This is a genomic window from Puia sp., assembly GCF_036500295.1.
Classification (GTDB): Bacteria; Bacteroidota; Bacteroidia; order Chitinophagales; family Chitinophagaceae; genus Puia.
In genome coordinates, this window is the sequence record NZ_DASYCH010000092.1 from 57,228 (window position 1) to 172,570 (window position 115,343).

General features: G+C 56.1%; 82 protein-coding genes and 1 pseudogene (2 of these 83 cut by a window edge). 41 read left to right on the plus strand and 42 right to left on the minus strand.

The genetic code is table 11. The features are described 5' to 3' along the window. Nucleotides 1–221, plus strand: partial view of a glycoside hydrolase family 97 protein gene (locus VGM48_RS17500; protein ID WP_331581482.1) — the end only. Its footprint begins 1,963 nt before the window's first position; the window shows 221 of its 2,184 coding nt (coding positions 1,964–2,184); the start codon falls outside the window, past its left edge; its stop codon occupies nucleotides 219–221. Nucleotides 222–255: 34 nt separating this feature from the next. Here the strand turns inward: VGM48_RS17500 and VGM48_RS17505 are convergent, their stop codons facing one another. The 3 genes from VGM48_RS17505 to VGM48_RS17515 all read right to left on the minus strand — a co-directional run bounded on the left by VGM48_RS17505 (nucleotide 256) and on the right by VGM48_RS17515 (nucleotide 2,656). Further along, nucleotides 256–1,092: a class I SAM-dependent methyltransferase gene (locus VGM48_RS17505; RefSeq protein WP_331581484.1), complete on the minus strand. Its 837-nt coding sequence runs from the start codon at nucleotides 1,090–1,092 to the stop codon at nucleotides 256–258. Between the two features lie 65 nt (nucleotides 1,093–1,157). Next, nucleotides 1,158–1,700 carry a Crp/Fnr family transcriptional regulator gene (locus VGM48_RS17510; protein ID WP_331581486.1) on the minus strand — a complete coding sequence of 181 codons (543 nt, stop codon included), beginning with the start codon at nucleotides 1,698–1,700 and terminating at the stop codon, nucleotides 1,158–1,160. Then, nucleotides 1,700–2,656, minus strand: a complete 957-nt coding sequence (locus VGM48_RS17515) for a sugar phosphate isomerase/epimerase (protein WP_331581488.1) — start codon at nucleotides 2,654–2,656, stop codon at nucleotides 1,700–1,702. Before VGM48_RS17515 ends, VGM48_RS17510 begins: the two co-directional genes overlap by 1 nt. 80 nt (nucleotides 2,657–2,736) lie before the next feature. On the opposite strand from VGM48_RS17515, the gene VGM48_RS17520 reads away from it, so the two are divergent. Genes VGM48_RS17520 through VGM48_RS17535 form a run of 4 tightly spaced genes read left to right on the plus strand, consistent with a single transcriptional unit; the run spans nucleotide 2,737 to nucleotide 4,517 of the window. Continuing rightward, the gene (locus VGM48_RS17520) at nucleotides 2,737–3,057 is read left to right on the plus strand and encodes a metalloregulator ArsR/SmtB family transcription factor (protein ID WP_331581490.1); all 321 of its coding nucleotides are present in this window, start codon (nucleotides 2,737–2,739) and stop codon (nucleotides 3,055–3,057) included. A gap of 1 nt (nucleotide 3,058) precedes the next feature. Beyond that, nucleotides 3,059–3,526 carry an SRPBCC family protein gene (locus VGM48_RS17525; protein WP_331581492.1) on the plus strand — a complete coding sequence of 156 codons (468 nt, stop codon included), beginning with the start codon at nucleotides 3,059–3,061 and terminating at the stop codon, nucleotides 3,524–3,526. A gap of 6 nt (nucleotides 3,527–3,532) precedes the next feature. Then, nucleotides 3,533–3,925, plus strand: coding sequence for a DoxX family protein (locus VGM48_RS17530; protein ID WP_331581494.1), 393 nt, complete (start codon nucleotides 3,533–3,535; stop codon nucleotides 3,923–3,925). 10 nt (nucleotides 3,926–3,935) lie between these two features. Then, nucleotides 3,936–4,517: a YdeI/OmpD-associated family protein gene (locus VGM48_RS17535; RefSeq protein WP_331581496.1), complete on the plus strand. Its 582-nt coding sequence runs from the start codon at nucleotides 3,936–3,938 to the stop codon at nucleotides 4,515–4,517. On the opposite strand, the gene VGM48_RS17540 is transcribed toward VGM48_RS17535, so the two are convergent. Continuing rightward, nucleotides 4,514–5,392 carry an AraC family transcriptional regulator gene (locus VGM48_RS17540; protein ID WP_331581498.1) on the minus strand — a complete coding sequence of 293 codons (879 nt, stop codon included), beginning with the start codon at nucleotides 5,390–5,392 and terminating at the stop codon, nucleotides 4,514–4,516. The genes VGM48_RS17535 and VGM48_RS17540 overlap by 4 nt on opposite strands. A gap of 99 nt (nucleotides 5,393–5,491) precedes the next feature. On the opposite strand from VGM48_RS17540, the gene VGM48_RS17545 reads away from it, so the two are divergent. Continuing rightward, nucleotides 5,492–6,661: an MFS transporter gene (locus VGM48_RS17545; protein WP_331581500.1), complete on the plus strand. Its 1,170-nt coding sequence runs from the start codon at nucleotides 5,492–5,494 to the stop codon at nucleotides 6,659–6,661. 19 nt (nucleotides 6,662–6,680) lie between these two features. Here the strand turns inward: VGM48_RS17545 and VGM48_RS17550 are convergent, their stop codons facing one another. From VGM48_RS17550 to VGM48_RS17585, 8 genes and pseudogenes are all read right to left on the minus strand, one after another. Continuing rightward, entirely contained in the window at nucleotides 6,681–10,403 is a 3,723-nt protein-coding gene (locus tag VGM48_RS17550; protein ID WP_331581502.1) for a M43 family zinc metalloprotease, read from the minus strand. Nucleotides 10,404–10,477: 74 nt separating this feature from the next. Next, a complete protein-coding gene (locus VGM48_RS17555) occupies nucleotides 10,478–13,720 on the minus strand; it encodes a VCBS repeat-containing protein (protein ID WP_331581504.1) in 3,243 nt (1,080 codons plus the stop codon). Next, nucleotides 13,686–14,189, minus strand: coding sequence for a peroxiredoxin family protein (locus VGM48_RS17560; protein ID WP_331581505.1), 504 nt, complete (start codon nucleotides 14,187–14,189; stop codon nucleotides 13,686–13,688). The genes VGM48_RS17555 and VGM48_RS17560 overlap by 35 nt, the downstream gene beginning before the upstream one ends. Continuing rightward, the gene (locus VGM48_RS17565) at nucleotides 14,168–15,664 is read right to left on the minus strand and encodes a glycoside hydrolase family 32 protein (protein ID WP_331581506.1); all 1,497 of its coding nucleotides are present in this window, start codon (nucleotides 15,662–15,664) and stop codon (nucleotides 14,168–14,170) included. The genes VGM48_RS17560 and VGM48_RS17565 overlap by 22 nt, the downstream gene beginning before the upstream one ends. Nucleotide 15,665: 1 nt before the next feature. Then, the gene (locus VGM48_RS17570) at nucleotides 15,666–17,408 is read right to left on the minus strand and encodes a RagB/SusD family nutrient uptake outer membrane protein (RefSeq protein ID WP_331581508.1); all 1,743 of its coding nucleotides are present in this window, start codon (nucleotides 17,406–17,408) and stop codon (nucleotides 15,666–15,668) included. A 31-nt stretch (nucleotides 17,409–17,439) separates the two neighbouring features. Further along, nucleotides 17,440–20,574, minus strand: a complete 3,135-nt coding sequence (locus VGM48_RS17575) for a TonB-dependent receptor (protein WP_331581510.1) — start codon at nucleotides 20,572–20,574, stop codon at nucleotides 17,440–17,442. Nucleotides 20,575–20,587: 13 nt separating this feature from the next. Further along, entirely contained in the window at nucleotides 20,588–21,469 is an 882-nt protein-coding gene (locus VGM48_RS17580; protein ID WP_331581512.1) for a carbohydrate kinase, read from the minus strand. 19 nt (nucleotides 21,470–21,488) lie between these two features. Continuing rightward, nucleotides 21,489–22,835, minus strand: a pseudogene (locus VGM48_RS17585) (sugar porter family MFS transporter); the annotation flags it as partial. 292 nt (nucleotides 22,836–23,127) lie between these two features. Here VGM48_RS17585 and VGM48_RS17590 point away from each other — a divergent pair. Beyond that, nucleotides 23,128–25,896, plus strand: coding sequence for a hybrid sensor histidine kinase/response regulator transcription factor (locus VGM48_RS17590; RefSeq protein ID WP_331581514.1), 2,769 nt, complete (start codon nucleotides 23,128–23,130; stop codon nucleotides 25,894–25,896). Nucleotides 25,897–25,904: 8 nt separating this feature from the next. Here the strand turns inward: VGM48_RS17590 and VGM48_RS17595 are convergent, their stop codons facing one another. Beyond that, a complete protein-coding gene (locus VGM48_RS17595) occupies nucleotides 25,905–26,597 on the minus strand; it encodes a DUF2461 domain-containing protein (protein WP_331581516.1) in 693 nt (230 codons plus the stop codon). A gap of 84 nt (nucleotides 26,598–26,681) precedes the next feature. On the opposite strand from VGM48_RS17595, the gene VGM48_RS17600 reads away from it, so the two are divergent. Continuing rightward, the gene (locus VGM48_RS17600; RefSeq protein WP_331581518.1) at nucleotides 26,682–27,422 is read left to right on the plus strand and encodes a sulfite exporter TauE/SafE family protein; all 741 of its coding nucleotides are present in this window, start codon (nucleotides 26,682–26,684) and stop codon (nucleotides 27,420–27,422) included. A gap of 1 nt (nucleotide 27,423) precedes the next feature. Here the strand turns inward: VGM48_RS17600 and VGM48_RS17605 are convergent, their stop codons facing one another. Then, entirely contained in the window at nucleotides 27,424–27,831 is a 408-nt protein-coding gene (locus VGM48_RS17605; RefSeq protein ID WP_331581520.1) for a putative quinol monooxygenase, read from the minus strand. 109 nt (nucleotides 27,832–27,940) lie between these two features. Here VGM48_RS17605 and VGM48_RS17610 point away from each other — a divergent pair, with 109 nt between their 5' ends. Further along, the gene (locus VGM48_RS17610; protein ID WP_331581522.1) at nucleotides 27,941–28,207 is read left to right on the plus strand and encodes a hypothetical protein; all 267 of its coding nucleotides are present in this window, start codon (nucleotides 27,941–27,943) and stop codon (nucleotides 28,205–28,207) included. Here VGM48_RS17610 and VGM48_RS17615 read toward each other — a convergent pair whose 3' ends face one another. Together VGM48_RS17615 and VGM48_RS17620 are read right to left on the minus strand one after the other, a co-directional pair. Next, nucleotides 28,208–29,797 (minus strand): DUF5597 domain-containing protein, encoded by a 1,590-nt coding sequence (locus VGM48_RS17615; protein ID WP_331581524.1) that lies wholly within the window; start codon nucleotides 29,795–29,797, stop codon nucleotides 28,208–28,210. Nucleotides 29,798–29,811: 14 nt separating this feature from the next. Continuing rightward, entirely contained in the window at nucleotides 29,812–30,468 is a 657-nt protein-coding gene (locus VGM48_RS17620) for a metal-dependent transcriptional regulator (protein ID WP_331581526.1), read from the minus strand. A gap of 69 nt (nucleotides 30,469–30,537) precedes the next feature. Between VGM48_RS17620 and VGM48_RS17625 the strand changes: the two genes are divergently transcribed. The 4 genes from VGM48_RS17625 (at nucleotide 30,538) to VGM48_RS17640 (ending at nucleotide 37,579) form a co-directional block, all read left to right on the plus strand. Continuing rightward, a complete protein-coding gene (locus VGM48_RS17625; RefSeq protein WP_331581528.1) occupies nucleotides 30,538–33,069 on the plus strand; it encodes a TonB-dependent receptor in 2,532 nt (843 codons plus the stop codon). Between the two features lie 92 nt (nucleotides 33,070–33,161). Then, entirely contained in the window at nucleotides 33,162–33,530 is a 369-nt protein-coding gene (locus VGM48_RS17630) for a hypothetical protein (protein ID WP_331581530.1), read from the plus strand. Between the two features lie 44 nt (nucleotides 33,531–33,574). Beyond that, nucleotides 33,575–36,337 (plus strand): LytTR family transcriptional regulator DNA-binding domain-containing protein, encoded by a 2,763-nt coding sequence (locus tag VGM48_RS17635; protein WP_331581533.1) that lies wholly within the window; start codon nucleotides 33,575–33,577, stop codon nucleotides 36,335–36,337. 195 nt (nucleotides 36,338–36,532) lie between these two features. Next, nucleotides 36,533–37,579: a DUF4412 domain-containing protein gene (locus VGM48_RS17640; RefSeq protein WP_331581535.1), complete on the plus strand. Its 1,047-nt coding sequence runs from the start codon at nucleotides 36,533–36,535 to the stop codon at nucleotides 37,577–37,579. 29 nt (nucleotides 37,580–37,608) lie between these two features. Here the strand turns inward: VGM48_RS17640 and VGM48_RS17645 are convergent, their stop codons facing one another. Both VGM48_RS17645 and VGM48_RS17650 read right to left on the minus strand, forming a co-directional pair. Continuing rightward, nucleotides 37,609–39,456 carry an alpha-L-fucosidase gene (locus tag VGM48_RS17645; RefSeq protein ID WP_331581537.1) on the minus strand — a complete coding sequence of 616 codons (1,848 nt, stop codon included), beginning with the start codon at nucleotides 39,454–39,456 and terminating at the stop codon, nucleotides 37,609–37,611. A gap of 3 nt (nucleotides 39,457–39,459) precedes the next feature. After that, the gene (locus VGM48_RS17650; protein WP_331581539.1) at nucleotides 39,460–41,736 is read right to left on the minus strand and encodes a family 20 glycosylhydrolase; all 2,277 of its coding nucleotides are present in this window, start codon (nucleotides 41,734–41,736) and stop codon (nucleotides 39,460–39,462) included. A gap of 90 nt (nucleotides 41,737–41,826) precedes the next feature. On the opposite strand from VGM48_RS17650, the gene VGM48_RS17655 reads away from it, so the two are divergent. The 4 genes from VGM48_RS17655 (at nucleotide 41,827) to VGM48_RS17670 (ending at nucleotide 48,904) form a co-directional block, all read left to right on the plus strand. Further along, nucleotides 41,827–42,438 (plus strand): RNA polymerase sigma-70 factor, encoded by a 612-nt coding sequence (locus VGM48_RS17655; RefSeq protein ID WP_331581541.1) that lies wholly within the window; start codon nucleotides 41,827–41,829, stop codon nucleotides 42,436–42,438. Continuing rightward, complete coding sequence (locus tag VGM48_RS17660) at nucleotides 42,435–43,523, plus strand: FecR domain-containing protein (protein WP_331581543.1); 1,089 nt, start codon at nucleotides 42,435–42,437, stop codon at nucleotides 43,521–43,523. The genes VGM48_RS17655 and VGM48_RS17660 overlap by 4 nt, the downstream gene beginning before the upstream one ends. 206 nt (nucleotides 43,524–43,729) lie before the next feature. Further along, nucleotides 43,730–47,146, plus strand: a complete 3,417-nt coding sequence (locus VGM48_RS17665) for a TonB-dependent receptor (RefSeq protein WP_331581545.1) — start codon at nucleotides 43,730–43,732, stop codon at nucleotides 47,144–47,146. A gap of 27 nt (nucleotides 47,147–47,173) precedes the next feature. Beyond that, entirely contained in the window at nucleotides 47,174–48,904 is a 1,731-nt protein-coding gene (locus tag VGM48_RS17670) for a RagB/SusD family nutrient uptake outer membrane protein (protein WP_331581547.1), read from the plus strand. On the opposite strand, the gene ygiD is transcribed toward VGM48_RS17670, so the two are convergent. The 3 genes from ygiD to VGM48_RS17685 are packed head-to-tail and all read right to left on the minus strand — an operon-like array spanning nucleotide 48,864 to nucleotide 52,598. Next, on the minus strand, nucleotides 48,864–49,694 hold the full coding sequence (gene ygiD / locus VGM48_RS17675; RefSeq protein ID WP_331581549.1) for a 4,5-DOPA dioxygenase extradiol: 831 nt from the start codon (nucleotides 49,692–49,694) through the stop codon (nucleotides 48,864–48,866). The genes VGM48_RS17670 and ygiD overlap by 41 nt on opposite strands. Before the next feature lie 2 nt (nucleotides 49,695–49,696). Beyond that, nucleotides 49,697–50,413: a hypothetical protein gene (locus VGM48_RS17680; protein ID WP_331581550.1), complete on the minus strand. Its 717-nt coding sequence runs from the start codon at nucleotides 50,411–50,413 to the stop codon at nucleotides 49,697–49,699. A 28-nt stretch (nucleotides 50,414–50,441) separates the two neighbouring features. Then, the gene (locus VGM48_RS17685; RefSeq protein WP_331581552.1) at nucleotides 50,442–52,598 is read right to left on the minus strand and encodes a hypothetical protein; all 2,157 of its coding nucleotides are present in this window, start codon (nucleotides 52,596–52,598) and stop codon (nucleotides 50,442–50,444) included. Between the two features lie 237 nt (nucleotides 52,599–52,835). Here VGM48_RS17685 and VGM48_RS17690 point away from each other — a divergent pair, with 237 nt between their 5' ends. After that, nucleotides 52,836–53,264, plus strand: coding sequence for a response regulator (locus VGM48_RS17690; protein WP_331581554.1), 429 nt, complete (start codon nucleotides 52,836–52,838; stop codon nucleotides 53,262–53,264). 190 nt (nucleotides 53,265–53,454) lie between these two features. Next, the gene (locus VGM48_RS17695; RefSeq protein WP_331581556.1) at nucleotides 53,455–54,726 is read left to right on the plus strand and encodes a sensor histidine kinase; all 1,272 of its coding nucleotides are present in this window, start codon (nucleotides 53,455–53,457) and stop codon (nucleotides 54,724–54,726) included. Here the strand turns inward: VGM48_RS17695 and solA are convergent. Further along, nucleotides 54,698–55,801, minus strand: a complete 1,104-nt coding sequence (gene solA / locus VGM48_RS17700; protein ID WP_331581558.1) for an N-methyl-L-tryptophan oxidase — start codon at nucleotides 55,799–55,801, stop codon at nucleotides 54,698–54,700. The two genes, VGM48_RS17695 and solA, sit on opposite strands and share 29 nt — an antisense overlap. Nucleotides 55,802–55,863: 62 nt before the next feature. Here solA and VGM48_RS17705 point away from each other — a divergent pair, with 62 nt between their 5' ends. Next, on the plus strand, nucleotides 55,864–58,530 hold the full coding sequence (locus tag VGM48_RS17705; protein ID WP_331581560.1) for a glycoside hydrolase family 3 C-terminal domain-containing protein: 2,667 nt from the start codon (nucleotides 55,864–55,866) through the stop codon (nucleotides 58,528–58,530). On the opposite strand, the gene VGM48_RS17710 is transcribed toward VGM48_RS17705, so the two are convergent. Both VGM48_RS17710 and VGM48_RS17715 read right to left on the minus strand, forming a co-directional pair. Further along, on the minus strand, nucleotides 58,527–59,912 hold the full coding sequence (locus VGM48_RS17710; protein WP_331581562.1) for an aminotransferase class V-fold PLP-dependent enzyme: 1,386 nt from the start codon (nucleotides 59,910–59,912) through the stop codon (nucleotides 58,527–58,529). The genes VGM48_RS17705 and VGM48_RS17710 overlap by 4 nt on opposite strands. A 2-nt stretch (nucleotides 59,913–59,914) precedes the next feature. After that, nucleotides 59,915–60,577, minus strand: coding sequence for a DUF4395 domain-containing protein (locus VGM48_RS17715; protein WP_331581564.1), 663 nt, complete (start codon nucleotides 60,575–60,577; stop codon nucleotides 59,915–59,917). Between the two features lie 65 nt (nucleotides 60,578–60,642). Here VGM48_RS17715 and VGM48_RS17720 point away from each other — a divergent pair, with 65 nt between their 5' ends. From VGM48_RS17720 to VGM48_RS17730, 3 genes are all read left to right on the plus strand, one after another. Further along, the gene (locus VGM48_RS17720; RefSeq protein WP_331581566.1) at nucleotides 60,643–61,755 is read left to right on the plus strand and encodes a sensor histidine kinase; all 1,113 of its coding nucleotides are present in this window, start codon (nucleotides 60,643–60,645) and stop codon (nucleotides 61,753–61,755) included. Then, entirely contained in the window at nucleotides 61,748–62,443 is a 696-nt protein-coding gene (locus VGM48_RS17725) for a LytTR family DNA-binding domain-containing protein (RefSeq protein ID WP_331581568.1), read from the plus strand. Before VGM48_RS17720 ends, VGM48_RS17725 begins: the two co-directional genes overlap by 8 nt. Nucleotides 62,444–62,540: 97 nt before the next feature. Continuing rightward, on the plus strand, nucleotides 62,541–62,888 hold the full coding sequence (locus tag VGM48_RS17730; RefSeq protein WP_331581571.1) for a hypothetical protein: 348 nt from the start codon (nucleotides 62,541–62,543) through the stop codon (nucleotides 62,886–62,888). On the opposite strand, the gene VGM48_RS17735 is transcribed toward VGM48_RS17730, so the two are convergent. Beyond that, nucleotides 62,866–65,289 carry an ABC transporter permease gene (locus tag VGM48_RS17735; protein WP_331581573.1) on the minus strand — a complete coding sequence of 808 codons (2,424 nt, stop codon included), beginning with the start codon at nucleotides 65,287–65,289 and terminating at the stop codon, nucleotides 62,866–62,868. The genes VGM48_RS17730 and VGM48_RS17735 overlap by 23 nt on opposite strands. Nucleotides 65,290–65,461: 172 nt before the next feature. On the opposite strand from VGM48_RS17735, the gene VGM48_RS17740 reads away from it, so the two are divergent. After that, a complete protein-coding gene (locus tag VGM48_RS17740; protein ID WP_331581575.1) occupies nucleotides 65,462–68,839 on the plus strand; it encodes a TonB-dependent receptor in 3,378 nt (1,125 codons plus the stop codon). Between the two features lie 11 nt (nucleotides 68,840–68,850). Further along, nucleotides 68,851–70,407 (plus strand): RagB/SusD family nutrient uptake outer membrane protein, encoded by a 1,557-nt coding sequence (locus VGM48_RS17745; RefSeq protein ID WP_331581577.1) that lies wholly within the window; start codon nucleotides 68,851–68,853, stop codon nucleotides 70,405–70,407. Here VGM48_RS17745 and VGM48_RS17750 read toward each other — a convergent pair. Then, the gene (locus tag VGM48_RS17750) at nucleotides 70,358–70,957 is read right to left on the minus strand and encodes a hypothetical protein (protein ID WP_331581579.1); all 600 of its coding nucleotides are present in this window, start codon (nucleotides 70,955–70,957) and stop codon (nucleotides 70,358–70,360) included. The two genes, VGM48_RS17745 and VGM48_RS17750, sit on opposite strands and share 50 nt — an antisense overlap. Nucleotides 70,958–71,036: 79 nt before the next feature. Further along, complete coding sequence (locus tag VGM48_RS17755) at nucleotides 71,037–72,305, minus strand: DNA recombination protein RmuC (RefSeq protein ID WP_331581581.1); 1,269 nt, start codon at nucleotides 72,303–72,305, stop codon at nucleotides 71,037–71,039. Nucleotides 72,306–72,352: 47 nt separating this feature from the next. On the opposite strand from VGM48_RS17755, the gene VGM48_RS17760 reads away from it, so the two are divergent. From VGM48_RS17760 to VGM48_RS17770, 3 genes are all read left to right on the plus strand, one after another. After that, nucleotides 72,353–72,772 (plus strand): hypothetical protein, encoded by a 420-nt coding sequence (locus tag VGM48_RS17760; protein ID WP_331581583.1) that lies wholly within the window; start codon nucleotides 72,353–72,355, stop codon nucleotides 72,770–72,772. 163 nt (nucleotides 72,773–72,935) lie between these two features. Further along, the gene (locus VGM48_RS17765; RefSeq protein WP_331581586.1) at nucleotides 72,936–73,715 is read left to right on the plus strand and encodes an MBL fold metallo-hydrolase; all 780 of its coding nucleotides are present in this window, start codon (nucleotides 72,936–72,938) and stop codon (nucleotides 73,713–73,715) included. 88 nt (nucleotides 73,716–73,803) lie between these two features. Beyond that, complete coding sequence (locus VGM48_RS17770; protein WP_331581588.1) at nucleotides 73,804–75,369, plus strand: glycosyltransferase family 39 protein; 1,566 nt, start codon at nucleotides 73,804–73,806, stop codon at nucleotides 75,367–75,369. Here the strand turns inward: VGM48_RS17770 and VGM48_RS17775 are convergent. Further along, nucleotides 75,278–76,798 carry a glycoside hydrolase family 140 protein gene (locus VGM48_RS17775; RefSeq protein WP_331581590.1) on the minus strand — a complete coding sequence of 507 codons (1,521 nt, stop codon included), beginning with the start codon at nucleotides 76,796–76,798 and terminating at the stop codon, nucleotides 75,278–75,280. The genes VGM48_RS17770 and VGM48_RS17775 overlap by 92 nt on opposite strands. A gap of 1 nt (nucleotide 76,799) precedes the next feature. Between VGM48_RS17775 and VGM48_RS17780 the strand changes: the two genes are divergently transcribed. Next, nucleotides 76,800–79,526 carry a family 78 glycoside hydrolase catalytic domain gene (locus tag VGM48_RS17780; RefSeq protein ID WP_331581592.1) on the plus strand — a complete coding sequence of 909 codons (2,727 nt, stop codon included), beginning with the start codon at nucleotides 76,800–76,802 and terminating at the stop codon, nucleotides 79,524–79,526. Between the two features lie 4 nt (nucleotides 79,527–79,530). Here VGM48_RS17780 and VGM48_RS17785 read toward each other — a convergent pair whose 3' ends face one another. Together VGM48_RS17785 and VGM48_RS17790 are read right to left on the minus strand one after the other, a co-directional pair. Beyond that, nucleotides 79,531–79,728 carry a hypothetical protein gene (locus VGM48_RS17785; RefSeq protein ID WP_331581594.1) on the minus strand — a complete coding sequence of 66 codons (198 nt, stop codon included), beginning with the start codon at nucleotides 79,726–79,728 and terminating at the stop codon, nucleotides 79,531–79,533. A gap of 767 nt (nucleotides 79,729–80,495) precedes the next feature. Continuing rightward, nucleotides 80,496–81,089 (minus strand): hypothetical protein, encoded by a 594-nt coding sequence (locus VGM48_RS17790; protein WP_331581596.1) that lies wholly within the window; start codon nucleotides 81,087–81,089, stop codon nucleotides 80,496–80,498. A 35-nt stretch (nucleotides 81,090–81,124) separates the two neighbouring features. Here VGM48_RS17790 and VGM48_RS17795 point away from each other — a divergent pair, with 35 nt between their 5' ends. Next, a complete protein-coding gene (locus tag VGM48_RS17795) occupies nucleotides 81,125–81,694 on the plus strand; it encodes a pentapeptide repeat-containing protein (protein WP_331581599.1) in 570 nt (189 codons plus the stop codon). Between the two features lie 5 nt (nucleotides 81,695–81,699). Here the strand turns inward: VGM48_RS17795 and VGM48_RS17800 are convergent, their stop codons facing one another. The 6 genes from VGM48_RS17800 to VGM48_RS17825 are packed head-to-tail and all read right to left on the minus strand — an operon-like array spanning nucleotide 81,700 to nucleotide 95,022. Then, entirely contained in the window at nucleotides 81,700–83,391 is a 1,692-nt protein-coding gene (locus VGM48_RS17800) for an alpha-L-arabinofuranosidase (protein ID WP_331581601.1), read from the minus strand. Next, nucleotides 83,388–86,783, minus strand: coding sequence for a VCBS repeat-containing protein (locus tag VGM48_RS17805; protein WP_331581604.1), 3,396 nt, complete (start codon nucleotides 86,781–86,783; stop codon nucleotides 83,388–83,390). The genes VGM48_RS17800 and VGM48_RS17805 overlap by 4 nt, the downstream gene beginning before the upstream one ends. After that, nucleotides 86,784–88,535 (minus strand): alpha-L-arabinofuranosidase, encoded by a 1,752-nt coding sequence (locus VGM48_RS17810; RefSeq protein WP_331581606.1) that lies wholly within the window; start codon nucleotides 88,533–88,535, stop codon nucleotides 86,784–86,786. An 8-nt stretch (nucleotides 88,536–88,543) separates the two neighbouring features. Next, nucleotides 88,544–90,094, minus strand: a complete 1,551-nt coding sequence (locus VGM48_RS17815) for a glycan-binding surface protein (protein ID WP_331581608.1) — start codon at nucleotides 90,092–90,094, stop codon at nucleotides 88,544–88,546. Nucleotides 90,095–90,114: 20 nt separating this feature from the next. After that, entirely contained in the window at nucleotides 90,115–91,815 is a 1,701-nt protein-coding gene (locus VGM48_RS17820; RefSeq protein ID WP_331581610.1) for a RagB/SusD family nutrient uptake outer membrane protein, read from the minus strand. 24 nt (nucleotides 91,816–91,839) lie between these two features. Then, nucleotides 91,840–95,022, minus strand: coding sequence for a TonB-dependent receptor (locus tag VGM48_RS17825; protein WP_331581612.1), 3,183 nt, complete (start codon nucleotides 95,020–95,022; stop codon nucleotides 91,840–91,842). A gap of 118 nt (nucleotides 95,023–95,140) precedes the next feature. Between VGM48_RS17825 and VGM48_RS17830 the strand changes: the two genes are divergently transcribed. Continuing rightward, complete coding sequence (locus VGM48_RS17830) at nucleotides 95,141–99,373, plus strand: hybrid sensor histidine kinase/response regulator transcription factor (protein ID WP_331581614.1); 4,233 nt, start codon at nucleotides 95,141–95,143, stop codon at nucleotides 99,371–99,373. 412 nt (nucleotides 99,374–99,785) lie between these two features. Here the strand turns inward: VGM48_RS17830 and VGM48_RS17835 are convergent, their stop codons facing one another. Both VGM48_RS17835 and VGM48_RS17840 read right to left on the minus strand, forming a co-directional pair. Further along, the gene (locus VGM48_RS17835; RefSeq protein ID WP_331581616.1) at nucleotides 99,786–100,352 is read right to left on the minus strand and encodes an HdeD family acid-resistance protein; all 567 of its coding nucleotides are present in this window, start codon (nucleotides 100,350–100,352) and stop codon (nucleotides 99,786–99,788) included. 40 nt (nucleotides 100,353–100,392) lie between these two features. Then, nucleotides 100,393–101,364 carry an NAD(P)H-quinone oxidoreductase gene (locus tag VGM48_RS17840; RefSeq protein WP_331581618.1) on the minus strand — a complete coding sequence of 324 codons (972 nt, stop codon included), beginning with the start codon at nucleotides 101,362–101,364 and terminating at the stop codon, nucleotides 100,393–100,395. A gap of 57 nt (nucleotides 101,365–101,421) precedes the next feature. Between VGM48_RS17840 and VGM48_RS17845 the strand changes: the two genes are divergently transcribed. From VGM48_RS17845 to VGM48_RS17880, 8 genes are all read left to right on the plus strand, one after another. Further along, nucleotides 101,422–102,378, plus strand: coding sequence for a sugar phosphate isomerase/epimerase (locus VGM48_RS17845; protein WP_331581620.1), 957 nt, complete (start codon nucleotides 101,422–101,424; stop codon nucleotides 102,376–102,378). Between the two features lie 387 nt (nucleotides 102,379–102,765). Next, the gene (locus VGM48_RS17850) at nucleotides 102,766–103,110 is read left to right on the plus strand and encodes a metalloregulator ArsR/SmtB family transcription factor (RefSeq protein WP_331581622.1); all 345 of its coding nucleotides are present in this window, start codon (nucleotides 102,766–102,768) and stop codon (nucleotides 103,108–103,110) included. Beyond that, complete coding sequence (locus tag VGM48_RS17855; RefSeq protein ID WP_331581624.1) at nucleotides 103,091–104,320, plus strand: alpha/beta fold hydrolase; 1,230 nt, start codon at nucleotides 103,091–103,093, stop codon at nucleotides 104,318–104,320. Before VGM48_RS17850 ends, VGM48_RS17855 begins: the two co-directional genes overlap by 20 nt. Nucleotides 104,321–104,441: 121 nt before the next feature. Then, nucleotides 104,442–105,614, plus strand: coding sequence for an FAD-dependent monooxygenase (locus tag VGM48_RS17860; protein WP_331581626.1), 1,173 nt, complete (start codon nucleotides 104,442–104,444; stop codon nucleotides 105,612–105,614). A 479-nt stretch (nucleotides 105,615–106,093) separates the two neighbouring features. Beyond that, entirely contained in the window at nucleotides 106,094–108,205 is a 2,112-nt protein-coding gene (locus tag VGM48_RS17865) for a TonB-dependent receptor plug domain-containing protein (RefSeq protein ID WP_331581628.1), read from the plus strand. 10 nt (nucleotides 108,206–108,215) lie between these two features. Further along, a complete protein-coding gene (locus VGM48_RS17870) occupies nucleotides 108,216–108,746 on the plus strand; it encodes a YfiR family protein (protein WP_331581630.1) in 531 nt (176 codons plus the stop codon). Between the two features lie 7 nt (nucleotides 108,747–108,753). Next, a complete protein-coding gene (locus tag VGM48_RS17875; RefSeq protein WP_331581632.1) occupies nucleotides 108,754–110,133 on the plus strand; it encodes an ATP-binding protein in 1,380 nt (459 codons plus the stop codon). After that, on the plus strand, nucleotides 110,130–110,489 hold the full coding sequence (locus VGM48_RS17880) for a response regulator (protein ID WP_331581634.1): 360 nt from the start codon (nucleotides 110,130–110,132) through the stop codon (nucleotides 110,487–110,489). The genes VGM48_RS17875 and VGM48_RS17880 overlap by 4 nt, the downstream gene beginning before the upstream one ends. A 4-nt stretch (nucleotides 110,490–110,493) precedes the next feature. On the opposite strand, the gene VGM48_RS17885 is transcribed toward VGM48_RS17880, so the two are convergent. The 3 genes from VGM48_RS17885 to VGM48_RS17895 form a co-directional block, all read right to left on the minus strand. Next, entirely contained in the window at nucleotides 110,494–111,516 is a 1,023-nt protein-coding gene (locus VGM48_RS17885) for a YncE family protein (protein WP_331581636.1), read from the minus strand. Nucleotides 111,517–111,536: 20 nt separating this feature from the next. Further along, nucleotides 111,537–112,859 carry a paraquat-inducible protein A gene (locus tag VGM48_RS17890; protein ID WP_331581638.1) on the minus strand — a complete coding sequence of 441 codons (1,323 nt, stop codon included), beginning with the start codon at nucleotides 112,857–112,859 and terminating at the stop codon, nucleotides 111,537–111,539. A 74-nt stretch (nucleotides 112,860–112,933) separates the two neighbouring features. After that, complete coding sequence (locus VGM48_RS17895; protein WP_331581640.1) at nucleotides 112,934–114,376, minus strand: PAS domain-containing sensor histidine kinase; 1,443 nt, start codon at nucleotides 114,374–114,376, stop codon at nucleotides 112,934–112,936. Between the two features lie 70 nt (nucleotides 114,377–114,446). On the opposite strand from VGM48_RS17895, the gene VGM48_RS17900 reads away from it, so the two are divergent. Next, entirely contained in the window at nucleotides 114,447–114,686 is a 240-nt protein-coding gene (locus tag VGM48_RS17900; RefSeq protein ID WP_331581642.1) for a hypothetical protein, read from the plus strand. 230 nt (nucleotides 114,687–114,916) lie between these two features. Continuing rightward, nucleotides 114,917–115,042 carry a hypothetical protein gene (locus VGM48_RS25615; RefSeq protein ID WP_414711255.1) on the plus strand — a complete coding sequence of 42 codons (126 nt, stop codon included), beginning with the start codon at nucleotides 114,917–114,919 and terminating at the stop codon, nucleotides 115,040–115,042. A 19-nt stretch (nucleotides 115,043–115,061) separates the two neighbouring features. Here VGM48_RS25615 and VGM48_RS17905 read toward each other — a convergent pair whose 3' ends face one another. Then, nucleotides 115,062–115,343, minus strand: partial view of a universal stress protein gene (locus VGM48_RS17905; protein WP_331581644.1) — the 3' end only. Its footprint extends 438 nt past the window's final position; the window shows 282 of its 720 coding nt (coding positions 439–720); its start codon lies off the right edge, out of view — the gene reads right to left on this strand; it ends in the stop codon at nucleotides 115,062–115,064.

Here is a 115,343-nt window from a genome sequence, read left to right on the forward strand (position 1 = left end):
GGTTTGGATTTCTTGCGCCGGGGAAGAAATACCTGGCCACGGTATATGCGGATGCGCCGGATGCCCATTACAAGACGAATCCACAGGCTTATGTGATCCGCCGGTATATCGTGACGAGGGAGTCCAGGCTGCGGCAACTGTGCGCGCCGGGCGGCGGGTATGCGATCAGTCTGTTCGAGGCGAAACCAGAAGATCTTAAAGAGGTGAAACCGTTGAAATAGCGAGAATTTATTGGGCGGTGGATGATGGCGTTGCTCAGACGACTGCTCGTACGAGGCTGCAGTTTTGTGGGGGTGGCAGCGTGGTCGTGCTGTTGCGCCAATAGCGTTGGGTGGCTTCTTCGGGTGTCAGCCAGTCGATGCGGGAGAAGCCGCAGGTTTTGAGTTGGGCATCGAGCTCACCGGGTTTGAAGTAGGTGAGCCAGGGCTCGCCGGAGCGGGCAACTTTTGCCGCGGCGAAGATAAAAAACGGGTTCCAGCGTTTTGCCGAGGCGGTGAAAACGAACTCGCTCCCTTTTGGCAGGCTGCCGAGGAAGTGGAAGATGCGGTTTACCGTTTCCCGCCGGAGGTAGATGAGCACGCCGAGGCAGGAGACGAACACCGGTTGGGTGAGATCGAGGGGGCTGTTGGCAAAGGCTGTTGCGAGATCATCCGTTTCCAGATCGAGCCCTACAAAGGACAGGTTTTCGGGACAAGGGAGCCCGGCCCGTTGAACGAGGCGCAGCTTGCCCGCCTGGCTGGCGGGCTGGTCGGCTTCGATAATGTGAAGGTCTTTCGCCCATTCCGGCTGGCGCCAGGCAAAGGTGTCGACGCCGGCGCCGAGCAGGAGGTATTGCCGGACGCCGCGCCAGGTCGCTTCATACAGACAATCTTCCGCATAGCGGTTGCGGAGGACCATATGCGTTCGCAAGGCGACGCTGCCCGCCAGGAAATAATCATCTTGCCGTTGATAGATATGCTCGATGGGCTCCTTGCCCAGCAATTGGAGGATGATCTCGTCCCTTAATAATTTTTCACCCTCATCCAGCAGTTGATGCGCAGCACGGAAGATGGCAGCCCCGAAGGCGGTGGAGCTTCCTGTTTGTTTATCCATTCTTTCTCTGTTTTGATTTACTCCTCAAATCTCGCGGACGCCGGGCAGATTGCGATTTACAATTGTTAAGAAATGCCGCGGTTGCGGATCCGGCTGAGGGAGACGGGGGTAATGCCTAGATAGGAGGCGATGTACTGGAGGGGGACGCGCAGGATGATCTGGGGTTGATCGCGGAGCAGGTTCTCATAGCGCTGTTGTGGGGTATCCCGGAGATAGGAAAAGAAATGTCGCATAAAAGCTGCTTGTTTATCCGCGGCATTATCCAGGATATAGGGATAGAGATCCGGGTCCTGCCGGACGATATCCATGTCCTGCTGGTTGAGCCAGCGCAGCCTGACCGGTTCAATGGTCTCGATGCTGAAGGGGCTTGGCGTGTTTTTCCGAAAGCTCTCCGAGGAGTAGACGACATCGCCTTCGAAGAAGAACTGGAAGCTGATCTCCTTACCGTCGTGGTTGAACCAGCTGCGGGCGCAGCCTTCATCGATGACATAGAGCTTGCGGGAGAGGTCGCCTTCTTTCAGCAGCAGGTGACGGGGGCCGGCTTCCTCCTGTTTCCAGAGGGAGCTGTATTTTTTCCAGGCGGCGCGGCGATCATCGGGAAGAGACATCAGTCGATGGCGAATTTGTTCTTCAACAGGTAGTCCCGGCTGTCCTTTATTGCCTGATAGACGTCCGTGGCGACGACATCCATTTCTATTACCATCCATTCTATATTGGGTTTGGCGGCCCTGGCGATGGCAGGGACGTTTTGGGCGCCTTGACCCAGCGGCAACATGGGATAGGGCTTATCCTTTATCAGGGCGTCGTTGTATTGGGCGGGTCCGTCTTTCATGTGGAGGTATTTGGCCCTGTGACCGAATTTCGAAATGATGGTTGCGGGATCGTGTCCGGCGACCTTTATCCAGTAGGTATCGAGTTGGAAGAAAACGTCCGCGCTTACGCCTTCGAGCAGCCATTCGTATACGAAACGGCCGCCGACCTTGTTGCGGTATTCCCACCAGTGGTTGTGCAGGCCGAATTGCAGGCCATGCGATTTGGCAAAGGCAGCCGCTTCGTTGTAGATGCCGATAAGTTGTTTTGTGCCTTCCAGGCTGCTGTAGCGTTTATCCTCCGGCCAGCCATGCCAGATCATCCGCCGGCAGTCGAAGGCCTCGGCGGTTTCGAGCATGGCTGCTTTTTTGTCACCGATGGGAATTTCGATATGACTGGAGCAGACTTTCAGGCCGGCGGCCCTCACGGCGCGGGCGGCCTGTTTAACCGTGATGTCCTTTGGCCAGAAGGCGGTTTCGACGGTATGCACGCCGAGGGATGCGAGGCGGTGGAGGGAACCCGGCATGTCTTTGGCGATCTGGTCGCGGATGGTGTAGAGTTGGACGGCGATCTTTGGAGTTCCGGCGGTGGCGGCGGTTCCGGTGGCGGCGGCAGTTCCGGTGGCGGCGGCAGTTCCGGTGGCGGCGGCAGTTCCGGTGGCGGCGGCGGCGAAGACGGCCGAGGGTAAAGCAGCTGCGAGGGTGGCAGAGCCGCTCATCAACAGGAAATCCCGGCGGGAGAATCGTTTTTGCATACAGGAAGTTAATAAAAAAACCCGGAAAAATTTGCGTAGTTAAATAGCTACGCTTATATTTGTAGTGAAATAGCTACATAATGAATCTAAGAAGAGACGTATTCCAGGCCATCGCAGACCCCACGAGAAGGGCGATCCTTCTGCTGGTGGCATCACAATCCTTGACGGCGGGTGCGATAGCCGCGAATTTCGACACGGCGAGACCGACCGTTTCCAAACATCTGCAAATTCTCACCGAGTGCGAACTGCTAAAACAGGAGCAAACCGGCAGGGAGATCTATTATCACCTCAATGCAAAAAAAATGAAAGACGTAGCCGACTTCATCGAGCCGTTCCGCAAAATGTGGGACGACCGCTTCAACAAGTTAGAAACCATTATGAAAAAATATAAAAACAAATAACATGGAACGTAAGACAAAGATCACTGCCGAAGACGGCAAGCAGGAGATCGTGATCACCCGGGAGTTCGATCTGCCGCTGGAATTACTCTTCAAAGCGTATTCAGACGCGGAGATCGTCGGGCAATGGATGGGGACGAAAGTGGTTAAAATGGAGAACAAAAAACACGGCGGCTACCAATTCGAGACAACCGATGACAAGGGGAATGTGGTATTCCGGGCCAATGGGACCATCCATGCATTCATTCCGAACCAGAAGATCACCCGGACATTTGAAATGGAGAACGTGCCGTTTGGCGTACAGCTCGAGGTATGCGAATTTGAACGACTGACAGACGACACCAGCAGGCTCCATATTCATTCCATCTACGAATCGGTTGCGCAACGGGACCAGGTGCTGAAGCTACCCTTTGCCCAGGGCATCGACATGGCACACAACCGGCTGCAGGACATCGTCAATAAACTTAAATAATTTGTTATGACAAAGAGAGATCGGATCATCTATTGGATCGCCACCATCTGGCTTGCGACCGGGATGCTGTCAACCGGAGCCGTACAGTTATTCAAAGCAAAAGAGGGGCCTGGAGGTGTTGACAGTCTCACCCATCTGGGCTATCCCGGATATTTTCTGACGATATTGGGCGTGTGGAAAATTTTGGGGGTCATAGCGGTCCTTATCCCTAAATTTGGGATACTGAAGGAATGGGCTTATGCCGGCTTTTTCTTTATCATGTCGGGAGCTGTATTCTCGCATCTCGCCTGGGGCGACCCGGTGAAGGAGATCTTCCCCTCGGTGTTGTTACTGGTCCTGACCGTCCTATCCTGGTATTTCAGGCCTGTTGACAGGAAGATAGTTTTTGTTAATCAATAAAATGAATAGCATGAACCCCAAGGTTGACAATTATGTGAGCAACGCCAGGGACTGGCAGAAAGCAGTGGAGAAGCTGAGAAAGATCGTTCTCGACTGTGGGCTTACCGAAGAGTTGAAGTGGGGCAACCCTTGCTACACCTATCAGAGCGGTAACATCGTTTTGATCCATACGTTCAAGGAATACTGTGCGCTGTTGTTCTTCAAAGGCGCTTTGTTAAACGATCCCGAGGGTATTCTGATCCAACAAACGAAGAATGTCCAGGCGGCGCGCCAGATCCGGTTTAGCAATGTCCAGGAAATAAGTAAGCTGGCGGCCGGTTTGAAGGCTTATATCTATGAAGCGATAGAGGTCGAAAAAGCCGGGTTGAAAGTAAAGCTCAAAAAGACCAGGGAATTCAGCATGCCGGAGGAGTTTCAAAAAAAACTGGACAAGCGGGCCACCCTGAAAACCGCCTTTGAAGCGTTGACACCGGGGCGGCAAAGGGGTTATCTGCTTTATTTCTCGGCGCCCAAACAAGCCAAGACCCGGGAGTCAAGGATCGAAAGATCGATCCCGCAAATTCTCAAGGGAAAGGGATTGACCGATGATTAATTTACCACAAGATTGACCTGCATCGAACGCCGGTATTGCTGGGGCGTGCTCTTCGTAAGGGTTTTGAAAGCCCGATTAAAGAGGGAGATATTATTGAACCCGGCATGCGAGGCAACAGAAGCTATGGATAGATCGGAGCCTGTCAGTAACAGACAGGCTTTTTGTATGCGCACCTCCATCAGGGCCTGCTTTAGCGTTTTGCCGGTGGCTTGTTTGAAGAAGCGGCAAAACGAGCTTTCCGTCATCGCGAGATCTCCGGCAATCTGCCGGGTGGAGACCTCATCCTGGTAACGAGTTTGAATGATCTGGTAGACCTGCTGGATGCGGCTGCTGTGGATGGTGGAGAGCGGCAGGGATTCCCGGGCTTTGAGGTCCTGTGCATCGGCGGTAACCGACATCTCCCGAAGCACCGAAAACAGTTGCATCAGCCGCGGGAAGGGCGGCAGCTTGTTCATTTTCTTTATCAGGCTTCCGATGCGGTGTTTTGCTTTTCCGCCGATTGCGATGCCTGTTTCCGCCCTGTCGAGCAGCTTTGCGATACCGGTGAATTCGGGAAACTGTTTCGTCATCGTTTCCAGCTGATCACGTTTGAACTGGATGACATACTCTTCATAGCTGGAGGCGGGTGATTCGAATCCGAAGTTGAAGGTATTGTGGAGGATATTGGGGCCGAGCAGGACGAGATCGCCGCCGGTGTAGCGGCTGACCTTGTAGCCGATGAACCGCTTCCCTTTACCATGCGGGACGTATACGATCTCGAATTCGGGATGAAAATGCCAATAGTCCTCGTGGCAAAGGACCGGGGCCTTGAAATGCGTCATGTGAAAAGACGCTCCTTCGATGGGCGAGATGATCTCGCGGCTTGCTTTCCTCATCTACTCGTTTGTCTGTTATTCACAATTTATGACAATTTAGTGGAAATTCCTGAAAAACGGCTGGCAGCGTTGTTTGCGCGGGATCGCGAAATTTGTCACATGAAGATGAATAAGAAGATGGCCTACCGGACTGCCGTGATCACCTATTTCTTTGTCAACGGTTTTTTGTATTCCAACCTGACTTCGAGGTTGCCCGAGCTCAAGGAGCATTTCGCGGTATCCAACAGCGTTTTGGGAACGCTTCTTTTTACGACGGCGATCGGCGCACTCGTTGCCATGCCGCTGACGGGATGGCTTTCCGTCCGTTATGGCAGCGCCAGGATAGTGATCTTTATGGGATTCCTGTTTTGTTGCAGTGTCCCCTGCATCGCTTATTCACCCGATCTCTGGCTGGGGAGGGTCGGCTTTTTTATGACCGGCTTTTTCTCGGGCGCCATGGACATCACGATGAATGCACAGGCAGTGCTCGTGGAAAGGATCTATAAGAGAACCATCATGTCTTCTTTTCATGCGGCGTTCAGTATCGGCATGGCGCTTGGAGCGGGCGCGGGTGCGTTGTTCGCGGATTTTCATTTTCCGTTGCAAGGTAATCTGGTGATAGCCGCCGGCTGTTGTGTGGTATTGCTGGCGCTGATGCTCCCGATCCTGTTGGAACACCGGCAGGAAGGCGGGCCTAACCCGGTGGCCAAAGCCGGGTCGAGACGCATTCCGACTGCGATCTGGCTGATCGCCATCATCGGTTTTTGCAGTATGACGGGAGAGGGCTCGATGGTCGACTGGTCGGCTATCTATACCAATACGGTGGTGGGCATGACAAAGGCCTTCAGCGCGCTGGCCATCGGGGCGTTTGCAACGGCGATGACTATCGGCCGGCTTTTTGGCGATCGGCTGATCGACCGGCTGGGTAAATATCCCATCCTGATCGGCAGTTGTTGTTTCAGCATTGCCGGGCTTACGCTTGCGTTAAGCTGGGTCTCGGCCCCTACGGCGCTGCTGGGATTCTTTTTGGCCGGCGCGGGCCTTTCGAATGTCGTTCCCCTTATCTATTCCCTCGCCGGAAATATTCCGGGTATCGATCCGACGGCCGGGATCGCTGTCGCCAGCACCATCGGCTATAGTGGGTTTTTTGTGGGGCCGCCGGTGATCGGATACCTGGGAGATGCGTTCGGGTTGAGGATCGGGTTGTGTTTTTCGCTGCTGCTTTTCTTTATCATGCTGGCGGTGTCCGGTACTGTGTTCGCCGCGAAGAGAAGGGTCCAATCCACATGAGATACATCGACGCAGCCCGCTATCGCACCAACACCAATACACCTTTTTCCACTTTCACCGGTTCACCGGGAAGCCGGTAACGGCATTGCCAGACGAAGGAGTTTGTCACCGATGGAATTCCCCGGACGCGGCCATCCCAGCCTGCCGTGGCGTCGAGGGATTCGAAAACGATCTGACCTTCGCGATTGAAGATCTCCAGGTAGTAGCCGATGGGCATGGGTCCGCGGATGATGGGCCGGAAGAGGTCATTAGCGCCGTCTTTGTTCGGGCTGAAGGCGCCGGGGAAGAAGAGCCCGTCGCGGCAAACGCTTACCTGCACGCGGATGGTATCGACGACGGTACAACCCGCTCCCGCCGTGGCGGTGCAGGTATAGACGGTATCGGTCTCCGGCGACACGAACGGACTTGCGGCCGTTTGATCGCTGATGCGGTAGCCGGGCGCCCAGTTATAGGCGCTGAACCCTGTGGGCGCCGGGAGTTGTACGCTGTCACCCTGGCAAAGCGTTATGCCGGGTCCGAGGTCGAAGGGCGGCGATGCGATGGTGGAGAGGATGAGCGAGTCGGTATGGTTGACATTGCAGTAATCCGTGGCGGTGACCCAGTAGGTGCCCGGCAGATAGGCGGTAAACGTCGAATCCACTGATCCGTTTTGCCAAAGGTAGCTCCGAAATCCGGCGCCCGCATTCAACTTCACGGTACTCTGGTTACACAGTGCGAGATCTGGCCCCAGGTCGACCGTATCGTTTGCCTCCGGCACTTCGAGCCAGACGCTATCGGTCAGGATGCGGCAGCCGGCGGCCATCCGGGCATGAAGCAGCATCCGGCCCGGTTTATTGAAATGAAGGGAAACGGTGGAGTCTGTCGGTTGATCGATCGTGCCGCCTTCGCCGTCGAGGGCCCAGATCACTTTCCCGCTGCAATCGCGGTTGCGTGTTGCGGTGAGCAGCAGGCTGTCGCGGGAATTGCAAGCGGTATCCTTTCCCGTGATCGCCAGCAGTGAGCAGGCCATCGGGTCTTCGCAATAATCGACTATCGGTGGGACAAAGGAGATCACCTGGGGTTGATAGTCGATGGCGGTGATGCCGGCATCCGACGAAGGGCTGGTGAACGGGGTCGTTACGAGCGGAGCAGGGGTGATCGCCGGGGTGAAGTCGACGACGGGGCAACTTGCGCCGCCTGTTGCGCCGGGGAATAGCCGCAGGGCGCTGTCGGTTTTTAGGAAATAAAGCCCGTTGTCGCCAATGATCCCTGAGTGACCGCCCGCGGCGAGGTAACCTTTATCCCGGGTGGCTTGCAGGCTATAGAGGTTTTGGACACCCGGCAGGAGATATTTTTTGGCAGCGATGAGCTTACCGTCCACCGTGATATTCACCAATGCGGCGTCCTGCGGCGATAGCCCGGTACTCCCGGAAAAGGTGAGGACAAGAGACTTGTCGTTCGCGATGGCAATGTCCGACTCGAGGGAGGTCACGTTTGTCGAGGGATCCTGCACAGCAAAGGCCGACGACAGGTTGCCCTGTTTGTCGACCAGCAGCGCACCGAACTGATCGGACTTGTACTGGCTGCTCAGCAGGTAGTTGCCCTGATAGGCGTAGACCTTTCCGGTAGAGACCGGCAGCCCCGGCCAATCGTAATATTTTCCCCAGATAAAATTACCCGATATCTCATCCATAGCAAACAGCAACCCCCTTGAAGAAATCGTGGCAAAGCTAAAATTCGACACGGCAAATATCAGTTGTCCATTGTCTTCCAACATCCAGACATCATAGATCTGCATGGCGTCGAGCAGGGTTTTTGACCAGAGCACGTTACCATCGGCATCGGTGCGAACCACCCGCAGCGGCCGGGTGCTCCCGGATATAGCAGCACAAAGAATGTAGCCGCCGGAAGAGAGCGGAAATGCGCGGGTAGTTGTCGAAAGGGAAAAGAGCGGATCGGAATATTTCTTTGCCCATTGCAGCCGGCCTTGTCCATCCAGTCGGATCAGGTTGGCGGAGCTTTTACCGCTCGCTTCCGTAACGACGCCCGCGTGGATAGAACCGCCGTCAGCCACGACTTTTCCACTGTAAATACGGCTGACGCGTAAATCGCCGATGACTTCCGCCCACAAAGGAACGCCCGCGGGGCTCAGCTTCATCACTAATCCATTCGTCTGTGCCGGTCCATAGTTGGAGGTGAGCCCCGAAACCAGGTAATTATCCTGGCCGTCGATTGCTGCCGCCCAGAGAACCTGACCCCGTGTCCCGGCCATCGTTTTCTGAAAGGTGTGGATCGAACAACTATCGGCCGGATCGATCACCTGAAGACGGCCGGTTGTTTCGGAGCTGCAATGCCCGTCCGTCGCCACCAGGCGGATCGCGTGACTACCCGCCGCAGGGAAGGTTGCGTCATAGTTGGCTCCTGTACCCACCATCGTCCCGTCGAGCCACCACTGCCAGGAGGCGGCGTTGGCGCCGGTGTAGGTGAAATGAGCCATCCCATTTATAAGTATGGATGTATCGGCGGGTGCAAAGGCTGCCACGGCGGGACAGAGGATATCCAGCGCGAGGTCTTTTTCCCCGTCTACACACGTCGTATTGCCGGAGGCGGCAACGAGACGGATCAAATAGTGGCCCGCCGTGGGAAATGTGAAGTTGAGATCCGAACCCGTCGCCTGTTGAACTCCATTGACGGTCCAGGTGTACGAGGACCCATTTACGGAGGTGTTAGTAAAGACGATCGGGACGCCGGGAGTGATGGTGCCGGGTGGAATGCTGAAATTCGCGGCTACCGGTGAGGGACAGGGCGGCATACAGGATTTGCAGGCCAGCAGGCTCATGCGAACGTTCTGGATCGACCAGTTCATGCGATCGGCCTGGTCCGGGGTGAAGAGGGTCATGCAGCTGATATTGCCGTAGTCCATGTAATCGCGGGTGAGGTCGTCCTGGTCCGATGAAAAGCCCGACAGCATATCGGTGGAGCAGCTGTTCATGGCCTGGCCGCAGTTGACATAGGCCGTACTTTGATCGGGCGGGGTGTCGCAAATGCGGTCGCCGTCGACGCTGCAATCGTTGTTTGTGCAGCCGCCTTCGAATGTGTGATAGAGCCCAAGATAATGGCCCATTTCGTGGATGAGTACGACGTCATTGGCATAGGAAGTTCCAAAGAGGTCTGCTTCGACCACGATCCCGTCTTCGTCGCTGCCATGCGCCGGAGGCAGGTAGGCATAGCCGGCCACGTTGCCGGGGATGCTCCGCACGACCCAGATATTGATATAACAAAGCGGGTTCCAGCGGTTGGTATTTTTTACGTTGAGATCGTCGATGGTCATGTCGCCCATATTCGTATAGGGAGAGACGTCATGCGTGATGCCGTTAGTCGGCTGGTTGGAAGGATCGTGGCCGGCGAGGCAGAACTGGATATGGGGATCGGCGCCATCGGCCGGATCATAGTAGCCGCTCCTGGAATAAGCCTCGTTGAGGTGTTGGATGGCGGTGAGCACCTGGACGTCGGAGATGTTCTCGGGGCCGTTGTCGTGGATGACGTGTACCACGACAGGAAGAGTGGTGATAACGGTTCCGAGGGGAATTGGAGTGGCGGGAGTCCTTTTTTTAAGATGCGCGCGCCATTGGGACTCTATCCGGGCGCTTTTTGCAAGGATGTCAGGGTTTCTGCTTATCAGGGCGTCTGTGGCCTGCTTTTGACCACAGGTCAAGGGTTGAGCGATCGCCCGGGAGGACAGGACGATGGCCAGGAGGATCATAGAAAGGTTTAAAAAGGGGCGAAGATTCATTGAGGACATTAGGTACCTCAAAACGAGTTGGGATAGGTTTTATTTTAATGGGCGACAAGAATGCTATCGTTGTTTCTCGCGAGCAGGAGGATGTGGCGTCCGAGGCTGCGAAGGACTTTAGCGTCGCGCCATTCGCCGGGTTGTTGGGTGAGGGAGCCGAGGCAATGGAATTCGCGGTCGTAGGTGAAGATGGTGGGGTTGAGGGCGTCGTAGCGGCCTTCATAGGGTTGTACGCCGTAGAAGTTGCCGACGGCGAGCCATCGGCGCCGGCCGTCGGGGCCGGTGATTTCCGTGAAGCTGAAGAGCGGAGACAGCTGCAGTTCGGGGGGGAGGGCTTTGGGGGCGAAGCCGCTATGGCCTTCGTTGAAGAGACAGAGCGAGGCGAGTGTATCTACGTGGAGCGTTTGTGCGTCGTCCAGCTGGTGGCCGAACAGGTAGCGGAGATTCCTGCCCGCCACTTCGTCGTAGCGGAGGTGGCTTCGTTTCAGGCCGGGCAGTGCTAGTTCCAGCTGATCTTTGCCCAGGAAGGGATATTCTTCGCCGCCGATGAAATAGGTCATCAACTGTTCGAGCGTACCATTCCCATCGATATCTTTTATATACAGGTTCAACGGGCCGTCCCTGCCGGCGGCCAGTTTGGTGTTGAGTCCCCAGTTGCCTGCGAGGATATCCGGGTGGCCGTCGCCATTGATATCGGTGACGGCGAGGGATTGCCACAGTCCTTTGGGGCCGGCCCGTTTTGTTTCGTGCAGCGAGCCGTTTTTGTTGATGAATACGCGGACCGGCATCCATTCCCCTGCCACGACAAGGTCTTTCACGCCGTCGCTATCGAGATCGGCAAATACGGCGGCGGTGGGCATGCCGGAATCCGAGAAAAGCACGGTGCTTTTGAACCGGCCGTGACCATCGTTTAGCAGGAGATACGATGGGGTTTCCTTCGCCCCGAATCGGCGGGCGACCGCGCCTCCACCGACGAAGAGATCGACGGCGCCGTCGCCGTTGACGTCCGCGGCCGTTACGCAGGATTTGTTGACGCGCAGGTTGGGCAAGGTTTCCGTTGTTTCGTGAAAATGGCCTTGACCGTCGTTTATATAGAGGTGATCGAGAAGGGCTGTGTCGCCATCGGGGCGTTCGCTGCCGCCGCTAACGACGTACAAATCCGGTTTTCCATCGCCGTTAGCGTCAAAGAATACCGCGTCGACGCCCTCGCTATCCCGATTAGCTGCGAAGGCAGTGGTGTCGGCCGGGGAGAAACCGCCGGAGCGATTTTGGAGGAACAGCGCGCCGGATTGACCTTGTGCGCCGCAGACGAAGAAATCATCGAGACCGTCGCCGTTGACGTCGGCGATTGCCATTTTTGGTCCGCGAGTGGATTCCATATGGGGGATGAGGTATTGCTGTTTGAAATCGCTGTAGTTATTCTCGCGATGGCGCCAGGGGATGCTTTCGGGACGCGATTGCGGCGACCTGGCGGCGGAGGGCGGGGCGCCCGAGGTCCGGTCGGGAGGAAGTATCGTCGTTGCTTCGGTTTGGTGGAGCAACAGCAAGGTGTCGGTCGGGACGTGCCGTAAAAGCTGCGAGTGCCGGTCGGGCCAGACGACGAGCACGCTGTCGACGACGGTGGTGTCGCCCAGACCGAAGTGCAGAACGGGTTCACCAGAGGATTCGAATCCCCGGGTGAGCATCAGCTGCTGGTATTGTCTTTTTCCGCCGGCGTAGACATAGGCTTTTGCACCGATGCCAAAGCGGTTGAGATCGGAACCGGAAAAGGCCAGTGAAAGCCAGTGGAGACGCGGCGCGTTGTTTTTCAGGATCACTGCGGGGCCGTTGATGCAGTTGATGACGAGGTCGAGGCGGCCGTCCCTGTCGAGATCGGCATAGGCGGCCCCATTGAAATATCCGGTAAGTCCGGCCGTACCCCAGGCTTCGCTCTCGTCGCTAAAGCGCCCGCCATCCTCGTTTTGGAATACGAAGGGGTGTGAGGCCCCGTCGGGCATCTTGTCCAGCATTGCTTTTTGGAGGGCGGCTTCATCCCCATACTGTGCCGGGTTGCGCAGGTTTGCAAAGAAATTGATGAAGTCGAGGTCCAGCGGACGGTGGACGATGCCGCTCGAAATAAAGAGATCTTTGTTGCCGTCGTTGTCCAAATCGGCAAAGAGGGGGCTCCAGCTCCAGTCCGTCGCCGAGATGCCTGCGATCAATCCCACGTCGCTGAAGCTCTGCCCATCGCCGTTGTTTCGCTGCAGGCAGTTGCGGGAGTACTGATCCTGGTAGCCGTTGGCGACGATCTTTTGCTGATAGATGTCGAGGTGTTCGCCGTTGCCATAGGTTTTCAACGTTTTTTCATCGCCTGGCAGCATATCCGCCGTAACGATGTCCAGCTGGCCGTCGTTGTTGAAATCGGCGATATCATTACCCATGCTGTAGCGGCTGTAATGCCGGAAATGGGCGGCGCCGCTTTCGGTAAAGGTGCCGTTGCCGTTGTTAAGATAGTAAAAATCGTTCTCGTGGAAATCGTTGCCCACATAGATATCTTCCCAGCCGTCGTTGTTCAGGTCGGCGACCGCCACTCCCAGCCCGTAACAGAGACTGCTCTGATAGAGTCCGGCCGCGGCGCTTACATCGGTGAAATGCGGCTGACCGCCGGCGGGGTCATTGCGGTAGAGGCGTTCGCCCGCGTTGGGGTCGAAGCCGCGGCGTTTGCCGGTGTCCGTGATATTCTGGTTGGGATGCAGGGATTGGTTGAGGATGAAGCAGTCGAGGTCGCCGTCGTGGTCGTAGTCGAAGAACACGGCCTGGGTCGAGAAGCCGGAGAAATCCAGGCCGTACGCTTTGGCACTTTCGGTGAAGCTACCGTCGCCATTGTTAACGAACAATAGATTGTGTCCCTGGAAGCCCTGCATGTTGGCTACGGCGCAGACATAGATGTCCAACCGGCCGTCGCCATTGACGTCGGCCATCGTTACGCCGGTGCACCAGTCGGAGGTGCCGGCTACGCCGGCGCGGGCGGTGACGTCTTCGAATATAAAGTTGCCTTTGTTGAGATAGAGGCGGTTGCGGCCTTTCCCGTTGGCGGCGAAGTAGAGATCGGGAAGACCATCCCCGTTGACATCGCCGGCGGCAACACCCGCGCCATTGTAGTAATAGATATAGCTGAGAATGCCCAGCCCCGGCTTGTCGGGGAGCTGGTTGACGAAATCGACCTGTGTTTTTGCGGCCGGCAGCGATTCCAGCATTCCGGCTGCGGGCTGGTCACAGGCGGCGAAAAGCCCTAATACTCCGCTCAATCCGGAAAATAGTCTCCACATTGTCTTCATAATCGAGCAATCGTTTGTCCGGTGAATATAGGAACATCGCCGGATATCGAACCGGGTTGAACCGTACCATATTTCGCGCATCAGGGTCGGACAGCCATTCGGCTTTTAGCCGCGGGCCATATTTCCCGGCAAAGGCTTTTAGCTGCGGCGCGGCGGCAAGCGATGCGATGTAAAGGTGTACCCGGGAGAGTAGCACGGCCGAATCATTCATCTCCTGCACGGCCTGCCGGCAGTGATCGCAATCGACGTCGACAAAGACGATCAGGGCGGGCTTGTCCCGCGGGATATCGGCGGGGGTGAGCGTTTTGCCCGGCGCGGTGCGGAAGGTGAAGTCAGGCATGATGGCTGCAGGCGGCGGTGTACCCTGGGCAAAGGTTTCCGCCGCAAGGGCCATAAATGCGATTAGCGGGGTGTAGATCAGATGTGTGACATATCCCATATAGTAAGGTTCTTGATCGTTGTACTGCCGCCCCGCGAGAACACCGAACACCCGGTGGCGCCCTTGTCGGGATAGACATAGGTCGTCAGCACTTTCTCGCCGCCGTCGATAAAGACTTCCAGGGAGGACTTATCGAACAGGAGTTCGAGCCGGACCTTTCCGCTTACGCCGGGCAGGGCGATGGTCTGGCGGACGCGGTCGGGTGCGGGGCCTGAACCCATCTTCGATCGGTCGACAAACAACTCATGGCGTGCAGCGTCATAGCCGATGACCGTTTCATGCGAGCCATCGGCGTTCCGGCCGATGCTGAATCCTGCCGTCGCGCCGGCGCTTACATCCAGTTCCGCATCGATCCAGTAGGCATTGTTGTTACGTGAGGCGGCAAGCTCGGTGTTGGCGTCCACGTGCAGGCTGGGGGTCATATGCGGCGCCGGCAAGGCCTTTTTCACTACGGCTGCGGGCTCCTGGATGAGCCGCAATCCTTCGGCCGTCTTCCGCAACCGCATATCCCGGGAGATGGACATCTGCCCGGTCCATGGGAAGGTCTTTTGATTGCCGGGGACCATCCAGCCGATGAGCACCTTTCCGTTGTCGGGCAGGTTATTCCAGGGAATGGCGGCATAAAAGCAGTCGCCTTCGTCCACCGGCAGGATCAGCGATTCCGGGTTATCGTTGGTAAAGGTCTTGCCGTCGAAGTTCCCGATATAATATTGCATAAAGACCCCACGAGCCTTGCCTGCCGCCGAGTTCATCAGCACCCATTTCGTTCCGCCGCTTTCCACCGGCAATTCGATCAGCGAGGGACATTCCCAATGCGACTCGGTAAATCCCTGCGGACCGAACTCGCTGAGGAGGGTCCATTCTTTGAGGTTGGGCGAGCCGTAGAACCGGATCTTATGCTCTGCCGGCAGGACCACCGTCATCACCCATTTCCGGGAGGTTTTGTGCCAGAATACGTTCGGATCGCGGAAGTCCCGCTTGTTCAGATCGATGACCGGATTCTTTGCATAGTTGGTATAGGTGTGCCCGCCATCGTTGCTGTAGGCAATCCATTGCGACTCTTTTTTGAGATTGGGCTGATGCCCGGTGTAGATGGCGACCAGACAGCCGCCGTTCTTCCCAAACCCGCTGGTGTTGTGTTCGTCCCAGACGGCCGAGCCGCTGAAGATCCAGACCGTGTCGCCCTTTGCCTTGTCGATCATTTCCGGGATCGCAACGGGAAGGTGGGTCCAGTGCAGGAGGTCTTTCGAGGTCGCATGGCCCCAGCTCATATGTCCCCATTTATTCTCGAAGGGGTTTTGCTGGTTGTACAGCAGGTACTCACCGTTGAGCCAGATCGGCCCGTTGGGGTCGTTTGTCCAGTTTTTCGCCGGGGTGAAATGGTACATTGGCCGCCATTGGGGCGTGGGGACATCGTCCTGGGCGTGGGCTGCGAGCGAACCTAACAGGCAGGCGCCGATAAAAAGTTTTTTCATACTAGTAGCCTTTATTCTGTGTATATAATCCGTTTGTAAACACGATTTGCTCCTGCGGGATGGGGAAGTATTCATGCTTTCCCTTTGTGAACTGTGCGTTGACGAGGAAGGGATGCCTTACTTTCTCGACCGCAAAATAATTGTTCATCGTCACATCCGCAATGCCCCAGCGAACCAGGTCGAAGAACCGGTAGCCTTCCATCGCGAATTCCAGACGCCGTTCCCATTGCAGGGCTTTGAAGGCGGTGGCCTTGTCCCAGACGGGGACGTTCACGCCTGGCTTGTAGACGTCGATGCGGTAGTTGCTGGGATTGGAGCCGTCCAGGCGTTTTACCAGCGGACTGATGGCGGCCGCTCTCGTCCTGATCTCGTTGATCAACGGCAGCGCCGCGTTGGGATTATCCAGTTGGATATAGGCCTCGGCCTGCATCAGGAGTACGTCGTCATAACGGATGACGTCCATGTTGACGGAAGTTCCGTAGAAAGGTCCGAGTTTCTTGAAACAGGCGCAGGAAGCGAGCTGGAGCTCTTTCATCGTTCCGAACCCGCCATACACGCCTGAAAGGCGTTCCCAGCTATGGTCATAGGGAATGGCTGCGTCGTATTTATAGGGATGTCCGGCGATGCCGATGGTATGATCGATGCGCGGGTCGACGCCGTTTTTCCAGAAATCGATGCTGTCCTTCATCTCGGTTCCCGGGTCGTTGAAATGGTCGAATTCAGGCAGGCCGTTGGCATCGGTCTTGAAGGCGTTGACCATATTTTGGGAAGGGACGTGGAAGGCGCAACAACCGTATTGTGGGGCGCCGGCAAAATAGTTGAGGCTGGTGGACATGCTCAGGCGGCCGCCGATGGCCGTTCCGTCGTTGATGGAGTATTGGATGGCGAAGACGGATTCCGGTCCGTTATCATGACCATCGAGGAAATTGTAGGCGAAATCGGTGTTGAGCTTGTAGTTTGTCGAGTTGATGACATCGTTTAGCAGGGTGACTACCTGTTGCATCTTTGCCTGGTCGATCCCCGTGACATTGTAGTTGGCGTCCTGGGTATAGGCATGGTACAGCAGTGCTTTGGCCAGATAGGCTTTTGCCGATAGTTGGTTGGCCCGGCCGGGTTCCCCGGGTTGCTTCTCCGGCAGGTTGGAGATAGCGGCCTGGAAATCCCCTTCTATCTTCAGCCAAAGCGAGTCGTTTGACAACGTATTATCGATCTTCAGGATATCGTCGTTGGTGGCGGTCTCGTCGACCCAGGGAACGCTGCGGAAAAGCATCTTCAGCAGGAAATACATATGACCCCGCAGAAAGTGCATCTCTGCGATGCGGGTGGTTCTTTTCGGAAATTGCGCGTCGGTGAGCTTATCGAGGGCCCTCAGTGCTTCATTACAGCGCGAGACGGCGGCATAGGCCCTGATCCAGGCGCCGGGGAACCCGAAATCGCCAAAGCCATTGTTGTCGGGAGAGACGAGATAGAACTGCTCATAGCGGTCGAGCTGGCCCTGGTCGCCGATATCTCCCCCACCCTTAAAGGCATCGTCGCTGCGGATGCTGCCCCATTCCCAGTTGCTGGTGATTGGCGCATCCCACCAGTCGTTGGCGATGCCTGCATAGGCGGCGGTGGCCAGACCGTCGACGGCTTCCGGCGTTGCCAGGTCGCTTTGGGAAGACAGGGCGCCCTGCGGTTTGTAATCGAGATATTTCTTGCAGCCAAGGGAAGATAGCGCTGCCAGAATCAGAAGGCCGTACATCCATTTATTTTTCATATTGCATTTTTAATGGTTAGAAATTTGCATTGATGCCGACGGTAACCGAGGTCGGCACGGGCCAGGAGCCAAAGCCGGTGCGTTCGGGGTCTTTGCTGGTCAGCTGGCCCGACTTGATCGCAAACAGATTCTGACCTGATACATAGAGCCGGAGGCTTTGCAGGTAGCCTTTTGCGGCGATGGTCTTTGGCAGGGTGTAGCCGATCATTGCATTCCGGAGCTTGAAGAAACTTCCGTTGACAAAATAATAGTTGGAGGTTCGGCCTTCGTTGTTGAGGTTGAGTACCGTCAATGATGGGATGGAGGATTTTGTGTTCTGCGGCGTCCAGGCGCTGAAGACCCCCGGTCCGGCATTGGTATTCGGTGCGATCGTAGTATTAAATTGCTTGGCGGGATCGTAGTTCGTTACCGACGCTACGCCGCTGCCGAAGAGCGAGGCATCGAAATTCTTGTAATCCACCGCCAGGCGAAGCCCGAAGATGATCTTTGGAAGTGTGGTACCCAGGAAGTCCTGGTCGAGTACATCCACTTTTCCATCCCCGTTGAGATCATCATAGCGGATGCGGCCGGGTGCTGCGCCGGGCTGGATGGCGTGTGCCGAGACCTCCTGGGCGTTCTGGAAGATGCCGCTCGCCTTATAGCCGAACACCGAGAATTGTGAATGGCCGATGATGCTATGATTCGGGTCGCCGGGATAGGCGGACCGGACGTCTTCGGGCAGGGCGGTGATCTTATTGGCGAAATGGCTCACATTGCCGGTGATCGTATAATGCAGCTTGCCGGTGGTGGTATTCTGATAGCTTAGCACGAATTCCCAGCCTTTGTTTTTGATGCTGGCGCCGTTGAGCCATTGCTGCTGGCCTTCGCCCACTGCCCCGGCGATAGGCGGTTGGATCAGGATATTGCTGGTGTTGCGGTTGAACCAGTCGAAGCTGCCGGTGAGTGCTTCGTTGATAAAGCCGAAGTCGAGGCCAAGATTTGTCTCCTTGGTTTGTTCCCATTTGAGATTGGGGTTACCGAGCTGTACCTGTACGAAGCCCGAGGGCAGGGTGCCCGTGTTGATCCCGCCCAGATCGTAGGCTGTACCGGTGTTGAGCCATTGCGCATAGGCGGGGTTGCTCGTACCGTAGTTGGCCTGGAACAGCGTATAGGCGGACAGGTTACCAATCGCCTGGTTGCCCACGACGCCATAGCCCCCTCTCAGCTTCAGGTTGGAAACGACGTGAATGTTGCGGAAGAACTCTTCGTTGTTGATGCGCCAGCCGGCAGTAAAGGCGGGGAAGACACCATAGGGGTTGTTGGTGCCGAATCGCGAGGAGCCATCGCGCCGGATGGTGAAAGAAGCCAGGTAGCGGTCGCCATAGCCATAGAACAGCTTTCCAAACTGTGACAGGAGGCGATAGCCCGTCGCGCTGCCGGTGGTGGTCTGGGTGCCCGAGCCGGCTCCCAGCACGAAGTAGCTGAGATCCTGCACGGCGAAGTTGGTGACGCTTCCGTTGAAGACCTGGTAGTCGTCGCGGACCGACTCGATGCCGCCGAGGATATTCAGCCGGTGCTGACCGATCTCCAGGTTATAGTTGGCGGTGTTTGTCCAGGTGAAGGTAAATTCCTTGGCCTGTGTGTTGGTGAGGCTGTTGAAGGAGTTGACCGGGCCTTCGTCGCCGATGAGGGTGATCTTGCGGCTGGGTTCGTCGTCGTAGTCGAAGCCGAAGCTTGTACGCAGGACCAGCTTTTTGATCACCTCGAGTTCCGCGTAGATATTACCGTATACCTGTAGCCGGGCGTTTGTATTCCAGCGATTGAGATACTGGATATCGACGGGGTTGTTGCGGTCGGTGTAGCCGGAGCCGATGGGGCCGCCGAAGGTGCCGTCGGTCTTCCGCAGGGGAATGGTCGGCGCGAGGATCAGCGCCAGGGTGGGCGTGGGTGCGCCGCCGGGGTCAAAGCCGGAAGCTACCTGAGAGGTTCGGGAGATCTGAAGGTTTTCACCGACTTTCAGCCGGTTGTTGAACCCGCTGACATGCGAATTCACGCGGGCGTTGTAGCGACGATAGCCGGTGTATTGCAGGAGTCCGTTGTTGTTCAGGTAGCCGAAATCCATCGAGATGGCGTTGCGGGCATTTCCTGCTGCGATGCCGACGTTATTGGTGGTGATCAGCGCGGTTTTATACAATTCGTCCTGCCAGTTGGTATTGCCCACTGGTTCGAGGGGGCTGCCGCCGACGAAGGGTGCGACGTTTACTTTGTTGAGGACGGGATTGGTGTAGTCGTTGTTCCAGTCGTAGGTGTAGATCTGGCTGACGAGGTTGTTGGGATCGGTGCCGTCGTTGACGGCGGCGCGCCAGAGGGCCCTACCCCGATCTTCGGTGTTGAGGACGTTTTCCTGCCAGGGGCGTTCGGTCTGCCAGGTGAGGCTTGAGTTCAGCGTCACGCGTAGTTTGTCGCCGGCCGTGCTGCCGTCCTTTGTCGTGACGATGATGACGCCGTTGGAAGCCCGTGATCCATAGATCGAGGAAGCCGAAGCATCTTTTAGTACCTGGATGGAGGCGATGGACGAGGAGTTGAGATTGGCGAAATCCTCATAGCGGGTGGTGGGAACTCCGTCGATGATGTACAGGGGGTTGGTGTTCCCCAGAGTATTCACGCCCCGCACGAGGATGGTCGGCGGGTTGCCGTTGGCTCCGGTTGGGGAGCCGTCGGCGGCGATATACAACCCCGGCACTTGCCCCTGTAAAGCCAGCATGGGACTCGTGGTCGGTACGTCCTTTATCGCGGCCAGGTTGACCACGGAGACCGCGCCTGTCAGGTCGACTTTTTTCTCCGTCTTATAACCCGTGACCACCACCTGGTTAAGGTCGTTGATCCCCTCGATCATGGCGAGGCTGAGTTCGGCCGTCGAGGACCCAATCCTTACCTGCAGGCTGTTCATCCCCACAAAGCTCAGGGTCAGGGTTTCGCCGGGAGAGGCCGCGATGGAAAACCGGCCGGCCGAATCGGTGACTACCGATCGCTTGCCGGCAAGGACGGTGACACCCTGGAGGGGTTCTTTTGTCGAATTCCGGATCACCGTTCCGGTAATCACCTTTTGCTGTGCAAAGCCAAGAAGACTCAGCAGCAACAGCAATGGCAAAACAATCTGTACTTTTCTCATAATAGTTGAGTATTTAATGCGCAATTAATTTTTTTACTTCATCCACTTTGTATTCCGGGCAGGGTCCGCTGTAGCTGGCGATCAACGCGCCCATCGCGCTGGCAAACTCGATGGCGGCAGCGGGGTCCGTGCCCTGTGAAAGATGAAACAGCAGACCGGAGAGAAAGGCATCTCCACTGCCGACGGTATCGGCCAGGTCTACCCGAAAACCGGGGTGTTCATAGAATTTACCGGCCATCGTCATTATGGAACCCAGGCTTCCTTTTGTTACTACGATGGTCGGGATGCGGAACCTGTCCTGGAGCGCTTTGATGCGATCGCGTTCGGTGGAGTAGTCCGCGAACCAGCCGGTGAGTAACTCCAGTTCGCCGAGGTTGAGTTTAAGCAGTTCGACACCGTTGAGCAGGCGTTCGAGAATGGGCCGGTTGTAGTGCGGGGGCCGGAGATTGATATCCAGCACGCGGTATTTGGCGAGCTGCTGCAGCCGGAAGAGTACCTCCCGGTTGGCCTGGGAGCGGGTGCTCAGGCTGCCGAAGATGAAATACTCACACTGCCGGAGGAGGGAGCCAAATTGCTCGTCCCACTGGATATTGTCCCAGGCGACAGGCTTGACGATATCATAGTGAACCTCTTCGCCTTCTCCGTGGGTCAGCGATACTTTACCGGTATCCAGTTCGAAGTCCATCTGGAAAAAATCCGTGGAGATGTCCTGGCGTTCCATCAACTGTATCAGGCGTTTGCCATAGTTATCCAGTCCGACGCGGGTGATCAGCGCGGGGCGGATGCCCAGTTTGCGTAAATGGTAAGCGACATTCATGGGCGCCCCACCCGGGACGACAGAGTCCGGTAAAACATCCCATAAGATCTCTCCAAAGCAAACGACAGGATAGTTCATGATAATTGTTATTTGCGGTTTAGTGGGCCATCAGGGTATATTCGATCTGTTCCAGCGATTTCCCCTTTGTCTCGGGCATCAGCTTCCAGACGAAGACGAGCTGGACACACATCATCACGCAAAAGAACAGGAACGTATTCCCTCCGCCGGCCTTCTCAGCCAGCCAGGGAAAGGAAAAGGCAATGATCGCAGCCATCACCCAGTGAGTGGTGCTGCCAAGCGTCTGTCCCTTGGCCCGGACGGGGTTGGGGAAGATCTCGGAGATGAATACCCAGATGACGGCGCCCTGAGAAAAAGCGAAAAAGGCGATATAGATAAACAGGAATACCGGGACCATCCAGCCATTAAATGAGGCTGCGTAGAAGGACCAGGCAACCAGGCCGAGTGTGGCGATGAGGCCGAAGCTGCCGATCAGCATGAGGGTCCGGCGGCCGATCCGGTCAATGAAATTCATCGCCAGCAGGGTGAAGCCAAAATTCACGATGCCGATACCTGCGGTTGACAGCAGGGAGGAGTTCTTTCCCAGGCCCGTCATTTCGAAGATGCGCGGGCTGTAATAGATAATGGCGTTGATGCCCGATACCTGGTTGAACACGGCAAACAGGATCGCGAGGGTCACCGGGGTACGATAGCGCCGGGTGAACAGGGCTTCGGAAGCCGGCTGGCGGCGGTCGTCGTCGGCGGCAGCCCGGATGTCCTGCAGTATCTCGTTGCCTTTTGCGGGATCTATCGCGAGGAGGATGCGTTTTGCTTCTTCGATCCGGCCCCGGTGGACGATCAGCCAGCGCGGGCTTTCGGGTACCCAGCGGAGAAGGAACAGGAAAAGGGCTGAAGGCAAGGCCTGGATCCCGAGCATAAAGCGCCAGTTCTGGCCGCCGGTCTGACCGCCAATCTGGCCGATGAGATAATTAGAGAGATACGACACGACGATCCCGAAGACGACGTTAAACTGGAACAAGCCGACGAGTTTCCCGCGGCGACCGGCCGGAGCGATCTCGGAGATATAGATCGGTGCGGTGACGGATGAGGCGCCAACCCCCAGACCACCCATAAACCGGAAGAAAAGGAAGGAATACCAGTTGACGGATAAGGCGGTGCCCAGGCTGGACAACAAATAAAGGAGAGCGATGAGATAGAGGGTCTTCTTCCGGCCAATCCGGTCCGTCGGAATTGCCCCCGTCAGGGCGCCGATGACGGTACCAATCAATGCAATCGATACCGTGAACCCATGTTGCAGTGCCGAAAGACTCCAATAGGATTGAATGGATTGCTCCGCCCCGGAGATAACGGCTGTATCAAAACCAAACAGGAAACCGCCGAGGGCGATGACAAGACTCCAGGTAAAGACATTTTTCCTCTCCATATAGCAATTAGTTTCACCGACTAAAGTAGCGGCCTGCGAGCTTGCCCCTTTCCAAAATCATTTCAACCTTTTGCGGAATTCGCGCGATCTGCTAAAAAATCCTCAGTTAATTGGTTTTGAATCATTTATTGTCGTAATTTTATTTGGATCATTTATTCCCCTTTGTGATTTTGCAACATGAATTTTTGATTTTGTTGCAGCGCCGACCCCACCGATCCTGTTAGGATTTCCATTTCGAAAAAGATTGATACGGATTCGAAACTTCGATTTTTGAAAAACACCCAATTTTATCCGTATGATTGCTTTGCCAAACACTGCTTTGCTCATCGGGGTAATTCTGTTGTTCTATTCCTGCTCCAGCCCCAACACGGAAAAAAAATACCGCATCGGTTTTGCTCAATGCACCGGCACCGAGAATTGGAAACGCGCCACGCGTGAAGCGATGGCCCGGGAACTTTCCTTTCACCCCGGCACCGAACTCATCTATCGCAGCGCCAACGACAACAGTGAACTGCAGGTCCGCCAGATAAAAGAACTGCTAAACCAAAATATCGACATCCTGCTGGTCTCGCCCAACGAAGCAAAGCCGCTTACCTCGGTGGTGGAAGAAGCCTATAATCGCGGCATCCCGGTGGTTGTAATCGATCGCAAGACGAGTTCCGATCTTTATACGAGCTTTATCGGTATTAATAATTATGAGTTGGGGAAGATGGCGGGTGAGTATGTTGCGCATGCGGTGCACGATACCGCCAATATCATCGAAGCCATCGGGTTGCAGGGATCGACGCCCTCAGCCGATCGGCAGCGGGGATTTGAAGACCGCATCCGGCAAAGCCCTATGATCCATATCAAGGCCCGGGTATATGGAGACTGGCTCCAGGATAAATCCACGGCGGCTTTTCTGCGAATAAAGGACCAGTTGTCGCCCAACGACGTCGTATTTGCTCAAAATGATCCGATGGCGCTTGGCGCCTATGAGGTGTACAAGAGTCTGGGGATGGAGCGATCGGCGCGCTTTTTTGGCATCGACGGGCTTTCGGGACCTGGCGGCGGCATTCAGCTTGTCAGCGACCAGGTGCTACAGGCGACCTTTCTGACGCCCACCGGCGGGGAGGAAGCGATAAAGACCGCTTTTGCCATTCTCGAGAAGCAGCCTTTTCATAAGGAGTATATCATGCCCACGGTGGTCATCGATTCCACCAACGTCCGGGTCATGAAACAGCAAACGGACCGGATCAACGATCAGACGCATGACATCGAAAAGCAATATGCGCTTTTACAGGAGCAACGACGGATCTATCACAACCAGCGCAATCTCCTTTATATTGCCATCACGGCGTTGGGTTTGACGCTGATCCTTGGCGGGATCGCCTTTTTTGCCCTGCGGAATAATCGCCGCATCAACCGCCGGCTTGCCGGTCAGAACGAAAAGATCCTTACGCAGCGGAACCAACTGATCGAGATGACGGCCAGGGCCAAGGAGGCCACGGATGCCAAGTTCAATTTTTTTACGAATATCTCCCATGAGTTCCGGACACCGCTGACCCTTATCCTGGGTCCGCTCGAGGATAGTCTGGCCTCGCCAAAGCTGCATTTCACCATCAAGCATAATCTCCAGCTCGTTCAGAAGAGCGCGATGCGGCTGATGCGGCTGATCAATCAGTTGATGGACTTCCGCAAGATCGAGGAGAACAAGATGAGACTGATCGTCTCCGAGAACAATATCACCGATTTCGTCACCGAGATCGCCGGGTCCTTCCATGAGATCGCCCGGCGGAAGGCGATCACCTTTACTATCGCCAGCGAAGTTCGTGATCTCCGGATGTGGTTCGACGTAAACATTCTCGATAAGGTGTTTTTTAATCTATTATCGAATGCTTTTAAGTTCACGAATGAAAATGGGAGTATCAGTGTTACCATTGCCAGGGATGGGGTCCAGGACAGAGTGATCATCGTCATTCAGGATTCAGGGGTGGGTATGACGCCGGAAGAGGCGGATCATGCCTTCGACCTGTTTTATCAGGGGAATAAAAAAGCGTTCAAGGGGACGGGACTGGGGTTATCGCTCACGAAGGAGATGATCCATCTTCATCATGGGAATATCTCGGTGGCAAGCGCCAAGTGGCAGGGGTCTACCTTCACGGTGAGTTTACCGATTCGGCGCGAAGACCTCGGCGAGACGGAGATTGCGCCGGAAAAACCGCTGCTACAACCCAGCACCGAAGACATCAGTATGTACACGGCCGATATCCAGCCCATGTCCATTAGCGATGAGGGCGTTCTTCCTCTCCGGCAGAAAGAGCATTCGCTGCTGGTCATCGAAGACAATGACGATCTCCGGGTCTTTCTCAAGAAGCGCCTGGGAGGGGAATATGAGTTGCACGAAGCAGAAGATGCCGCCAGCGGAATTGCCAAGGCTTACGATCTTGTTCCCGACCTTATCATCTCGGATATTATCCTGCCCGGCGAGGATGGGTTGCATGTGACGGAGATGCTCAAGCAGGATCTGCGCACCAGTCATATCCCGATCGTGCTGCTCACCGCCAAGGGGGCCATCGAAGACCAGATCAAGGGCATCAAGCTGCTGGCCGATGCCTTTATCGTGAAACCTTTCAACCTCGAATACCTGGAGGAGACGATCAAGTGTCTGCTCAACAACCGAACCGTGCTGCGGGAACACTATACCAGTGAACTGCCGGTCGAGGTCCGGCCCGGAACGGCCACCCTGGTTACACGGAAGTTCATCAATGAATTTATCGCCATCGTCGAGAACAATATCCCCAACGAGGACTTTTCGGTCGACGATATCTGCCGGCAGATCGGTATATCGCGGGTGCAGCTGTACCGGAAGGTGAAGGCGCTGATGGGCTATAACGTCAATGACTATATCTCTACTGTGCGGCTGCAGAAGGCCAAATTCCTGCTTGCGGACATGCAGTACAGCATTTCCGAAGTCGCCTCCCGGGTGGGTTATTCTTCGCAGGCCTATTTCTCCACGGTGTTCAAATCAAAATTCTCGATCACGCCGTCCGAGTACCGGGAGAAGAAACGGGGGGCGAAGTAATTGCCGGACTAACCATCGACCTCGCCGTTGGCGTTGCCGCCGAGGACCATGCTCATATAGTCGAGGAAGGGTCGCATGAGCCGGAAGGTGTCGGTGACGAGCGGGAGGAAGCCGGGGCTCAGGACCTCTTTGTCGGTGAAGCGGCGGATCACGAGGAATTGTTTGTGCCGTAGCAGGTCAGCGGCGGGGTGATCGGCGTCAAAGCCGTTGGGCACTCTTTTCAACTGCTCGCCCTGAAGGGCGCCGAATACCCCGACGAATTTTTTGTTGTTGAGGACCTTTTTGATCGGCCGGTCGTCGAAGGCGATGTCCTCGCGGATCAGTTTGAGGTCGGCGGTGGAAGGCGCCCAGAAAGCACCGGTCACCCTGCTGTTGCCCGGTTCGAAATGGTAATAATATCCGCCCCGGCGTTGCTTGCCGGCCCGCGTGAAATGACCGCCCCAGTAGTCTTTGTAGGGAGATTTGTCTTTTGAGAAGCGGATGTCCCGGTAGAAGCGGTAAAGGCTCTTTTTCCCCGAGGGTGTCTCGATGACGTCATGGCGGTTCAGCCCGGCCAGAAGACCATCGGCGAAGGTTTCGAGGGCTGCCGAATTTTCCAGGTACTCCTCCTTATGGGTTTCGAACCAGGTCCGTTGATTATTGTCCTTCAGGTCCTGCAGAAATGCGAAGGCTGATTTTGGGATGATCGGAGATTTTGTCATTTTTATTGCGGGCGATCTGCCGCGTCTATTACGGTGAATTGCCGCGCGAATTTACGCCAATATTGCGTTAGATTTGTGTCCTGCATGTTCTCACTACCGATCATTATCATCAGTTTTTTTGCCACGCTGGTTCGTTCGACATTTGGATTTGGCGAGTCCCTTGTTGCCGTTCCGCTTTTTTTGTTGTTTATTCCGCTGGAGGTGGCTGTTCCGCTATCGGTGCTGCTCTCGGTACTTATTGCGGGAGTGGTGGTGGTGCAGGATCACCGGGAGGTGCATATCGAAAGCGCCAAGTGGCTTATCCTTTATGCTTTGCTCGGGATCCCGATCGGGTTGCTGATATTGATCTATGGGAATGCGTATTGGGTGAAGATCGGGCTTGGTCTGCTGATCATCGGGTACAGCAGTTATACCCTCTGGGCAAAGAATGCTTTTATCCTAGGGGAGGATAGCCGGCTTTGGCTATTTATCTGCGGGTTCTTATCCGGGGTGTTGGGCGGAGCGTATGGGGTTAACGGGCCGCCGCTGGTGGTATATGGGAATATGCGAAGGTGGAGCGCAAAACATTTCAGGGCCACACTGCAGGCTTATTTTTTACCGGCCAGCCTGATCGGGGTTACCGGCTATGCATTCAAGGGATTGCTGGGTCGGGTGGTGTGGATGGATCTGTTGATGTGTTTGCCTGTTGTCGTGCCTGCGATCTTTTTGGGGCGGTATTTCAACCGGCGGCTGCAGGGGGCCGCGTTTTTTAAGTATGTCTATCGGGGATTGGTGCTCATCGGGTTACTGTTGATCTTCTTCACGGTTATGGGAATTAAAGGTTAATTCACGATTTGGCTTTTGTCTCCAGGCCAATGGGGGCGACGTCGATCAACTCCAGCGATTTGACCATGTCTTTTGTCGTGTCCTTGTATTTTTTGAAATGCGGGGTTTGCAGATGAGCCTGGTAGGCAGCCTCGTCAGCATAAACTTCCAGCACGGTGACATGGGTGGGATGATCTTTTTCGTAGACGGCAAAGAGCGTGAGTACGCCGGGTTCGACGCGAACGGCCGTTTCGATGCCTTTTTTCAGGGCAGCCTTATAGGCTTCGAGCTGGTTAGGATCGATAACGATCTTTGCCATGCGCACCATCGGTTTTTTTGTCTGCGCGCTGGCATGTATATTGGGAATAGTTGTCAGCATTACGATGCAAAGGAACAGCAGGATGGAGAAACCCACGCGTTTTATTTCCATAAGTGAACAGTTTGATGCTAAAGTTAGTTTTTTCAATGACGGCGGCAAGGGGGAGTTTGAGGGGAACATTGAGAGGCATGGGAATTGCGGGGCATCGGTTATGGAACAAATGAATACAGATGGCCTGACCCTTGTCTCTATCGACTTCGATGCCGAGGACACTCCGGCTTCGGTGAAGCGAACCCATCCTGTTCTTTATGTGGATGGGGATGGATATAGTTGCCTTCTCGGCCCTGACCCCGCGAGCGGCATTTATGGTCATGGCAAGGCGCCGAAGGATGCGCTGAAAGATTTTGACCGGCATTTTCAGGACCGGCTCGAGCACCCGATGAATGGGGATCCCGTGGCGGATTTTATCCAGCAGCGGCATATATAGTTAGCGCGCGATCAGCGTTGCGCGCAGGACGGTTGGTTTTGTTCCAAAATGGGGGCCACCCCAGTCTGTCTCGTCGCCGTTGAGGATGCGAAGTCTTTTGAACTCCCCTTGCTCATAGCTGCCTTCTTCCACTGTTCCATACTGCCAGGCCTTGCCCGCATTTCTGCCGGCGGGTTGAAAGACGACATGGCATTTATCCCCGATGAGCAAGAATTCATTTTCCTGTAGTTGGATGATCATCAGTTTACCATCCGAGTTTGGGTTGGCCGAGAGTTTTTCGCGTTCGCCGAGACCGAAATGGACGAGGATCTGCCAGGAACCGAGGTCGAGGGATTGCGGCGCATGATCGTCGGATTCGACCACGGCTTTTATTTTTCCCTCCAAATTCCATTTGGCCAATTGGGGCATCATCGGGGCGACGACGGCATAGTTGGCAGCGAATGGGTCGAGCCGGGAGGAGGGTTCGGCGGCGCCGACGTTGTCGATCCCAAAGGGTGAGAAGCCGATGCCGCCCCGGGCCAGCACGGCATCAAAGTATTTGGCATTTTCCGGGCGAAGGCCAATCTCGGGCACGAAGAGGGGGTTATCGGTCCGGGAATATAGTTCGAGGACTTTATTTACGCGTTCGGTACCCTGTAAATAGATATCGGGGGCGAGCAGGTCGATGGCCGGCGCTGCTGCTTTCCAGATGGGGATCACATTGTCGGTGGGGCCGCCGCTTTCATAGCTTTCGGCTGTGGGATCGGTCAGCGGATCGCGTAACGCGGCATTTACATACAGGGGCAGCGGGTATTCGGCTTTGCCCGCGGCGGCTACCTTGCCTACAAAGGTCGCGATCGACCATGCCTGGAAATATTCGTCGGCGCGCTGTGCAAATACTTCCCGCCAGCTGCCTTTTGTGTCGAGGGGCCGGTTTAGGGCCCTGAGCAATCCGGGTTGCAGCAGTTGCGCCGGGACCGGGCCTTCGAACAGCTTCTGCGCCTGCGAAGAGTAATCCCGGACGGAACCCCAGGAGCCGGATTCGTTCTCTATCTGTACCATGATGACGGTGTGTTTTGCATCGGCCATCTTAAGATGATGCATGAAGGCGGCGAATGCTTTTGTATCCGCCTGCTCCGTTGCTTCGCCGTGCGGTGAGGGGGAATCGATGGGCTGGCCTTTGTTACCGGTTATGTTGGGATATTTTTTTGCATCCTGCTTCATCCAGAGGGGGATGTAGTGATTGCTGCCATTTTTCCAGGTTCCGAACCAGAGCAGGACCAGCCGGACGCCGTGCTGCCGGCCTTGCGCCAGCAGGGTGTCTACGAGGGAGAGATCATAATTCCCCGGCCGGGCTTCCACCTGTTCCCAATAGACCGGAATTTCGACGGTATTGAGGTGCAGTTGGCTGGCGGCGGCCCAGACGTTGGGTAGTATTCCCGGCCAGGCGCTGGAGTTATGTACCTGGCCGCCGAGGATGAGGAAGGGTTTGCCGTCAACCAGCAGGGCATGATGACCATTGTTACTGATGAGCCGGGGAAGGTCGTCGGGCGACTGGCTGAAGGTATTGGCGGTCGTAAGGGCGGCAAGCGCGAGGCAGAGGAGTCTCATATCCAAATGTAAATCTATTTTGCCTTCTCTACGAGCAGGCGTTCGCCTGCAGTGGCGCTGAGCGTTTCCTGGCGGCCGTCATAGGTCAGGACCATGGAGCCGTCGAAAGCTTCCACGGATCTGATCTTTAACCGGAGGCCGAGGCGGATCCCGCGGTTGTTGAGGAAGAGGAGGAAGTCGGAAGAGCCATGGACGACGGCACAGAGCCTGACGGTGTCACCGGCGCGGCAGTCGGTGAGCCGGTGATAGGAGATCCAGGCCAGTTTTCCGTTTTTATCGGGGATGACCGCGCCATGCGGGTCCAGTTTGGGGAAACCCAGCAGCTGATCCATTTTATCGAAGAAGGCGGGTGACTGGATGTGTTCGATCTGTTCGGCGATGTCGTGCACTTCTTCCCAGCCAAAGCCCATTTTTTCCACGAGGTACATTTCGGTGAGACGATGTTTACGGACGATGAGTCCGGCCTCTTTCTTTCCTTTATCCGTCAGGCGAACGGGTTTATAGCTTTCATAGTGAACCAGTTTCTTTTCCGCCAGCTTTTTCATCATGCTGGTTACGGTAGGCATCTTTATACCCAGATGCCGGGAAAGGTCGTTGACGCTGGCTTCCCCGTTCTCGCCCGCGAGATTGAAGAGGGCCTTCAGGTAGTTCTCCTCCGTGAGTGAGTTCATGCGATAAATATAGGGAATTATTTTGTTAGATTAATCTAACTTTATAGTTTTGCTATAAATGTAACTTTTATGAGATTGGGCTTGTTATTGTTGTTTTTGATGGGCACCGCGGGAGTGCGGGGGCAGGTTGTTGCCGGCACCGTGCGGGGCAGTGAGGGCAGCCTGGAGGGGGCCACGGTGCAGTGGCTGAAGGGAAAGGGCACGGTGACCAATGGCAAAGGCGGGTTCCGCCTGGCGGTGTCGCCAGGGAATAGTGGGGTGCTGGTGGTTTCGCACGCAGGGTACCGAAAAAAGGAGGTAGTGGTGCGGGCGGCGGGCGCGGCAGGTCAGGCCGGCGGTGAAGCGACGGAGGCGGACACCGAGACTATCCGTGTGGACATCGTACTGGAGAAAGGGGCGGCGCAACTCGACGAGATAGTGGTGACGGGCGTCTCGCGGGCGACCTCGATCCGGGAGAGTCCGCTGGCGATGAGAACGGTCTCGACAAAGGACATCGAGCAGAGCTCCGCGGCCAATGTGATCGACGCCATTGCGGCGCATGCACCGGGTTTGGTGGTGGTGAAGACGGGGCCGAACGTGTCAAAGCCTTTTATTAACGGTCTGGGCTATAACCGTGTCCTGACCCTCTACGACGGGATACGGGTGGAGACCCAGCAATGGGGGGATGAGCATGGGGTGCCGATGGATGACTATGTCATCGAACGGGCGGAGGTGATCAAGGGTCCCGCGAGTCTGTTGTACGGAAGCGATGCGATCGCGGGGGTGCTGCAATTATTCCCGGCGCTGCCGAGTGGACAGGATGGGACTTTGCGTATCCGGGTGCTGTCGGAGTACCAGTCCAACAACGGGTTGGTGGGGAACGGTCTGATGGTGTCGAGAGGTGCGGAACATTGGAGTTGGGCGCTGCGGGGATCGGAACGCATCGCGAAGAGCTATACCAACCCTGTCGATGGGAGGGTGTATAATACGGGCTTCCGGACGTCGAATGCGTCGGCATACCTTGGATATGCATCGCGCAACGGGTATTCGCGCCTGAATGCCACGTGGTACGATAACCGGCAGGCCATCCCCGACGGGAGCCGGGATTCGCTGACGCGGCGGTTCACCTACCCCGTGTACGAGTCGGCGGGGGAGAATGTTTTACAGCCGCGGGTGGACAATATCAAGGATCGGCCGTTGGTGCCGGAGAAAGTCTTGAACGGATATGCGTTGTCTGCCCTGACGCAACGCATCCAGGACTTCCGGCTGTACAGCGACAACCGGTATTCCTTCGGCATCGGAGATCTCGGGCTGTCGTTGGGCTATGAAGAGAACCGGCGGCGGGAGTTCAATCACCCGACGGCGCCGGAGCAGGTAGGGGAAGAACTTCTGTTGCGGACCGTCAGCTACGGCTTGCGTTACAATGCGCCTTCTTTTGCCAATATCGATCTCTCGGCCGGGGTGAATGGGATGTACCAGACGAATCGCAACGGTGCGGCGGCGACGGCATTTCCGATCCCCGGATACCGGTTGTTCGATCTGGGATCGTATCTCTATGGCAAGTGGAAGAAGGGGAGTTGGACGCTGGCCGGTGGGCTGCGGTATGACCGGCGGCATGTACGGGGCGAGGAGTTGTATGCCCAGCCCGATGCGGTGACGGGTTTTTACCGGCAGACAGGGCCTGCGGGGCGGGGAACCGCCGATACGGGATCGATGATCCATCCATTCGCACCTTTTGCGCTGGGTTTCGATGGCGTATCGGGCAGCATCGGGGCGACGGTGCGGCTGGGGGACAACGTTAGCCTGAAGGCAAATATCGCCCGGGGATACCGGGCGCCGAACATCACCGAGATGGCGAGCAACGGCCTGGATCCCGGAGCACATATCTACTATATCGGCAACCTGGGTTTTTCACCGGAGTTCAGCTTGCAGGAGGATGCGGGGCTCAGCGGGGAATGGGAGGATTGGGCATTTGCCGTCAATGTCTTCAACAATCACATCGACAACTATATCTACCAGGATCAGGCCGTGGATGCGGCGGGTAACCCGCTGGTGATCGTTCCCGGCAACCGGACCTTCCAGTTTCAGCAAACGGATGCACAGCTGTATGGCGGGGATGCGGAGATACGACTCCACCCTATCGCCTGGGGAGGCTTCCGTGTGGAGGAAGGGTTCAGCTGTGTATATGGTTTCAACCGCAGTAACCGCTTTCGGAAGGCGGGCAGCCTGGGTGAGTATCTGCCGTTTATCCCGCCGCCGCGGCTGCTGACAGCGGTGGAATATGACCGGACTGTTTCGAGGGGGGTGCTGCGGAACTGGCGGGTTCGCGCGGAAGCGGATCATAGCTGGCGGCAGGACCGGTACCTGGGGCTTTTTCAAACGGAGACACCGACGGCCGGATATACCCTGGTGAACCTGGCGGCGCATGCGGAATTTAAAGCCGGAAAGCGTCACCGGCTCCAGCTGCAGATGCAGGTGAATAATCTTTTCGATGTCGCCTACCAGTCGCATCTTAGCCGGCTGCAATATTTCGAATACTATACTGCCTCTCCAAACGGCCGGCTGGGCATCTATGACATGGGCAGGAATGTCTGCCTGAAGGTGATCTGGCAACTGCGCTAAGCCCGCTGTTTGACGATTATTTGATGCAATTGGACGGTAATTCTGCCGATAGGGGGTGTATATGGGGCCAACTTTGGTGAAAACACCAAATCATGAGAAAGAATCTTTTATTAGCCCCGCTTTGCCTTCTTTTTTTGGTCGCCTTTACCGACGGCGGCAAGTCCCTCGTCGGCCGCTGGAAGGCCGCTTATGGCAACAAGATCACGGGCGAGATGGTTTTGCAGTCCAACGGCCATTTCGACGCCACTTTTACCGGTCAGACCTGGAAGGTCGGTGGTGAATACAAAATGGACGGGAGCACGCTATCCATCACCGACACCAGCTGCGGCTATGGTTACTGGGCCAAATACAAGTCGCAATGGTACTCCGATGACTCGGTGAAATTCATCGTCATCGAGGACAGCTGCTCCGGCCGGAGGGCTAATGGGGACGGGATTGTGCTTGTACGCATGAAGAAATAGAATTATATTTAGTGGAGGCGGGCCCTGTTGCCATGGATCACCCCTTGCGATATATTGTTGTCGATGACGATGATTTCGACCGGCTCAGTCTTGAGGCGGAAGCGAAGAAATTCCCTTTTCTCCGACCTGTCGGTTCCTGTGCGCATGCGCTGGAGGCCGCTGAACTGATCGGACAGCAAGCGCCCGACATCCTTTTCCTCGATATCGAAATGCCGGGGATCAGCGGACTGCAACTGATGAAACTGATCGGCGGCAGCCCATGCATTCCCGTCTTCGTCACCTCCCATCCCGAGTTTGCGCTTGAAAGCTATGAGATCGAGGCTTTTGACTATTTGTTGAAGCCGCTGGACGCCGCACGGTTTGCCCGTTGTGTGAACCGGCTCTTTCATTTCTGCCGGTTGCGCAGCGATGCCTTTGCCTTTGCCCGGGAGCAGGAACAGGATTGCATGGTGATCAAACAGGGACATGATAAATTAAAGATCCGAATCAACGATGTCGTCTATCTGGAGGCCATGAAGGACTACACCCGGATCGTGCTGACCGAGGGGCAGTACCTGGTGCTGACGACGTTGAGCGCTTTGCAGGAGCGGCTGCCGGCGAACCGGTTCATCCGGGTGCATCGCAGCTATATCGTCAACCAGGAGCGGGTGACGGGAGTAGGATCGGGCAAGGTGCAACTCGGGGAAGAGGAATTGCCGGTCGGCAGGCTATACCGGCAGGCGCTGAGGGTGATCTTCCCGCTCCTTTTTTTCTTTCTGTGGTTTGCCGCCTTTGCACAACCTCCTGCGACAGCGCCCGATTTGAATAAGATAGCCGGTTATTCCGGGAAGATCACCGCCTGGGTGGCATGGTGTGAGGGATTGCGGTTGAATGCAAGCGCCAACCAGGCCCAGCTGCGCCAGGCCGGACTGGAGGGTCTACGGATGAGCCGGATCGATGATGCGGCCAACCGAAGCGGGTTCTTTCTCTTCACCGGTCTTGGTTATTATTATGCCAGCCGGTTCGACAGCGCCCAGCGTTATTTCTCCCAGAGTCTTTATGCCGCACAGGCGGCGCATGATGCGCGGAAGATCTCGCGCGCCTGTGTAGTGCTGATCCCCGTGAATTTCCAGTTGCAGCTGGCCGGCAAGGTGGACAGCGTGAAGAACATCCTGCAATCCATAATCGACACTACGCGGGATCACGATCTCCTGGAGGACGGTTACTATGCCCTGGGCAACTATTACCAGCTGAAGTCCTACTACAGCAGTGCGCAGGACTTTTTTATCCGCAGTCTGCAGCTAAGGGAAAAGGAAGCGGATACCACGGGCAACCTCAGGAAAAAATTCGATTTCGCCATCCAGTGCGACATGTTGTCGAAGTTGTATCTGAATACCGGGATGGCGGATAAGAGTCTGGATGCGCTGCATAAGGGCCAGCGATTCGCGGCTATTTCGCCCAACGTCGCCAACCGGCTGCTGAGTTCCTTTGTGGAGGCCTTTACCACTTCCGGACGGATCGATTCCGCGCTTTCCTATGACCGGCAGCTGGAAACGAATGTACCGAATCCGTTGTTGTTCCCTTCCGAGATCGTTTCCTCCGATCTGAATATTGCGATCTATTATCTCGATCAGAAGAAGTATGCTTTGGCGGGTCCGTGGATCGCCAAGGCGGATGCGATTGCCGCCAGGATCGGCTCGCCGCTGTTGAACTTCCAGGTGCAGATGACGCGGGCAAGACATTTTGTGGGGATCGGGAACTTCCAGCCGGCGATCGAGTTGCTGGCGCTGTCGATGCCGGTAGCGAAACAGCTGGACAAAGAGCTGTACAGCACCGATCTGAAATATATGGCGCTCGCGCAGGAGGGAAAGGGTGATCTCGCCGCGGCGCTGCGGTACAATAAAGAATATGCGGAGGTGACCGATTCGCTGAGCAAGGAAAAGCTGTCGCGAACCTTTGCGGACCTGGAGACGCGATACCAGACCAATGAGAAGCAGGCGCGGATCGATGTGCTTGACAAGGAGAACCGGCTTCGGGTTCTCGAGCTGGAAAATGCTTCCCGCACACGTTCCCTTCTCGTGGTGGGGCTGGCTGCTTCGGGGATCATTTCTTTGCTGTTGTACTTTTTCTACCGGAATAAAGAAAAGCTAAGCCGGGAACTGCGGGTGGCGAACGATACCAAGGCGAGGCTATTCGGGATCATCGGGCATGACCTGCGCGCCCCTGTGAGCAAGATCGTCCGGCTTTTGCAACTGCAAAAGGAGCAACCGGGGCTTTTTGCTGGTGATACCGGGCGGCAACATGAAGAGAAGATCAAGAAGGCTTCGGAGACGGTGCTTGAGACCATGGAGGACCTGTTATTATGGAGCAAGAGCCAGATGCAACATTTTATCCCCGATGTACAACCGGTGAGGATCGCGGAGGTTGTCGATAAGGAAGTGGCCTTTCTCCAGCAGCAGGCGGAGGAAGGCGGCGTGCGGATCATCAATGAGACGCCGGCCGGACTTCGCCGGGAGACGGATGAGAATTTTCTCTCGGTGATCATCCGCAACCTTTTGCAGAATGCCGCCCGGCATAGCGAAGGCGATGAGCCGATCGTGATCCATGCGGACGGGCAGGAGCTGACCATTACCAATCCCGCGCGAACGGCTGATGCGGCGGCGCTGAACGCCCGGCTGGGAAACGGGCAGATCGATAGCCGGAATTCGGGGTTGGGTCTGCAGATCGCTTCGGACCTGGCGGCGCGGATCAACGCGAGACTATTCTTCCGGGGAGAAGCGGGCCGCTCGCTGACAGCGGTATTGAGCTGGAACGGCCAGGCTGGCTAATTCCCTATGGCTATTCAACGATTTTTTTTGACGTTCGTCGACTCCTGACGGACGTCTTTTTTTTATGCCCCGACCTTTACCTAAACAAAAAAGGTAAGCGATGCCGGCATCAAGATCGACAAAGTGGTTACAACGGTTGTTCCTGCTGCTTGCGATCGTGTCCTTTATTCTCGCCATTTTATTAATCCTTAGAAAATGAAAAAGACAGTATGGATAGTCGCCCTCGTGATGGGGGTGACGGCTGCAGGGCGTGCGCAGTTTTTTAAGAAGATGGTCGAAAACGTGAAGCAGACTGTGCAAAACCGGGCAAATGGAAAGGCCAATGGGGCGACCAATAAGGTCCTGGATAAGGCGGACAGCGCGACGCGGATCGGCGGTGGGTCGTCCGGCGGATCGTCCGGCGGATCGGCAAACGGGTCCGGACTGGGTATCGACACCAGCTCGACCAATCGCGTGCTGGGGGCTTTTGCGCGGGCGGCTCAACAGAATCCCAATGACACGTCGGCGGCCGATCTGACGATGAAGGCCCTGGGCATCCTGGTGGGAGGCGGCGGGGTCTCCGCGGCCGATTCCGCCAAAGCGATCAACGAATTCCGGAGTGCAAAGGGCGGATCGGGGGTGACGTACCGGATGATCACGACCATCACCGGAAAGATGAACCGGAAGGATACGAGCCAGGCGTGGTTCACAGCCGGCGGCGAAGGGCGGATGACCATGACCATCCTGGGAAGCGACAGGATCGTCACCATCGGCCGTATCGCCACCCCGACGTATAGCATCACCCTCGACGAGGGGGAGAGGAATTATTCACTGAATGTCATCGACACGAGCTTGCTGAATCGCGGCGCCTATACCGTCGAAAAGCTGGGAACCGAAACAGCGGCGGGATACCCCTGTACCCATGTGCGGGTAACCTCCACGACAGGCAAGGGGATGTTCGCTTTTAAAGACGTCTCGGAGCTATGGTTGAGTACGGCGATGCCGGGCTATTCGATCCTCCGAAACGGAGTGCTGGACAAGGGTCAGCAGATGGGAATGCTGAGGGCCCTGCATCAGGCGGGTGTCGATGGATTGCTTGTCAGGATGACCGCAGGCGATGGCAAGACCTCCATGAAGATGGAGCTGGTACAAATAAAGGAAGGAAATTTTCCGGCCGCGATGTTTACGATCCCTTCGGGCTATACCCAGTCCAACGAGACCATGGTCGGCCGGATGATAACGGGCGCCGCGAGAAAGAAGTAGCTTTCGCGGGCCGCCACCGGCCGCGAGGACTAACGAATACCGATCGTTGCCGCGCTTGCGCTGTTCCCTTCGATGAGGTGGAGGGCGGCAAACTTGATGTAGCGGGCGGTTTGGGGATGAGCCAGGGGCACCGACTGTTCGAGCGGATTGGCCAGGATGTTCCCGAACTCGCCTTCGGCAACTTTTTGCCAGGTGGTTCCGTCGCTGCTGATATAGAAGGCATAGCGGTCGACGATGCCATCGGGTTTTTTATCCTGCCGCGGCAGGTAGGTGAAGGCTTTGATGGTTTGGCGGGAACCCATATCGATGATGAATTCGTTTGAGGTGGTGGAGGAGTTGATCTTCCAGGTCATTTTTGCGCTGCTTGCGCTGGTTTCCGTGTTTTTAACGGCAGGTTCGAAGTAGAGGCCAAAATCGCTGAGGGCGATGCAAACCGGGGCTTTGACGATCCGCAGGCGCAGTTTGCCCGTGGTGATGGATCGGGGAAGCCGGATGAGCCGGTTGGCGCCGATGCTCGTGCCGGTGGCGACAGTTTCCCAGTTGTTGTCGTTGAAAGCGTCGACGGTGAAGCTATCGATCCGTTGGCCGAGCTTTATATTCTCTCTCAGCCGGATCACGTTGAAGGTGGCCGGTTTGGCGAGTGTGACGGTCAGTTGGGGAGTTGTGATCGCGTCGTCGGTAGCCCAGTAGGAATAGCGATCGGCGTCGAGCAGGCGGGCAGGCCCGTAGAGGGAGTTATTCTTTCCACGGATATTGCTGGCCGTAAGGACGGCGCCTTTTGCGAGATTGACGGTAAAGATGCGTTTGAGCAGTTGGCCAAACGCTTCGAGGTTAGCGACGTCGCCCGCCTCGAGTCTTCCTTCGCGGTTAGGTGCCAGGCCCAGGTCGAGATCGGCGCCGCGGCCGACGCTTTGATAGTAGAGATCGAGCAGTTGTGCCGGTGTCTTTGCTTTTCCATCCTGCGACGGGTGATAGAACCAGCCCGGGCGGAAGGGAACATCGCATTCCGCGGGCATCCAGAATTCGCCGTTACGGGTGCCGTTGGTGGCCAGCCAGTATTTATTATAGCCGTTGGCGGGTTTCCGGCCGGGATCGGGGGCCTCGGGAGTGAAGGTTGCCCAGCAGGTTGTGCCGGCATGGCCTTCTTCGTTGCCCACCCAGCGGACATCGGGTCCTACATCGCCGAAGATACAGGCGCCGGGTTGCAGTTGCCGGACAAGGGCCCAGGTCGTATCCCAGCCATAATACGTCGTGCGATCGATATTCCTTGTCTCCCGGGCGCCGCCATAGTAGCCGTCGCCGCCGTTGGCGCCATCGTGCCAGGAAATGAAGAGCGGGCCGTAGTGGGTATACAGTTCGTTGATCTGTGCACGATAGGTCTTTACGTAGGCGGCGGTGCCATATTGGGGATTGTTCCGGTCCCAGGGCGAGCAGTAGAGCCCCATCTTCATGCCCAATGCGTCGCAGGCGGCGCGATATTCCTTTATCATATCCCCATGGCCATTCTTCCAGGGACTTTTTGTGATATTATGTTCCGTTGTTTTTGTCGGCCAGAGACAGAGTCCGTCGTGGTGTTTTGCGACGATGACGACCCCTTTGAAGCCGCCGGCTTTTGCGGCGCCGACGATCTGTTTTGCATCGAAGTTGACGGGGTTCACGAGTTTGGGATCTTCGTCGCCATAGCCCCATTCCTTGTCGGTATAGGTGTCGACGCCGAAATGGATGAGGCAATACATCTCCATTTCATGCCAGGCGAGTTGCCGCGGCGAGGGCAGGACGCCATAGGGTTTCGGGGGCGCCTGGGCGCGAAGGGTGCCGGCGGAGAACAGGGTACCGGCGGCTGTGAGGAGGGCGAAAGCGGACGTGAGGATGCGCATGGTTTAATGTTTTAGCCAGGCCGCGGGGATCTCCTGCGGCTGGGAGCCGTTGAAACTATATTTCAGCTTTAGCGTGTAACCGCCGCCGCCTTCGATAAAATCGAGATCGAATTTCTGGAGACCTTTCTTCAGGGCCACCTGGCCGGTCTTTTCCAGCGGCGGGTGGTTGCCGTCGTTGTTGATGACCTCGCGATCGGCGATGGTCAGGATGCCGCCATCGTCGCAGGTGAGGTAAAAACTATAGACGCCATCGGCAGGTACATCGAGATAACCGCGGTATTGCAGGCCGAAGGCGGGTGCTTCGAGATTCTTTGGAACGGTAAAGTTGGTGACGGTACCGCTGGTGTCGGGTTGGTGGACGGTCATGGCGGCTACGGTCTTGAATGATCCTTTAGTGCGGCTGACCGAGAGACCGGGCTGGGTCGACGTGGATGCCGCGGCAGATTCGGCGAGGGTTTGCCGGTGATAGTCGAGGTCGTAGATATCCCCGCGTGAGCCGTCGGGACGGAAGGCGGCGATGCGGAAGTGTTTGTTGTCGCGGATGATGAGGGGCGCATCGAGGGCCGGCGAATGAGTATCCGGGAGGCTTCCATCCGTGGTATAGCGAAGGGTCATGCTGGCAAGCGGTTTCTTTATCGCAAGGGTATCGGCGACGAGAAAGACATTGGATTGGAGAAAACCCGAGAGGTCGGGCAGGCGATAGTGAATGTGCAGCCTGTCGAACCGCCGGTAGGCCCGTTGCAGGCGGGCCAGATAGGAGTCATAATCGCCGTGACCGGTCCACAATACTTCGGAAAGCGCGGTCATGCGGGGCATATACATATAATCCGCTCGATTTTCGTTCGGGATCATCTCGGTCCAGATCTCGGCCTGGGCGCCGAGGATCAGCTTTGCCTGTTCGGCGGTGAGTGCCGAAGGGATGGGATTGAAATGATAGACGTTGGGCAGGGAATTACGATCCTGCGTTCCGTCGAAGTAGAGGGGATTACCTGGCGCCATGATGACGTAGTTGCCTTGTTGTGCGGCTTCGATGGGCGCTTTTGGCACCCAGGTGCGCCAATACATGATATAGGCCGTTTTGCTGATGCCGCCCTCGAGGATCTCATCCCAGCCGATGAGTTTGCGTCCCTTCGAGTTGAAGAAGGCTTCCATCCTGCGGATAAAATAGCTTTGGAGTTCGGCGGTGGTTTTGAGGCCCTGTTCTTTCATTAGACGCTGGCATTCCGCGGACTTTGCCCAGAGTGTGCGGTCAACCTCATCGCCGCCGATGTGGAGATAGGTGCTGGGGAAGATGTCCATGATCTCCGTATAGATATCCTGTGCGAACTGATAGGTGGCCGGAAGGCAGGGGCAGATGGGTTTTGAGAATAGTGCGCCGAAGGCGGACGTGCTGTCACAACTGAGCCAGTTGTATTGGTTGATGGCCGCCATCATGTGACCGGGCATGTCGATCTCGGGGATGATATCGATATGGCGTTGGGCGGCATAGGCGACGAGACCGCGCATCTCTTCCTGGGTATAGAAACCGCCGTACAGCGTCTTGCCGTCTTTTTGGATGATATGTGCCGGGTCGATGGTAAGATCGGGGTCATCCTTTGCGCGACGCATGCAGGCCGAATCCTGGTTGTTGAAGGTGCGCCAGGCTCCCTTTTCGGTGAGCAGGGGATATTTTTTTATTTCGATGCGCCAGCCCTGGTCGTCGGTGAGATGGAGATGAAATTTATTCATCTTATAGAGGGCCATGACGTCGATGAACTTTTCGAGATAGCCGATGGAGAAGAAATGGCGGGAGACGTCGAGGTGCATACCGCGCCAGGCAAAGGCGGGTGCGTCGGCGATTGTGACGCAGGGGAGCGTTTGTTTCGCCGGGCGGCTGCCAGCCGTTTCTATTTGCGGCGGAAGCAACTGGCGAATGGTTTGAATGGCGCGGAACATTCCGGTGGGAGTGCGGGCGGCGAGCAGTAGCTTTTCCGGGGTGATGGTCAGTCGGTAGCGTTCTTCCGCGGTTATCGTGTTATCCAGACGCATTTCGATGGGCGCCTGCGAGAGGGACGACTGCGCATTTGTGGTCCTGATGCCGAGGAGGGTTTGGAGCGCCCGGGCCTCGTTTGCAAAAACCGGGTCGGCTTTTAGCAGGGTCCGGGTGGTGATCGCGAATTCGCCGGCGGCGGGTGTCAGGGAGGTGGGCCAGGGTATGAGGGGATAGCGGCTGGGCTGGGCGATGACGGTCTGGATGCAACCAATTATTAATGTAAGAATGACGGGCAATATTCGCTTCATGTTATTGACTAAGACAATTTTTTGTGTTAAATCGCTTACAAAGGAATAAAAAGATTTGTAGCTTAGAGCAACCAGACGGATAAAACTGCATTGAAAAATTCAAAAATTGATATTCTGAAGCTTTGGCGGCATGTCAGTGGAGAGGATGATCACGAGGCCTTTGAATCTCTGTTCTGCCTGTTGAATGCCGGAATGATCAAGTTTGCGATGATGTATGTCCATCAAAAGGAGTCGGCGGAGGATATCGTGTCCGATGTATTTGCCCAGTGCTGGGTCAGGCGGCAGGCGCTGAAGGAGGTCCGCAATATCAATACCTATTTATTTGTGGCGGTGAAGAATCATTCGCTGAACCATCTCAAAAAGTATTCGACGGTGCACCTGGTGCAGATGGAGGAAACGGAGGAACTGCGGCTGGTGAAGCCACAGACGCCGGAGGAGTTGTTGGAGAAGAAGGAGCTTTTCTTCAAGCTGGAGCAGGCGATAGAGGAGCTGCCGCAACAATGCCGGATCATTTTCCGCCTGGTGAAGGAAGAAGGGATCAAGTACAAGGAGGTGGCGGAGATACTGGATATCTCACCGCGTACGGTGCAGACCCAGATCTTCCGGGCGATGAAGAAACTCAGCGCCGTCCTGGCCGAGCAAATTTTATTTTCTTTTGTTGTAAGCATTTTTTGCGGGATGGTTGTCCATTCCGTAATATGACACATTCCCGGTTCATAGAATTGCTTACGAAAGAATTTTCCGATCAACTTATTGACAATGAGCGAGAAGAATTAGAGGGTCTCCTTGCCGCGCATCCCCAATACCAGCGGGAGCGGGAAATGCTTGTTGCTTTCTGGCAGCGGGAGAAGGGGGAATATGCGACCAGTAAGGTATTGTTTGGCCGGGTGTTGGAAAAGATCAGGATCATGGAGGCGGGGGAGGATGAAGCCGGGCCGGCCGGGGTGGCGCCGCAAGGGATCGGGCGCCGCCGGGTCAGGATTTGGTATGGGGCTGCAGCAGCGGTTGTGTTCGCGGTTGTCGCGGTGGGATATTTTTCTCATCGCGGGGTCCGTCAGCCGGCTCCTGCCAGGGCGGTTGCCGTTCACTGGCTGAAGCGAACGACGCGGCCGAGCCAGAAGGACAGCGTTCGGCTGGCCGATGGCACTCTTGTCAGGCTCAATTCGGCGAGCAGTTTGAGCTATCCCGATGTATTTACGGGCAGTACGCGACAGGTTCACCTGGATGGGGAGGCTTTTTTCGATGTGAGCAAGGATGCCGCACATCCCTTCCTGATCTCCACCGATAAGATGAATATCCGGGTGCTGGGGACCTCGTTCGATGTCAAATCCTACCGGAATGAAACAGTCGGTGAGACCACTTTGATCCAGGGCTCGATAGAGGTGACGCTGGCGGATCGGCCGGCGGACCGGTTCATCTTAAAGCCCAAAGAGAAACTCGTCGTCGAGAATAAGCTGGCTACAAAACGACCGGCGGATACGACTGCTTCGGGGAGCACGCGTTATTCGCTGGCCAACCTTACCTATTACCCCAACCCCGCCCGAACCGTTGTCGAAACGGGCTGGCTCGAGAATAAGCTGGTATTCAGCGGAAAGGATTTTGATGATCTGTCCGGTCAACTGGAACGATGGTATGATGTCCGGATCGAGTTCCGGAACGAACGGGTCAGGCATTACAATTTTACGGGTATTATCGAGAAGGAGACCTTGCGGGAAGCGCTGGATGCGTTGAAGATGATCGAGCCTTTCCGGTATGAGATCGCCGATTCGACCGTGTATATCTATTAACCAAAATAATGTCTATGAGACAATTAAAAAAACGGGAACCTCCCTAAGGGAAATCCCCGCCCTTGTTTGTAAAGATCGGTATGGCGTCATCTCTGGTACAGACGGCGCCCATTATTAACCTTTAACTCGGTAAACATATGAAATTTTCGAAACACCCCAAAACGGGTGTACTGGGGAATCTACGATTGCTCAAGTCCATAATAATCATGAAATTAACAGTAATACTAATTTTATTTTTTAACCTGAACGCATGTGCGGATGCGTATTCCCAAACTACCGTAACGCTCAATCTGAAATCGGTCGACTTCAAGAAGATCCTTTCCAGCATCGAAAAGCAAAGCGTTTATCATTTTATGTACAGCGATCAGAAGATCCCTGATCTGAAAAAGATAGACGTGAACGTACAGAATGAAGAAGTATCCCGGTTATTGGACCAGTTGATGGACAATACCGGTTATAAATATAATATGCTTGCCAACCACCTGATCGTGATCACCAAGCGCGAAGAGGCGACACCTGTTCTGGCGCCGCCCTTCAAGGGCCGGGTGACGGATGACAAGGGAACTCCCCTACCCGGTGCTTCGGTGCATATCAAGGGATCGAAGGCGGGTGTGAGCACGGATGCCAACGGGGAGTTTACCATCGAGGCGCCGGAGAATGCGGTGCTGGTGGTCAGCTATCTTGGTTATGAAGACAAGGAGATTACGGCCAACGGAACGGCGGAGCTGACGATCCCGCTGAAGCTTGCGATCAACAGCCTGAACGAGGCGGTGGTCATCGGGTATGGCACGCAGAAGAAAGTAAACCTGACAGGCGCCATTGCGACGGTAAATTCCGAGAAGCTGGATAGTCGGCCGATGGTGAACCTGGCGGATGGACTGGAGGGGCTGATCCCCAACTTGAATATCAATCTGAATACGGGCCAGCCCGGGACCAAGGCCACTTTCAATATCCGTGGGCTGACGACGATCACTTCAGGAACGGCTGTGCAGACGACGCCGCTGGTGCTTGTCGACGGGGTTTCCCGTGACCCGAACCTGATCGATCCGAACGATGTGGAGAGTGTCACCGTTCTGAAGGATGCTGCATCGGCCGCTATCTATGGGAGCCGGGCGGCGAATGGCGTCATCCTCATCACGACGAAGACGGGTAAGAAGGGGCCGATGCGGTTGAACTATGGGGGCAGCTATACGATCTCCCGGCCGACGCAACTGGTGAACCAGGTGAATTCGGGGGATTATATTCATATGTTCAATGAGGCCAACCGGAGCGGGCTTGCCAGCGGCGGGTATACGACCACCCCCTTTTCGGTGACCGATTCCACGATGGCGGCTGCCTACCGGCAGGACCCGGCGCATAACCCAGATGCCTATCCGGACCCGGCAAATCCCCGCCGGTATCGCTATGTCGGTAATACGGATTGGATCCATGAGCTTTATCCCGGCTGGGCGCCGCAGACCCAGCATAACCTTTCGGTCTCGGGTGGCCAGGACAATACGACCTATATGGCCAGTATGGGTTACTACCGCCAGGAGGGCCTTGTAAAATCGGCCAACCAGGTGTTCCAGCGCTACACCCCCACCCTGAAGGTCAACAGTGACGTGACCAAATGGATGACGCTAAACCTGAACCTGTCGCTGACCCATATCGACAACAATCAACCGGCGGCCTCGCGGATCAACCAGGGAGGTCCCGTGAACGGCGGATGGCTGGAGTCGGGTTTACCGCCGGTGATGCCGGTGAAGAACCCGGATGGGAATTACGCCGGTCAGGGCAACTACTCCAATCCGATCGCCATCAACGCCCTCTCGGGCCGGGATATCGATCAACAAAATGATTTCTGGAGTACGGCGCGGATCATTCTGAAGCCGGTGAAGCATCTGAATATAACGGCCGATTACACCTGGAATTCCTTTACGGAGTTTGAGAAGGCCAACCTGATCCCCTTTAACGAATACGGGGTGAACGGCGCCTTCCTGGATATCTTCCCCTGGACAAATCCCTCGCAGGTGACGGAAAACCGGAAGAATTATATCTACAAAGCCCTCAACGCCTATGCGACCTATGAGAACACCTTTGCGAAGGACCACTATGTGAAGCTGCTACTGGGTTATAACCAGGAGTACAACCACTATGTGTTGAGCGGTTCACAGGCGAAGAACCTGGTAGATCCCAATCTGCCGGCGATACAGGTCAACAGCGATCCCAAACCGACGGTCACGGGAGTCGAGACGGAGTCGGCGCTGATCGGCACGTTTTCGCGGTTGAACTATATTTACAAGAACAGGTACCTGCTGGAGTTGGATGGACGCTATGACGGGACCTCGCGGTTCCAGCCGAATCAGCGGTATGTATTCTCGCCTTCGGCCTCCGCGGGTTGGAACGTTGCGGAGGAGCAGTTCATGCAGGGGACAAGGGACTGGCTGAATGTGTTGAAGATCCGGGCGTCGTATGGTCAGCTACCCGATCAGCTGCCACCCGTCGGACTACCCTCTTCTGCGGCACAGTATCCTTATATCGCGACGATGCCCGCGGGAGCGATCGCCTACCTGATCAACAACGCGCCGGGAACTACGGTGAGCACGCCGAAGCTGATCTCACCGACTTTCACCTGGGAGAAGGTGCAGACAAAGAACCTTGGTCTGGACTACAGCTTCCTGCGCGACCGGCTGAACGGCAGCGTCGACTATTTTGTCACCAAGATCAAGGATATCCTGGTTGCCGGCCCGCAACTGCCTGACGTGTTGGGTACTGCGGCGCCTTCGGGAAACTATGCGGATGTTCAGAGTCATGGCTATGAGTTGAGCGTCAACTATCATGACCGCGCGCTGAACGGCAAACTCTCATATAGCGTGACCTTTACCTGGGCCAATTCCTCCAATGTCGAAGTCACCCGTTATCAGAACAACCCGACCAACAGCATCACCGACTATTATGTCGGCAGCCATATCGGGGATATCTGGGGTTTCCATAACAAGGGCTTCTATGCCACCGATGCCGAAGCGCAAGCAGTGAACAACTCGGCGCTGGCGGGTTATAAATGGCTGGCGGGAGATATCAAATATCTCGATGTCAACAAGGATGGCAAGATCGATTACGGGAACAAGACGCTGAGCAATCCCGGCGATCAGCAACTCCTCGGCAATACGACCGTGCACAACCGGGTGGCTTTGAATCTGAATCTGAGTTATGGGGGATGGGATTTTACCAGCTTTTTCCAGGGGGTGCTAAAACAAGATTTCTATCCGAACGAATATGTGTTCTATGCGTTCCGGGATGATGAATACAGCATTCCTTCACAGTTTGCCACCAACTACTGGACGCCGACGCATACCAATGCGTACTTCCCGCGGATGCGCTTCTCGGGCGGCGGTAATGAGCAGACGCAGGACAAGTATATCCTCAACGCTGCTTATGTGCGCGTGAAGCAGCTGACGCTGGGTTATACCCTGCCCCGGGCGATGACCAGCCGGTTAAAGTTGCAGCGGGTGCGTTTCTATGTGACGGGGCAGAACCTGTTCACCTTTACCCCGCTGAACAAGAACTATGATCCCGAGGTATTGATCTTCAACACTTATCCGTTGAACAAGTCATTTGCCTTTGGGTTGCAGGTTGGTTTGTAATTCTTCTGTCCTTAATTTCTTATTATCATGAAAAAGAATCAATTTTTAAATATTATAGTGGCTCTTGGAGTGCTGGGGTTTGCAGCGTGCAAGAAAGACAGCTTTTTGAACCGGCATCCGCTGAGCGATATCAGTCCGGCGACTTTCTTTACGACCGAGACGGACCTGCAATTATACTGCAACCAATATTATAACACGCTACCCGCCCAGACGTTGCAGCGGGCGGATGATCAGTCGGATGATAAGGCCAATGCGATGATCAACGCGTTGCTGGCCGGCACCTATACGATCCCGCCGTCGGCGGATACGACTAAGGACCTGGTCGGCACGGGCGCTTATATCACGCAGCTGAATCTTTTGAACGGGAGCGGGACGAACTGGTCCTGGGCGTTGAACCGGCAGTGCAATTTCTTCGTCGCCAACTATGCCAAGGCGGACCTGTCAGATTCCATCAAGAACGAATATCTGGCGGAGACCCTGTTCTTCCGGGCCAACGATTTCTGGAAGAAGGTGAAGGCCTTTGGAGATGTGCCATATATCAACACCTATATCACGGATACTTCGAAGTCCGTCCTGTATGGCACGCGGATGCCGCACCAGCAGGTGATGGACTCGGTGTTGAAGGATATGAATTTCGCGGTAGCGAATCTGCCGGTGACGCCTGCGCAGACGGGCAGGATCAACAAGTATGCGGCGCTGGCGCTGAAGGCGCGGATCTGTCTTTGGGAAGGCACCTACCGGAAATACTGGCCGAATGGGGGTGACCCGGCAGCCTATCTGCAGGGCGCGGTAGATGCGGCCGAGCAGCTGATGAATTCGGGAAAATTCAGTATCTATAAAACGGGCCATCCCAACTCCGACTATTATAACCTCTTTATCCAGGAAGAGCTTAGCGGAAATCCTGAAGCCATCCTGCCGCTGCGGTTCCTGCCGTCGGTGCTCATGAACGGCATCGACCGGAACCTTGGTGAAGCCGGCGATGGTTACAGTAAGAATTTCGTGCGCAATTACCTTTGCAGCGACGGGTTGCCCACGGCCCTGAGTCCTTTGTACAAGGGAGATGATTCGATTGACGAAGAGATCCAGAATCGGGACCCGCGGTTGAAGCAGGAGATCGCGACAAGGGGTTTCGATCTGTTAAACGGGGATACGATAACTGTTCCGCGGATTGCAACCGTTACCACTTCCACAGGCTATATGCCGATCAAGGGAAGGAGTAACAGCCTTGCCGCGTGGAATGCGAATGCATCGACGTACGATTTCTTCATTTTCCGGTATGCCGAAACCTTACTGATTGAGGCGGAGGCCAAGGCAGAGCTGGGTCAGTGTGACCAGAGCGTGCTCGACAAGACGATCAACCTGCTGCGGGACCGGGTGGGGATGCCGCCGATGGTGATCACTTCGCTCGTGAAAGATCCGCATTCGGATTTCCCCGCGTTGCCGGTGTTGCTGGATGAGATCCGGCGCGAAAGGCGCGTGGAGTTGGCTTCCGACGGTTTCCGGTTTGACGATCTGCATCGCTGGCATGCGGGTCCGCTGATCAATAACCCAGAAACAATATTGGGCATCAAGGTGTTGCCGGCGTTTAAAAGCGAGTATACCTATGATATCAGTGGAGTGGCGCTGGATGCGAACCATTATGTCCGGGTGTACCCTAGCATCACGGCGCGGCAATGGGATGACAAGATGTACCTGTATCCCATCCCGACGCAGGAGCTTACGCTGAATCCCGGGTTGAAGCAGAATCCCGGCTGGTAATTTTTAATGATGTCATTGTCAGCGATCCGCCTACGGGTGAGTCGTTGAAGAAACTAACGTCCTCGTCTTGCGCCTGCAGGGCGAGGACGTATAGTAATGGGAGGTAGTGTTCCGGGGTGGGGATGGCCAGGTCGAACGCGCTGCCGCCGGAGCGGAAGTCGATCAGGGAACGGTGGTCGCCGGAGAGGATGTGATCTTTCATTGCGTTGCCTGCCTCGAGGGCCCAGTCATATCCGTATTTTTCGTCCAGCCGGTTCCAGGCGACCATCCGAAGGTTGTGGACCATATTACCGCTGCCGATAATGAGGACGCCCTTGTCCCGAAGCGCCGAAAGTTCTTTACCCAGATCGTAATGATCCCGGGGACTTTTTGTTTGATCGAGGCTCATCTCGATAACGGGAATATCGGCTTTGGGATAAAAATGTTTTATCACCGACCAGGCGCCGTGATCGAGTCCCCAATTGTTGTCGAGGGTGATGTCGGTTGTTGTGATGATCTCCTTTGTTTGTTTCGCCAGTTCGGGGCTTCCCGGCGCGGGGTATTGCACTTCGAAGAGTTCTCTTGGGAATCCGCCGAAGTCGTGGATGGTCCGGGGATGCTGCATGGCGGTCACCTGGGTTCCGCGGGTTTCCCAGTGGGCGGAGATGCAGAGGATGGCCCTGGGTTTTGGAAGATCGCCGGCGATGGCCCGGAAGCCCGCGACGAATTCGTTCTCGTCGATCGCGTTCATGGGGTTGCCGTGGCCGACGAATAGGACGGGCATGCGGGGGGAGGGAGGTACCTTATTCATTTTTATGGTTTGAAGATGCTGTCGTCGACGGGTGGGTTGAGGACAACTCCTTTTACTTTGATGACCAGGACGGTCTGGTCCTTTATTTTATGGGTGACCGTAAAGGGGATGTTGATCCCTTTTACGTCCGTGTAGTCGGTATACGTCGTTTCGAGGGTGGCGCCGTTGAGCTCTATGTTCTTCGAGACGGCGATCTTTTCGAGAAGAGCGCCGGACTGCCGGTCGAAGAAGTACAAGGCGGTGTCTTTATTGGGGGCTATGAACCGGATGCGGTAGCAGTGTTGGCTGCCGACGGTATCCGTTCCTTCGAGGGTGGCGGCATACCCTTTTTGTTTGTAGTCGATAAAGGGGGATTCGAGGTGGACGTCGGCCTCGTTGGCCATGGCCTTTCCGTCTTCACCGTAGAGCACCTGTTTTTGTTTTTGGTTTTTGAAGGCGTCGATCTTCCAGCCTTCCTGCCCGTCGAAGGATTGGGCGAAGTATTTGCCGTTGAAGGTGACCACGTATTTATAGTGGTCGGGGGATTGGGCATAGGAGACGAAGGGGAATTCGATACCCCCATAGTTGTAGGTCCCGCTGTCGATGCGGGAATGGACGGATTGGAGCTGTTGTTTGCCGCCGGAGTAGTCGATGTACCGGGTGAAGACGGCATCGACCGATTGGGCGGTGGCAGTGATCGTTACCAGCGCGAAGCAAAGGGATATCAGGACGATTCTCATGGTGGGCAAGGTACAAAGAATCCGGCGCTTACCATTTGAGGGTGACTTTAATCCCATCGGGGCTGTTGGCAAAACCGAGGTATTCGGTGTGGGAGGTTTCATCCCAGGAAGATTGCAGGCCGGCGGCGGGCTGGCCGCTGCTGTCGGTAGCGGTGGTCGAGACGGGTTGGGCGGGCAACAGGACACGCATGCTATTCAGGGTATTGACGGGGCTTTTTGCCGTGAACGTATAGGTGCGGCCGATGGCGCTGGAGTTATAGATGCGCGCTGCGGTGGCCAGCACTCTTGCCTTTGCGTGGCCGGCATTGCGGCGCAGGTCATAGAGCAGCGACTGCTCTCCGGGCCGAATCGTTTTTTCCGCGAGGACGGGGAGTTGCGGGTCAAAGAGATCGATGACGGGACCTTTTACCGTATAAGGCTGGTCGCCGGAATTCTCGTCCAGCACGGAGATGATATCATAGGGACCACGTTCGAGGTAGAAATTATTCTTTACCAGCAGCTTTTTGGGCGAGGGGCCGCTTTCGTAGGCATGCTTTATGGTTTCGAAGTAACCGCTGTCGCCGCCGGTCTGGAGGACGAATTCCTTAGGGTCCTGACGGATAAGATAGACCTTGCCCTTGCCGACCGTAAATGATTGGTTGGGTTCGTTGGGCTTTATTCCGAGCAATTTAAACAGATGTTGAGAGGCAGTCGCGAAGTTATTGCCCTTCGTATTCCACCATTCCATTACCGACTGGTATGGGTCTTCGTCGCGGCCACAATAGACGAGTATGCCTCCCTTACGGACCCACTCTGCGAGGTCGCGGTGCACATCGGGGGAATGGGGTTTCATATTGGAATAGCTCATGACGAGGACGCGCATCTTCTGAAGGGTTGCCGGATAGATCAGGTTCTCCATATGAACCGTCTGTACCGGGATGCCGCGTTTCAGCAGTGGCAGGGTCTGACCATAGAAGTTGGAAAACTGCGGGTCGTCATAGCCGTTGTGCGTTGGAAAACGCTGGAACATCAGGGAATTGCTCATCAGCACCCCAATATCGTTGTTACCGCTGACGCGGTTGGAGGAAAGCGGCATGTCATTGAGGACATTGATCATCACCTGCATCTGGGTGGAATAATATTTCGGGATCAGCGTCTCCGAATCGCTGTTGGCCAGCTTGTAGGGGCGGGTGTAGATGCGTTCGGGCCAGGGCATCACCTCATAGTTGTCGATGGTGGGATAGAGGATCTCGGCGGTGAAGGTGGCCTGGTAATTCTTTTTGTAGTCGGCCCAGTCGCGGGGCCAGTCTTCGATGGGGTCGGTGAGGAAGTAGACCTTGCGGCCCGTGGGCGCCGTCATCGAGCGCATGGAGCCATATTCCAGGTAGGCGTTCTCGAAGACGCGTTCTTTTTCCCTGCCGTTGAAGTAGGTAGGTTCGCGGGAGGTGCCTGTCCAGACCTGGGCGATATAGCCGTCGATGCCGGGCAGGGAGGCCAGGCTGGCCTCAGGGCTCACGATCTTCCAGGAGGAGTAGTTCACGAGGGAGTGGGTGGCGATAAAGACCTTTACGCTTCGGCCTTTGCGCTTTGCATAGTCTTTTGCATAGGCGGATACCTGGCGGATGGCGTCGTAATAGAGATGATATTTTAGCTTGCTCGAGAGGTAGGTGTTCTCGGGGGAGGCGTCCTGTGGCCGCCAGGGGAAGCCATAGAATTTCTGCCATTCTTCTTTAAAGGGGGCGCTGTAGCCGGCGCGGGCCCAGAACTCGGGTTCTTCGAGGAAGAGGGTGTTGATCCCCGCATCGATGACACGCTTTACCACAGCCGTCTTCATGTAGTCGATGAAAGACTGCACCGGGACGACATACGGCATATTCTTCCCATGAAAGATGGTGTCGCCTTTCTGGGTGACCTGGCCCACCCCGAGGTGGTTGTGGCCATCCCACTGCCCGAGGAAATAATCATAGTACTGGCCCCAGGCGATGCCGGTCATGAAGGCGATGGTGTAGCCTCTGTCCCGCCAGGATTGTACGCGCTGTTCGAAGGTGGTGCCCTTACGGTCGTTGACGCCGTAGACGATGGCCATGTCCGAACGCACATCGATCTGCGGGATCCAGGGGCTGCTGGTTTGAAAGGTCGTTTTCTGTTGGGCCGGGAGGTGGATCGAGAGGAAAGCCAGGCAGGCGAAGAAATATACTTTTCTCATGTGTCGCAAATTACGGATAAGTGATGGATGCGGGTGGTGCATAGTTGTATTGATTGAGTCCCGTGCTGATCCTTGCGCCGACGCGGAAATAAACATCCGTAGAAGACCGGGACGTGCGAGTTGAAGACACGATAGGAAGTTAACACTTCAAAGGATTCCATCAGCGGGCGGGGCGGTGGCGCCGGATCCGGATACGAATTTAGGAAAAACGGCACGCTTTTTAATACCTTATTCGATATGAACGGCAAGTCTTCGTTACCGATCGTCATCATCGAGGACGATTCAGACGATCAGGATATGTTCCGGGAGCTTATCGTCGAACTGGGGATTCCCAATCCGCTGATCTTCTTCGACAACGCCACCGACGCTTTTGATTTTCTGCTCTCGGATGGCCAGCCCTTCCTGATCCTTTGCGATGTAAACCTCCCCATGCAGACCGGGCTGGAATTCAAGCGGACCGTTGACGAACATCCGGAACTGCGGAAAAAAAGCATTCCGTTTGTCTTTTGTACGACCAGTATCGACCCGGGCGCGATAAAGAAGGCCTACCTGGATATGACGGTACAGGGCTACTTCAAGAAAGGGGCGTCGATGGAGGAAATGAGGCGATCATTGAAGGTCATTTTCGAATATTGGCTGCTCTCGGTTCATCCCAATTCGATCTAATCGCCGCCGGCGCAGCAAGATGGGAAAAATTATACCCAACCGACAACCGATGCGGGGCTGAAAAATGCGGAGCAGCCTGATCTTTAGCGAGTTTGAGCAGGTACAAGAAATTGGTATCGATTTGGTTGTGGAGATTTTATCTATGAACCTAATGGCTAGCCTTTCGCCCATTTTAGAGACTGCGAGACAAATGGTACTCAAACTCCCCATGGGAATCGGCAGGCGGCTGACCGAAAGCCGGGTGATCGCCAGGGAACTGGCCATGGCCCAGGACAAGCTGGAAGGCCAGAAGCGGATCTATGAAGCGATTACTTCGAGTACGCCCGATCTTATCTATGTGTTCGATCTCCATTACAAGTTTGTTTACGCCAATAAGGCGCTGCTGGCCATGTGGGGCCGAAGCTGGGAGGAGTCCATCGGGCAGGGGCTGCTGGCGCTGGGCTATGAGCCCTGGCATGCGGAGATGCACGAGCGGGAGATAGATACGGTGGTCGCCACGAAGCAGGCGATCCGCGGTGAGGTTTCCTTCCCGCACGCGGTCCTGGGCCGGCGGATCTATGATTATATCTTTGCGCCGGTGATGAATGAAAAGGGCGAAGTGATCGCCATAGCCGGGACGACTAGGGATATTTCGGAGCTGAAAGGAGCTGAGGACGCATTACGCCGAAGCGAGGAACGACTGGAGCAGGTAGTGAGTGAGCGAACGGCGGAATTGCAACGGAGTAACGACGACCTCCTGCAATTCGCGCATGTGGCTTCGCATGACCTGAAGGAGCCGACACGCAAGGTGCGGTTTTTTGCCGACAGGGTGTTGAATGACGGCTCGTCGAAGCTTTCCGGCGACGGGATGAGATTTGTGGAGAAGATAATCAGCGCGTCCAACCGGATGTTCGAGATGATCGACGGCGTGCTGAACTATTCCAAGGTGACCAATCTGCAGGAGACCTATACGCGGGTGGATCTTACCGGGCTGATCGGCAAGATTGCCGCCGACCTGGAGGTGCTGATCCAGCAGAAGGAAGCGCGGATCGAGACCCGCAACCTGCCGTCCATCGACGGTGCACCGGTGTTGCTCTACCAGCTGTTTTACAATCTTCTCAATAATTCGCTCAAGTTTGCCCGCGAGGGAGTTCCCGCCGTCATCGTCATCGAGGCGCAAAGCATCTCCGTCGGGGAGCAGGAGCAAGTGCAGGTCGAAGTACGGGATAACGGCATCGGTTTTCCGCAGGAATATGCGGAGAAGATCTTCTCGACTTTTATCCGGCTTCATCCCAAGGATCTCTATGAGGGGACGGGATTGGGTTTATCCCTTTGCAAGAAGATCGTCGAACGGCACGGCGGGACGATCTCGGCGAGTGGCGTTCCCGGTGAAGGGGCGATATTTCAGATCCGTTTATCGGGAACGGCTGATGCCCGTGGTGATGCACCGAAGATTAGTGCAGGGCCGGCCGGTCGAGGGTGAACGGGGAGAGGTCGACGGCGGATCGGCCGGTGAGGGCGAGATCGGCGAGGATCTTGCCGGTGAAGCTGCTGAATTTGAAGCCGTGGCCTGAGCAGGGGCTGGCGACGATGATATTGGGATGCTGAGGATGGATGTCGATGATGAAGTGTTCGTCAGGGGTGTTGGTATACAGACAGACCTGGGCGTGGTGGAAGACGGGATCGATGGAGAGCCAGGTTTCGGCGAGGGCTTTTATTTGCGAGATCTCTTCGGGGGAAACGGCTTGCAGCAGATCGTCTGGGGCGATGGGGCGGCCTCCATGATGAGGGGCGAGCTTTACGCCGGCGCCGATATCGGGGAAGCCATAGAACATTTTTTCCTTTTCATATTCCCAGATGAAGATGGGCATGGCGGCGGGATGAAACTGCCGGCCGGCGTTGCCGAACCAGAACAGGGGTTGGCGGCGGACCGAGAGGGGAAGCTCCAGTTCGGGAAGCAGGGTGTTTAGCCAGGCGCCGGCGGCGATGATGACCGTCGCCGTGTCATAGGTGGCGGTTGGCGTGGTGAGGGTTACATGGCTGGCACCGGGGGTGATGCTGAGTACCGGTTCGCCGGTGTGGATCGCGGCGCCATGGGCGGCCGCCTGCGTCAGGAAGGCGCGGATACATTCTTCGGGATAGAGGATGCCGGCTTCTTTTTCCAGGACGCCCACCGTGTCCGGGGTGGGTCTAAAGGCGGGGAAGCGGTTGCGGATGGCCGTGGCATCAAGCCATTCGAAGGGGATGCCGTGAGTTTCCGCGCTGAGCCTGGCGCCTTGTACGACGGCGGTATCGGCGGCGCCGAGCAGGAGCCCGCCGGTCTTTTGAAAGAGGGGTTTGCCTGCTGCGGCCTCCAGTTCGGCCCAGAGCGGGTAGGCGGCTTTTACCAGCGGGACGTAGAAGGGACTCTCGTGATAGGCCTGGCGGATGATGCGGCTTTCGCCATGGGAGGAGCCCCGTTGATGCGGGGGTTGGAAGCGGTCGATGCCGAGGACTTTTTTGCCGGTTTTAGCTAAATGCCAGAGGGCCGAGCTGCCGTTGGCGCCCAGGCCGATCACGATACTTTCATATGTATTGCGGGTGGCCAGGTTTCAAAGATAGGAGGTATCTTCGGGACAAGATGAAAACGATGCCGCTTTTGCTGGCGGCGATGCTGGTGAGTATCGCCCCTGCCCTTTCCCAGTCCCTGCCGATTTATAAAGACTCCACACAGCCCATCGAAAAACGGGTTGCCGACCTGCTTTCGCGGATGACTCCCGAGGAGAAGTTTTTCCAGTTGTTTATGATCCCGGGAGAGATCCCCGCCGGTCAGGAAGACCGGTATCGCAGTGGGCTCTTTGGTTTCCAGGTGAGTGCCGCCGCGAGGAAGGGCGCTGCCGGTGCGCAGATGCTGGACTATGGCGTGAAGGATGACGCGGTGACGTTGCGGACAAAGATCAACGGGCTGCAACGATATTTTGTCGGGAAGTCGCGGCTGGGTATTCCCATCATCGCCTTTGACGAGGCGCTGCATGGGGTAGTCCGTGGCGGCGCTACCACGTATCCGGCGGCGATCGCGCTGGCGGCCAGCTGGGATACGGCGCTGATGGGCCGGGTAGCGTTGGCGATCACCGCGGAAGCGCGGCTGCGGGGCATCCGGCAGATCCTTTCGCCTGTCATCAATATTGCCGCGGACCCGCGCTGGGGCCGGGTGGAGGAAACCTATGGCGAAGACCCGCTGCTGACCTCGGCGATGGCGGTGGCCTTTGTCAGCGCCTTTGAGAAGAACGGGATCGTTACGACCCCCAAGCATTTTATCGCGAATGTGGGTGATGGCGGGAAGGATAGCTATCCCATTTATTATAACGAGCGGCTGCTCGACGAAGTGTATTTCCCGCCATTTATCGCCTGTTTTCAGCAGGGCGGTTCGCGATCGGTGATGACTGCCTACAATGCGGTGGATGGGACGCCAGCCTCGCAGAATGAATGGCTGCTGACCAAAAAGCTGAAGGGCGAATGGGGATTCAAGGGCTTTGTGATCTCGGATGCCAACGCGGTGGGCGGGGCGAATGTCCTGCATTTTACGTCACCGGATGTCCCGACTTCCGAGCAGCAGGCCGTGAATGCCGGGATGGATGTCGCTTTTCAGACCTCTTTTGATCATGCGCGGCTGTTTATCCCGCATTTCCTCGATGGGGGGATCGACCGCGGGCGGATAGATGATGCCGTGAGCCGGGTGTTGCGGGCGAAATTCGAGTTGGGCCTTTTCGAGCATCCGTATGTAACGGAGGAGGACGTCCGGGTATGGGGGGATACGAGTGGTCATCGGGCGCTGGCGCGGCAAGCTGCGCGGGAATCGATCGTGCTGATGAAAAATGAAGGAAAGGTGTTGCCGCTGCGACCTTCCGTCCGGAAGATCGCCGTCATCGGGGCAGATGCTGCCGAGGCGAGGCTCGGCGGCTATAGCGGGCCGGGAAATCACAAGGTGAGTATTCTTGACGGGATCCGGGAGCGGGCAGGGCGGCAGGTGGCCGTCAGCTATTCCCCGGGATGCGGCCGAAGAGAGCGGGAGTGGACGGTGGTGCCGGGAGAAAATTTATTTACGGCGGCGGGGGCTTCGACGCATGGGTTAAACGCGGAATATTTTGCGAATCTTACCCTTGGCGGTGCGCCTGCGGTGAAGCGGGTGGATGCCAATATCAATTTTCAATGGACGCTTGGAATGCCCGACTCTTCGGTTGGGCATGATTTCTATAGTGCGCGATGGACGGGGGTTGTCCGGGCGCCCCGGATGGGCCGATACCGGCTCGGGCTGGATGGGGATGACGGCTATCGGTTATGGGTTGACGACAGGCTGGTGGTGGATAAATGGGTGAAACAATCGTATCATACACAGCTGGCTGCCACGGCGCTCGATCCGGGCCGAGAGTATGCGATAAGGGTAGATTTCAACGAGCCGGTGGGCAACGCGCATCTGAAACTGGTGTGGGCGGCCGATACGAGTCGCGTAGATGCGCGAATGGATTCGGCGGTTGCGGCGGTGGCGAAGGCCGATGTTGCGATCGTGGTGGCGGGGATCACCGAGGGCGAATTCCAGGACCGGGCTTCGCTGGCATTACCGGGAAGACAGGAGGAACTGATCCGGCGGGTGGCGGCTACGGGGAAGCCGGTGGTGGTGTTATTGGTGGGCGGCAGTGCGATCACGATGACGAACTGGATAGACAAAGTGCCGGGGGTGTTGGATGTATGGTATCCCGGCGAGGAAGGCGGGCATGCGGTGGCGGATATCCTTTTTGGCGATTCCGATCCGGGCGGCCGGTTGCCGATCACTTTTCCGATCTCCGAAGCGCAGCTGCCCTGGGTATATAACCATACGCCGACGGGGCGGGGTGATGACTACAATAATTTGAGCGGGCTGCCGCTGTTTCCGTTTGGATATGGGTTGAGTTATACGCATTTTAATTATGACGGGTTGTCGCTTGACAAGACCGTGATGGGGGTGAGCGATTCTGCGGTATTGCACTGCCGCGTGACCAATGCCGGAGACCGGGAGGGGGATGAGGTAGTGCAGTTGTATCTGAAGGAGACCGTGGCGTCGGTGGCGCGGCCGGTGATTGCGCTGAAGGGTTGGCAGCGGGTGCATCTGCGGCGGGGTGAGTCGGCGGAGGTGAGATTTGTCGTAGGGCCGGCGGTGCTGGCCTCGCTGAATAAGGGACTTCAGCGGATGGTGGAACCGGGGCAATACCAATTGCTGGTGGGCGCTTCTTCGCGGGACCTGCGGTTGAAGGGGTTGCTGGAAGTGCGTTAATATTGAGCGCATGTGACGGCTTCGATGGCTTCGGCGATGTAGTCGAGCTCGGCTGTCGTCATCGTGGGATGAAGGGATACCCGAACCCAGCCGGGTTTGCTTTTGGTGTCCCCGGCGAGGAGTTTTTGGCGGATGGCGAGTGAGTGCGGCCGGTCGATGCGGAGCAGGTGGTGGCCATAGGGTCCGGCGCAGCTGCAGCCGCCGCGGGTCTGGATGCCGAAGCGATCGTTCAGGGCGGCGACGACGGTATCGTGATGCGTATTCTCAACGAGGAAGGAGATGATGCCAAGACGTTGAGTTTGGTTTTGTTCCAGCAGGGTTAGCCGCGGGATGGCCGCAAGGCGGGGAAAGAGCTGGTCCAGCAGTTGGGTTTCGCGTTGCCGGATGGCGCCGGCGCCCATTTGTTCTTTCAGCCGGATACAGAGCGCGGCTTTTATCCCTTGCAGGATGGGGGGAGTGCCGCCGTCTTCGCGGGCTTCGATGGCCGAATGGTAATCGTGTTCCTTCCAGGGATTGCTGTAGAGGATGGTGCCGCCGCCGGGCTGGTCGGGTGTTTCATTTTTATAGAGGTGTTTGTTGAAGACGAGGACTCCGGGGGTGCCGGGGCCGCCGAGGAATTTGTGGCCCGAGAAGTATATGGCATCGAGGGCGGCCTTTGGATCCGGCGGGTGCATGTCGATCGGGACATAGGGAGCGGAGGCGGCGAAGTCGACGAAACAATAGCCGCCGTGTTCGTGCAGGAGGGCTGCGATCGCATGATAGGGGGTTTCGATGCCGGTGACGTTGGAGCAGGCGGTGATAGCGGCGATCCTGGTCCGCCGATCTTTGTATCGGCCAAGCAGTTGGGTCAGGTGATCGAGATCGGGGGTGCCGTCCTTTGCAGGGCGGATGATCTCTACGGTGGCGATCGTTTCCAGCCAGCTGATATGATTGCTGTGGTGTTCCATATGCGTGAGCAAGACGAGGGGACGGGCCGATTCACGGATGTGTAGGGGACCGGTGTAGTCGGTGAGGCGTGCTGGAAAACGAAGTCCGAGAAGGCGCTGGAGTTTGCACACGGCGGCGGTCATTCCACTGCCGCAGAAGAGGAGGGCGTCATCGGCGTTTGCGTGGACGTGTGCCTTTATGATGGCTTTTGCCTCTTCATAGGCGGTTGTCATCGCGGTTCCGGTGAAGGTCGTGTCGGTGTGGGTGTTGGCGAAGAAGGGAAGGATCGTTGTTTGAAGTTGCTGTTCGATGGGTGCGTAGGCGCGCCCCGCGGCGGTCCAGTCCGCGTAGACGAGCGGTTTTCGGCCGAAGGGGGTATCGCAGTGCTGACCGATACCGACGATATTCCGGCGAAAGGGAGTGAACCAGGCTTCGAGGGTGTCGGCTGCGGTCATCGTTATTTGGGTTGAGCGGTGGTATAGGCGCCGAAGAGATCGTACGGCTTTTTACCGAAGAAACTATTGGCATAGGCGCCAAGGAGATACAGGAAACCGACAAACGCGAGGATGACGAGCCATTGCCACCCCGAGGTGCGCTGGATCTCCTGGCGGGCCCTTACCTCGCAGACCTCGCCGGGACAATATTGAACTTTTGTCTTAAAGACCAGGGAATAGAATTTACAGGCCAGACAGATGCCAAAGGCCGATTCGAAGAAGAGGAAGATGAGACAGACCAGGCAGGTGAGGCCGGTGATGGGGCTATAGGAGTTGACCAGCACGAGGAAGACGAACATGGTGGCGGAAAGGGCCAGGCCCACCGTCCAGGCGAATTTTTTCTGGCGGGCGCCCACGTATTCGGGAGTCTGGCGATTGACGATCAGCCTGCCGATGATGAGCATCGGTGCAAACCGGGGGCTGACAAAGACCCGAATGAGGAAATCGACGAAGAAGGTGGTGATCACATACTTCACCGGTACAAAGTTGTTTTTAAATATGATCAGCATCAGGGAAGTGAAGGTGGCCAGGAAGAGGATGCCGGCTGCCGCCCTTATCTCTCTTTCATTGAGCACCCGGATGGAATAACCGGGGACGGTTTCGCCGAAACGGCTCGATGTATTCATGGTTTAATTTTTTATAATAATATCTAATTCCCTCATCAGATGCAAGTTAGATCAACAAACAACCGATGTGGGTCTACGAAATGCGATTTGTCGTCAACAGCCGGCAGGGATTGGAAATGCCGAAACAATTTGCCGATATTAGAGGCCTGATGACATTCCGCTTTGACATAAAAAGGCTGACGGTTTATGGCTGGATCGCGATTGCCAATCTGGGGGTCAGTACGTTTGCGAATACGGCGCAGCAGCTTGGGCAGATCGGCGCGAGATGTCTCGACGATATCTGGCGGTTACTCCTGCTTGTCTTTCTGCACTATATCCTTTTCGAGTATACCATACCGATATGGCAGCGGAAACGATATAGCCGGGCATTGCTGTTTATCGCGGGTCATCTTTTTTTTTATTCGGAGGGGTTATTCCTCTGGCGGGCGTTGGGAATTGCGATCGGCATCTACACGCCGATACCGGAACACAAGCACGATGTATCGACCCAGATGGGATACAGTGTGGGGTCCGTCGTCTTTTTCGGGATCATCCTGTATATCTACAATCACAACCGGCTGAAGAAAAGGGCGCAGCAGTTGCTGATCGAGAAGCAACGCGCGGAACTGAACTATCTGAAATCCCAGACCAACCCGCATTTTCTATTCAACACGCTGAACAATATCTACTCGCTTGCGCGGGACAAATCCGACCAGGCGCCGGAGACGATCCTGCGGCTGTCGAAGATCCTGCGGTATATGTTGTACGAAGCCGGCGGGGAATACATTGCGATCGAGCAGGAGTTGAAGATCATCGGAGATTATATTTCGCTGGAAAAGTTGCGGTATGACGACACGTTGCGCGTGAATTTCAACTATGACGTGGAGGATATGCGGCAGTCGTTACCGCCGCTGCTGCTGATGCCGTTGGTGGAAAATGCCTTCAAGCACGGCGCTTCGGAAACGAGGCATCAGCCTTTTGTCGATATCCATCTGACGGTGGTGCGGCGGCAGCTGGCTTTTTCTGTCCGCAATTCGACGGATGGCTCCAATGGGGAGGCGAAGGTTCGGGAGAATATCGGACTTTCCAATCTCCGGCGGCAGCTGGAGTTGTTGTACACGGATTATACGGTCGATGTGCAGCAGCGGGGGGCCGAGTTCCATGCGACATTAAAGATCAATCTTGCGAGTCATGTCTAAGATAAAATGCATCATTATAGAGGACGAGCCCCTTGCGGTGAAGGTGCTTGTGGATTATATCGGGCAGGTTCCGTTCCTGGAGCTGCAGGCTACCTTCAAGGATGCGATCCTGGCGACGGAGTGGTTGCGAAAGTCGGAGACCGGGCTGATCTTTTTGGATATCCATCTGCCGAAGCTGAAGGGGATGGCTTTTTTGCGAACCTTGTTACAGCCGCCGGCGGTGATCATCACCACTGCGTATCATCAATATGCCGTGGCGGGGTTTGAGTTGAATGTAACGGATTATCTGCTTAAGCCGGTGGAGTTCGAGCGGTTTTTAGTGGCTGTGAACAAGGTTCGGACGGCGGAGGCCGGAAGGACGGGAGGTAAGGGGGAGGAGGGGGATCCCAGGGACTATATCTTTGTTCCCGTACAGAAACGAAAAGTACGGATCCTGCTGGCGGATATCCTTTATATCGAGAGTCAGCGGGAGTATGTGCGGATCAGGACCACGCAGGGTGAATATCTGACGAAGATGAGCACACACGAGATCGAGGAGTTGTTGCCGGCGCATCTTTTCCGGCGGGTGCACCGGAGTTTTATCGTTGCGATCCGGCGGATCGAATCGTATACGGCCGAGATGATCGAGATGGGTGGTGTATCTATCCCGATCGGCAAGGGCTACCGGGATGGAATGGAGAGATTATAGTCCTCTGCCGGCGGTTCATATGGACGTTTTTTATATTGAATAGCGGGGCAATTTTCCGTATCGGGGGGCGTTTATTCGTTTACGTAAAATGCTGCGCATGCAAGCTCCTAATTCCAACCCTATTCAATCCCTGGCGTCGGGTCAGCGCTACCGGGTCAATTCTTTCGACCTTGGTTTTATCAATGTTCATCCTGTCGATCTGTTAGTAGAGGTAAAGACCGTCTGCTACGATACCCACGAATTGGAACTGGCGCCCCTTCCCGCGGCCGGTGGTGCCGTCAATGAGACCCATGTTCAGGTGGCGCAGTGGTTCAGGGAGAGCTACCCTACCCGATCAAAAGACGATTGTCTGCTCAAGAACGCCCTGGCATTCGAGCGGCTTGTCGAGACCGGAGCCGCGACGCCGGAAAAGCTGCGGGTGGTTACTCCGTATGCAGGGTCCTGACCGGGTTGGCAAGGGCGGCTTTTATTCCCTGGAAGCCGACCGTTATAAAGGCGATGCCGACTACGGCGATACCGGTGAGGGCAAATACCGACCAGCCGATGTCGATGCGATAGGCAAACCCCAGGAGCCAGCGGTTCATGCAGTACCAGGCGATGGGGGACGCGATGAGCAGCGAGATGACGACCAGCCGGATAAAATCCTTCGAAAGCAATAGCACCACGCTGCCGGTGGTTGCTCCCAGCACTTTTCTTATTCCCACTTCTTTTCTTCTGCGTTCGGCGGTGTAAGCGGCGAGGCCAAACAAGCCGAGGCAGCCGACAAAGATGGCGAGCCCCGTGAAGACCCACAGAAGAGTATTGAGCTTGTCTTCGGCCGTATACATCTCCTGGAAGCTTTGGTCGAGAAAGCTGTATTCAAGCGGATATTCCGGCGAAAATTCATTCCAGACGGCTGTTATGCCTGCGATGGAGGCGGCGATGTTGCCGGCATGTAGCTTTACGGCAACCTTCCAGGCGGCATCGGGAAAGATCTGGATGACGGCGGTCTGCACTTTGTCATAAAGGCTCTTGTAGTTGAAGTCCTGTACGACACCGATGATCTGGCCTGTTTTCAATGAATCGGGGTTCTTTGCGCCCCAGGGATGCCACTGCAGCGTTTGGCCGAGGGCTTTCTGCGGAGTTTGGAACCCGAGCTCCCTTACGGCAGTCTCGTTGATAATCCAGGCGTGGTCCTTGTCACCGGCCATTTCCCGGGAGAAATCCCGCCCGGCGATGACGCGAAGGCCGAGGGTTTTTATATAGTCATAATCCACCGTAAGCTGCGTAGCCGACTTTGTTTCTTTTTCGCCGTTGTGCAGGGCGATGACCTCGTCGCCCGCCACGGCATCGCCGGGATAACCGTAGCCGATGGACACGGAAGAAACTCCCGGAGAGCGGAGCAGCTCATTGCGGAAGGTTTCGGAATTATGGAACATCTTATCGCCGCGCATCGGGAAGAATAGGATCTGGTCCTTGCTGAAGCCGAGGTCTTTGTTATGCAGATAATCTACCTGGCGGAACACGATCAGCGCGCTGATGATCAGGAGGACGGAAAGGGCGAATTGCACGACGATCAGCCCCATACGGATCCAGGCGGCGCGGACGGGTTGACCGGCCGCCGCGGTATTGGCCTTTAGGACGTTTACGGGTTTGAAGCGGGAGAGCATCAGGGCGGGATAGAAGCCGGCGAGGATGCCCACGATGAGAACGAGCGCGAGCAGGGCGGCGCCGGTGACCGGATGGATGAGAATATGGAAGGGGATCTGTTTACCGGTGAAGCGGTTGAGCCAGGGCAGGGTTCCCGCCGTGAGCGCGAGAGCGATGGCGGTGCTGATCAGGGCCAGGAAGATGGTCTCGCCGATGAATTGGGTCATCAACTGGTTCGTTCCTGCGCCAATGGTCTTGCGGACACCCACCTCTTTTGCGCGTTGGAGCGAACGGGCTGTAGCCAGGTTGACGAAATTGAAACAGGCGATGACAAGGATGAAGACCGCTATCAGAGTGAGCGCTTTTACGTACGTACTATTTCCCCGTGCGGCATTATCGAACTTGAAGTCGGCGGAGTAAAGATGGATCTTCCGCATGGGTTGCAAGAATGGTTTATCGACGCCGCGGGTGTCGGGCAGGGCTTTCTCTATCCGGGCTACTTCGTTTTGAAATTTTGTCTCCAGGGAAGCAGCATTTGTGGCCGGTTTGAGTCGTATATAGGTGAAGAACTGGTGCCAATGCCATGAACTCATCCGGCTTGCATCGAGCCGGACTGCGGCGAGGGGCGCAACATAGTTGAATTGCAGGTGGAACCGCGGCTCCTTTTGAAAAATGCCTTTTACTATGTAAGGGCTTTTGTTCATGAGCACCTGTTTTCCGACAGGGTTTTCGTTTCCCCACAGGCGATGGGCCATTTCGGCCGACATGACGATGCCCGTCTCCCCGTCGAGCGCATTTTCCCGGCTACCGGCCAGAAAGTTCAGCCGGAATACATCGAAGAAGGTGGAGTCGGCGAAGAACCCATGCTCTTCATAGATCTTTTTGTCGCCAGCTTCGAAGAGGGTCTTAAACGAGGATGTCATCAATATGCGTACGGTCTGTTCCACTTCGGGATAATCTTTCCGGAGGGTGGTGGCGAAGATGGGCGGAGTGACCGCGAGCTTTTGTGTCGCGGTGTTGTCGCTTTGTTCGGTATAGACGCGATAAATGCGGTCGTTATCGGGAACCGTAGTGTCATAGCGGCTCTCGTCCCACACAAAAAGGCCGATGAGAATGCAGACGGTGAGGCCCGCGGCGAGTCCGATGATATTTATCGCGGAGAATCCCTTGTGGCGGGTGATGTTACGCCAGGCTACGAGGAGGAAGTTCCTGAACATACCTAATTTTTTGTTTAATATACGAAAGATTTCGTTGTATTTGAAATAAGAGTTTATTCTAATGGCAAGGTATTTGTAATTGAACGTTTATTCCCCTCCTTATACAGTATCAAGGTTTATTGACACGAGTGTTTTATTGACAACAACCGATCATCGTTTCAAAAGGCTGTTTATGACCATTTCTACATTATCCTGCAAGAGGCGGGTAAGCGTGGACAGGAATTTCCTGCCCGTATGCCTCTGTTTGTTTTTTACTTTTTGTTTTTTGGGTGTCGCTGCGCAGAATCGCGGCGATACGGTGCGGCCGCGACGGGATTCCGTTATGAAGATGCGGGACAGTTCGAAGCCCGTGTGGGACACCATGCCGCGCCCCAACGATACGCTCATGAAGCGGGGACTTGACTCTGCTGTAAAGCGGGAGAAAGATTCCGCCGCGCGGCGGGCCAGGGAAGCTGCGTCACGGCCCCGTCGGGATACCGATTCGGGCGCTGTAGCGAAGAAGGACAGTTCGGCAATGGACACGAGTGGTGCAGGGCGGGTAACCGGTACTGTCGAGCTTAGCGGAAGCACCGATCAATCGGGGACGAGTGTTGAAGTAAAGGGGGCGGGCAAGGGGGCCGTCTCAACGAATGCGCAGGGCGTCTTTAGCATCAGGGCTCCGGCGGACGCCACCCTGGTTTTCAGCCATGTGGGTTTTCTGACCACGGAGGTCGATGTAAAGGGGAAACTCAATCTATCGGTTACCCTTGCGCGGGATGCCAATACCCTCGAGCAGGTGACGGTCAGCTATGGGAAGCAGGCCAAGCGGGAACTTTCGAGCGCTGTCACGAAGGTGGATGCAAGTGAGGTGGCGGATATTCCTGCGACGGAGTTCGGCCAGAAGCTGCAAGGCAAGGTGGCGGGAGTGCAGATCCAGCAGACCAGCGGTCTGCCGGGTAACAATATCGTTTTCCGCGTCCGCGGAGCAGCTTCGCTCTCTTCCGGCAACCAGCCCCTTGTCGTGGTGGATGGTCAGCCGCTGAACAGCGATGCGACCGGTGGGACGGGGGACATCAATCTTGTCGACCCGGAGCAGATCGAATCCTACAGCGTGCTGAAAGATGCGGCAGCGACCTCGCTTTATGGCAGCCGGGCGTCCAACGGGGTGATCCTGATCACGACGAAGACGGCCAAGATCGGCAAGAGCAACATCAGTGCCAACGTCTACTATGGTTTGCAGACGGTGCCGCAGCGTGGCCGGCCCGACCTGATGAACGCGCGGGAGTTTGCCACCTTTATGAACGGCTTTTACCAGGATAAGATCAACAACGAGGGATGGGTGAACCCTACCACGGGAACGGCTACGATCCCCGCCGACTATGCCAACCCTGCGCAGTACGGAAAGGGAACGGACTGGTACAATGCGCTGATCCATACTGCGCCGATGGAGAACTATTCCGTTAATTATAGTGTCGGCACCGATAAGGTGTCTTCCAGTACGACGATGACCTATTTCAACCAGGACGGGGTGTTGTACAATACTGGAACGAAACGCTTTGCATTCCGTACCAATGCGGAGTACCGGCCGGTCTCGAGGGTCAAGCTCGGGTTGAATATCGCCCCGGCCTACCAGATAGATCACAACACGCGGGGCGGTCAGCTGGCATTGAATGGGAACCGGCAGGTCGTGGCCGGCGCCGATCTGAGTTCGCCGCTGATCTCGCCCTGGGCGAGCAAGGGTGTTTACAACCTTTCCACGGCATCGTATGGGATGTATGCGTTACCCAATTATCTGCAACAGGAGCGGATCATGGATAACAACCAGACCAATTTCTCCTTCCTCGGCAATGCCTATGCAGACGTCGAGATCATCCACGGCCTGCATGCCAGATCGACGATCAACGGGGACATTCTGAACCAGGACTACAACTCTTATTATGGGACACAATTTGGATATTTTGGGGTCATTCCGCCCCGGCCGCCGGCTTCGTCGCAGGCGATGAACAACTCCAACAATACGTACACCTGGACCAACGAAAACCTGTTGACCTATGATACTCATTTCGGCAACCATTCGCTGGATGTGCTGGTTGGTTATACGACGCAGAAATCCTATGAGAGCCTGCGGTCGATAGCCGGGACGGGGTTTGCCACGGACGGGACTCCCTGGGTTTCGGCGGCGAGCACGACCACGGGTACGTCCAACAGCACTTCGTGGACGCTGGCTTCGGCACTTGCACGGGTGAACTATGACTACAAGAAGAAGTATTTTATCTCCGGGGCGATCCGGAATGACGGTAGCTCGCGGTTCGGCGTCAACAAGAAATACGGCACCTTCCCGTCGGGCGCCGTGGCCTGGGTGGCCAGCGAGGAGAAGTTCTTCCCCAAGACGAGGATTTTGAGCTTCCTCAAATTCCGGGGCAGCTATGGGTTGACCGGTAATTATAACATCGGCAACTATACGCAGACCTCGCTGCTGAGCGGGACCAACTATGTCCTCAGCGGGAGCACGGTGCTGGGGGAATCGATCACTACCCTTGGCAATCCCAATCTTACCTGGGAAACCTCCAAGCAACTGGATCTTGGCGCCGATCTGACTCTCTTTAAAGGCAGGGTGAATATCAGCTACGACTATTACAACAAGCGCACGGAGGGAATGCTGTCGCCGCTGCCGATCCCTTATGCTTCGGGTTATGGCTCTATCCAATATAATGAGGGAACGTTTCGCATCTGGGGGCATGATATCCAGATCAGCACGGACAATATCAAGGGACCGTTCACCTGGACGACGGATTTCAATATCTCCTTCAACGACAACAAGGTATTGTCGCTTGTGAACAATACCCCGATCGGGGGGACGGGGATGTACAGCGACTATAACCGGACCGACGTCGGACACCGGATCGGCGAACTGTACGGATTTGTCTTCGAGGGTTTGTATATGAACGAATCGGACTATGAGAAATATCCCAAATATTCCACCTCCGTTGTGGGGTCGGCGCGGATGAAGGATGTCAACGGCGACGATACGATCGATATCAAGGACCGGACCTTTCTGGGGCGGACGAATCCCAAGTTCATCTTCGGTATGACGAACAACTTTGGTTATAAGGGATTCGACCTGGGTGTGGTCGTCGCCGGTCAGGTGGGTAACAAGATCATGAACACCAACCTGCAGAACCTGCGAAACCTGGATGGGGTCTTCAATGTAGAGAAGAGTATGCAATACCGCTGGCGGAGTCCCGAGGATCCGGGCAATGGGAAGGTGCCGACGACGCGCAGCGGCTCTACCGAGCTGTACCGGCTGGTGAACAGCACCTGGGTGTATAATGGAGATTACCTTGCGATAAAGAATATCACGCTGGGCTATACGTTCGGCAAAAAAATGCTTCATTATATCAAGGGTATCAGGGTGTATGCCAGCCTGCAGAATGCGTTTATGTTTACGCGGTATCCCGGTCAGAACCCGGAAGTGAACGACAACAAGGATAACCAGACGGTTGCCGGGTTGGATGGAGGTTCCTACCCCATCCCGAGGGTCATGCTGTTTGGTGCAAATGTGAATTTTTAAAGCTTTTTGCTATGAAGAATATTGTTTTGTTTTTGCTGGTGGCGGCTATCGGCTGCAGCAAGAAATTCGTGACGCTATACCCTGAAGGCCAGGTCAACGAAGGAAATTTCTATAAATCGACCGCGGATTTTCAGGAAGCGCTGGTGGGCGCCTATTCGCCCTTGCGGGACGCGGCGAATGTCGCCTTTTCGCTCGAGGAGATGCGGTCGGACAATACGTTTCTCGATTACAATGCGAAGGACCGGGGCGGCAGCGGCACCGAAGATCTGGCCGAATTCCTGGACAACTCCAGTAACACGACGATCGAAACGATCTGGACGGCGGACTACCAGGGTATCCAGCGGACCAATGTCATCCTTGACAAGATGAAGACTCCCCCGGCCGGCATGAATGATTCGGCAAAGAACCAGATCACCGGTCAGGCCGAGGCGTTGCGGGCCCATTATTATTTCGAGCTGGTGCGGCTTTTCGGATCGATCCCGCTGTATCTGCATGAGGTTACCGATGCGAAGACCGCCGTGGTGAACCGGAGTTCGGTGGACGAGGTCTATGCGCAGATAGAGGCCGATCTTTCCGACGCGCTGGGAAAGCTTTCGCCGCCGACGAAATTTCCGCAGTCGGGGGCCATCACCAAGGGGATGGTCGCAACGGAGCTGGGGCATGTCTATCTGACCCTGAAACAATATGACAAGGCCGCGCCGTTGTTCCAGTCGGTGACGCAGATGGGGTATGCGTTGCTGCCTAACTATGCGGATGTGTTCAAGACCTCCAACAAGAATTCTTCGGAATCCATCTTCGAGATCCAGTACAAGTCGGGAACGGATAATCAGGCGAGCCAGTTTGTCTATTATTTTATCCCGACGACTCCGTCGACAGGGGCTATCCTGGGTCCTTCCGCCGACTATAATAATACGGAAGGCAGCCTGAATATTCCCACCCAGAGCCTGATCAATGTCTACGAGCCCGGCGATACCCGGCTGGATGCAAGCGTCGGAGTGATCAAGGGCCATCTGGACGCGCAGACCGACTTCATCCCGGACAGCGTCGTCAGCATCCTGAGTAACAAAGACACGACAGGCAGGGGATATGGCTTTACGACTTCGGCGGCACACCGGTTTATCAAGAAACAATACAATCCACCGTATACAACACCGTTGGAATATAACACAGATGATGACTGGCCGGTATACCGGTATTCGGATGTGCTGCTGATGCTGGCGGAGTCATTGAATGAGCAGGGGCAGTCGGGCGCGGCCCTACCCTATCTCAACCAGGTGCGCAAGCGGGCCGGGCTTCCGGCGTCGACGGCTTCGGGTCAGGCGATGCTGCGGGATACGATCGCGCACGAGCGCAGGGTAGAGCTGGCCTTCGAGAACAAACGGTGGTTCGATCTGGTGCGTACGAGTCAGGCGATCCCGGTGATGACGGCGTATGGGACGGATCAGAAAAAGGCGTTTCCTTTCCTTTTACCTACCAGTTACAATGTAACGCCGAATAAGATGATCTATGCTATTCCGTTCAGAGAGACGCAGGTGAATCCAGGTTTGGGTCAGAATCCAGGTTACTGATGCGCCTGCGAACCCGGGTGTTTTTGATAAGGAGGAAGATGATGCCTGCGACAAGGCCGATGATATAGCCCAGATGGACCCCATATTGGATCCAGGCAGCGTGAAGGAAGGCGGGCCGGTTGGTGAGGTTATCGGGAAGATGGGCGGGTATCGTAGCATAGATGCCGGAGCCGATATGAGCGTTTGGACCGGCATAATAAGCGCCGACGGCGACGAGCAGCGAGACCAGGATGGTCAGGCCGAGGGATTGGAAGGCCGAGGGGAGAAACGTGTCGGCAGTGGGAAGGATGAGGGCGACGAGTCCGAGGATAACGCCGATGCAGAGTCCGATGAGCCAGGAGGTTTTGACGCCGGCGATGACGACTGCGCTGCGGGGCTGGGTCATATGCTGGGCGGCGAGGGTGTCGGCCAGGTTGGTCTGGATGAATTTGAATCTGGTATAATACTCCTGGCTAACGGAGAAGGTCACCTGATGATTAGCTACGCCGTAAAGGGAGGCGATCACGATCGCCACAGCGACAAAGAGCAGGTATATTCCAAATTTTCGCATGTTCGAACGGGCTATAACAAATTTAACGATGTGCGGGGGGAGTGCCAAATTTGAGTTCGGGGCGACGATACGGTAGAAATTATTCCTCTTCCGCCGAGGCGTCGTTGAGCAGCGATGAGGGCAGCTGGCCTTTTGTTTTTACACCGAGATCTTTTAGTTTGGTGGCCTGGGCGACGAGGTTGTCCTTGCCGGCGCTGAGTTGTTTCCAGGCATCCTGGTAGCTGTTTTGCGCGGCGTCGAGGGCGATGCCTACGCCCTGGAGGTTTTTGACGAAGCCGGTGAATTTGTCATAGAGCTTTGCGCCACGGTCGGCGATGGCCTGGGCGTTGAGGTTCTGGTATTCCCGTTTCCAGAGGTCGACGATGAGTTTTAGCGAGACGATGAGATTGGACGGATTGATGAGCAGGATGCGGCGGTCGTAGGCGTAGTTCCAGAGCTCGGGATCGCCTTGCAGCGCGGCGATATAGGCCGCCTCGCTGGGGATGAACAGCATGACGAAGTCGAGGGTTTTGTGATAGTCATCGTAGGCTTTTGTGCTCAGATCGGCAACATGATCTTTTATTGCGCGGACATGGGCCTGCAACTCTGCTTTTTGCGGGCCGGGATCGGTAGCCTCTACAAACCGGACAAAGGCGTTTAGCGAGACCTTGGCATCGATGATGACATGCCGGTCGTCAGGATATTTTACGATCGCGTCCGGGCGCATCCTGCTGCCCTTTGCCTCACTTCGCAGGGCCCTGCCCTCCGCATCATAGAGCTGGTATTCCATAAAAAACTCTTCCCCCTTCCGCAAGCCGGATCTTTCCAGGATGGATTCGAGGATCACTTCGCCCCAGCGGCCCTGGGTCTTGGCTTCGCCCTTCAGGGCCTTCGTCAGGTTCTTTGCGTCTTCGCTTAGCTGCTGGTTCAGCTGGGCGAGTTCTTTGACCTTCACGCCGAGGGAGAACCGCTCCTTCGACTCCGCGTCATAGACCCTGTTGATCTGATCCTTAAAGTCGTTGAGGGTCTTGCCGAGAGGGGTCAGCAGGTTTTCCAGATTGGTTTTATTGAGCTGCGTGAAGCGTTCGGCCTTGGTTTCGAAGATGCGCTGGGCGAGGTTCTCGAATTCGGTGCTGAATTTCCGGTTCAGGCCTTCCAGTTCCCGGGTCTGTCCCTGCAACTTTTCTTCCAGCGCCTGGCCGGCGGCCCGCGCCAGTTGCAGTTCGGCGGTGAGGGCGGCCTTTTCTTCCGCATGACGGGCCTTATCTTCGGCATGACGGGCCTTTGCCCAGAGCCAGGCGATAAGCATGCCGGCGAGTGCACCCAGCAGCAAAAAGCCGATTCCGCCCGCTATTGTTAATCCCGTCATAGTGTCGATTTTTTTTGCTATATTTAGTCAGGCCTTAAAGATACAGTATGTCCTCAAAATTGTTCTTTTACTGTCTGAAGGTTTGGCTTGTCAGCGTGCTGATCGGGCCGGCATTGTTCTGGTGCTGCCTGATGCGGATCGATACGGATGCTTCTTATACGTTTACCGAGTTTCTTGGTTTTTGGGGCTACGGGATCCTTTATGGAATCGCGTTCTCTCTCGTTTCATTCCTACTTTTCTGGGGTTCGCTGATCTATATCTATCGCCGGGACTGGACGGGCCCGCAGCGGCGGTTGGCGACGGCCTTTCTGGGCATCGTTCTTACGATCGTTCCGTTCATTATCTTTTTCGGAACGCTGAATTTCTTTGACGAGTCTACCCGGGTCGCGTTTTGCCTCAGCTATCTTCTTCCCATCCTTGGGGGCATCTTTATTTACCGCAGTCCGCGGCCGGCGAGCAAGGCATGAGCCGCGGCCGGCAAGCAAGGCATGAGCCACGCCCGGCGAGCAAGGCATGAGCCGCGCCAGGCGGATTGGCGGGGAGCTGTACCGGCGCAAAAACTCATTCCCCATCGAACAAAGCTGTTTTTGTCTTTGTTGATGCCCTACTGAGTAAAGACAATTTCCATTTATGAGTTCTTCTTCGACAATCATTTATATTGGCGGTCCCACGGTGATCCTGGAGATCGGCGGGCTACGGTTGATGACCGATCCCACCCTGGATCCCGCGGGGGTCGTTTTTCCGATCAATGGCAAGCCCGGCTATTCCAAATTGATGGGTCCGGCGGCGGCCGATACCGGGGAGATCGATATCGTGCTGCTGAGCCACGATCAGCATGGCGACAACCTCGACAATGCGGGCCGGGCGTTGTTGCCCGCCGTGGGCCAGGTGCTGACGACCCCGGCGGGCGCCCAGCGGCTGGGTGGGAATGCCAGGGGGCTTGCGCCCTGGGAGAGCGTGGATGTCACAGCCCCGGACGGAAAGGTCATCACGATCACCGGCACGCCGGCGCGGCACGGTCCCGCGGGCAGCGAGAAGATCACGGGGGACGTCACGGGATTTATCGTGCGGGTTAAAAGCGATCCGGGCCTTGAACTCTATTTTACGGGGGATACCGTCTTCTACGAGGGCGTCGAAGAGGTGGCCCGGCGATTCCAGCCGCAGAACGTCTTTGTCTTTGCGGGCGCCGCGAAACCGAGAGGCCCCTTTAATGTGACGATGGGCGCCAATGATGTACTCGATACGGCCGGGGCGTTTCCGAAGGCTACGATCACTCCCCTGCATTTCGAAGGGTGGTCCCATTTTACCGAGAATGCGGAGACTTTAAAGGTATCGTTTGCCGCCCTGGGGATCGCCGATCGACTGAAGGTCATTCCACCGGGAGAGGCGGTGTCCCTGCCATTGGCATAAAATTAACCCGGGGGGATGCAACATTTATTCACCGGCGGCCGACATTAAATCCGCTTCCAGCAGTCGCTGGAAGGCTAAATCGGGTTTCATGCCATCATCCGCTCTCCGTCCGGTCTCTTCCTCCTCACAACGTCCGGGCATTCTGTGGTTGGTCTATGCGCTCGCATTGGCGAAGTTTGTTTTACCCTTCCTCCTACAGCATCCGGTGTACGAGCCGCACCGGGATGAATTTCTTTATCTTGCCGAGGGCCGGCATCTTTCCTGGGGCTATGTAGAGGCGCCGCCGCTGTTGTCGCTGCTGAGCTGGTTCTCCGATATGCTGGGCGCCGGATTTTTCTGGATCAAATTCTGGCCCGCGCTGTTTGGGGCGATGACCTATATCCTTGTGGGGCGGATGATCCTTTTGCTTGGCGGCGGCCGTTTTGCGCTGTTGCTGGGCTTTCTGCCCTTCATCGGCGGATACTTTTTACAGCTGCATTTCCTGCTGGCGCCGGGCTTCCTCGGGGTTTATTTCCAGACGCTGATGATCTACGGGCTTGTACGCTATCTCCGCTCTGGCCGGACGCGTGGGCTCTACCTGATGGGCCTTGGGTTTGGGCTGGGGATGCTCAGCCAGTATTCCCATTTGCTTTTTACTGGCTGGCTGCTCATCGGGTTGCTCCTGACTCCCGGACGGCAATTGTTTCGAAACCGGCATTTCTATCTTGCATTTTTGCTGGGGCTGCTGCTTTTTTTGCCGAATATCCTCTGGCAGACGATGCATGGCTGGCCCGCGATCAGGGAATGGAACCGGCCGGATCTTGATTTTGTGCTGGACTTTTTCCGGGATCAGCTGACCTTTAATCTGCCGTCGCTTTTTATTTGGGTATCGGGATTGTTCTGGGTGGCCTGGACCGAAGCCGGAAGAGAATACCGTTTCGCGGGTTGGACGGTGCTGGGGATGACGGCAACACTTGTGCTCCTGAGGGAGAACAGCGATCGGGCGATGGGCCTCTACCCTGTCCTTTTTTGTTTTGGGGCGGTGGCACTCGAGCGGGCGTTGCGTTTTGAGCGAAAGGTCTGGAGATATGGCTTATTGGGATTTACCGTGCTGACGGGCTTTGTGATGGATACCGTTTTTCTGCCGATGATGCCGCCGAAGGAACTTGCGGCGTATTATTCGTGGAATCCGGTTTTCCGGCGACTTGGCTTTCTGTCCTGGCCGGACCGGCGGGATCATGCACTGCCGCAGCGATTCGCGGAGATGCTGGGTTGGGAAGAGATGGCGTTAAAGGCGGCCAGGGCGTATGAGTCCCTGGACAGCCTTGATAAGACCAGGGTTTTGCTGAACAGCGGCGAAAACTATGGGGAAGGCGGAGCCCTTGATTACTATGGGCCGAAATATTCTTTGCCGCCGGTGATGAGCCGCGGGGCGGATTATGCCTTGTGGACGCCTGCTGCTTACTACGATCGGGATGTGTTTATCGTGACGGCGACGGACTGCGGGGATATGAAGAAATTTGCCAGCGCCACCCTCCTGGATAGTGTGACGCATCCGTATTCCGCGGAATACCGCAGTTATATCATTTTGATGCGGGGGCCGAATGCGGAGGTGCGGCAAGAGTGGAAGAAGGGATCTGCCGCGGAGCATCGCGGGCAGCTGGCGGCGAGGTAGCAGGCGGCGGATAGGCGTGGCCGGCATCGTCGAGAACGAGGACCCAGTCATTGCCGGCACCCTGGGATGGCGGGGTAAGCGAAAGCGGCTTGCCGGCGGAGAAGGCGCCGATCTTTTGCGCAGTCGCATCGCGGGGGTTGAACCACCACGCGACCAGGTTCCTGGCGCGGAGGTGTGCAGGGTTGATGACAACCGGTTTCCCAACAGGCAAATAGATCATCGCATAGTCGCCGGCGGCGCCGGTGAAGGCTTCGGCATGTTCGCCGCCGATACCCTGGCCGTCCATGATCAGGGCAGTATCCGGTAGCCGCTCCAACGGAGGGCGGGATTCTATCAGTCTGCGAAGATAGCCGGCCTGGGTCGCGCCGGGACGCTGCAAGGCGTTGAGCCAACCGCGATCGGGGTAGTTGATCGCTTCTTCGCGGGCGCTCATAAACTGCCAGACGGCGTGGTGACCATACGTGACACCGCAGGCGCCGGCAAAGACCGATCGATACAGCTGTTTGCGAACATCGTAGTCATTAAAGCGGCCATTTTCAGGATTCCATTTCGGCCAGGGGTTGACGGGGTGATCTTCATAGTTTGGTTCCGCGTCAAGGGTCGGTTTTGCAGGACTCAGGGCGCGGTCGCGGGTGACGAGTTGCCAGCAGGGGGTGTCGTGGCCGCTGCCGTGGCCGGATTGGAACATGTTGAGGTCAAGCCATGGCTCGTTGTGGATCCATTGCGATGTGGAATTGGGGCCGCCGCCGGGATGATAGGTGATCAGGCATCGATGCCCGGTGGCGGCGATGATGCCGGCGGCCATCCGGCGCCAGATGGGGCGCCAGTCGCCGTCTTTTGTCAGGGCGGGGCGGTCACCGCCAAGAATCCAGATGATATTGGGAGCGTCTTTGTATCTGTTGCCGAGCCATCGGCCATAGGTATAGGCGTTGGTGCTGTCGAAGATGACGGGGCCTTCGCCCCAGGCTTTTGTCACCTTGTCGCCCCAGGTGGGGAGCAAGCCGATGAACAGGCCGCGGCTTTGCGCCATTTTCACCGTACTGTCGACGATGGAAAAATAATGCTCGTCGGGTTGGGTGGGATCGAGATGATGCAGCGGCAGATCACCATAGCGATTGGGGCGGCGCAGGCCGTCGAATTCCGCAAGGGCTACGGCCTGGATGACGGTGAAGCCTTTTGCGGCACGGTCGTCGAGATAGGTTCTGATCTCTTCGAGGGTGAGCCGGTGGAAGAGTTCCCAGCCCGTGTCACCGAGCCAGAAGAAGGGGGTGCCGTCGGTGTACTGGAGATAGTGGCCGTCGGGGGTGACGCGAAGGCGGCCATGGGTCCAGGTTGGCGCGGCTTTGGCCCTTGCGGGGATTGACTGAGCGATACCAGCCGCCGGCAGGAGGAATAGGGCGAACCAGTATATTTGGAGTCTAATTGGCATTATGCAAAAATACATTTATTTGGTTCTGGCGCTGGGGTTGCCCTTTCTCGTTAGCGGGCAGGATTTGCAGCCCTTGAATTTATCCTGTGAGTACCGGGAGGATCCGTTGGGCATCGATGAAGCACATCCGCGGCTGGCGTGGGGTCTTTTCAGCCGGGAGCAGGATCAGTACCAATCGGCCTATCGCATCCTGATCGCCAGTACCGGCAAGGCGCTGGAAGCCGATCGCGGCGATTGCTGGGATAGCCGCAAGGTCCCCGACAGCGAGAACATCAATATCGTGCCGGGAGGAACGCCGCTCCAACCTTTTACCCGGTATTACTGGAAGGTGATGGTCTGGGATCAGCATGGCCGAACGAAGGGTTGGAGTAAGATCGCCTGGTTTGAGACGGGGATGATGGATAGCACGAATTGGCGGGGGAAGTGGATCAGCGAGACTAAGCCGCTCCCGGCAACGGATGAGGATTATTACAAGGACGCCCCGGCGCCGTTGTTTCGCCGGACGTTTGCGGTAACAAAGAAGGTTCGCAGCGCCCGGCTCTATATCAGCGGGCTTGGGTACAATGAGCCGTCGATCAATGGCCGGAATGTGGGCGATGCGGTGCTCGATCCCGCGTGGACGGACTACAGCCATACGGTCTATTACAGCGTATATGATGTTGGTGGACTATTACATGCAGGTTCAAACGCGATCGGCGTATTGCTTGGCAACGGCTGGTACAATCCCCTGCCCTTACGGCTCTGGGGCCGGCTCAATCTGCGTGAAGCGCTGACAGTCGGGAAGCCGAAGGTGCTGGCTGATCTGCGTATCGTCTATACCGATGGGAGTGTCGAAACCATCGCCAGCGATGAGCGCTGGCAGGCGGGGGAAAGTTCGATCCTGCGCAACAGTGTTTTTCTGGGGGAGAAGATCGACGGCCGGAGGGAACCCGGGAACTGGAAGGCGGCGGCTGTGACTGATGCGCCCGGCGGAAGATTGGTCGCGTCGATGATGCCGCCGATCCGGATAAAGCGCAGGTTTTCGGTCCAGGGGATCAGCGAGCCGGAGCCGCGGGTATACGTCCTCGACCTTGGACAGAATTTCGCGGGCTGGATCCGGATGCGGCTGCGGGGGCGTGCGGGACAGGAAGTTCATTTCCGGTATGGCGAGATCCTGCAGGCGAACGGCCGGGTCAACGGACTGACCACGGTGGCGGGGCAGATCAAAGAGATGTGGCATGTCAATGGCGGACCGGGCGCGCCACCGACGGCCTATCAGGAAGACAGCTATATCTGCCGGGGAGACAGCACCGACCTCTTTCAACCGCATTTTACTTTTCATGGGTTCCGGTATGTCGAGATCACCGGGCTTGACAAACGGCCGGCGAAGACCGACCTCGTGGGACTGGGGCTCAATACCGATGTGGCGGAGGTTGGGGACTTCCAAAGCAGCGACACACTGCTCAATGCCATTCAGCAGATGGTGAAAAATACGTTTCTGAGTAACCTGTTTGGCGTTCAATCGGATTGTCCGGGAAGGGAGAAACAGGGATATGGCGGAGATATCGTCGCGACGGCGGATGCCTTTCTTTACAACTATGACATGACGGGGTTTTATGCGAAGACGCTGGGCGATTTTGCCGATGCGGCGCGACCCAATGGGGGGATGACGGAATGTGCGCCGTACAACGGCATCGCCGATGAAGGTTTTGGCGGCGGCACGGGACCTATCGGCTGGCAGTTGGCCTTCCCTTTTTTGCAGCGGGAACTGTATCGATTTTATGGGAACAAGCGGGTTGTCGAAGAGCAGTATGGAAAATCGGTTCGGCTTGTTGAATTCCTGCATAGCCAGGCAAAGGAGGGATTGATCGATCCCGGGATCGGGGATCACGAGGCCGTCAATCCCAAGCATGTGCCGGTGACCAGTGGGGCGTTTTATTATGGTCATGTAAAGCTGTTATCGCAGCTGGCGGGATTGCTGGGGAAGACCGCGGACGAGCGGCGATGGGCGGCATTGGCGGACAGCATCGGGGCTGCTTTTAACGGTCGCTATCTTCAAAGTGATGGAGCGCGGTATGATACGTCGGCCAACCAGACAACACAGGTCTTTCCGTTGTGGTGGGGACTGGCGAAAGATCCCGGGAAAAGTTTTGCGGAGTTGGTCCGGCTGATCGATGGGGTTGAGAACGGACATTTGTCGACCGGCATTTTTGGAACGAAGATGTTGTTCGATGTGCTGCGACGTTTCGGGCGGAATGACCTTGCTTACCGGATCGTGAGCCAGCGGGATTTTCCCGGCTACGCCTATATGCGGGATCATGGAGCCACCACGCTGATCGAGTCCTGGGGGCTAACGGATCAGAACAGCTGGAATCATCCGATGTTCGGATCGGTGAGCGAGTGGTTCTATCGGGGGCTGGGCGGGATCAATCCTGCGGATGATGCATACGGGATGGATAAGCTGGTGCTGCGCCCTGCGCCTGTCGGTGACATCCGATATGTGCATGCGGGGGTGCGAACGATCCGGGGACGGATCGGGTCGACCTGGACGAAGAAAGACGGGGTATTTAACTGGACCGTTGTCATTCCACCGAATACGCGGGCGGAGGTGGATGTGCCGGCGAAATCCGGTGATACGGTAACCGCGGATGGGAAGAAATTGAATAAAGCCGGTTGGAAGGAAGGGGTTTACCGGGTTGCGATCGGTTCCGGACTGCATCGTTATGTGGTGAATCCGCGGAACCGGTGAGCGGTTAGTTGCGGGCTAGCAGACGTTGGGTATAATGCTCCAGCGAGACCTGGAATTGATAAAAAAAGGCTTCCTTTAATCTAACTTCGGGGAGACCGGTATATTCGACCAACAGGGAGATCGAGACCTGGCGGAAGGGGTGATAGTCTAAATAGATCTTGGCGGCATAGGCGCCATCTATGTCTTTTTGAGAAGGGATCATAGCGGTAGAAATTGGACTGTTATCAAGGTGAGGGGCAATGGCCTCAGGGATCAGTTTTCCGTAAAAGTTACGGAACAGGGACAAAAACGGATGTTCCCATAGTGTAAGAAAAACACTTAGTGTGCAAAAAGCAACGGCTTTGTTCAAATACAATCGCTTACATGTGATCTGCCTTCAGGGAATTTGGGTAGAATGGAAATGAAAAAACCGTCTCCAGGAGACGGTTTGCGATAGTTGTTTGGGTTTGGCTGGAAGGGATAAGGCGCCGAAACGGCGATGGTTATGGTCGATCAGGCAACAGTCAGGTCTTTAGTTTTTTGCTTTGTCGTTTGACGCTACTACCGATTTTGGGATATATTCGAAGATATCCAGGAAGGATTGTATCTGGCCTTCATTCAGCAAAGGTTTAATGATCCGATAACGAGAGTCCCGCGTCCGCATAATCAAAGAAAGGATTTATAGATGTTCCAAATAGTAAGTATCCTGTTTTTTCCTATTTACTACCCCGGATATTCCTAAACTTTATCCCAGTTAGTCCTATTTTATATCCCGATCTTTCCTGGTTATAGCGAACACGCCTGAGTGCACCTCCCGAATCGCCCATACCGGGAAAGCATCCTAAAGTTACGGGAATCTGTCCTGAATTACTAAAATAATTAGTATAAAATGGCGGGATCACCCCGCTTTAATGTCGCTTTCACACCTGATGTTCATGGATTTAGACATTTAGATCCAATGGAATGCTGGTTAGGGATTTCCGGTGGTCATCAGTCCAGGTAGCTTCTGCCGAGGATGCGGTTGCCGTTGATGACGGCGCGGACCCCGTTAGCCGCTGTCGCGAGCGCGCAGCCGATGGCGACGATGGCGATGGCGTTGTTAGGTGGGATCATCTTTTCCACGATGAGGGCCAGACCGACAAGACCGACGAGTGTCGTCCATCCGCCGACGTAATAGTCGAACCGTCGTTTGAAAATGGTGGCCAGGGGAAAGAAGTGCAACCCGATGATGAGGGCCAGGCAGGGGATGAAGAGGTAATCGAGGTTCGTATTGACCAGCACGTTTTTTACGACGAGGATGGCGAGGCCTTCGGTGCCGAAGATATATAGAAACTGGCGTGCACGTTTGCGATCCTCCGCGGATTCCGTTGAATCGGCGGATTTGGGCAATGTTTGATTGACGCGATAAAATTTTACATAGTGGGCCAGGAAGTAGAGGAGAATGAGCAGGAAGAAGCCGCCGATAAGCCCGTAGTCTTTGCCTTCCAATGCCACCTCGGCGATGACGGTCCAGATGGTGGTGAAGATCATCATAAGGAACAGGCCGCCCATCGGGCTCTCCAGGTCTTTTCTCGAAGGGGGCATCGTGTTTTTATTTAAATATACGTTATCTTCCGATTATGGATGCTTTTGTTGAAGATCAAACTTTTGATACCATCGATTTTACAATAAAACCGCCGGCCAAGGGCACTTATGATCATTGCATTTTCAGCCACTGCGATCTCTCTTCCGTCAATCTTTCCGAGATCATCTTTGTCGATTGTCGGTTCACCGGCTGCAACCTGTCGATGGCAGCGGTGTCTGCGACGGTGTTTCGGGATGTACAGTTTGGTGAATGCAAGATCCTGGGTGTAAGGTTCGATCAGGCTTCGGCGTTTGGCTTCTCCTGCCGGTTCACTGATTGTATCGTGGATCATAGTTTCTTTTACCAGATGAAGATGAAAAAGACGGCCTTTGTCCGCTGCCAGTTGAGACAGGTAGATTTTTCGGGTTGCGATCTGAGTCAGGCGGTATTTGACGCATGCGATCTTTCGGATGCGGCCTTTGAGAATACGGTGTTGGAGAAAGCGGATCTGAGGACCGCCTTCCACTACTCGATCGACCCGGAGCGGAACCGGCTGAAAAAGGCCAGGTTTTCGCTGGAAGGCGTGCGGGGGTTGCTCGGAAAGTATGATATCGTAGTGGAATAGGCGGATTATTTTCCCACCACCAGAAATACTGCGCCACGGGCGGGTACGGTGATGCAGATGCCTTTCGCCGTTGTAGCCGTAAATGCGGGAATTGTCGCATAGTCGGCGGGGCCGCCGCCGGGGGCGGTGGTCGTCTGGCCATTGACGAGGACTCTGCGCGGAAACTCGTCGGGGCTATCGCCCGCTAGGGTATACCAGTAGAAGTTTTTGCCGGGTCGAAAGTGGCGGATGTCGAGGCGGATGGTCGTCGGGGTCGTACCGGGATTGACGAGAGCGGCGCCGACCTCTCCAGAGGAGAACCCGGAGGCATAGGCCTTGATGGTGGTATCGCCACTAAGCGTTGAGTTGAGCAGATGATCGCCCATGAATCGCTGCAGATAGTAGAGATAATAAAACGAGGGCCGCGGGGAAAAACGGGTTACACCAGGTTCGTCGCCGGCGCTGAAGAGCCCGTGGTCATTGCCGCCATCCCAGCCGTTGATGAGGTCCCAGCGGGCGGCGAGGCCATATTTGTTGCGCAGCGTTTCCCCCATCACGAGGACGGAGAAGAGCCCGCTCGTGTTGGACACCTGCTGTTTGTTCCCCCTGGCGAACATGTTCCATTCATCCATCGCAACGGGTTTTATCGGGACACCGTTATCGTGCAGCGATTGGGTCACATAGCGCATCTGCTCGCCGGGGATCGTGACCGCGGCATTGAGAATTTCCGCGGCGGTGGAATTCTTGTTATAGGGCGTGAAGTAATTGTGGACGACGTAGTAATCGGCGCAGTCGCGGGTACCAGGCATCATGCCGGCGTTCCAGTTTCGGGTGATGGGAAGATCCCAGGGATGCGGGGGACCTTCCACGGTGACGGCCCCGATATAAATTGAGGAACCCGTTTCGGCAGCGGCTTTGCGCATCGAGTCGGCGAAGACGCGAAAATGTTTCCCGTAGAGTGCGCCGCTGAGCAATTTGGGCTGCCCGTTCCAGTGAGCATCCGTTGTGTCGATGCGATAGCCGTATTCCCAGGTGCCGTTGTTCTCGTTGCCGATCTCCCAATAGCGGGTGCGGCCATGATCATAGCGTACCCAGTCGGCGGCCAGATGGGCGGCGGTAGCCACCGGTTCGGCGCTTGTGCCGTAACGGGCATAGCCATAGTTGACGGTGATGAGTCCCTCATTGCCGGTCTCCATTAACATCTTGTAATACTCATCCAATGTGGCAAAACCGTTGAGGGGGCGGCCGTAGAAATAGATCGGCGTTTCCTTTTTCCCATCTTTATTGACGATCTGTTTTGGAATGTCAGCCGGGAGATTGAACGGACCGGCATTCCAGAAATAGGCATCGCTGCCACTGCCGGCTGGCCACCGGATGACATGGGGCTGGAGGTTGCGGAGATTGGTCATGAACATCCGCTGGCTGACCATGGATCCCATCCAGGTATTGATATTATGGCCGAATTCGCCGGGCGGGATCAGCGTGATGGTGCTGTCGGGGTCGATCGTGAGAACGGGGGTCTGTTTTGTGATCGCGGACCTTTCGCTTTCCTGTGTCGTGGGTGGGAGAAATTTTTTTTCGCTCCAGTCGTCGAGGAAGAAGCCGATGGTCGGCGCGGCGGCGGGGTGCGGGTGGGCGCCGGCCGCGGGGACAGCGGGATGCGGATGATTGGCATTGAGGAGGCAGCATAGGCCGAGTAAGACAAGGATCTTGTTCATGGCAGGGTAATTTTGTTCAGTTGGTAGGCTTTTACCGGTTGATCGTTGACGGCGGTGAGTAGGATATGGTGATTGCCGGTGCGAATCAGCTTCAGATCTTTTACATCCCCGTCGAGAAGGAGTCCGCTTACAGCGGGCGGCACGGGGGTCCAGCCTCCATGGCCATCACCCTTCAACAGGAGTCCGTAGGATGCGTCATAGCGGCCGGGCATAACCGCGCCCTGGTATTCATTGCCGGCCAGGATGAGATCGGCGATGCCGTCGCCATCGACATCGGTGGCGACCATTGCGTTGACGGGCGCCAGTTGCGCCGTCCGGGGAAAGGGATGAAAGTGGAAGCCACCCTTGCCGTCGTTGGAGAACCAACCGCTGCGGGTTTCGTTACATTGAAGGATGAGGGAACCCGATCGCATTTCCGGTGTCAGCAGTTCGTTCGCGGGCGCTTTGGCATAAGCCTCATTGGTCTCATATCTTTTTTTGATGGAGGGCATTTGCCAGGCCCAGGCATCGCGGGATATACCGGCGGAGAGTACATACTTCCCGTCGTCATCTTTTAAATAATAGCAGAACACCGGGTCGATCGTTCCGTTGCCGTCGAAGTCCTTTGCCACCAGTTCGGCCGGCCGGGTTGTATCGATGTGCCAGGGATTGTTGAGCCCGAGATTACCGGCCACGATATCCGGGTGGCCGTCGTGGTCGATATCCGTGATGAGGAGACTGCGCCAGAAGCCGGAATACCGGTCGAGCCCCGACTGCTGCGTAATCTCCTCAAGCGTCGAACCGGTGTTCCGAAAGATGCGGACCGGCATCCAGTCACCGGCGAGGAGGAGATCTGGCTTCCCGTCGCCGTCGATGTCGGCGACGACGGCAGAATTGATCATGCCGGGAGATCGCAGGGCCGGGCAGACGGCGTCCGTCACGTCGGTGAAGTGCCCATGATCGTTCCGCAGGAGATAAGATCGCGGCGACCGGGGCCAGGCGCCGAGGGCGAGCCGGCCGCCGATGAAGATATCGGGATCGCCGTCCCCGTCGAGATCGGCTACGGCAACCGACTTTGCCAGCGTTCGGATCTGGGGCGGGAATGCGGCGCTGTCGAGGCGAAGATTTCCTTTTCCATCGTTGTGATAAAGGCGGGGGCGGTAATAGGCGGAGCCGTCTTCGAACTCACTGCTGCCGCCGACTACGAGGAGATCGGGATAGCCGTCGCCGTCGGCATCGAACCAGACGCTTTGCATGTCTTCCTCGTATTTTGGTCCGCCGACAAGGTCTTTGCCGGTAAAAGAACCGTTGGGATTTTGGTGGAAGATCCTGCCGGACTGCCGGAAGGCGCCGCCGACAAAAAAATCTTCCCGGCCATCCCTGTCGATATCGGCGATGCTGATGAAAGGGCCTTCCTGGGAATATTTTTGCGGAAGCAGGGGCTGGAACTGGTAGTCGAAGAACATTGTTTCCTTATGACGGAAGTCGATCTGTTCCTGTTGGGTAATCTCCCGGAAGAGCGGCGGGGGCGGTTCGGCGGCGGGATCGTCGACGAGTGCGTCGGATTGTTTTAATGTCAGTACGGTGTCGATGGCTGGGTGGAGCAGGGTCTGCATCTTATTATTTGGCCAGCGGATGACGAGGGAATCCGGCCGGCCGTCGCCGAAGCCGAAGTGCAGGCGGTTGTCCATTGTCGATAGATATCCGCGTACCGGGAATTGTTCGCCGGACTGGGTGGTGTCATGGTCGTAGGCTTTCACCAGGGCACCGATCCCGTCCCGGTTGTTCCCGTCACCTTGCAGGCGCAGTGTGAGCCAGTGGGCCTTTTTTGCCTCATTGCGCCTGACAAAGGCCTCGCCGTTGATGTTGTTGACGACGAGGTCGAGGTCGCCGTCGTTATCCAGATCGACATAGGCTGCGCCGTTGGAGATGGATCGCTCGGTGATCCCCGCTTCCGTGGAGAGGTCGTCAAAGCCCAGTTGTCTGTTGTTGTGATAGAGATAACTGTGTAATGCAAGCGGCCCCTGCGCGGTGAGCCGGTCAATGAATTTCCGGCGCTGGCCCTCATCGGATTCGGGGATGCCCGTGGAGAGAACGGTGTTGTGGGCATATTCCAGGAAATCGATGTTGGTGGGGTCCCGGCCGAGGCCGTTGGTGATGAAGACATCTTTCCAGCCGTCGTTGTCGAGATCGGCGAGAAGAACGCTCCAGGACCAGTCGGTTTCGGCGATGCCCGCCATTTCCGCTATCTCGCTGAAATAGGGGATCGCCCGGCCGGCGGATAATGGCTGACCATTGGCCGGGCCGATTGCGGCAGGTCCCGGCTTTCGCGTGCCGTTGTTGAGCTGGAGCATATTGTGGACATACTGAGGTTCATAGCCTTTGTCCATTTCCAGCTGGTGACGCTGTTCGGTGAGAAAGGAATACATCATCTTCTTCCGCCGGCCGGTCTCGGGTTGCATATCGAGGGTGAGGATATCGGGGAGCCCGTCGTTATTGAGATCTCCGGCATCCGTGCCCATGCTCGAATACGACTGGTGGCGGAGCGCGGCGGCGATACAGTTTGTGAAGGTTCCGTTGCCATTGTTGAGCCAGAGCAGGTCGTTGCGGATGTAGTCATTCGTCACGTAAAGGTCGGGAAGGCCATCGCCGTTGAAGTCACCTGCTACCACTCCCAGGCCGTTGCCGTCGTCGACGATGCCCGTGGCGGCGGAGACATCGGTGTACACCGGGTGAGTCTGGCCGGCCGGGGTGCCTGTATTGTGATAGAGTTTGTCGGCGGCCGGGGCGCCTGCGACGATCCTGTCTTCGCGGATATCGTTTGGCCGGGCTACGTCGAGGGTGTGATTTACGAGATACATGTCCAGGCGGCCATCGCCGTCATAGTCGAAGAAGAGCGCCTGCGTGGAGCAGGCCGTGTCGGCCAGGCCATAGTCGGCGGCCTGTTCTTTAAAGGTGAGGTCATGTTGATTGATGAACAGGAGGTTTTTCCTTTTACTGCCCGGGACCTTCCCCGAGACACAGACATAGATATCGGGCCAGCCGTCGCCATTGATGTCGACGACGCTGACGCCGGTGCACCAGACTGCGGTGGCGAGGCCGGCGTGATCGGTAATGTCCTCGAAGTTGAATCCGCCTTTGTTGAGATAGCAGCGTGAGCTGACCTGGTTGCCCGCGAAAAAAAGATCGGGGCGGCCATCCCGGTCAAAGTCGCCCACTCCTACCCCGCCGCCCATATAGGTATATTCGTTGACGAACATATTCAGGGAATCGTTTTCGGTGATCGTATTGGCGAAGTGGATGCCGGTAACGGATGCGGGCAGGGTAGTAAAATGCCATCCCTGCCCAACATTCGTTTGCTTACAGGATAATGCGACAGCTATCAGGAGCCATATCAGTATTGCACGGATCATTTATTTTTTATCAGCGACCAAATAGATAACACTCATCGGGGGTACTGCGAGTTTTATGGTTCCGCTCAGCGCGGCGCCATAGGGTTTTATGGATGCATAGTTCAGCGGACCGCCGGTCGGGGTAGCCGGGCCGGCGCCATTGACGGCCACCTGGCTGGAGAAGGGTGCGTTGTCCGTTCCGCCGGTGAGGATATACCAATGATATCTCGATCCCGCGGGAAAGTGGCGAAAATCGACGGACACCACATGGTTGATCGTCCCCGTGTTGATGATCACCGTTCCGGCCTGGCCCGAACCAAAGGTGGACGACCAGGTAGTGATATCGTTGTTCGCCCGATAGAGGGTGTCGGCGACCATGCGATCGCCAAAACATTTCTGGAAATAATACATATAGTAGAATGCCGGCCGTGGGTTCCAGGCCGGAGCGCCCGGTTCGTCCCCGTTGTTGAACATCCCCATGTCGTCGCCGTTGTCATACCCGTTGGCGAGATCCCAGCGACTGGCTTCCCCGTACTGGTTCTTTATAAAAGAGCCGAGGGTGAGGGCGGCATGGATGCCGGCGATATAGGAGGTGTTCTGTTTGGAGCCGACAGCCCGGATATTCCATTCGGTCATGGCGATGGGTTTGTTGGCCACACCGGCGCCCTGCAACTGCTGCTTAATGAAATTCATGACGTTGGGGGGCTCGCTAAGACCCGTGGCCAGGATGTCTGGCGCCGTGGAATTGGTGTTATAAGCCGTGAAGTAGTCGTGGACGATAAAATAATCGGCGGTGCCCGCGGCATTGCTTAAGACTCCCTGGTTCCAGGTCTGGGTGGTGCTGTTGTCGTAGGACTGCGGCGGGGAAGCATAGAGCGTGGCGCCGATGTAAATGGTCGCACCTTTCTCTTTGGCAGCGGCCCGCATGGAGTCCGCGAAGACCTTTACATGCTGACCGTAGAGGGCGCCCGTGACGATCGCGGGCTGGCCGTCGTGGTTTGTCGATTGATCGATGAGATAGCCGGCTTCCCAGTTGCCATAGGTCTCGTTGCCGATCTCCCAAAACTTTGTGCGGCCATTGTCATAGCGTACCCAGTCGGCGGCGAGATGAGCGGCGGCGGCAACGGGGTTTGGGGCCGTGGAATAACGGGCATAGCCGTAGTTGACGGTGATGATCCCGGTGGCATTTGTCTGGGCCAGCAGGCTGTAGTAATTGGCAAGTGCGAGCGTCCAGCTTTGGGTGTTGCCCCCATACCAGGCGTTGATGGGTCCGCGTTTGCCGGTGTAGTCGAGGAGGCTGTCGGGGGCATCGGCCGGTTTTGGATCTGCGTCGGCGCCATTCCAAAAATAGATGTCGCTGTTACTGCCGGCGGGGGCCCTGATGATATTCGGGGACAGGTCCTTTATATACTGCATCAGATTGTTCTGGGTGACGATCTGCCCCATCCAGAGATTGGAATTGTTGCCGAAGACAAAGGGCGGCACTTTCGCCAGCACCTTGTTCACATCGATGACAAGCGAGTCCGAGGCGGTTGCCGGCGGCGACGGACTGTTGGGATTATCACCGGGTGCGGAGAAGCTGCGCTGCGTCCAGGCGTTGCCGAAGAAACCGACGGTTGCCGGAAGGGGGGGATCCACCGGGTTATAGGTGGAATCGGTTGCCGAAGGTTTATTGCCGTTGCCGTTGTTCGAACCGCCGGACTTGTCGGATTTCTTACAAGCGGCCCCGCCGAGTACGAGGGCGAGGCCGAGTATGGTGCCAATCAGTTTCATTTGTTGGTTTATTGTCCTTTTACGATGCGCACGTTGTCGATGGCGAGATTCAGTCCATTTGCCGGGACGGTCCCGGTGGACTGGTCATTGGCCAGGGAGAAACACAGCGCCGTGGAACCGAAATCGGAGAATAGGGATGGCGGTGTTCCGCTGGTCGGAAAGGACTGGTAATCCCATTCATTGGCATCATCCTTTGCATTTTTGACTTTGCCGTTGATCAGCACCGTGCCGGTGCCCGTCGAGGGATTGATGAACTGGTTTAGCGGCACTGTCACGGTCACCCAGCCGGAGGGCTGGTATACACCGCCGGTAGCCTTTTCCCATGGGGCCACCCGGGCCAGATAATATTTCCAGACGTACCAATCCCCCAGCATTATCCAAAGTGCGCCGGCCTTCCAGGGCGCGGCAACATACATTTCGAATTTGAGGGAGTAGCCGTTCACCGAAGTAGAGGGACTGGCCACCCAGGGCACATCGTTCAGCTGAAGCGCGCTGGGGTTGCCTTGTGAGACGGGAGGTGTATTGGGGGCCATGGCGCCGGCGTTGACCAGGACGCCCATATTGCCGGTCGAGTTGGGATAGGTGGAGGATGGAGTCGCGGCGCCGGCTGCGGTCCAGGAAACCCAGCCGGTATTGTCCGTGACCTGCGGCCACTGGTTCTCGAAGGTCGAGAGATAGCCGGGTGAGGCAGGAGTAAGATAATTGTCGAAGGGCTGCGGTGAGGAAGAAGTTCCCAGGGTACCGTTGATCGTAATTGCGCCCGGTGCGGTGATGCCGGAGGGGACAACGGCGGAGAGATGGTTGACATCGATGGTCTTAAAGCTGGTGGCCGCGATGCCGCCGGGGAAGGTAACGTTCTTGATGCCGATGAAATTGATCCCGGTGAGCGTGATCGTATCGCCGGCGATGGCATTCTCGTTGGAAGCCGCGCTGATCCCCATGGGTGGCGGATAAGGGAAGGAAGCGACCCCATAGGTGCAATAGACGCGTAAGGAATCCGTGAAGGCCGTACCCGCGGGGATCGAAGCCGTTATCGTCTGGAATGCGGAGTCTGTCTTATAGGTCAGCGGGGTATCGACACCGGCAACGGGGAAGGTGATCTTTTTGATGCCGGCAAGGTTGGTACCGCTGATGGTTGCGATCGTGCCCGTGATATCGAGAGAGATCGAGGTGATGGCGGGCGGATCGAGATAAAGCGTGAAACTATAGGTTGTGGAGCCGTGATTCGTCACGATGCGGATGGTGCTGGGTGCATTTGGCTTCGTGGCGATGGTCTGGGCATACGACGGAACCGAGAGGATGATGGTGGTGCCGGTGGAATAGACCGGATTGAAGTAGGCCGAGGTGTCATTGAAGTACACGGTCTGCAGTCCGTCCAGGTTGTGACCCTGGATGACGATCAGCGTTCCGGGATGGGCCTGGGTAAAGGTGCTATCTTTTTTGGCGGGGTCTACGGTGCGGACGTCGGTGACCGTGGGCGGGCCGCTGCTGGAGTTCTTTTTGCAGGCGAATTGCACGAGGCCTGCGATGATCAGAAGGAATATTATTATTCTTTTCATTGTATCTTTTTTTATGGCAATCAATATTTCACTTTGCTGAAGTCGAAGGCGACCGGCGGTTGTTGGAGGATCGGGGCGACGAGGAGCTCCGATTCAGGATAGGGCAGGTCGGCCGTCTGCGGGGTGATAGGATAGGAAACCGTACCGGGGTAGCCATCTGCACCGAAGACTGTCAGGAAGGAGTTGCCGCCGTTGTAGGTGATGTTATAGTTGCCGCGGTCCTGATTGCTGAACCAGGCCAGTGCATTGGCGGGATCGAAGTAGTACCAGGTCTTCCAGTCATACCAGGCGTGACCCTCGAAGGCGAACTCCACTTTTCTTTCCCAGAGGATATCCATATAGGAGATGGAGGTCTTTGAAGCGATGCCGGCTCTTTTCCGGACGGCGTTGTAATACTTGAGGGCTTCGGGATCCGAGGTGGAACTGTTGTTTCCGAGGATAGCGTCGGCATAGATGAGGTAGACGTCGGCCAGCCGGAAGATATAGGTGCTGAGGTTCTCATCCTGTTGTGCACCGAGACCGCCATTGTCCGCGGGGGAGCCGACGACGTATTTCTTTACATAGGCGTGGTCGCTGCCGTAGCCGTTGCCTTTGTCGCCGGCGTTGGTGATCTTGGCATTGTTGAAGAGCGTGGTATCGACGCGCCAGCCGCCGGCAGACTGGCTGATATCGGGATAGACGGCATTCGGCATAAAGACCGTGGCGCGTCTGCGGATGCTGTCATCGGGGTTGTTGAAATAATACTGCATGAGATTGGGCGAGCCGCCGAAGGCGCCGCCCCAGCCGTCGCCGGTCTGGGTGATGAGGGCGCTGTAAGCGAGGTTCGCCTGCATATGGTTTTGGACGAACCACTGGCCCGTGGGAACCCAGAGGAGGGACAAGAGACTTTCAGACGGCACCGCGGTGCCGCTGAAATACTTGGAGGTAAAGAGATCGTAGTAGTTGGACATGAGTGCGAGTCCGCTGTTGTTGCAGACGTCGCCGGCATAGATCCGTGCGCTGTCCAGGTCGGTTTGGTTGCGTTTGCCGCCGGACTGGCCGAGACCGGAACGGACAAGGAAGGCGCGGGCGAGCAGGCCTTCGGCGCTCCATTTTGTCACGCGGCCCGGTTGCGGGGGAGAAGCGGGCAGATGGTCCATCGCCCAATGGAGGTCGTTGATCACAAACTGCCAGGCATCGGCTAGATTGTTGCGATGGATGGTTGTATCCCCGATCTGATGAGCGTTGTCATAGATGATGGGTACCGCGCCCCAGATGAGGGCCAGATAGTAGTAGGCGGCCGAGCGCATCAAATAGCATTCGGCGAGACCGGCGTTTTTGCCGGCCGTGGTGGCGCCGGGACCTGCGCCTTTTATATTGGCAGCAACGACATTTGCGTTGGCCACTACCGACCAAAGGGCCTGATAGGCGCTTTGCAGGGCACCGCTTGGGTCGGTGGCCGAGACGGAGAAGCTGAGATAGGCACCCCGACCGTTGTAGTTGTCGGTTGTGCTGTTACCGCCCAGGACATCCCCGATGTATTGGAGGGAGGTGCCGTTGTAACCACCCCATGAACCGTTGTACAGCGGGCCCGTGCCTTCGAGGATCTGTTCGTCCGTCAGGTAGAAGGTGGCCGAGGTGGGTGAAGCCAGCGGTGGGCGGTTGAGGAATTCTTTTTTGCAACCCGGCAGGATGCTCATGCCGAGGAAGATAAGGGTGAGAAGTTTTATTATTCGTTGCATATTGGCGATTTGTATGATGAAAGATCAGAAGTTGACGGCGACGCTGAAGACATATGACCGGGTCTGCGGATAGCGGCCTTCGTCCATGCCGACGATGTTGAATCCGCCGTAGGAATACATCCCTATTTCGGGGTCATAACCGGTGTATTTTGTAACGGTGAAGACGTTTTGCGCCTGGGCGGTGAAGACCACTCCGCGGAGGAAGTGGGTTGCGTTGACATATTTCGCCGGGAGGCGCCAGCTTAGGCGGGCGTTCTTCAGCTTTATATAGGAGCCGCTTTCCACGCTCCATTGCGAGAGGCGGGCGTTGCCGTTTGCGTCGGAGGCCGAGGGCCGCGCGATCTTGTAGCCGGGGTTGGTGAGTGTTGCGGTGAGTGCGTCGGCGGCGGCAATGCTGCTGGGCACCGCGAAGTTCACGTCCGACCGGAAGTGGTTGGCGTAGGGGCCCGTGCCGAGAGGGATGTACTCGTTCTCGTACCGGGTGAGGTTCAATATTTTGTTACCGTATACGCCGGTGAAGAAGAGGCTCAGCTCGAAGCCTTTGTAGTCGAAGGTGGAGGTGAAGTTGTAGGAGAACTTCGGCCAGGGATTACCGATGATGGTCCGGTCGTTATTGTCGACGAAGCCATCTTTGTTGATATCCCGGAATTTGATATCCCCTACCCAGGAGCCCTGTGCGGGATCGACGGTCATCTTGGAATTGGAGGTCTGGATGGCGTGGCCGGCGATGTCTTTATAATTCTGGAAGAGGCCGTCTGCCACATAACCCGTGATCGTGCTCAGCGGTTGGCCCACCTTGGTGAGGAATTCCGCCTGGCGGCTATTGGTCGTCGAGTAATATTGGGTGTAGATGGGAGCGTAGAGCCGGGTGACCTTGTTGCGATCCATGGAGAAGTTGACGCCGGTCTTCCACTGGAAGTCTTTCGTGGAGATATTGACGGTATTGACGGTTACGCCAAAACCTTTATTCTCCATGCCGCCATAGTTTTCGATGGGCCAGCTGAGCTGACCGCCGTAGCCGCCGCTGAGATAACCGCCGAGATAGCTGGGACCCGAGGCGGGGAGGATGAGGTTGGAGATCTTCTTTTGATAGGCATCGGCGATGATCTCGACGCGGTTGTTGAAGAGATGGGCGTCGAAGCCGACGTTGCCCGCCTTGTCCTGTTCCCATTTGAGATTCGCGTTGGGATAGTTACCGGGGAGGAAGCCGCCGCCCCATACGGTGATCGAGGCGTAGAGATTGGAGTAGATGGCGCCTCCGGGACCTGCATTACCCGAGATGCCATATTCGCCGCGCAGTTTCAGGTCGTTGAGCCAGGAGATCCCCTGCATGAACTTCTCGTCGGATATCTTCCAGGCGAGGGAGGCCGCGGGGAAGGTGCCGAAGCGGTTATTGGGACCGAAGTTCGAGCTGCCGTCATGTCTTACGACCACCTGAGCGATGTATTTATTGTCATATGTGTAGTTGGCACGGGCAAAATAGGATTCCTGGGAACCGTCGCCGCGGGAGCTGCTCGGGTTGGAGACGACCGTGCTGGCGACACTGAGCTCCTGCACCGTGTTGGTCGTATACCCCTGGCCGTTGGCGGAGAGGCTTTGATAGGCATATTGCTGGGCTTCGTGGCCGGCCATGATCGATGCGGCGTGTTTCCCAAGCGTCCAGTCGTATTGGATGCGCGTATTGAGGGAGGCCCACCAGTTGTTGGCGCTGTTACGGCTGCCCGTGGTGTTGGGGTTCACATAGGCGCCGATGGTATAAGAAGGATTGAACGTGTACCCATTATTAAAGGTATAGTTGCCGTTGACCTCAGTGTGCCAGAGCAACCCTTTTATCGGGGTGATATCGAGGTTGAGGCCGCCGATGGCGCCGAAGGAGGTGTTGTAATTGTTATTGAGATTGGCCAGCGCCACGGGGTTGGTGGCGGAGTACTGTGCCTGTGCGGCGGAAGGTCCACCGAAGGTGCCGTCGGGGTTCTTTACCGGGATGGTGGGGTTCTGGCTGAGGGCGACATTGACGATATTCGCCTGGAAGATGTTCACCTTTTCTTTTGTGTCGAAGATGTTGAGATTGGTGCTGATCTTTAGCCATTTACTCGCCTGGTTAGCCAGGTTGAACCGGAGAGAGCCGCGCTGGAAACCGGAGCCGATGGCGATCCCGTTTTGGTTGGTGTATTCCCCGGAGAGATAGAAGGTGGTGCGATCGGTGCCGCCGCTGACGGCGAGCGAATGTTTTTGCATCCAGGTATTCTGGAAGAGGGCGTGCTGCCAGTCGGTGCCGGGGCCGAGCAGGGAAGGATCGCTGAGTTCATCGGGTTCCTTGGGGACCAGGCCAAGATTCTCCAGTTTCTGGACGTAGACGGCATAATCCCGGAGATTCATCACCGGTTGGTTCTTTGGCCGGGTTTGGAGGCTTTGGAGTTCGTTGACGGTGACCCGGGTATTACCGGCCTTTCCCTGTTTGGTCGTGATCATGATGACTCCGTTGGCGCCGGCCGCGCCGTAGATGGAGGTGGCGGCGGGTCCTTCGAGGACGCTGATATTCTCGATGTCATCCGGGTTCAACCCCTGGAGTTCGTTGGCGAGGTTGGGAGTCGAGTTGTAGGCCCCGCCGGTGGGCAGGCTGGGGCGGATCTGGACCCCGTCGATGACGTATAATGGCTGGTAGTTGCCGGTGACGGTGCTGACCCCGCGGATGATAACGGAGGCGCCTGCGCCGGGCTGACCGCTGGTCTGGCTGACATAGACATTGGCGGCCTTGCCCTGGAGAGCCTCGTCGAGGGTGACGTTGACGGTTCTATCGAGATCGGCCGCGGAGATCGTCCCGACGGCGGCGCTCATATCGGATTTCTTCATCCGGCCGTAGCCGACGACGACCACGTCGTTTAGGCTGCTATAGTCCTGGTTTAGAGAGATGTTGAGCGTGGCGGATGTACCTACCCGGACCTCCTTTGCCACATAACCGACGGTCGAGATCACCAGCACCTCGTTTGGCGCCACCGTGATGGTAAAATTACCGTCGGCGTCGGTCTGAACGGAATTTTTTGTCCCTTTTACTGTAATGGAGGCGCCGGGAACGGACGCTCCGCTTGACTGGGCGGAGACCCTACCGGTGAGGCGGTGAGCCGGAGGCTGGGCGGCCAGTGGGAGAGAGAGAATGAGGGCCACTGAAAGCAATCCCAGGATAGTTTTGGTTAGTTTTGGCGACATAATGCAATCGGTTTATTTTTTCACGATAAAAGTAGGGTTCCCGGGCTGGAAGGATGGGTATGAAATCGGTTAAAATAGGGGCTAAAATGTTTATATTTGTTAGTGACGACTGCTTTTTATGCCAAACCTGAAGTGCTTACTATGCTTTTTCTTCCTGTTTGCTGCGGGCGGACTTTTGGGTCAACCGCAGGAGTATCTTTTCTCTCATCTTACCGTTACGGGAGGACTTTCCAATAATCATATCACGGGGATCTATAAGGACGCGCGGGGGTTCATGTGGTTCGGGACCGTTTCGGGGCTGAACCGGTATGACGGCTATCAGTTCCGGCAGTACCGGCACGATCCGCGGGACCGGTGGTCGATCGCCGATAATTATATTGAACAAATATTCGAGGGCCCGGGGGGAAAGATGTGGGTGGAATCGAGGACGGGGCGGTTTAATCTCTATGATTATGACCTGGACCGGTTTGACGTGGACTTTGGAAGTTATCTGCGGCAGTTGGGGTTGCCGGCCTTTCAACTGGTGACGGTGGTCGCCTCGCCGGCCTCGAAGGGGTATTGGTTTATTTATAAGGACAGCGGGGTCTACCATTATTTACCGGATGGGAAGATCGTTGCCTTGCGGCCGGGTAAAGATGGCGAAGCGGGGGCCGGTTTGGCGGCAAGCCCGGTGGCGACGGCGCGGGAGGACGGCAACGGAGACTGTTGGGTGTTGCACCAGGACGGCATCCTGGAGCTGATCGATGGGCGGCTGGGACGGGTCCGGTTTCGCAGTGACGCGTTACAGAAGGATTTTGGCAAGGCCCTGATCCAGTCCAGTTTGTTTATCGATGGGCAGAACGACCTGTGGATCTGTTCGAACGGGGTTTTCAAAGGGGTTTATTTCTTTCACCCGCCGACCGGGGAATGGCGGCATCTGGCGTTGGATGCCGGGGAACGGGTGCTCAACAGCAATATCGTGCTGACGGCTCTACAGGACCGAAACGGGGCCATCTGGCTGGCGACCGATCATGGCGGGGTGGATATCGTAGATAAGAAAAGCTTTTCGGTACGATTCGTAAGTCATATCGAGGATGACGGGAAGAGTCTTGCGGACAACAGTATTACTTCCCTTTACCGGGATGGGATGACGGGAACGGTGTGGATCGGCACTTACAAGGCCGGGCTAAGCTATTATCATCCAACCGATCTGCATTTTCCACAATACCGGCACGAACCGCGGAAGGCGGGCACCCTACCCTATGATGATGTCAACAGTTTTGTCGAGGATGGACAGGGGAATATCTGGATTGGCGGGAACGGGGGCGGCCTGGTGTATTTTGACCGGAAGAGGAACAGCTTCCGGCAATGGCTGCATGACGCGCATGATTACAATAGTTTGTGCAGCAATATCATTGTGAGCCTGATGCTGGACCGGGACGGCAAGCTTTGGATCGGAACTTATTTCGGCGGACTGGATTGTTTTGACGGCAAGCGGTTCATCCATTACCGGCATCGGGACGATGACCCCGCGAGCCTGGCCGATGACCGGGTCATGTGTCTTTGCGAGGACCTGGACCGGCAGATCTGGGTGGGGACACTGGCCGGGGGACTGGACCGGCTGGACCGGCGAAACAAACGTTTCTTTCATTATAAGAGCACCTTACCCAACTCGATCCGCAACGATTATATCTCATCGATCATCGCCGACGGCGAGGGGAATGTCTGGGCGGGCACGGGCTACGGGGTAGAGTTTATCGAACGGAATACAGGAGCGATCCGGCATTTTATCCCCGATGCCAGCCGGCTGAGCAGTAACAATGTAACCTGGCTTTTCCTTGACAGCCGCAAGAAGCTGTGGGCGGGGACCAGGGAGGGGCTGGATGTGCTGAGTGCCGACGGAAAGACCTTTCAATCTTTTACCACGGAGGACGGATTGCCGGACAATGCGGTACGCTATATCGCGGAAGACAGTCTGCACCGGCTTTGGATCAGTACGGCGAACGGGCTTTCGCGGATAACGGTGGTCGCACTGCCGGACCGGGCGGGTCTGACCATCCGCTGCCGGAATTTTCATGAGCCCGATGGATTACAGGGCCGGGAGTTCAATGAGCGGGCGGGGCTGGCGACCCGGGATGGGCATCTTCTCTTCGGCGGGCCGAACGGCTTTAACATGTTCCGGCCGGGGGATATCCAGCCGGAGCGAAAGACGCCGCCGATCCTGCTGACGGGATTGGACATCTTCGACAAGAGCGTGCATGTCGGGGATACGATGAACGGGCATGTCATCCTGACCAAAACGCTTTCGGAGACCGGAGAGATCCGGCTTCGGCATAAGGAGAATATTTTCTCCCTCGAGTTTGCCTCGCTTGGCTATATCCCCAATGCCACCAACAAATATGCTTATACGCTGGAGGGGTTCAACCATAACTGGCTGATCACGGATGGGAAGATCCGCAAGGCTACCTATACGAACCTGGATGCGGGGGAATATTTTTTCAAGGTGAAGGCTGCGGATGCGGATGGAGAATGGTATGACCGGGAGGCCAGACTGAAGATCGTTGTGCTGCCGCCCTGGTGGAAAACGCCTTTCGCCTATACGCTGTATGTCTTGTTGCTTGCCGCCAGCCTGTTTATCGCCCGGCAGATGGTGGTACAGCGGGCGAGGATGCGGTTTGCGCTGGAGAATGAGCGGCGGGAGACCCGGCGGATGCATGAGATGGATCTGATGAAGATCCGCTTCTTTACGAATATGAGTCATGAGCTGCGGACGCCGTTGACGCTGATCCTTGCGCCGGTGGACAAGCTGTTGGATCACGGGTCTTCGACCGACCCGCGGCGGCAGTATGAGATGATCCGGCGGAATGCGAAGCGGCTTTTGCATTTAGTGAATCAGCTGCTCGATTTCAGGAAGATGGAGGCGCGCGAGCTGAAGCTTCATTTGCGCGAGGGGGATGTGGTCCGTTTCGTACGGGAGACCGCACATAGTTTTGTGGATCTGGCCGAGAAAAAGAATATCTCGTTTGTCTATGATGCGGGGGATTGCCGGTCGCTTATCGCGAGGTTTGATCCCGACAAGCTGGAAAGGATCTTATTCAATTTATTATCCAATGCTTTCAAGTTCACGCCGGAGAATGGGTCGGTGCGGGTATTGGTGACGGTAGAGCGGCGTGAGGAGGAGAATGTGCTTTTGGCCATCAGTATCCGGGATACGGGGATCGGGATCGCGCCGGACAAGCAGGAGAAGATCTTCGAGCGGTTTTTCCAGAACGAGATCCCGGAGACGCTGATCAACCAGGGCAGCGGGATCGGGTTATCGATCACGCAGGAATTCGTGCGGATGCATGGGGGGCGGTTGTCCGTGGAGAGTGCGGTGAATGCCGGTTCCTGTTTTCGGGTAGAGCTGCCGTTGAGGGAGCTGCCGATGAGGGAACTGCCGCCGGTGACGTTACCGAAGGATGCGGGAGCGCTGGAGCTGTCGGCCGAAGGGATGGTCGTCGTGGGTGAGGGACCGGATGACCTTACCGGTGAGTTCGGGGAAGATGAGGCGCTGGAGGATGAGACGGCGGCGGGGATGGACTTGCAGGGGCCGCCGGCGAGGGCGCCGAAGGATGCGCCGACGATACTCATCGTGGAGGATAATGAAGATTTCCGGTTTTATCTGAAGGATAACCTGCGGGCGCATTATAAGGTGATCGAGGCTTCGGATGGGAAGGAGGGGTGGCGCAAGGTGTTGTCGGCGCATCCGCAGCTGGTGGTCAGCGATATCAGCATGCCGCATATGGATGGGATCCAGCTGTGCCGGAAGATCCGGACGGATGAGCGGACGAAGCAGATACCGGTGATCCTGCTGACGGCAATGGCCGGCGAGTCAGGGGTCCTGCAGGGATTGCAGACGGGGGCGGCGGATTATATCACGAAGCCGTTCAATTTCGAGGTGTTGCTGTCGAAGATGCGCAACATCGTCGAGTACAATGAGACGGTGAAGAAGACCTATCAGCGGCAGGTGCAGGCGGGTCCGGCGCCGGTGGAGGTCACCTCGGAGGACGATGTATTCCTGCGGGAATTACTGGGTTATATCGAGGCGGAGATGGGGAATGCGGAGTTGTCGGTGGGTGAGCTTTGCCAGAAGTTTCATGCGAGCCGAAGCACGTTCTACAAGCGGCTTTTACTGCTGACGGGGAAGACGCCGGTCGAACTGATCCGGCATATCCGGCTGAAGCGGGCGGCGGAGCTGCTGGAGAAAAGCCAGCTGACGGTGGCGGAGGTGGCGTATACGGTGGGCTTCAATAATCCGAAATATTTTACGCAGTATTTCAAGGAAGAGTTTGGGTGTATTCCCACGGCATGGAGGAAGGAGAAGGCGCGATAGGCTGCCGCAGTATCCGCCATGCCGACACGAAAAGCCCGCCGGGACTACCGGCGGGCTAATACATTCACTGTTAGGGCATTTTGTAACACAGTGGTTTCCACGGTTTGGATCGGGTTTCAAGGGGTTTGGATCTCACTTTGGTTTTTCAGGACACGGATCAGGGTACGGTTCATCGGAATTGGACTTGGATTTGGACCAGGGTACGGTTGGTTGCTTTTGACACTGTAAAGATGCATCGAAACGGGGGCGTGTTCCAACAAATCGGTGAGTCGATTTTGGGTGCTGATCGGTAAACTTAACGGGCATTAGGAACTTGTACTTAGTCCTGAGTAGTTCCCGAAGCATAAATCGTAGATTAACGAATGGCTTTCCCCACTTAAATTTCCATTTCCAGTTAATTATCCTTTTCCTTTTAAAGGATGAGGGTCTGCTCTTCGTCGTAGCTTCTTGTCCGGAATCGCAAGGCCAGCAGGATATTGGTGATGCCGGTAATGATCAGGGCCAATGCCGTCCAGGTCACGATGGTAAGGTAGCCCAGTTGTGGGAATTTGATGATGAAAAGCGCGAACAGGGCGATGAAGATGCCGCCGGCAAGGAACCAGCTCCAGGCGGCGAAGGCAAAATGGCGGAGCGTAAATGCGTAGAGGATGACGGAGAGGCCTCTTAGCAGGATCCAGAAGCCCACGAGGAACGGGAGGACGACGAGTGTGATGTCGGGGTAAGGCAGGAGGATGCCGCCGATGAGCAGATCGATGAAGCCGATGAGCAGGTGCCAGCTCCAATGCGGGAGGGTGCGGTTATAGAGCGCGAAGACGATATGGCTGATGCCCTGGAGGATGATTATGATGCCGAGGGCGAGGCCGATGGTTATGGTGGTGAGCACGGGATGGAAAAAGGCGGCACAGCCTGCGAGGATGAGCAGGATGCCGGTCAGGAGGAATACCCAGCCGTTACGGAGGCTTCTTTTTGGCAGGGCCATAGAGGTGTTTTATATAAGAAGGCAAAGCTTATGCCATTGGTTACTCCCAGGAAAGCATGATCTTTCCGGTATGCTGACCGGCGGCCATCAGCCGGTGCGCTTCGGCAGCTTCTGAATAAGGAAAGGTACGATAAATTAGCGCTTTGTAGCCGCCGGCGGCGAAGAGCGGCAAGACGTTTTCCCGCAGTTCGGCGGAGAGGGCTTTTCGCCAGGCGTAGTCGCGGCTGCGGAGAGTGCTACCGGTGATGACAAGCCGCTTGACCATCAGCTGATGGAGATTGATGTTAGGGGTGTTGCCGGCCACGGAGTTGATGTAAACGAGGCGGCCCTCCTCACGAAGGATGCGGATATTCTTTTGCAGGTAATCGCCGCCGACCATATCGAGGATGACGTCGATGCCGACCCCTTTCAGTTCTTCCCCAAAATCTTCGGTTTTGTAGTTGATGACGCGATGGGCCCCGAGGCTGAGGCAGATGCGGCCCTTTTCTTCCGAACCGACGGTGGTATAGACCGTGGCGCCGAAGGCTTTGGCAAGCTGGATGGCGGCGGTGCCGATGCCGCTGTTTCCGCCGTGAACGAGGAAATTCTCTCCGGCCCGCAGGGCGCCGCGCTGAAACACATTGGACCAGACGGTGGAAATGGCTTCGGGGAGGGCGGCGGCTTCCAGAAAATTGAAGTTGGGGGGTATCGGCAGGCATTGGCCTTCGCGGGCGATGGCATATTGGGCATAGCCGCCACCGGCGATGAGGGCGCAGACCTTGTCCCCGGGTTTCCAGGCGGTGACGGCCGGGCCGCAGCTTTTGACGATACCGGAGACTTCGAGACCGGGGATATCGGCGGGAACGCCCGGGGGCGCCGGATAGTTGCCCTCGCGCTGGATCAGGTCGGCCCGGTTTAGCCCCGAGGCTTTTACTTCAATGAGCACCTCGTCGCCGGTGGGCGCCGGGTCTTCGCGGTCCTGCACCTGAAGCACATCGGGGCCGCCGGGTTTGGTGATAACAATTGCTTTCATCAAATGACCTTAACATTCGAATTTCCATTATGTTTGTTTAACAAAAAGACTTGCTTTATGACAACCAGAAGAAATTTCCTCAAACAATCCGGCCTGGCAGCCCTTGCCGGGCTTGCGCTGCCCAAACTGGGACAAGCCGCTTTCTCCCCTTATTTTCCTGCCATGCCACCCGCAGGATTGCAACTTTATACACTCGGCGGCCTGATGGTCAATGACCCGATCAATGCGCTGAAGGAAGTGGCGGCCATCGGCTATAAAGAGGTGGAGAGCGCCGGTAGTGAGAAGGGAAATTTCTATGGATATCAACCGAAGGAACTGGCAAAGATCATCAGGGATCAGGGTATGCATTGGCGGAGCGCCCATGTGGGCGGAGCGCCGTTCAGTCCCGGGCAGATGATGAAGATGGCGAAGACCGCGCAGGACTCGGCAAGGATAAAGGCGATGGTCGAAAGAAATAAGAACCGGCCGAAGGCGCTCAACCTGAAGGAAAACTACCAGGAGCTGGCCGACAAGGCGGCGGAGGGAGGCTTGAGCTATCTGGTCTGTTCCAGTATTCCGGTGAATACCCTGGATGAGATAAAGATCGCGGCAGAGGTGTTCAGCAAGACCGGGGCGGCCTGTAAGAAAGTGGGGGTGCAGTTCGCGTATCATAACCATACCACGGAATTCGACCTGGTTGAGGGACACCGGCCATTTGATTATATTCTTTCGAACACGGATAAGAATGAGGTGAAAATGGAGCTCGACCTGGCCTGGGCCACCAAGGCGGGGCAGGATCCGCTCGAATTGTTCAAACAGCATCCGGGGCGGTTCCCGCTGTGGCATGTGAAGGACCTGAATAAAGACACCAAACAACCGACGGAAGTGGGCAACGGCTATATCGATTTCAAGCGCATCTTCGAGCATGCGAAGGATTCGGGGATGAAATACTTCTTCGTAGAGCAGGACGGGGCGCCAAAGCCGCTGGAAAATATAAAGACCAGCTTTCAGAATCTGCAGAAAATAGCGGTATAAGACCCGGGTTCGCCCATAGGGGGTTTCCCGTATTTTTCAGGCAATATCCGATTATTTTACCCGTTGTATACGCGGATATCGTTTCTTTATCCGTCATCCAGTGCGTGTATTCCATTGTCCTGACGAGCATGTAAAACAAGCTGACCCGGTCCACTGAGACCAGTCCATCTTCGTCGCTACCATAATGGGGGATACCGTTGAATCCGTACCGGGCACCATTCCTTATGAAAAACCGCGCGCAGTAGACCCTGACCAAAAGTTATTTTACTATGCATACCGGTTTTTAGCAAGCCGGCTCATTCAAAATGGGCCGGTTTTTTTTGGCTCAAAATAAATTTGCAAGCAAATGCTTGCGCATGTATATTTGCAAGAACATACTTGCATATTATGGATTACCGAAGAGATGTCTTTCATGCCATTGCGGACCCGACCCGGCGGGAGATCATTGGCTTACTGGCCAGGAGCCCGCTCAACCTGAATGCCATTGCGGAGAATTTCGATGTCAGCCGCCAGGCGGTTTCGCTGCACGTCAAGGTGCTTATCGAATGCGGGTTGATCGAGATCACCAAACAAGGGCGGGAGCGCCATTGTGCGGCAAGGCTTAGCCGGCTCAACGAGGTTTCTGTCTGGATCGAACAATATAAAAAGCATTTCGAGGAGAAGCTGGATACGCTTGATTCCTATTTACAAACATTAAAACAAAAAGACAAGCATGCCAAACGAAAGAAATAGTTCTACTGCCGACAGGGAGCTTGTGATCGACCGGCTCCTCAATGCGCCGGTGGCCCTTGTGTGGGAAGCCTGGAGCCGGCCCGAGCATATCAGTCACTGGTGGGGGCCGAAAGGATTTACCACTACCATGCATCTCATGGAATTCCGGCCCGGGGGACGCTGGGAGTTTATTCTTCATGGCCCGGACGGCACCGACTACGATAATAAGAGTGTGTTCCTGGAGATCGTTCCGGCCCGGAAGATCGTGTATGAGCATACCTCGTGGCCGCATATCATCGCCACCATCGAGTTCCTGGACAAGGGAGAATCGACTTCGCTTCGCTGGCATATGCTCTTCGATTCGCCTGAGGAGCTGACAAAAGTTGCACAGATGCATAAGGCCGCCGAGGGATTGAAGCAAAATATGGAGCGGCTTATCGCGTATTTGCCAACGATAGAGCCTGTATCCGGATCGGCGGCTGTCAATGGGATAAAGATGTATTACGAACGGCATGGGAAAGGCGGGGTGCCGCTGGTGCTATTGCACGGGGGTGGATCGACCATCGAGTCCAGTTTTAGTCAATTGTTGCCCTTGTTTGCGCGGCAGGGGGAAGTGATCGCCGTCGAGTTGCAGGCACATGGCCGCACGACAGACCGGCCGGAGCCGGAATCTTTCGAGCAGGACGCCGACGATGTGGCGGCGCTGCTGCGTCACCTGCATATTCCCAAAGCGAATCTCTTCGGATTCAGCAATGGGGGGACCACTGTGCTGCAACTGGCGATCCGGCATCCTGAGCTGGTCAATAAGCTGGTGAGTCTTTCGGGCGCCTATCAGCGGGAGGGATTTGTTCCCGGGTTCTTTGAAGGGTTTCCAGGCGCGACACTGGAATCGATGCCCGAGCCACTGCGCTCGGCATTTCTAAAAGTGACCCCGGACCAACAGCGGCTTCAGACGATGTTTGAAAAGGACGTGGCCCGGATGATGAACTTTACCGATGTAAAAGAGGAGACGCTGCGCAAGATCCAGGCGCCTGCCCTGCTGATGTCGTCCGATAAGGATGTGATAATACCTGAACATACTATGAAAATGGCGCGGGTGATCCCCAGGGGCCAGCTGGTGATCCTGCCCGGGGTGCATGGAGAATGTATCGGGGAGGTCGCGGCGGACCGGCCCGGCAATCCGTTCCCCGGCATTACGGCTAGCCTGGTCGGGGAGTTTCTGCGGGGATAAGGGGTACTGACCAGCACTGGGTTTTTGTCTTCACCGTCGCATCGCCGCCATTCGCCGGTCCTCCCCCACCCCTCGCCTTTTTCCGGTTGTACCGGCCTATTGCACGGGCTAGCTTCGTGGTATGAAAACGAAAAAGATCCTGATCTCCGGCGCGAGTATTGCCGGTCCGGCATTGGCCTTTTGGCTAAATCGCTATGGCTTTGAAACGACGATCATCGAACGGGCGCCGGTGCTTCGCCCCGGCGGCTATGCCGTGGATTTCCGCGGAGCGGCCATGGAGGTGCTAAAGCGGATGGAGCTGCTGGAAAGCATCCGCCGGTTCGAGACCAGGGCAGGAACGATCACGATGGTCGATGCGTTCAATAATAAGCTGGCCAGTATGCCGGATGGGTTTACCAGCGGGGAACTGGAGATCCTGCGTGGAGACCTGGCGAGGGTACTTTTCGAGGTGACGCAGTACGATACCGAATATATCTTCAACGATTCGATCACGAAGATGCGGGAGGATGAGGAAGGAGTGGAGGTAGAGTTCTTCCGCGGTGCACCGCAGCGGTTCGACCTGGTGATCGGCGCGGATGGGTTGCATTCGAATGTGCGCCGGATCGCTTTTGGCGAGGAGAGCCAGTTCGTGCGCGATCTGGGTCTGTATGTCGCAGTATTTACGATCCCGAATTTTATGAACCTGGGGATGAATGGGCTTTACTATGGCGAGGTCGGCAGGCGGGTGGGCATTTTCGGGGCAAAGAAAGGCACGGCGGCAATGGCTTCGTTCTTTTTTGCGTCCGACCCGCTGACCTATGACCGGCGGGATACGATGGCGCAAAAGGAGATCTTACGCAAACGGTTTAAGGACATGGGCTGGCAGGTACCGCGGTTGCTTCATTTGATGGACAGTGCGCCCGATCTTTATTTCGACTCGGTGAGCCAGGTGATGATGGACCGGTGGTCGAAGGGCCGGGTTGCGCTGACCGGCGATGCAGCGCATTGCGCTTCGCCGGCCTCGGGGATGGGGACGAGTCTTGCGGTGATTGGCGCCTATGTGCTGGCCGGCGAATTCAAACGGGCGAACGGCGATCATGTGGCAGCCTTTGACCGATATGAAGCGGCGATGCGCGGGATCGTGCACCGAAGTCAGAAGATGGCCAATGGGGCGAGCTGGTTTGTTCCCAACAGCCGGTTCAAACTCTGGATGAGCCACCAGGTGTGGAAGGTCCTGCCCTATACCCCCTGGAAGAACATGATGATCGAGATGCCGGCGAAGGTCGCCAACTCGATCGAGCTTTGCGGTTATTAAGAGAATGATCGCTGAAAAAGCCCGCCGGTGTTCCGGCGGGCTAAGTTCATTGGTTTCCACGGGGATCTTGGGTTAAAAAGGGGCTGGACGTTGGATCTTTTAGCAACGGGTTGTAAGGGTCGGGGCTTCGGGTACGGAAGGGTTAGGGTGTTTTGCTTTTGACCACACAAAGATGCGCCGGGAGATGGCCGGGACCTAATCTTTCGAGACCCGGTTTCTCCAATTCATCAATAACTTCAATCGCCAATAAGAAGGAATACCTACCTCCGAGTACTACCCGAAGCGGGGATCGTAACTATACGATGGCTTTGCGATACCACTCCTCACATTGGGGTGCCAATTCCCCAGACGCTGTCGGGGAGACAGCGGATAAATTATGATTTTCAATACTATAGAGATAAAACCATGCCAGCCGGCGGAGAAAAAGGGCGGCTTGTTTTTTGAACATCCACAGCAGGCCCTGAATACAAGCATTGCTCATGAACTGCATACCCCGTTATTTCCTTTGTCTTTTGCTGCCGATTGCCGCCCGGGCGCAGGCAGATACAATTCCCGAGGTGAATAAGCTGATGGGGCTCAGCCTCGAACAGCTGATGAACATCAAGGTAGTGACCGCTTCCGGCTTCTCGCAAACAGCGGCGCAGGCACCCTCCACGATAACGGTCATCACCTCGCAGCAGATAAAAGTGCGAGGGTACGAGCAGCTGGAAGATGCGCTGCGGGATGTACCCGGCATCGATATGATCCATATCAACGGATATGCCCCAACGCTGATCTATTTCCGTGGGATGTTCGGAGCCGAGAACCTGCGGGCGCTTTTGATGATCGACGGGATCGCCGAGAACAATATCATCGGCAGCAACGATATGGCCGGTCCGGCCTATAGTCTGCACGATGTCGACCACATCGAGATCATCTGGGGTCCTGTATCGGCGATCTATGGCGCCAATGCATTCGGCGGAGTGATCAATATCATTACCAAAAAGGGGCAGCAGATCAACGGGTTTCATGCGGAGCAGGGATTCGGAAGCTTTAACACCCTGTTCGAAAAGGTGAGTCTTGGCGTGAAGCAGGGCAACTGGGAGATCGCCGCCTCGGGAACGCTGTATAACTCGGCCGGTCCGGTCTTCACCAACCGGGATCCGGACTATTCGGGGTCCTATATCAAAAATGCCTATGGGCTGAGAGGTGCCATCAGCTATTATGGAGGACGAACGGTGACTACGCTGGGGTACCGGGAGTACCGGACACCGATGGGTTGGGGAACCTATTCCAACAGTCCGACTACCTATCTCGGGCTACCGCCGCAGGGCAACGGTAATTCGGGTTTGGTGGGCATCTTGTCGAGCAATATCCGCGGGGAGCAGTCGGGGCTCGATGATGCTTTTTTGCGAACGCTTTATCTCCAAACCGCGGTGAAGGCCAACGACCGGCTAAATCTTTTTGGCCGGATGGTCTACCGGGAGACCGGCACAGGAGAAGACAGCTATGTTTATGTCACTACAGACGGATCGCATCTGATCCGGGCAAAGATCGCAACCTGGAGTAACCGGATCTCCGGCGAGGCCGCCGCCAATTATCAAATAGCCGATAATCAAAAGCTGTCCGGGGGCATCCAGCTATACCAGGACAACGTGGAAAAGGGAAGCCGGGCCTCCACTTTTGATCCGACAGAATATGTTGTAGACGGGAAGGACACCGTTACGAATCTGCGGTCGACCTATCTGCCGCGCGTTTATGACATCCGCAACAATTTCGGCAGCTATCTTCAATATGTGCTCGAAGCGCCTTTCCTGAACAGGACGACGGTCACGGCCGGGCTGCGATATGACTACAACAGTTATTTCGGGTCGACTGTCAGTCCGCGGGTGGCCATCGTTGATGAAGCATCGGATAAGCTGACGTTCAAGCTGCAATACGGGCATGCGTTTCGCGCGCCGACCAACCTGGAGATCTACCAGACCGGGCGCAACTTCAAGTTGACGACGGAAAAGATCGTTAGCTATGAGGCGAATATGATCTATGCCTTTTCCGGGCTTGTCAGCGCTCAGCTCAACGCCTTCCACAACGATCTGTCGGACGTTATCATCCTCTCCAATCTCTCGGGACTCAACCCCAACAAGAACCCCGGAGTCATCCATGTCACGGGATTCGAGGCCGTGTTCAATATCAAGCCGTCAACCCTATTCTCTGCGTTTGCCAATTTCACCTACCAGGACGCAATGAGCACGAATCTGACGACGGACGCTTCCGGCAAAACGCCGGGTGTGGCAACGGTGAAAGGAAATCTGGGGATCACCGGTTATGCTACCGATGTATTCAGTGTTACGCTTTCGGGCAACTGGGTGGGACAGCGGATCTCACCGAAGACCGATCCTTATGGACCGGTAGCCGGATATTTCTTAACGAATCTGGTGCTGAGTACAGGAAAGATATTCGACAAACGGATCAGCGCCAGCGTAGCCGTCCACAATCTTTTCAACACCCGATGGCTGGACCCGGGGTTTCGGACGGCCGACGGAGTTTTGTACTCGACGGTTTTGGAACAACCCCGGCGGACCGGAACATTTAAAATCTCCATCACGCTATAGATTACCGGCATTGCGCGCTTCCATTCACTATACAACCTTTATCATCGCCGCAGCGTTCGTTCTCTTTGGAGGGAGGGCAGCGGCACAGCAAGGGGAAACCGAGCCCAATCTCAAGGCGGCCTATATCTACAACTTCACCCTGTATATCAACTGGGAGGTCGACGGGGATGGGGAGGATTTTATTATCGGGGAGATGGGTTATTCGAATCTCGATTCGGCGTTGGGGACCATTGCGAGGAATTACCTGGTGAACAACCGGCGGATCGTTCTGCGGCATTTCAGGAGGCCGGAGGATATCGACTACTGTCAGGTGCTTTTTATCCCGGCAGGATATGGATTTCCGCTGCGTTCCATTCTTGGAAGACTGGGGAAGGGGGTGCTCACCGTCGGGGAGCGAAAAGGGTACGCCAGGGATGGTGTGGCTCTGAACTTCGTGGTGGTCAACGAGAAACTGAAATTCGAGGCCAATGAGAAAGCGATGAACAAAATGGGATTGAAAGCGAGCAGTCAGCTGCTGAAGCTGGCCATCCTCGTCAATTAAACGACACGTGAAGAGCATAAGAGACATATCGATAAGAAACAAGCTGATCCTGATGCAGGTGTTCACCAGCGTGCTCGTACTGGGCATTGTCTTCTGGACCTTCATCGTCACGGAGATCGGCGCTTATAAGAAACGAAAGGCGGAGAACATCACCAGTCTGGCGCAAGTGATCGCGGCCAATTCCATTTCCATGTTGCAATTCCAGGACAATGATGCGGCAGCGAAGATGCTGGGGGAATTGCAGAGTGTGACGCCGGATATCGCGGACGCGGCCATCCTCGATAAGAAGGGACAGATCTTCGCCAGCCGCCTTCGCCGGCCCGGAGATTCCGCCGACCTGGGAAAGACGATCCCGGACGAAGGGTTTCTTTTCTCGAAGGGGAGACTGATCGTCACCTATCCGATCCGCAGCAACGGGGAGTTGCTGGGCAAGATCGTGCTGTCGGCACAGCTGTCCGATCTGGAAGCGATGAAACGATCGTTGATGAGCATGGCGCTGATCCTTGCGGCAATCGCCATCGTTGCTTCTTTCCTTATCGCAAGGCTTGTCCAGGCGAGTCTTTCGTCCCGGCTGGAACGGCTTGCGGACGTGATGACGGAAGTGAACGATTCGGGGAACTATTCGCGGTCGATCGAAGAAAGCGGAAAGGATGAGATCGGGACGCTGATCAAGATCTTCAACAACCTGCTGCTGAAAGTGAAGGAGAACGAACGCCGGAAGGATGAATTCATCGGCATCGCCAGTCATGAGCTAAGAACTCCCTTAACGAGCGTAAAGGGCTATCTCGAGATGCTGACGATGATGGAAACGGAACAGCCCAGGAAGCAAATGGTCGAACGGGCCTTTTCCAACACCCAAAAACTGGAAAAGCTGGTCCAGGAACTGCTCGATGTCAGCAAGCTGCAGGTAGGCCAGTTGCTGCTTCAGCTTTCGGTATTCGATCTGGGAGAACTGATCGAGGAAGCGGTCGCGTCGTTTCGCATCGTGAGCAGGAGCCATGCGATCGCCTTGGGTGGGCCGATCCCGCATGTGCGGGTGATCGCCGACCGGCAGCGGATCGACCAGGTGCTGGTCAATCTATTGTCCAATGCCGTGAAATACTCGCCCGGGGAAGAAGAGGTCGTAGTGAGCTATGAGCAGTCGCAGGAAGAGATCGTCATCGAGGTGCGCGATTTCGGCCCGGGAATCCCCGCCGGGGAAGAGCAGGTTATCTTTGAGCGATTCTATCGGTCGAAAGAAGTCTCCGAACATATTTCGGGTTTTGGTCTTGGGTTATATATCTGCCGGGATATCATTCAGCGTCACAACGGAAGGATCTGGGTCGAACGAAGAGTAAAGGGTTCCGCCTTCCTGTTTTCATTACCATTATTAAACTCTACAACATGAAGCGTGTTCTTGTCGTCGATGATGATCTGGACATTCTCGAGCTGGTGCAGATGGCGCTTAGCATGAACGGGTATACCGTACAGACTGTTTCCAAATGGGAGAGTATGGACGATACGATCCACAGTTTCCGGCCGCAGCTGGTACTGCTGGATGTTTCGCTCGGGACGGCGGATGGCCGGGACCTATGCAGGAAGATCAAGGCTTCGCCCGAGACCAGCAGTATTGCCGTTGTCCTTTTTTCGGCAAACATCGAGATGCAGAAGAGTGTTGGCGAGTGTAAGGCGAATTCTTTTCTTCCCAAGCCGTTCGATCTGCAGCGGCTGGTGAAGACGATCCGCGATGCGATGCCGGAGTAAGGTCCTATTTCCCTGCCCAGGCAAGGCCGTCGGGTACGCCGCCGACCTCGAGATGACCGGTGACTTCGAGTTTTGCCAGGTCGATGATGGCGATATAATTGTCCGCGGAGCAGGCTACGAATGCCCGGTTAGCGGCCGGGTCCATGAGGATGCCGGCGGCGCCGCGGCCTATTTTCAGCCGGCGGACCTCTTTGTGCGTGGCGGCGTCGATGACCGTCAGTTCGCCCGAGCTGAGGCTGGCCACGAATACCCGTTTGCCGTCGGGGGTAAACTTCAGGCGGTTGGCGCCTTTTACGTTCGCGTCGAGTTTTGCGGCGAGTTTTTTCGACCCCAGGTCGATGATGGAGATGGTCCCGTCTGTGCTGGCTGCCGTCCAGAGCATGGCGCCGTCGGGCGAGACGTCGAAACCTTCCGAGCCGCGGGCCGTAGGTACGATGGTCTGCCGCCATTCCTCACGGGCCGTCGCTCCGGGAGGGGCGCCCGGTCCGGGTTGCAAGCTGGTATCGGTCAGGATGCTGACGGTTCCCGAATTGACGTTTGTCGTGTATACTTTTTTCCCGTCGGCGGAGACGAAAATCATGTGCGTCCGATCTTCACCGGTACCCATGGCCCAGTCGAGCCTGCCCGAAGCCGGATCATAGCGGCCGACCGCCTTTGAGCCTTCCGCCGAGAACCAGACCTTTCCATTTACGAAGTCGATGCCATGCGGGCCGTAGAGCGGGCGGGTATCGATGGTTGGCAGCGCTTTTTGCGCAACGAGATCCAGCACGTTTATCTCATGCAGGCTGCCGCCGCCATAGATGCTGACATAGGCTCTTGTGCCGTCCGAAGAAGCGATGACCTCATGGGGGTCGGTGCCGACGGGGAGACGGGCGATGACCTTCAGGGTCGATGGGTCGACCAACGCCAGGGTGTGGTCGGCTTTTGACAGCGCGAGGAGCATCCGCTTCGGCGCCGGCTGGGCGCATGCCGCCATCAGCGTTAGTCCGGCAAGCAGGGTGGTTACAAGTCCTTTGATCCGGTGCATGGGGGTTGGTTTTATCAAATTTAGGCTTTTTCGACGGGAGGTTTTATCTTTTGAAGCAGCTGCGAAAGGGTCAATCCAAACAATACAAAGGTGACAAATACGAGATATCCCGGCTGGAGGGAGGTCCGGTTTGTTGCAATGCTGGAAAAGGCGCTGCTATGGATATTCAGATCGTTCATCTGGCTATTGAGAATGCCGTTGAAGCCGATATAGGACATGAAGATGGCGACCACCATCACATCGGCCATGCTCCATTTTCCTGAATGAAAGGCAAAATAGGCGACGGGACGGCTTTTTGTCCAATGCCCTTTTCCGCTGAGATAGAGGCCGGTGCACATCAGCTTTGCGACGGGGAAAACGATGCTGAAACAGAGGATCAGGATACCGACAAGGATCGAGTCATATTTGCCGGTGCGTAAAAGCAGGATCACAACGTCCAGGATGCTCTTGCTTTGAAAAAAGAGGACCTGGTCCTTGAAGGAAATGGTCTCTCCGATGAGCTGGAAATCGAGGGAGTCGATCCGGGCGTCGAGCTCGATCATGACGGAGGTGAGGCCGGTGAGCAGGAAGATCAGCGCCATCGCGATGGAAAGGATGTATAGGGTCGTGTAAAGCTGTTTCTGTCGCCGGAGGAGGTACCAGACTCCGAGAAGCGCCGCCAGCGAAGCCAGCATGATCCAGACGAAGGTCGTCATCTGCCGGTGGATGATCGTCAGCTGGCCGGCTGTTCGTTTGTTGAAATCATCCTGGTTATCCACCGAATAGTTCCTGAAGATGGAATCGGATCGCGTTTTCTGTTGGTTGAAGGCACTGTCATAGGTCTGTTCCCCGAGGTCCTGGAGTTTGTTCTTTGCCAGGTAGGAAAGCCGGGTCTTGCTGCGAGGGCGCATGACCTCAGCGATGATCTTTTTGGCAAAGGCCGGGGTTTCCTTGTGAAGGTTCGTCGGTTTGACAAAGGCATGAAAGGCCAGCTGGCGGATCTTGCCGCCCAGACTTTTCTGGGGCCGGCTGATGATGCTGTCCGCTTTGTCGATGAGGGCATTGAGGAGGGTTTCGACCTCTTTTTGCAGGGAATCCCGTTCGGCGGGAGTAAGATTGAAATTCTCTATCTGGTGGCCGACGGCATCGACGACAAGATCGCGCCACCTGCTTACCGACAGCAGGCCGTAGCTGACGTTGTTGATCGTGCTATAGTCGCGTTTGATCACCTTTTGCTGTTGGGAAAGCCGGTGCACCTGGAAACCGGAGAAGGCGGCTACCAGCAGGAGCAAGGTTACTCCGGCGATCAGGCCGCTGCGTTGAATGGCAAGCTTTTTCATCCCAATAGCTACTAAAAAGGTCATGCCAGCGTATTGGCCGATGGTTGGATGGTGGTTGGCGCGGCGATCCGGGCGTCTCGAAAACGGGTTAGCTGCGGCTAGCGGGAGTCTTTTTGCGGTTCGGCAGGGATCGTAAAATAGAATTGGGCGCCCTCGGCGGGTTTGCTTTGGACCCCGATGTCGCCACCGTGCCGGCGGATGATTCCGGCGGTGATGTATAAGCCGAGACCCAGCCCCGAGCGGGCGGTTGCGGAGTGATGTCTGGCCTGCACGAAGGGTTCGAAGATGCTTTCGATCATCGTTTCGGGTATGCCGATGCCCTGGTCTTTGACGGAAAAACCGACGCTGTCGCCGTTTCGCCAGGTGCCGGTGACGATCGGCATGCCGGCATCCGAGAATTTCATGGCATTGGAGAGAAGGTTGAGGAGGGCCTGCTGGATAAGTTCCTGGTCGGCGTATACCTTGCCTGTGGCCCCCTTCACGAAGTCGATCGTGTGGGTGCTGTCGGCGGCGCCGACGGCTTCGATACAACGCTGTACGAGGGCATCCCATTCGAACCAGGTGCGGTCGAGGACCAGCTGGTGTTCGGAGATGCGGGTCGTGTCCAGGAGTTGGCGTACCAGCTGAGAGAGCCGGTCTGCCTGGTAGACGAGGCGGTCGACGATGAGGGCTTCTTCTTCGGTAGACGGGCTGTCGGACAGTTGCCGCTGCAGCAGTTGTCCATAAGCTTTGATGCTTGTGACGGGGGTACGTAGTTCGTGGCTCGCGATGCCGATGAATTCATCCTTCTGGCGTTCGTGCCGTTTGATGGAGGTGATATCGTACAGGATGCCGACCAGATCGAGCCCGTTGCTGTTTAGCCGGTCGGTGACACAGCCGGAGGCGCAAACCCAGCGTTCCATGTCGTCCCGGACGATGCGGAACTCGGTGTGGAAAACACTCATCCGGCTCAGGGCCTGATCCATCGTTTCCCTGACACCGGCGCGATCATCCTCGTGGATCAGCCGGAAGAAATAATCGGGCGTGAGTTTTTCCGGGCGTTGCGACGCGGAGGGAAGCAGGTTTGCCCAGTCATTCCAGACCATTTCGCCGGTGGTGATATTCCAATCCCATACGGCCATTCCGGCGGTTTCGAGGGCCAGCCTGAACCGTTTTTCCGATGCCGGGTCTTCCCGCGCATCGGGTCGCCGCACCTCATCCGCGTCGATGGCCAGACCCAGCCAGCGTGCGGTCTCTTCTTCGGGATCGATATAATGGCAAAGCTTTATAAAGAACCGGTGATAGACACTATCGCCGTCCAGAATGCGCGCATGCAGTTCGGTCCATCCGCCCACCTGCATCGATTGGATGACGGCCATCAGGAGCCGGTCCTTGTCTTCGGGATGGATATGATCGGAGTAATAGTCCTGCCTGTCGGGATTATCGCCCGTCGTTCCGGTGTACCTCCGGTAGGTATCATTGTACCAGAGGATCTGACCGGCAGTATTTTGCACCCAAACCGGGCCGGGGAAGGTTTCAATGATGGATTGCAGGGGTATCAAGGATACAAAAGAAAGAAAAATATCAAAGCGGCGGGCATGAAAATCGCATGTATTTGTACAAATGTAGTTTATGAAAAAAAAACATTCTAAACAGAACGAGGTGCGCGAGGGTACACCCAATCGCGCCGAACGGCATCATGGCTCGACAACGCAGGGCGGATCGAATTTTGGTCAGGGATCGCTTCAGTTGGGAAAGGACGCCAATCGCCAGGGCAGTGAAGGGAATAGCGGATCGGATTACCGGAATGAGCAGAAATGGAATAACGAGGCGCTGAGAAAGGAGGATATGAAACAGCAAAAAACCAAATAGGATCTATTACAAAAATTTATAGTTATGCCAGAAAAGAAAACGATGGAACGCGCCGAACGCGACAAGCGGCAAGGTAAGTCCGCCAGCACCCAGGCTGGAGAGTTCGTGAACAAGCCCTGGCGATAGACTCGATCGGGAATATCCTCGTAGGTGATTACGGGAACGCCAGGGTCAGGAAGATTGGAACGGATGGCATCGTAAGTACCATAGCAGGATCAAGTGTTCATTCCCTGACAGATGGCCCGGTACCGCTAGCCAGATTTTATAGCCCATGGTCAATCGTAATTGGCAAAAGTGGGATCATTTATGTGGCAGATAGCAGAAATAACGTCATCAGAACAATAAGTTTTCAGTAAGGTCCGACTAGCACGATTATCATTTCAAAATAAGCACCGGCTCGACCGCATTCAGGACGATGGCCTGCGTGATATTCTGATGCGTCAGGTTATAGAAAAAACTGTGTTTGCGGGGCAGGGCGACGATCATCTCCACTTTGCGATCTTCGGCCGCCTGTAACACCTCCGCGAGGATATCTTTTTTTGTCGGGGTATAGGGAATATTCTCCAATTCACCGAAAAGCGGGCGGAGGGAGTCGCCGGGTTCCGCGGTGCCGGCTACCAGTACGGTCTTTAGCGGGTGATAGCGGGCCTGCGGCGG

Bases quoted from the DNA above. Each gene is read 5' to 3' on its own strand.
- VGM48_RS17685 (WP_331581552.1), bottom strand. From the start codon at position 52,598: ATGAGAAAAGTATATTTCTTCGCCTGCCTGGCTTTCCTCTCGATCCAC.
- VGM48_RS17790 (WP_331581596.1), bottom strand. From the start codon at position 81,089: ATGCCCCCTTCGAGAAAAGACCTGGAGAGCCCGATGGGCGGCCTGTTC.
- VGM48_RS17520 (WP_331581490.1), top strand. From the start codon at position 2,737: ATGAATCTAAGAAGAGACGTATTCCAGGCCATCGCAGACCCCACGAGA.
- VGM48_RS17775 (WP_331581590.1), bottom strand. From the start codon at position 76,798: ATGCCAATTAGACTCCAAATATACTGGTTCGCCCTATTCCTCCTGCCG.
- VGM48_RS17600 (WP_331581518.1), top strand. From the start codon at position 26,682: ATGTTCTCACTACCGATCATTATCATCAGTTTTTTTGCCACGCTGGTT.
- VGM48_RS17505 (WP_331581484.1), bottom strand. From the start codon at position 1,092: ATGGATAAACAAACAGGAAGCTCCACCGCCTTCGGGGCTGCCATCTTC.
- VGM48_RS17820 (WP_331581610.1), bottom strand. From the start codon at position 91,815: ATGCAACGAATAATAAAACTTCTCACCCTTATCTTCCTCGGCATGAGC.
- VGM48_RS17660 (WP_331581543.1), top strand. From the start codon at position 42,435: ATGACACATTCCCGGTTCATAGAATTGCTTACGAAAGAATTTTCCGAT.
- VGM48_RS17630 (WP_331581530.1), top strand. From the start codon at position 33,162: ATGAGAAAGAATCTTTTATTAGCCCCGCTTTGCCTTCTTTTTTTGGTC.
- VGM48_RS17855 (WP_331581624.1), top strand. From the start codon at position 103,091: ATGCCAAACGAAAGAAATAGTTCTACTGCCGACAGGGAGCTTGTGATC.
- VGM48_RS17840 (WP_331581618.1), bottom strand. From the start codon at position 101,364: ATGAAAGCAATTGTTATCACCAAACCCGGCGGCCCCGATGTGCTTCAG.
- VGM48_RS17730 (WP_331581571.1), top strand. From the start codon at position 62,541: ATGCAAGCTCCTAATTCCAACCCTATTCAATCCCTGGCGTCGGGTCAG.
- VGM48_RS17725 (WP_331581568.1), top strand. From the start codon at position 61,748: ATGTCTAAGATAAAATGCATCATTATAGAGGACGAGCCCCTTGCGGTG.
- VGM48_RS17570 (WP_331581508.1), bottom strand. From the start codon at position 17,408: ATGTACGGCCTTCTGATTCTGGCAGCGCTATCTTCCCTTGGCTGCAAG.
- VGM48_RS17695 (WP_331581556.1), top strand. From the start codon at position 53,455: ATGGTACTCAAACTCCCCATGGGAATCGGCAGGCGGCTGACCGAAAGC.
- VGM48_RS17785 (WP_331581594.1), bottom strand. From the start codon at position 79,728: ATGATCCCTTCTCAAAAAGACATAGATGGCGCCTATGCCGCCAAGATC.
- VGM48_RS17515 (WP_331581488.1), bottom strand. From the start codon at position 2,656: ATGCAAAAACGATTCTCCCGCCGGGATTTCCTGTTGATGAGCGGCTCT.
- VGM48_RS17740 (WP_331581575.1), top strand. From the start codon at position 65,462: ATGACCATTTCTACATTATCCTGCAAGAGGCGGGTAAGCGTGGACAGG.
- VGM48_RS17715 (WP_331581564.1), bottom strand. From the start codon at position 60,577: ATGAATACATCGAGCCGTTTCGGCGAAACCGTCCCCGGTTATTCCATC.
- VGM48_RS17815 (WP_331581608.1), bottom strand. From the start codon at position 90,094: ATGAAAAGAATAATAATATTCCTTCTGATCATCGCAGGCCTCGTGCAA.
- VGM48_RS17550 (WP_331581502.1), bottom strand. From the start codon at position 10,403: ATGATCCTCCTGGCCATCGTCCTGTCCTCCCGGGCGATCGCTCAACCC.
- VGM48_RS17735 (WP_331581573.1), bottom strand. From the start codon at position 65,289: ATGTTCAGGAACTTCCTCCTCGTAGCCTGGCGTAACATCACCCGCCAC.
- VGM48_RS17615 (WP_331581524.1), bottom strand. From the start codon at position 29,797: ATGAGACTCCTCTGCCTCGCGCTTGCCGCCCTTACGACCGCCAATACC.
- VGM48_RS17575 (WP_331581510.1), bottom strand. From the start codon at position 20,574: ATGAGAAAAGTACAGATTGTTTTGCCATTGCTGTTGCTGCTGAGTCTT.
- VGM48_RS17605 (WP_331581520.1), bottom strand. From the start codon at position 27,831: ATGGAAATAAAACGCGTGGGTTTCTCCATCCTGCTGTTCCTTTGCATC.
- VGM48_RS17565 (WP_331581506.1), bottom strand. From the start codon at position 15,664: ATGAAAAAACTTTTTATCGGCGCCTGCCTGTTAGGTTCGCTCGCAGCC.
- VGM48_RS17530 (WP_331581494.1), top strand. From the start codon at position 3,533: ATGACAAAGAGAGATCGGATCATCTATTGGATCGCCACCATCTGGCTT.
- ygiD (WP_331581549.1), bottom strand. From the start codon at position 49,694: ATGAATAAGGTACCTCCCTCCCCCCGCATGCCCGTCCTATTCGTCGGC.
- VGM48_RS17645 (WP_331581537.1), bottom strand. From the start codon at position 39,456: ATGCGCATCCTCACGTCCGCTTTCGCCCTCCTCACAGCCGCCGGTACC.
- VGM48_RS17805 (WP_331581604.1), bottom strand. From the start codon at position 86,783: ATGATCCGTGCAATACTGATATGGCTCCTGATAGCTGTCGCATTATCC.
- VGM48_RS17595 (WP_331581516.1), bottom strand. From the start codon at position 26,597: ATGACAAAATCTCCGATCATCCCAAAATCAGCCTTCGCATTTCTGCAG.
- VGM48_RS17690 (WP_331581554.1), top strand. From the start codon at position 52,836: ATGAACGGCAAGTCTTCGTTACCGATCGTCATCATCGAGGACGATTCA.
- VGM48_RS17830 (WP_331581614.1), top strand. From the start codon at position 95,141: ATGCCAAACCTGAAGTGCTTACTATGCTTTTTCTTCCTGTTTGCTGCG.
- VGM48_RS17720 (WP_331581566.1), top strand. From the start codon at position 60,643: ATGTGGGTCTACGAAATGCGATTTGTCGTCAACAGCCGGCAGGGATTG.
- VGM48_RS17705 (WP_331581560.1), top strand. From the start codon at position 55,864: ATGAAAACGATGCCGCTTTTGCTGGCGGCGATGCTGGTGAGTATCGCC.
- VGM48_RS17845 (WP_331581620.1), top strand. From the start codon at position 101,422: ATGACAACCAGAAGAAATTTCCTCAAACAATCCGGCCTGGCAGCCCTT.
- VGM48_RS17580 (WP_331581512.1), bottom strand. From the start codon at position 21,469: ATGAACTATCCTGTCGTTTGCTTTGGAGAGATCTTATGGGATGTTTTA.
- VGM48_RS17510 (WP_331581486.1), bottom strand. From the start codon at position 1,700: ATGTCTCTTCCCGATGATCGCCGCGCCGCCTGGAAAAAATACAGCTCC.
- VGM48_RS17670 (WP_331581547.1), top strand. From the start codon at position 47,174: ATGAAAAAGAATCAATTTTTAAATATTATAGTGGCTCTTGGAGTGCTG.
- VGM48_RS17890 (WP_331581638.1), bottom strand. From the start codon at position 112,859: ATGACCTTTTTAGTAGCTATTGGGATGAAAAAGCTTGCCATTCAACGC.
- VGM48_RS17900 (WP_331581642.1), top strand. From the start codon at position 114,447: ATGAAAAAAAAACATTCTAAACAGAACGAGGTGCGCGAGGGTACACCC.
- VGM48_RS17560 (WP_331581505.1), bottom strand. From the start codon at position 14,189: ATGGGATATGTCACACATCTGATCTACACCCCGCTAATCGCATTTATG.
- VGM48_RS17770 (WP_331581588.1), top strand. From the start codon at position 73,804: ATGCCATCATCCGCTCTCCGTCCGGTCTCTTCCTCCTCACAACGTCCG.
- VGM48_RS17665 (WP_331581545.1), top strand. From the start codon at position 43,730: ATGAAATTAACAGTAATACTAATTTTATTTTTTAACCTGAACGCATGT.
- VGM48_RS17525 (WP_331581492.1), top strand. From the start codon at position 3,059: ATGGAACGTAAGACAAAGATCACTGCCGAAGACGGCAAGCAGGAGATC.
- VGM48_RS17680 (WP_331581550.1), bottom strand. From the start codon at position 50,413: ATGAGAATCGTCCTGATATCCCTTTGCTTCGCGCTGGTAACGATCACT.
- VGM48_RS17760 (WP_331581583.1), top strand. From the start codon at position 72,353: ATGTCCTCAAAATTGTTCTTTTACTGTCTGAAGGTTTGGCTTGTCAGC.
- VGM48_RS17540 (WP_331581498.1), bottom strand. From the start codon at position 5,392: ATGAGGAAAGCAAGCCGCGAGATCATCTCGCCCATCGAAGGAGCGTCT.
- VGM48_RS17780 (WP_331581592.1), top strand. From the start codon at position 76,800: ATGCAAAAATACATTTATTTGGTTCTGGCGCTGGGGTTGCCCTTTCTC.
- VGM48_RS17620 (WP_331581526.1), bottom strand. From the start codon at position 30,468: ATGAACTCACTCACGGAGGAGAACTACCTGAAGGCCCTCTTCAATCTC.
- VGM48_RS17625 (WP_331581528.1), top strand. From the start codon at position 30,538: ATGAGATTGGGCTTGTTATTGTTGTTTTTGATGGGCACCGCGGGAGTG.
- VGM48_RS17650 (WP_331581539.1), bottom strand. From the start codon at position 41,736: ATGAAGCGAATATTGCCCGTCATTCTTACATTAATAATTGGTTGCATC.
- VGM48_RS17850 (WP_331581622.1), top strand. From the start codon at position 102,766: ATGGATTACCGAAGAGATGTCTTTCATGCCATTGCGGACCCGACCCGG.
- VGM48_RS17835 (WP_331581616.1), bottom strand. From the start codon at position 100,352: ATGGCCCTGCCAAAAAGAAGCCTCCGTAACGGCTGGGTATTCCTCCTG.
- VGM48_RS17825 (WP_331581612.1), bottom strand. From the start codon at position 95,022: ATGTCGCCAAAACTAACCAAAACTATCCTGGGATTGCTTTCAGTGGCC.
- VGM48_RS17545 (WP_331581500.1), top strand. From the start codon at position 5,492: ATGAAGATGAATAAGAAGATGGCCTACCGGACTGCCGTGATCACCTAT.
- VGM48_RS17535 (WP_331581496.1), top strand. From the start codon at position 3,936: ATGAACCCCAAGGTTGACAATTATGTGAGCAACGCCAGGGACTGGCAG.
- VGM48_RS17610 (WP_331581522.1), top strand. From the start codon at position 27,941: ATGAATACAGATGGCCTGACCCTTGTCTCTATCGACTTCGATGCCGAG.
- VGM48_RS17710 (WP_331581562.1), bottom strand. From the start codon at position 59,912: ATGACCGCAGCCGACACCCTCGAAGCCTGGTTCACTCCCTTTCGCCGG.
- VGM48_RS17640 (WP_331581535.1), top strand. From the start codon at position 36,533: ATGAAAAAGACAGTATGGATAGTCGCCCTCGTGATGGGGGTGACGGCT.
- VGM48_RS17880 (WP_331581634.1), top strand. From the start codon at position 110,130: ATGAAGCGTGTTCTTGTCGTCGATGATGATCTGGACATTCTCGAGCTG.
- VGM48_RS17745 (WP_331581577.1), top strand. From the start codon at position 68,851: ATGAAGAATATTGTTTTGTTTTTGCTGGTGGCGGCTATCGGCTGCAGC.
- VGM48_RS17860 (WP_331581626.1), top strand. From the start codon at position 104,442: ATGAAAACGAAAAAGATCCTGATCTCCGGCGCGAGTATTGCCGGTCCG.
- VGM48_RS17750 (WP_331581579.1), bottom strand. From the start codon at position 70,957: ATGCGAAAATTTGGAATATACCTGCTCTTTGTCGCTGTGGCGATCGTG.
- VGM48_RS17885 (WP_331581636.1), bottom strand. From the start codon at position 111,516: ATGCACCGGATCAAAGGACTTGTAACCACCCTGCTTGCCGGACTAACG.
- VGM48_RS17755 (WP_331581581.1), bottom strand. From the start codon at position 72,305: ATGACGGGATTAACAATAGCGGGCGGAATCGGCTTTTTGCTGCTGGGT.
- VGM48_RS17590 (WP_331581514.1), top strand. From the start codon at position 23,128: ATGATTGCTTTGCCAAACACTGCTTTGCTCATCGGGGTAATTCTGTTG.
- VGM48_RS17865 (WP_331581628.1), top strand. From the start codon at position 106,094: ATGAACTGCATACCCCGTTATTTCCTTTGTCTTTTGCTGCCGATTGCC.
- VGM48_RS17765 (WP_331581586.1), top strand. From the start codon at position 72,936: ATGAGTTCTTCTTCGACAATCATTTATATTGGCGGTCCCACGGTGATC.
- VGM48_RS17810 (WP_331581606.1), bottom strand. From the start codon at position 88,535: ATGAAACTGATTGGCACCATACTCGGCCTCGCCCTCGTACTCGGCGGG.
- VGM48_RS17800 (WP_331581601.1), bottom strand. From the start codon at position 83,391: ATGAACAAGATCCTTGTCTTACTCGGCCTATGCTGCCTCCTCAATGCC.
- VGM48_RS17795 (WP_331581599.1), top strand. From the start codon at position 81,125: ATGGATGCTTTTGTTGAAGATCAAACTTTTGATACCATCGATTTTACA.